This is a genomic window from Cohnella zeiphila (genome assembly GCF_014212055.1).
Classification (GTDB): Bacteria; Bacillota; Bacilli; order Paenibacillales; family Paenibacillaceae; genus Cohnella; species Cohnella zeiphila.
On sequence record NZ_JACJVO010000007.1, the window covers coordinates 170981 to 284732 of the forward strand.

Annotated in this window: 116 protein-coding genes (2 of these 116 cut by a window edge); 19 read left to right on the forward strand and 97 right to left on the reverse strand. The window is 60.0% G+C overall.

Translation table 11 applies throughout. From position 1 onward, the window contains the following. The 16 genes from H7C18_RS05900 to H7C18_RS05975 all read right to left on the reverse strand — a co-directional run. On the reverse strand, positions 1 to 1161 hold the 5' portion of the coding sequence (locus tag H7C18_RS05900) for a glycoside hydrolase family 3 protein (RefSeq protein WP_202886944.1). 489 nt of this gene lie to the left of the window's left edge; the window shows 1161 of its 1650 coding nt (coding positions 1–1161); the start codon lies at positions 1159 to 1161; its stop codon lies beyond the left edge, outside the window. Between the two features lie 28 nt (positions 1162 to 1189). Further along, a complete protein-coding gene (locus tag H7C18_RS05905) occupies positions 1190 to 2329 on the reverse strand; it encodes an exo-beta-N-acetylmuramidase NamZ family protein (protein WP_185128098.1) in 1140 nt (379 codons plus the stop codon). Between the two features lie 12 nt (positions 2330 to 2341). After that, the gene (locus tag H7C18_RS05910) at positions 2342 to 3046 is read right to left on the reverse strand and encodes a PIG-L deacetylase family protein (RefSeq protein WP_185128099.1); all 705 of its coding nucleotides are present in this window, start codon (positions 3044 to 3046) and stop codon (positions 2342 to 2344) included. A 1-nt stretch (position 3047) separates the two neighbouring features. Then, on the reverse strand, positions 3048 to 4019 hold the full coding sequence (locus H7C18_RS05915; RefSeq protein ID WP_185128100.1) for a GNAT family N-acetyltransferase: 972 nt from the start codon (positions 4017 to 4019) through the stop codon (positions 3048 to 3050). 26 nt (positions 4020 to 4045) lie between these two features. Then, on the reverse strand, positions 4046 to 5269 hold the full coding sequence (locus H7C18_RS05920) for an anhydro-N-acetylmuramic acid kinase (protein WP_185128101.1): 1224 nt from the start codon (positions 5267 to 5269) through the stop codon (positions 4046 to 4048). A gap of 444 nt (positions 5270 to 5713) precedes the next feature. Continuing rightward, positions 5714 to 6574: a carbohydrate ABC transporter permease gene (locus H7C18_RS05925; RefSeq protein ID WP_185128102.1), complete on the reverse strand. Its 861-nt coding sequence runs from the start codon at positions 6572 to 6574 to the stop codon at positions 5714 to 5716. A gap of 16 nt (positions 6575 to 6590) precedes the next feature. After that, positions 6591 to 7496 (reverse strand): carbohydrate ABC transporter permease, encoded by a 906-nt coding sequence (locus H7C18_RS05930; RefSeq protein WP_185128103.1) that lies wholly within the window; start codon positions 7494 to 7496, stop codon positions 6591 to 6593. A 77-nt stretch (positions 7497 to 7573) separates the two neighbouring features. Continuing rightward, a complete protein-coding gene (locus H7C18_RS05935) occupies positions 7574 to 9037 on the reverse strand; it encodes an ABC transporter substrate-binding protein (protein WP_185128104.1) in 1464 nt (487 codons plus the stop codon). Between the two features lie 56 nt (positions 9038 to 9093). After that, the gene (murQ, locus tag H7C18_RS05940) at positions 9094 to 10008 is read right to left on the reverse strand and encodes an N-acetylmuramic acid 6-phosphate etherase (protein ID WP_185128105.1); all 915 of its coding nucleotides are present in this window, start codon (positions 10006 to 10008) and stop codon (positions 9094 to 9096) included. A 186-nt stretch (positions 10009 to 10194) separates the two neighbouring features. Continuing rightward, positions 10195 to 11058 carry a MurR/RpiR family transcriptional regulator gene (locus tag H7C18_RS05945; RefSeq protein ID WP_185128106.1) on the reverse strand — a complete coding sequence of 288 codons (864 nt, stop codon included), beginning with the start codon at positions 11056 to 11058 and terminating at the stop codon, positions 10195 to 10197. A gap of 598 nt (positions 11059 to 11656) precedes the next feature. Then, positions 11657 to 12859: an efflux RND transporter periplasmic adaptor subunit gene (locus tag H7C18_RS05950; RefSeq protein ID WP_185128107.1), complete on the reverse strand. Its 1203-nt coding sequence runs from the start codon at positions 12857 to 12859 to the stop codon at positions 11657 to 11659. Between the two features lie 18 nt (positions 12860 to 12877). Further along, entirely contained in the window at positions 12878 to 13759 is an 882-nt protein-coding gene (locus H7C18_RS05955; RefSeq protein ID WP_420481839.1) for a carbohydrate ABC transporter permease, read from the reverse strand. Between the two features lie 14 nt (positions 13760 to 13773). Next, positions 13774 to 14646, reverse strand: a complete 873-nt coding sequence (locus tag H7C18_RS05960) for a carbohydrate ABC transporter permease (protein WP_185128108.1) — start codon at positions 14644 to 14646, stop codon at positions 13774 to 13776. Continuing rightward, positions 14639 to 16051: an ABC transporter substrate-binding protein gene (locus H7C18_RS05965; protein WP_185128109.1), complete on the reverse strand. Its 1413-nt coding sequence runs from the start codon at positions 16049 to 16051 to the stop codon at positions 14639 to 14641. The genes H7C18_RS05960 and H7C18_RS05965 overlap by 8 nt, the downstream gene beginning before the upstream one ends. A 138-nt stretch (positions 16052 to 16189) precedes the next feature. After that, the gene (locus tag H7C18_RS05970) at positions 16190 to 18022 is read right to left on the reverse strand and encodes a sensor histidine kinase (RefSeq protein WP_185128110.1); all 1833 of its coding nucleotides are present in this window, start codon (positions 18020 to 18022) and stop codon (positions 16190 to 16192) included. Beyond that, positions 18019 to 18708 (reverse strand): response regulator transcription factor, encoded by a 690-nt coding sequence (locus tag H7C18_RS05975; RefSeq protein WP_185128111.1) that lies wholly within the window; start codon positions 18706 to 18708, stop codon positions 18019 to 18021. Before H7C18_RS05975 ends, H7C18_RS05970 begins: the two co-directional genes overlap by 4 nt. A 194-nt stretch (positions 18709 to 18902) precedes the next feature. On the opposite strand from H7C18_RS05975, the gene H7C18_RS05980 reads away from it, so the two are divergent. Beyond that, positions 18903 to 19343 (forward strand): hypothetical protein, encoded by a 441-nt coding sequence (locus H7C18_RS05980; protein ID WP_185128112.1) that lies wholly within the window; start codon positions 18903 to 18905, stop codon positions 19341 to 19343. 63 nt (positions 19344 to 19406) lie between these two features. Here the strand turns inward: H7C18_RS05980 and H7C18_RS05985 are convergent, their stop codons facing one another. Then, the gene (locus H7C18_RS05985) at positions 19407 to 19940 is read right to left on the reverse strand and encodes a DUF1697 domain-containing protein (protein WP_185128113.1); all 534 of its coding nucleotides are present in this window, start codon (positions 19938 to 19940) and stop codon (positions 19407 to 19409) included. A 429-nt stretch (positions 19941 to 20369) separates the two neighbouring features. On the opposite strand from H7C18_RS05985, the gene H7C18_RS05990 reads away from it, so the two are divergent. Then, on the forward strand, positions 20370 to 21128 hold the full coding sequence (locus H7C18_RS05990) for an MBL fold metallo-hydrolase (RefSeq protein WP_238357491.1): 759 nt from the start codon (positions 20370 to 20372) through the stop codon (positions 21126 to 21128). A 92-nt stretch (positions 21129 to 21220) separates the two neighbouring features. On the opposite strand, the gene H7C18_RS05995 is transcribed toward H7C18_RS05990, so the two are convergent. The 10 genes from H7C18_RS05995 to H7C18_RS06040 all read right to left on the reverse strand — a co-directional run bounded on the left by H7C18_RS05995 (position 21221) and on the right by H7C18_RS06040 (position 29689). Further along, a complete protein-coding gene (locus tag H7C18_RS05995; RefSeq protein ID WP_185128114.1) occupies positions 21221 to 21598 on the reverse strand; it encodes a hypothetical protein in 378 nt (125 codons plus the stop codon). 182 nt (positions 21599 to 21780) lie between these two features. After that, positions 21781 to 22209 carry a peptidylprolyl isomerase gene (locus H7C18_RS06000; RefSeq protein ID WP_185128115.1) on the reverse strand — a complete coding sequence of 143 codons (429 nt, stop codon included), beginning with the start codon at positions 22207 to 22209 and terminating at the stop codon, positions 21781 to 21783. 79 nt (positions 22210 to 22288) lie between these two features. Beyond that, positions 22289 to 23620, reverse strand: a complete 1332-nt coding sequence (gene lysA, locus H7C18_RS06005) for a diaminopimelate decarboxylase (protein ID WP_185128116.1) — start codon at positions 23618 to 23620, stop codon at positions 22289 to 22291. Positions 23621 to 23754: 134 nt separating this feature from the next. After that, the gene (locus H7C18_RS06010) at positions 23755 to 25461 is read right to left on the reverse strand and encodes a spore germination protein (protein ID WP_185128117.1); all 1707 of its coding nucleotides are present in this window, start codon (positions 25459 to 25461) and stop codon (positions 23755 to 23757) included. Positions 25462 to 25483: 22 nt separating this feature from the next. Next, on the reverse strand, positions 25484 to 25912 hold the full coding sequence (locus H7C18_RS06015) for a stage V sporulation protein AB (RefSeq protein ID WP_185128118.1): 429 nt from the start codon (positions 25910 to 25912) through the stop codon (positions 25484 to 25486). After that, entirely contained in the window at positions 25909 to 26538 is a 630-nt protein-coding gene (locus H7C18_RS06020) for a stage V sporulation protein AA (protein ID WP_185128119.1), read from the reverse strand. The genes H7C18_RS06015 and H7C18_RS06020 overlap by 4 nt, the downstream gene beginning before the upstream one ends. A gap of 162 nt (positions 26539 to 26700) precedes the next feature. Beyond that, positions 26701 to 27462, reverse strand: a complete 762-nt coding sequence (gene sigF, locus H7C18_RS06025) for an RNA polymerase sporulation sigma factor SigF (protein ID WP_185128120.1) — start codon at positions 27460 to 27462, stop codon at positions 26701 to 26703. A 24-nt stretch (positions 27463 to 27486) separates the two neighbouring features. After that, positions 27487 to 27933, reverse strand: a complete 447-nt coding sequence (gene spoIIAB, locus H7C18_RS06030) for an anti-sigma F factor (protein WP_185128121.1) — start codon at positions 27931 to 27933, stop codon at positions 27487 to 27489. Further along, positions 27930 to 28283, reverse strand: coding sequence for an anti-sigma F factor antagonist (gene spoIIAA, locus H7C18_RS06035; protein ID WP_185128122.1), 354 nt, complete (start codon positions 28281 to 28283; stop codon positions 27930 to 27932). The genes spoIIAB and spoIIAA overlap by 4 nt, the downstream gene beginning before the upstream one ends. A 188-nt stretch (positions 28284 to 28471) precedes the next feature. Next, complete coding sequence (locus tag H7C18_RS06040) at positions 28472 to 29689, reverse strand: D-alanyl-D-alanine carboxypeptidase family protein (RefSeq protein ID WP_185128220.1); 1218 nt, start codon at positions 29687 to 29689, stop codon at positions 28472 to 28474. A 253-nt stretch (positions 29690 to 29942) separates the two neighbouring features. Between H7C18_RS06040 and H7C18_RS06045 the strand changes: the two genes are divergently transcribed. After that, positions 29943 to 30188 carry a KEOPS complex subunit Pcc1 gene (locus H7C18_RS06045; protein ID WP_185128123.1) on the forward strand — a complete coding sequence of 82 codons (246 nt, stop codon included), beginning with the start codon at positions 29943 to 29945 and terminating at the stop codon, positions 30186 to 30188. Positions 30189 to 30897: 709 nt separating this feature from the next. Here the strand turns inward: H7C18_RS06045 and H7C18_RS06050 are convergent. The 6 genes from H7C18_RS06050 to H7C18_RS06075 form a co-directional block, all read right to left on the reverse strand. Next, a complete protein-coding gene (locus tag H7C18_RS06050) occupies positions 30898 to 32223 on the reverse strand; it encodes a pyrimidine-nucleoside phosphorylase (RefSeq protein ID WP_185128124.1) in 1326 nt (441 codons plus the stop codon). A 44-nt stretch (positions 32224 to 32267) separates the two neighbouring features. Continuing rightward, a complete protein-coding gene (locus H7C18_RS06055) occupies positions 32268 to 33092 on the reverse strand; it encodes a purine-nucleoside phosphorylase (RefSeq protein ID WP_185128125.1) in 825 nt (274 codons plus the stop codon). A gap of 24 nt (positions 33093 to 33116) precedes the next feature. After that, the gene (locus H7C18_RS06060; RefSeq protein WP_185128126.1) at positions 33117 to 34292 is read right to left on the reverse strand and encodes a phosphopentomutase; all 1176 of its coding nucleotides are present in this window, start codon (positions 34290 to 34292) and stop codon (positions 33117 to 33119) included. A gap of 16 nt (positions 34293 to 34308) precedes the next feature. Further along, positions 34309 to 35211 carry a tyrosine recombinase gene (locus H7C18_RS06065; RefSeq protein ID WP_185128127.1) on the reverse strand — a complete coding sequence of 301 codons (903 nt, stop codon included), beginning with the start codon at positions 35209 to 35211 and terminating at the stop codon, positions 34309 to 34311. Between the two features lie 82 nt (positions 35212 to 35293). Further along, positions 35294 to 35530: a DUF4227 family protein gene (locus tag H7C18_RS06070; protein ID WP_185128128.1), complete on the reverse strand. Its 237-nt coding sequence runs from the start codon at positions 35528 to 35530 to the stop codon at positions 35294 to 35296. Between the two features lie 111 nt (positions 35531 to 35641). Continuing rightward, entirely contained in the window at positions 35642 to 36088 is a 447-nt protein-coding gene (locus H7C18_RS06075) for a MarR family winged helix-turn-helix transcriptional regulator (protein ID WP_185128129.1), read from the reverse strand. A gap of 76 nt (positions 36089 to 36164) precedes the next feature. Here H7C18_RS06075 and H7C18_RS06080 point away from each other — a divergent pair, with 76 nt between their 5' ends. Beyond that, positions 36165 to 36641 carry a redoxin domain-containing protein gene (locus tag H7C18_RS06080; protein ID WP_185128130.1) on the forward strand — a complete coding sequence of 159 codons (477 nt, stop codon included), beginning with the start codon at positions 36165 to 36167 and terminating at the stop codon, positions 36639 to 36641. A gap of 104 nt (positions 36642 to 36745) precedes the next feature. Here the strand turns inward: H7C18_RS06080 and fur are convergent, their stop codons facing one another. From fur to H7C18_RS06100, 4 genes are all read right to left on the reverse strand, one after another. Continuing rightward, positions 36746 to 37225 carry a ferric iron uptake transcriptional regulator gene (fur, locus tag H7C18_RS06085; protein ID WP_185128131.1) on the reverse strand — a complete coding sequence of 160 codons (480 nt, stop codon included), beginning with the start codon at positions 37223 to 37225 and terminating at the stop codon, positions 36746 to 36748. A 122-nt stretch (positions 37226 to 37347) separates the two neighbouring features. Continuing rightward, a complete protein-coding gene (spoIIM, locus tag H7C18_RS06090) occupies positions 37348 to 37974 on the reverse strand; it encodes a stage II sporulation protein M (protein ID WP_185128132.1) in 627 nt (208 codons plus the stop codon). 59 nt (positions 37975 to 38033) lie between these two features. Then, a complete protein-coding gene (locus H7C18_RS06095; protein WP_185128133.1) occupies positions 38034 to 39233 on the reverse strand; it encodes an endonuclease Q family protein in 1200 nt (399 codons plus the stop codon). Then, the gene (locus H7C18_RS06100; protein ID WP_185128134.1) at positions 39230 to 39802 is read right to left on the reverse strand and encodes an NUDIX domain-containing protein; all 573 of its coding nucleotides are present in this window, start codon (positions 39800 to 39802) and stop codon (positions 39230 to 39232) included. The genes H7C18_RS06095 and H7C18_RS06100 overlap by 4 nt, the downstream gene beginning before the upstream one ends. A 110-nt stretch (positions 39803 to 39912) precedes the next feature. On the opposite strand from H7C18_RS06100, the gene mciZ reads away from it, so the two are divergent. Further along, a complete protein-coding gene (mciZ, locus tag H7C18_RS06105; protein ID WP_185128135.1) occupies positions 39913 to 40071 on the forward strand; it encodes a Z-ring formation inhibitor MciZ in 159 nt (52 codons plus the stop codon). 18 nt (positions 40072 to 40089) lie between these two features. Here the strand turns inward: mciZ and H7C18_RS06110 are convergent, their stop codons facing one another. Together H7C18_RS06110 and H7C18_RS06115 are read right to left on the reverse strand one after the other, a co-directional pair. Then, positions 40090 to 40989: an anti-sigma factor gene (locus H7C18_RS06110; RefSeq protein ID WP_185128136.1), complete on the reverse strand. Its 900-nt coding sequence runs from the start codon at positions 40987 to 40989 to the stop codon at positions 40090 to 40092. Beyond that, on the reverse strand, positions 40979 to 41587 hold the full coding sequence (locus H7C18_RS06115; protein ID WP_185128137.1) for an RNA polymerase sigma factor: 609 nt from the start codon (positions 41585 to 41587) through the stop codon (positions 40979 to 40981). The genes H7C18_RS06110 and H7C18_RS06115 overlap by 11 nt, the downstream gene beginning before the upstream one ends. A gap of 207 nt (positions 41588 to 41794) precedes the next feature. Between H7C18_RS06115 and H7C18_RS06120 the strand changes: the two genes are divergently transcribed. The 4 genes from H7C18_RS06120 to H7C18_RS06135 all read left to right on the forward strand — a co-directional run bounded on the left by H7C18_RS06120 (position 41795) and on the right by H7C18_RS06135 (position 46200). Further along, a complete protein-coding gene (locus H7C18_RS06120) occupies positions 41795 to 42952 on the forward strand; it encodes a COG1470 family protein (RefSeq protein WP_185128138.1) in 1158 nt (385 codons plus the stop codon). A 3-nt stretch (positions 42953 to 42955) separates the two neighbouring features. After that, positions 42956 to 43954: an ABC transporter ATP-binding protein gene (locus H7C18_RS06125; protein ID WP_185128139.1), complete on the forward strand. Its 999-nt coding sequence runs from the start codon at positions 42956 to 42958 to the stop codon at positions 43952 to 43954. Continuing rightward, positions 43938 to 44960, forward strand: a complete 1023-nt coding sequence (locus H7C18_RS06130) for an ABC transporter permease (RefSeq protein ID WP_337912992.1) — start codon at positions 43938 to 43940, stop codon at positions 44958 to 44960. The genes H7C18_RS06125 and H7C18_RS06130 overlap by 17 nt, the downstream gene beginning before the upstream one ends. A gap of 319 nt (positions 44961 to 45279) precedes the next feature. Beyond that, entirely contained in the window at positions 45280 to 46200 is a 921-nt protein-coding gene (locus tag H7C18_RS06135; protein ID WP_238357513.1) for a transposase, read from the forward strand. Between the two features lie 426 nt (positions 46201 to 46626). On the opposite strand, the gene H7C18_RS06140 is transcribed toward H7C18_RS06135, so the two are convergent. The 5 genes from H7C18_RS06140 to H7C18_RS06160 all read right to left on the reverse strand — a co-directional run bounded on the left by H7C18_RS06140 (position 46627) and on the right by H7C18_RS06160 (position 52611). Further along, positions 46627 to 48303 (reverse strand): glycoside hydrolase family 13 protein, encoded by a 1677-nt coding sequence (locus H7C18_RS06140; protein ID WP_185128141.1) that lies wholly within the window; start codon positions 48301 to 48303, stop codon positions 46627 to 46629. Between the two features lie 52 nt (positions 48304 to 48355). Beyond that, complete coding sequence (locus H7C18_RS06145; RefSeq protein ID WP_185128142.1) at positions 48356 to 49192, reverse strand: carbohydrate ABC transporter permease; 837 nt, start codon at positions 49190 to 49192, stop codon at positions 48356 to 48358. Beyond that, entirely contained in the window at positions 49192 to 50073 is an 882-nt protein-coding gene (locus H7C18_RS06150) for a carbohydrate ABC transporter permease (RefSeq protein ID WP_185128143.1), read from the reverse strand. The genes H7C18_RS06145 and H7C18_RS06150 overlap by 1 nt, the downstream gene beginning before the upstream one ends. Positions 50074 to 50162: 89 nt before the next feature. After that, positions 50163 to 51485, reverse strand: coding sequence for a sugar ABC transporter substrate-binding protein (locus H7C18_RS06155; RefSeq protein WP_185128144.1), 1323 nt, complete (start codon positions 51483 to 51485; stop codon positions 50163 to 50165). Positions 51486 to 51642: 157 nt separating this feature from the next. After that, entirely contained in the window at positions 51643 to 52611 is a 969-nt protein-coding gene (locus H7C18_RS06160) for a LacI family DNA-binding transcriptional regulator (RefSeq protein ID WP_185128145.1), read from the reverse strand. A gap of 214 nt (positions 52612 to 52825) precedes the next feature. Here H7C18_RS06160 and H7C18_RS06165 point away from each other — a divergent pair, with 214 nt between their 5' ends. From H7C18_RS06165 to H7C18_RS06175, 3 genes are all read left to right on the forward strand, one after another. Next, a complete protein-coding gene (locus H7C18_RS06165; protein WP_185128146.1) occupies positions 52826 to 53350 on the forward strand; it encodes a helix-turn-helix transcriptional regulator in 525 nt (174 codons plus the stop codon). Between the two features lies 1 nt (position 53351). After that, the gene (locus tag H7C18_RS06170; RefSeq protein WP_185128147.1) at positions 53352 to 54890 is read left to right on the forward strand and encodes an MDR family MFS transporter; all 1539 of its coding nucleotides are present in this window, start codon (positions 53352 to 53354) and stop codon (positions 54888 to 54890) included. Positions 54891 to 55111: 221 nt separating this feature from the next. Then, positions 55112 to 55831, forward strand: a complete 720-nt coding sequence (locus tag H7C18_RS06175) for a DUF899 domain-containing protein (RefSeq protein WP_238357492.1) — start codon at positions 55112 to 55114, stop codon at positions 55829 to 55831. A 103-nt stretch (positions 55832 to 55934) separates the two neighbouring features. On the opposite strand, the gene H7C18_RS06180 is transcribed toward H7C18_RS06175, so the two are convergent. Then, positions 55935 to 57068 carry a M20/M25/M40 family metallo-hydrolase gene (locus H7C18_RS06180; RefSeq protein WP_185128149.1) on the reverse strand — a complete coding sequence of 378 codons (1134 nt, stop codon included), beginning with the start codon at positions 57066 to 57068 and terminating at the stop codon, positions 55935 to 55937. A 67-nt stretch (positions 57069 to 57135) separates the two neighbouring features. Between H7C18_RS06180 and prli42 the strand changes: the two genes are divergently transcribed. Continuing rightward, a complete protein-coding gene (gene prli42 / locus H7C18_RS35695) occupies positions 57136 to 57240 on the forward strand; it encodes a stressosome-associated protein Prli42 (RefSeq protein ID WP_202886945.1) in 105 nt (34 codons plus the stop codon). Here prli42 and lipB read toward each other — a convergent pair. The 5 genes from lipB to lpdA form a co-directional block, all read right to left on the reverse strand. After that, on the reverse strand, positions 57203 to 57874 hold the full coding sequence (gene lipB, locus H7C18_RS06190; RefSeq protein ID WP_185128222.1) for a lipoyl(octanoyl) transferase LipB: 672 nt from the start codon (positions 57872 to 57874) through the stop codon (positions 57203 to 57205). The genes prli42 and lipB overlap by 38 nt on opposite strands. Before the next feature lie 197 nt (positions 57875 to 58071). After that, positions 58072 to 59448: a dihydrolipoamide acetyltransferase family protein gene (locus tag H7C18_RS06195; protein WP_185128151.1), complete on the reverse strand. Its 1377-nt coding sequence runs from the start codon at positions 59446 to 59448 to the stop codon at positions 58072 to 58074. Between the two features lie 19 nt (positions 59449 to 59467). After that, a complete protein-coding gene (locus tag H7C18_RS06200) occupies positions 59468 to 60454 on the reverse strand; it encodes an alpha-ketoacid dehydrogenase subunit beta (protein ID WP_185128152.1) in 987 nt (328 codons plus the stop codon). A 1-nt stretch (position 60455) separates the two neighbouring features. Then, positions 60456 to 61487: a thiamine pyrophosphate-dependent dehydrogenase E1 component subunit alpha gene (locus H7C18_RS06205; RefSeq protein ID WP_273385897.1), complete on the reverse strand. Its 1032-nt coding sequence runs from the start codon at positions 61485 to 61487 to the stop codon at positions 60456 to 60458. 230 nt (positions 61488 to 61717) lie between these two features. Next, positions 61718 to 63157 carry a dihydrolipoyl dehydrogenase gene (lpdA, locus tag H7C18_RS06210; protein ID WP_185128153.1) on the reverse strand — a complete coding sequence of 480 codons (1440 nt, stop codon included), beginning with the start codon at positions 63155 to 63157 and terminating at the stop codon, positions 61718 to 61720. 191 nt (positions 63158 to 63348) lie between these two features. Between lpdA and H7C18_RS06215 the strand changes: the two genes are divergently transcribed. Beyond that, entirely contained in the window at positions 63349 to 63657 is a 309-nt protein-coding gene (locus tag H7C18_RS06215) for a DUF2627 family protein (protein ID WP_185128154.1), read from the forward strand. Positions 63658 to 63739: 82 nt separating this feature from the next. Here the strand turns inward: H7C18_RS06215 and H7C18_RS06220 are convergent, their stop codons facing one another. Next, positions 63740 to 64633 carry an AraC family transcriptional regulator gene (locus H7C18_RS06220; protein ID WP_185128155.1) on the reverse strand — a complete coding sequence of 298 codons (894 nt, stop codon included), beginning with the start codon at positions 64631 to 64633 and terminating at the stop codon, positions 63740 to 63742. Positions 64634 to 64763: 130 nt separating this feature from the next. On the opposite strand from H7C18_RS06220, the gene yicI reads away from it, so the two are divergent. Then, on the forward strand, positions 64764 to 67094 hold the full coding sequence (gene yicI / locus H7C18_RS06225; protein WP_185128156.1) for an alpha-xylosidase: 2331 nt from the start codon (positions 64764 to 64766) through the stop codon (positions 67092 to 67094). Between the two features lie 56 nt (positions 67095 to 67150). On the opposite strand, the gene H7C18_RS06230 is transcribed toward yicI, so the two are convergent. The 3 genes from H7C18_RS06230 to H7C18_RS06240 all read right to left on the reverse strand — a co-directional run bounded on the left by H7C18_RS06230 (position 67151) and on the right by H7C18_RS06240 (position 70119). Further along, a complete protein-coding gene (locus H7C18_RS06230) occupies positions 67151 to 68179 on the reverse strand; it encodes a D-alanyl-D-alanine carboxypeptidase family protein (RefSeq protein WP_238357493.1) in 1029 nt (342 codons plus the stop codon). 142 nt (positions 68180 to 68321) lie between these two features. Beyond that, positions 68322 to 69434 (reverse strand): sensor histidine kinase, encoded by a 1113-nt coding sequence (locus H7C18_RS06235; protein WP_238357494.1) that lies wholly within the window; start codon positions 69432 to 69434, stop codon positions 68322 to 68324. Beyond that, positions 69424 to 70119 (reverse strand): response regulator transcription factor, encoded by a 696-nt coding sequence (locus tag H7C18_RS06240; RefSeq protein WP_185128157.1) that lies wholly within the window; start codon positions 70117 to 70119, stop codon positions 69424 to 69426. Before H7C18_RS06240 ends, H7C18_RS06235 begins: the two co-directional genes overlap by 11 nt. A 157-nt stretch (positions 70120 to 70276) precedes the next feature. Between H7C18_RS06240 and H7C18_RS06245 the strand changes: the two genes are divergently transcribed. Then, positions 70277 to 71008 (forward strand): class I SAM-dependent methyltransferase, encoded by a 732-nt coding sequence (locus H7C18_RS06245; RefSeq protein WP_185128158.1) that lies wholly within the window; start codon positions 70277 to 70279, stop codon positions 71006 to 71008. Between the two features lie 8 nt (positions 71009 to 71016). Here H7C18_RS06245 and H7C18_RS06250 read toward each other — a convergent pair whose 3' ends face one another. The 36 genes from H7C18_RS06250 to H7C18_RS06425 form a co-directional block, all read right to left on the reverse strand. Next, positions 71017 to 72057, reverse strand: coding sequence for a FecCD family ABC transporter permease (locus tag H7C18_RS06250; protein WP_185128159.1), 1041 nt, complete (start codon positions 72055 to 72057; stop codon positions 71017 to 71019). A gap of 2 nt (positions 72058 to 72059) precedes the next feature. Next, positions 72060 to 73103, reverse strand: a complete 1044-nt coding sequence (locus H7C18_RS06255; RefSeq protein ID WP_185128160.1) for a FecCD family ABC transporter permease — start codon at positions 73101 to 73103, stop codon at positions 72060 to 72062. Between the two features lie 104 nt (positions 73104 to 73207). Beyond that, the gene (locus H7C18_RS06260; protein WP_185128161.1) at positions 73208 to 74926 is read right to left on the reverse strand and encodes an ABC transporter ATP-binding protein; all 1719 of its coding nucleotides are present in this window, start codon (positions 74924 to 74926) and stop codon (positions 73208 to 73210) included. Positions 74927 to 75070: 144 nt separating this feature from the next. After that, on the reverse strand, positions 75071 to 76315 hold the full coding sequence (locus H7C18_RS06265) for a peptidylprolyl isomerase (RefSeq protein ID WP_185128162.1): 1245 nt from the start codon (positions 76313 to 76315) through the stop codon (positions 75071 to 75073). Positions 76316 to 76532: 217 nt separating this feature from the next. Continuing rightward, entirely contained in the window at positions 76533 to 77795 is a 1263-nt protein-coding gene (locus H7C18_RS06270) for a Gfo/Idh/MocA family oxidoreductase (protein WP_185128163.1), read from the reverse strand. A gap of 27 nt (positions 77796 to 77822) precedes the next feature. Then, positions 77823 to 78644: a sugar phosphate isomerase/epimerase family protein gene (locus tag H7C18_RS06275; RefSeq protein WP_185128164.1), complete on the reverse strand. Its 822-nt coding sequence runs from the start codon at positions 78642 to 78644 to the stop codon at positions 77823 to 77825. A 13-nt stretch (positions 78645 to 78657) separates the two neighbouring features. Continuing rightward, a complete protein-coding gene (locus H7C18_RS06280; RefSeq protein ID WP_185128165.1) occupies positions 78658 to 79827 on the reverse strand; it encodes a dihydrodipicolinate synthase family protein in 1170 nt (389 codons plus the stop codon). Between the two features lie 15 nt (positions 79828 to 79842). Continuing rightward, on the reverse strand, positions 79843 to 80994 hold the full coding sequence (locus H7C18_RS06285; protein WP_185128166.1) for a Gfo/Idh/MocA family protein: 1152 nt from the start codon (positions 80992 to 80994) through the stop codon (positions 79843 to 79845). Between the two features lie 82 nt (positions 80995 to 81076). Further along, entirely contained in the window at positions 81077 to 81874 is a 798-nt protein-coding gene (locus H7C18_RS06290; protein WP_185128167.1) for an AraC family transcriptional regulator, read from the reverse strand. Positions 81875 to 82053: 179 nt separating this feature from the next. Beyond that, positions 82054 to 82872, reverse strand: coding sequence for a sporulation transcription factor Spo0A (gene spo0A, locus H7C18_RS06295; protein ID WP_185128168.1), 819 nt, complete (start codon positions 82870 to 82872; stop codon positions 82054 to 82056). A 282-nt stretch (positions 82873 to 83154) separates the two neighbouring features. Then, positions 83155 to 84483, reverse strand: coding sequence for a SpoIVB peptidase (spoIVB, locus tag H7C18_RS06300; protein WP_185128169.1), 1329 nt, complete (start codon positions 84481 to 84483; stop codon positions 83155 to 83157). Positions 84484 to 84608: 125 nt separating this feature from the next. Then, positions 84609 to 86294, reverse strand: a complete 1686-nt coding sequence (recN, locus tag H7C18_RS06305) for a DNA repair protein RecN (RefSeq protein ID WP_185128170.1) — start codon at positions 86292 to 86294, stop codon at positions 84609 to 84611. 41 nt (positions 86295 to 86335) lie between these two features. After that, positions 86336 to 86785, reverse strand: coding sequence for a transcriptional regulator AhrC/ArgR (gene ahrC, locus H7C18_RS06310; RefSeq protein WP_185128171.1), 450 nt, complete (start codon positions 86783 to 86785; stop codon positions 86336 to 86338). Beyond that, positions 86782 to 87249, reverse strand: a complete 468-nt coding sequence (locus tag H7C18_RS06315; protein ID WP_337913002.1) for a hypothetical protein — start codon at positions 87247 to 87249, stop codon at positions 86782 to 86784. Before H7C18_RS06315 ends, ahrC begins: the two co-directional genes overlap by 4 nt. Positions 87250 to 87487: 238 nt before the next feature. Continuing rightward, on the reverse strand, positions 87488 to 88339 hold the full coding sequence (locus H7C18_RS06320) for a TlyA family RNA methyltransferase (RefSeq protein WP_185128172.1): 852 nt from the start codon (positions 88337 to 88339) through the stop codon (positions 87488 to 87490). Between the two features lie 7 nt (positions 88340 to 88346). Beyond that, the gene (gene dxs, locus H7C18_RS06325; protein ID WP_185128173.1) at positions 88347 to 90236 is read right to left on the reverse strand and encodes a 1-deoxy-D-xylulose-5-phosphate synthase; all 1890 of its coding nucleotides are present in this window, start codon (positions 90234 to 90236) and stop codon (positions 88347 to 88349) included. Between the two features lie 247 nt (positions 90237 to 90483). Continuing rightward, on the reverse strand, positions 90484 to 91398 hold the full coding sequence (cyoE, locus tag H7C18_RS06330) for a heme o synthase (protein ID WP_185128227.1): 915 nt from the start codon (positions 91396 to 91398) through the stop codon (positions 90484 to 90486). 254 nt (positions 91399 to 91652) lie between these two features. Further along, complete coding sequence (locus tag H7C18_RS06335) at positions 91653 to 92564, reverse strand: polyprenyl synthetase family protein (RefSeq protein ID WP_420481840.1); 912 nt, start codon at positions 92562 to 92564, stop codon at positions 91653 to 91655. 7 nt (positions 92565 to 92571) lie between these two features. Continuing rightward, positions 92572 to 92865, reverse strand: a complete 294-nt coding sequence (xseB, locus tag H7C18_RS06340; protein WP_185128174.1) for an exodeoxyribonuclease VII small subunit — start codon at positions 92863 to 92865, stop codon at positions 92572 to 92574. Further along, entirely contained in the window at positions 92828 to 94219 is a 1392-nt protein-coding gene (gene xseA, locus H7C18_RS06345; protein WP_185128175.1) for an exodeoxyribonuclease VII large subunit, read from the reverse strand. The genes xseB and xseA overlap by 38 nt, the downstream gene beginning before the upstream one ends. A gap of 68 nt (positions 94220 to 94287) precedes the next feature. Beyond that, on the reverse strand, positions 94288 to 95148 hold the full coding sequence (folD, locus tag H7C18_RS06350; RefSeq protein WP_185128176.1) for a bifunctional methylenetetrahydrofolate dehydrogenase/methenyltetrahydrofolate cyclohydrolase FolD: 861 nt from the start codon (positions 95146 to 95148) through the stop codon (positions 94288 to 94290). Next, on the reverse strand, positions 95145 to 95639 hold the full coding sequence (nusB, locus tag H7C18_RS06355) for a transcription antitermination factor NusB (protein WP_185128177.1): 495 nt from the start codon (positions 95637 to 95639) through the stop codon (positions 95145 to 95147). The genes folD and nusB overlap by 4 nt, the downstream gene beginning before the upstream one ends. 105 nt (positions 95640 to 95744) lie before the next feature. Next, entirely contained in the window at positions 95745 to 95975 is a 231-nt protein-coding gene (locus H7C18_RS06360; protein WP_185128178.1) for a DUF2273 domain-containing protein, read from the reverse strand. Between the two features lie 11 nt (positions 95976 to 95986). Next, complete coding sequence (amaP, locus tag H7C18_RS06365) at positions 95987 to 96550, reverse strand: alkaline shock response membrane anchor protein AmaP (RefSeq protein WP_185128179.1); 564 nt, start codon at positions 96548 to 96550, stop codon at positions 95987 to 95989. Positions 96551 to 96701: 151 nt separating this feature from the next. After that, on the reverse strand, positions 96702 to 97109 hold the full coding sequence (locus H7C18_RS06370; RefSeq protein WP_185128180.1) for an Asp23/Gls24 family envelope stress response protein: 408 nt from the start codon (positions 97107 to 97109) through the stop codon (positions 96702 to 96704). Between the two features lie 154 nt (positions 97110 to 97263). Continuing rightward, positions 97264 to 98622 carry an acetyl-CoA carboxylase biotin carboxylase subunit gene (gene accC / locus H7C18_RS06375; RefSeq protein ID WP_185128181.1) on the reverse strand — a complete coding sequence of 453 codons (1359 nt, stop codon included), beginning with the start codon at positions 98620 to 98622 and terminating at the stop codon, positions 97264 to 97266. Positions 98623 to 98686: 64 nt separating this feature from the next. Beyond that, positions 98687 to 99166, reverse strand: a complete 480-nt coding sequence (accB, locus tag H7C18_RS06380) for an acetyl-CoA carboxylase biotin carboxyl carrier protein (protein WP_185128182.1) — start codon at positions 99164 to 99166, stop codon at positions 98687 to 98689. A 146-nt stretch (positions 99167 to 99312) separates the two neighbouring features. After that, on the reverse strand, positions 99313 to 100149 hold the full coding sequence (locus H7C18_RS06385; protein ID WP_185128183.1) for a SpoIIIAH-like family protein: 837 nt from the start codon (positions 100147 to 100149) through the stop codon (positions 99313 to 99315). Positions 100150 to 100198: 49 nt separating this feature from the next. Continuing rightward, positions 100199 to 100864, reverse strand: a complete 666-nt coding sequence (spoIIIAG, locus tag H7C18_RS06390; protein WP_185128184.1) for a stage III sporulation protein AG — start codon at positions 100862 to 100864, stop codon at positions 100199 to 100201. Positions 100865 to 100924: 60 nt separating this feature from the next. Further along, a complete protein-coding gene (locus tag H7C18_RS06395) occupies positions 100925 to 101653 on the reverse strand; it encodes a stage III sporulation protein AF (RefSeq protein ID WP_185128185.1) in 729 nt (242 codons plus the stop codon). Between the two features lie 22 nt (positions 101654 to 101675). Then, complete coding sequence (spoIIIAE, locus tag H7C18_RS06400) at positions 101676 to 102962, reverse strand: stage III sporulation protein AE (RefSeq protein ID WP_185128186.1); 1287 nt, start codon at positions 102960 to 102962, stop codon at positions 101676 to 101678. A gap of 40 nt (positions 102963 to 103002) precedes the next feature. Then, positions 103003 to 103392 carry a stage III sporulation protein AD gene (spoIIIAD, locus tag H7C18_RS06405; protein ID WP_185128187.1) on the reverse strand — a complete coding sequence of 130 codons (390 nt, stop codon included), beginning with the start codon at positions 103390 to 103392 and terminating at the stop codon, positions 103003 to 103005. Positions 103393 to 103416: 24 nt separating this feature from the next. Next, the gene (gene spoIIIAC, locus H7C18_RS06410) at positions 103417 to 103620 is read right to left on the reverse strand and encodes a stage III sporulation protein AC (RefSeq protein WP_019007235.1); all 204 of its coding nucleotides are present in this window, start codon (positions 103618 to 103620) and stop codon (positions 103417 to 103419) included. A 15-nt stretch (positions 103621 to 103635) separates the two neighbouring features. Then, a complete protein-coding gene (gene spoIIIAB, locus H7C18_RS06415; protein WP_185128188.1) occupies positions 103636 to 104154 on the reverse strand; it encodes a stage III sporulation protein SpoIIIAB in 519 nt (172 codons plus the stop codon). Further along, positions 104147 to 105268 (reverse strand): stage III sporulation protein AA, encoded by a 1122-nt coding sequence (gene spoIIIAA, locus H7C18_RS06420; RefSeq protein WP_185128189.1) that lies wholly within the window; start codon positions 105266 to 105268, stop codon positions 104147 to 104149. Before spoIIIAA ends, spoIIIAB begins: the two co-directional genes overlap by 8 nt. A 101-nt stretch (positions 105269 to 105369) precedes the next feature. Continuing rightward, positions 105370 to 105633, reverse strand: a complete 264-nt coding sequence (locus H7C18_RS06425; protein ID WP_420481841.1) for a YqhV family protein — start codon at positions 105631 to 105633, stop codon at positions 105370 to 105372. Positions 105634 to 105881: 248 nt separating this feature from the next. Here H7C18_RS06425 and comA point away from each other — a divergent pair, with 248 nt between their 5' ends. After that, positions 105882 to 106703, forward strand: coding sequence for a phosphosulfolactate synthase (gene comA / locus H7C18_RS06430; protein ID WP_185128190.1), 822 nt, complete (start codon positions 105882 to 105884; stop codon positions 106701 to 106703). Between the two features lie 128 nt (positions 106704 to 106831). After that, entirely contained in the window at positions 106832 to 107290 is a 459-nt protein-coding gene (locus H7C18_RS06435; protein ID WP_185128191.1) for a DUF441 domain-containing protein, read from the forward strand. A 52-nt stretch (positions 107291 to 107342) separates the two neighbouring features. On the opposite strand, the gene H7C18_RS06440 is transcribed toward H7C18_RS06435, so the two are convergent. From H7C18_RS06440 to H7C18_RS06470, 7 genes are all read right to left on the reverse strand, one after another. Continuing rightward, entirely contained in the window at positions 107343 to 107642 is a 300-nt protein-coding gene (locus H7C18_RS06440; protein WP_185128192.1) for a hypothetical protein, read from the reverse strand. A 121-nt stretch (positions 107643 to 107763) separates the two neighbouring features. Further along, on the reverse strand, positions 107764 to 108102 hold the full coding sequence (locus H7C18_RS06445; protein WP_185128193.1) for an RCC1 domain-containing protein: 339 nt from the start codon (positions 108100 to 108102) through the stop codon (positions 107764 to 107766). Between the two features lie 237 nt (positions 108103 to 108339). Next, positions 108340 to 109593, reverse strand: coding sequence for an aspartate kinase (locus tag H7C18_RS06450; protein WP_185128230.1), 1254 nt, complete (start codon positions 109591 to 109593; stop codon positions 108340 to 108342). 669 nt (positions 109594 to 110262) lie between these two features. Further along, on the reverse strand, positions 110263 to 110820 hold the full coding sequence (gene efp, locus H7C18_RS06455) for an elongation factor P (RefSeq protein WP_185128194.1): 558 nt from the start codon (positions 110818 to 110820) through the stop codon (positions 110263 to 110265). Between the two features lie 33 nt (positions 110821 to 110853). Then, a complete protein-coding gene (locus H7C18_RS06460) occupies positions 110854 to 111927 on the reverse strand; it encodes a M24 family metallopeptidase (RefSeq protein WP_185128195.1) in 1074 nt (357 codons plus the stop codon). Between the two features lie 16 nt (positions 111928 to 111943). Beyond that, positions 111944 to 112393, reverse strand: a complete 450-nt coding sequence (aroQ, locus tag H7C18_RS06465) for a type II 3-dehydroquinate dehydratase (RefSeq protein WP_185128196.1) — start codon at positions 112391 to 112393, stop codon at positions 111944 to 111946. A 109-nt stretch (positions 112394 to 112502) separates the two neighbouring features. Continuing rightward, complete coding sequence (locus H7C18_RS06470) at positions 112503 to 113303, reverse strand: YqhR family membrane protein (RefSeq protein WP_185128197.1); 801 nt, start codon at positions 113301 to 113303, stop codon at positions 112503 to 112505. 180 nt (positions 113304 to 113483) lie between these two features. Here H7C18_RS06470 and H7C18_RS06475 point away from each other — a divergent pair, with 180 nt between their 5' ends. Then, positions 113484 to 113752, forward strand: the beginning of a protein-coding gene (locus H7C18_RS06475; RefSeq protein WP_238357495.1) for a DUF1385 domain-containing protein. 682 nt of this gene lie beyond the right edge of the window; only the first 269 of its 951 coding nucleotides appear in the window; the start codon lies at positions 113484 to 113486; the stop codon falls past the right edge of the window.

Sequence of the window (113752 nt, forward strand, 5' to 3'; positions counted from 1 at the left end):
CTCCGGCACGATCCGGGGAAGCTCGCCGCGCACCAGACAGACGCTCTCCAGGCTGATCGCCTGGGCGGCCCGCCGATGGACCGCGCCGCCGACCGCCTCAAGCGCGTCTTCGCTGCCTTTCGCCGGGCCGGTTCCATGCTCCTCGTTCTCGCCGCCGTATTTCCTTTTATAATACAGCACTTTCTCGACCGCTTCATCGATAACCGGCATCGGAAGTTCGCCGTCCCGCACCGCCTTTTCGATCCGTTCCGACGTCTCGGCCACAAGCGCGGGCGTATGGCTGACGAACAGCAGATGAATCCCGGCCTTCAGCGCGCCGAGCGCGCCTTCCGCCGTGCCGTAAAACCGGCGAATCGCATCCATCTCCAGACAGTCGGAAATGACGAGGCCGTTATATTCAAGCTTGCGCTTCAGCAGATCCGTCACGATCGCCCGCGACATCGTGGCCGGCACCTTCTCCGGCTCGAGCGCCGGAAACAGAATGTGAGCGATCGTCACGCACTCCGCCCCTTGGCGGAACGCTTGAACGAACGGCCTCAGTTCCAGCTCCGACAGCTCTTCAAGCGATTTGTGTATCGCCGGCAGACCCAAATGGGAATCGACCGCGGTGTCTCCGTGCCCCGGAAAATGCTTGACGGAAGCGAGCACGCCTCCGTCCATGAGCCCCTGCAGCATCGGCAGGCCGTATTGCTCCACGGTCTCCGCCGTCTCTCCGTAGGATCGGACGTTGATGACCGGGTTGCGCGGATTGTTGTTGATGTCGAGCACCGGAGCCAGGTTGAAGCGGATGCCCAGCGCCCGCAGCTCCCGCGCCGTGATGCGGCCTGCCGCGTAGGCGTTCTCGGGACGGCCCGTGGACGCGATCGCCATCGCTCCGGGAACGTTCGCGGCATCGGCAGGCAGGCGCGTCACCCGGCCGCCCTCCTGGTCGATGGAGATCAGCGCGGGAATGCCGGTCTGCTCCCGGACGAAACGGTGCAGCTCGGCGCATAAGGAGCCAAGCTGCTTTTTATTTTCCACGTTATGGCTGAACAAAATGAGGTTGCCGATCTTGTAGTCGGAGATCAGCCGCCGTAAATCGCCGGTCATGTTCGGCTCCGCAAAGCCGGTCACGATCAGCTGGCCGATCTTCTCCCGGAGCGACAGCTTGCGGATGTCCATCTCTCTTCGTCTCCCATCCCATATTGCCTCAATATAGATGATACGGCCGCTTCGCCTCCGCGAACGCCGCGCTTTCCTCGCGGAACCGTTCCAGCAGCGTCTCGGCCGTCGCGTCGGGATCCCGGTACATCCGGTCGCCGCCCAGCAGGTCGATGAACGGCCGGCCGTTCTCCCGGACCGGCGGCAGGAACGCAAACTCCTCGTAGCGGTCCCTAATCTCGAATAGCAGCGTCACGCCGACGTCCAGCGGGCGCAGCGCCCGGTCGTCCGTCACATGAAGCTGAACGCCGCCGCAATGCTCGCCCCGGAACTTCGAAGTCGTCGGCTGAAAATGCACGGGCCGGAAAACGACGCCGTCCAGCCCTTTGCGGTTCATATCCGCCGCCAGCTCCTCCGCCCGGATAAAAGGCGCGCCGATGACCTCGAACGGGAACGAAGTGCCCCGTCCTTCCGACAGATTCGTCCCTTCGAACAGGCAGGTGCCGACATAGAGCAAAGCCGTCTCGTAGCGCGGTACCCCGAGCGACGGCGGAATCCAGAGCCGTCCCGTCTCCGGGTAGCGCATGCTCCGCTCCCAGCCTTCGCAGCGCACGACGTGCAGCTCGGCGTTCCAGCCCATCCGGTCGTTCGCCATCGCCGCCACTTCCCCGGCCGTCAAGCCGTAGCGCACGCAGAGCGGGTAGTTGCCGACGAACGAGCGATAGTCGTCCTTCAGCACGTTCCCTTCGACGGTGACGCCATCCAGCGGATCGACCCGGTCGAGCACGACGAACGGCTTGCCGGCGCGCGCGCAATCTTCCAGGGCATAAAGCATCGTATAAATAAACGTATAATACCGAACGCCGACATCCTGGATGTCGTAAACGACGATATCGACCTCGTCCAGCATCTCCGGCGTCAGCCGCTTGGAATCCTTGCGATACAAGCTGTGAACCGGAACTCCGGTGATCGGATCCAGATATCGATCGACGTACGCGCCCGCGGCCTGATCTCCCCGCACCCCATGCTCCGGCGAGAACAGCGCGGCCAGATGGAACCGGTCGTTCAAAATCTCGATCGTCGGCGTAAGATCGGAAGCGAGGCCGGTCGGCGACGTAATGAGTCCCAGCCGCTTGCCCTGGAACAGCCCGGCATACCGGTCGATGTTGTCGATGCCGTTCAGAACCATCGGAATCGCCCCCTACAGCTCGGAGCGGAGCACGCGTTTATTCTCTTCGGGGATCATGAACGTCTCGGCGTACGTTTTGCGCGCTTCGATACCGCGCACCCGTGCCAGATGCTTGTAATATTCCAGGTAGGGGAACGACTTGCTGCCCGTCACGAACCAATGCTTGGACACCGCCTCGACCCACAGGTCATACGCTTCCTGCGAGAAATCGACGTACACGTAAGGCCGGTAATCGACCGCATCCTCCCAGTTCTCGGCGTAATAGAGTCGAGAGGCGAAATGGGCCGGCAGGTCGCGTTCGAAGGAAGCCAGTCCCGCATAGAATCGGGCGTCGTTGACGATCCGGTGCGTCGTCATGTGGTCTTTGTGCATGCTGTTTTTGAAATGGGTAATGACGATGTCCGGCTTGACTTCGCGGATGACGTCGCAAACCCGGTAGCGCATCTCCGTGTTGTCCTCCAGCTCCCCGTCCGGAATGTCGAACACGATCGAACGGCCTCCGAGCAGCTCCGCGAACGCCGCCGCTTCCCTGACTTTCTGCTCGCGGTACTCCGCCATGTCCTGCCCGGCGGGAACGCCGCGTTCGCCCGCGGTCAGCGCCAGCGTCACGATCTTGTCGCCCTTCAGGGAGTGATCCGCCAGCACGCCCCCCGCCGTCAGCTCCATATCGCCTACGTGGCCTCCGATGCCCAGAATCGTCAATTGTTTTTCGCTCATGTTACGCCAGCTCCCTTCTCATGATCGCAAATTGCTTAACGGTCCGAAAACCCGCCTTCTCGTAAATCCGCAGCGCCGGATTCTCGCTTCCGGTGTACAGCGACATATAGTCGGCGCCGATGTCCCGGAACGCCTCGCACAGCTTGTAGAACAGCAAGCTGCCAAGCCCGTGCCCCTCGTGCTCCGGGCGAACCCCGAGGCCGGCGAAATAGCCGCGCCCGTTCGGCGAGCGAACGACCGGCCCGGCGAAGCCGACCGGCTCCGCTCCGTGCGCCGCGACGACGACCGGGACCCCGGCGGCGACGCTCTCCGCGATCTCCTTCTTCCACAGCGGATTGCCGAGCGCGTCGAGCATCCCTTCCACGCCGCCATGCTTGAAGGGCTCGAACATTTCGACCCGGTATCCCGCTTCGGCCACTTTCGTTTCCTTGGCCGCCGTTTCCGCCGGCAGCTCGAAGCCGGCCAGGCTCAAATACATGGCGCACTCGATCGCCCGCTGCGCATATCCCCGCGACAGCAGGAATGCGTACAGCGCGCTGCCGACGGGAACGCCCGGCGCGTTGTTGTGCTCGTGTCCGGGCGTATTCGGGATGTACCACGGAAGCATCATCGGGTTGAAAAAAAGAAAATCGGCCTGCCGTTTGCCCAGCTGCCGAAACCTTTCTTCCACCGCGTCCATCAGCATCCCGTAATGTTCGTCGGAACGGCAGGCTTCGTCCAGGACGACGCACGTGACATAGCCCGCAACGTCGCCGAGCGGCAGATCGTCGCCGGCGCAGCCGATCGCAAAGCCGCGAAGGACATTCCCGTCCCTCAGCACGAACGCGTTCGACGGATCGAAATAGCGATTCGACGCGATCAGCTCGCCAAAGCTCTCAGCCGTCCATTCCTTATAGCCGTCCCGAACCGCTTCCCGGTTCCACAAGGCGATGGCCTCATCCGTATCAGACGGGTCCCATGTCCCCAACTTCATGCTGCAAACACCTCCGTCGCCTTCCGTCAGAATGAAATTTTGCCGAGCACGACCGGCCTCTTGGCCCCCGTCGCCGAGGGCAGGTTGTTCGGCCGCCGGGCCATCGTATAATCGGCGAGCAGCGCGAATGCAACGGCTTCCTTGGCGTCGCTGCTGAAGCCGATCTCCTCCTGCGTCCGTACCGTCACGCCAAGCGGCTCCATCTCCCGCTTCAGGAAGCGGAGCAGCGTCTCATTGTAGCTCCCGCCTCCTCCGACAAGCAGTTCCTCCGCCGGATGCCGGTCCCGGATGTACCGGCGATACGCTTCGCCGATCGACCATGCCGTCAGCAGAGTGACCGTCGCGACGGCATCCTCCGGCGCCAGCCCGCGACGGGACGCTTCCTGCACGATGCCCTCCACGTAGGCGGCATCGAACTTCTCGCGTCCCGTCGATTTCGGCGGCGGCTTCCGGTAATAGTCATCCCGCTGAAGCCGCTCCAGCAGCGAGGCATCCACGCTTCCGCTTCCGGCGATCGCTCCGCCCGCGTCCATGCGCAGGCCGGGGTACAGCCTCGCTACCGTGCCGTCGATCAGAACGTTGCCCGGACCGGTGTCGAAGGCGTAAACGTCCTCGGGCGCGCATCCGGCCGGAAGCACCGTCACATTGCCGATGCCGCCGATGTTCTGAAGCAGCCGAGTCCGTTCCTTCTCCCGGTAGAGCAAATATTCCGTGAACGGAACGAGCGGCGCCCCCTGCCCGCCGACGGCCATGTCGGCCGGGCGGAAGTCGGAGACGCACGGGATGCCCGTGCGGGCCGCGATTACCGCGCCTTCGCCGATTTGGACCGTATATCGGAGATCGTACCCATCGATCGGATTCGTCTGAGGCGAGTGATAGATCGTCTGGCCGTGCGAACCGATCGCGGAGATTTGCGAAGCTTCAAGTCCCGCCGCCGCAATCGCGTCCAGCGCCGCCTGCGCATACAGTTCGCCGAGCCAGACGTTCAGCCGCCCGACCCGGTCCACCGTCGCTTGCGAAGGCTCGAACATCGCGAAAATCTCTTCGCGCACGCGCGGCGGAAACGGCGTATTGGCAAAAGCAAGCAGCCGCGCCCGCGGCGTCCCGCCGGCCGGTTCGCCGGCCAACTCGACCACGGCCGCGTCGATCCCGTCGACGGACGTGCCGGACATAAGCCCGACCGCGTAGCGAACTTGCTCCGTCCCCTTTGCAAGACCAACCTTCTCTGTCGCACCGTTCCCCTCTGTCATCCTGCAACAACCATTCCTTTCCGCCCGCTTGCTTCGCTCAACTCGCGTCGGCGACCCGAAGTTAGTCTGATTTCAAAATAATTCCCTCTCCATTCGCATCCTCGACCCGAAATTAATCTGGTATCAAACCAACTCCTTCGCTACTGACGTCGACAACCCGAAGTTAGTCTGATTTCAAACCAATTCCCTCTCCACTCGCGCCGACGACCCGAAGTTAGTCTGATTTCAAACCAATTTCCCTGCCACTTGCGTCAACGAACCGAATTTAGTCGGATATCAGACCAATTCCCTCTCCACTCGCATCCGCGACCCGAAGTTAGTCTGATATCAAACCAATTCCCTACAACTGCCGTCGACAACCCCACCACTCGCGTCAGTGCCCAGTGACAAGCCGCAGTGAATTCGCACCTTACCGGACCAGTCTCAAGCCGCCCCAATCTTCGATCAACCCTTCACCGCGCCGACCGTGACGCCTTCGAGGAAATATTTTTGCAGGCTGAAAAACAGGATGAACATCGGCAGCGCCGACACGGTCGCTCCCGCCATCATCGGCGCGAAGTAGGTCGTGTTGGCGAACCGGAAGTTCTTCAGCCCGACCTGGATCGTCTGCATATCCATCGTGTTCGTCACGAGCAGCGGCCAGAAGAACGTGTTCCAGCTCTCCATGAACGTCAGAATCGCCATGACGGCCATGACCGTCTTCGAGAGCGGCATGACGATCCGGATGAAGATCTGCAGCTGGTTGCAGCCCTCGACCTTGGCGCATTCGAGAATTTCCTTCGGAATGCTCGACATGAACTGCTTGGCGAGGAAGATGTTGTACACCGTCACGAGCGTCGGCATGATGAGCGCCCCGTACGTATTTTGAATATGGAAAATGTTCACGACCAGAATGTAGAGCGGCACTTGCGTGACTTGGTAAGGAATCATCATGGCGCTGAGCAGCAGCGCGAACAGTGCGCCCCGGCCTCTGAACCGGATTCTGGAGAACGCATAGCCCGCCAGGCTGGCGAAAACGACGTTCGACACCATGACGCAGGCGGAGACGATCAGCGAATTCAGCAGCCAGCGGTACGAATACTCGCTGTAATGGAAGAAGAAGCTGTAAGAGGCGAAGGTGAACTTCTGCGGCCAAAGAGAATAGTTGGCCGCTCCCGCTTCGACCGGATCGCCGAACGACGACATGATCATGAAGTAGATCGGGAACAACGTCGCGAGCGCAAACGCGAGGAGGACGGCGACGATGGCCGTGTTGCGAACGTAACGGATCGGCTTGGCGCCGGAATGTTGTTTGTACAAGCCCATGGCCCGAACCTCCTTTTTAATATTCCACGTCTTTGCCCGCGAATTTGAATTGAACGAACGAGACGATGGCGATGATCAGCGCGAGAATGAGCGACTGCGCCGCCGCCTTGCCGAATTCGAAATACTTGAAGGCATTGTTGAAAATCAACAGACCGACCATGGTGGTCGCGTTGTCCGGTCCGCCGCCCGTCATCAGGTAAGCGTTCTGGAATACCTGGAACGAGCCGATGATGCCGGTGACGAACAAGAACAGCGTCGTCGGCTTCAGAAACGGAATGACGATGTATCTCAGCTTCTGAAAGAATGAAGCGCCGTCGAGATCCGCCGCCTCGTAGTAACTGTTATCGATGCCGAGCAGAGCGGCCAAGTAGATGATAATGCTCGTTCCGTGGCTGGACAGCCACGCCATCAGCACGAGCGAGAACATCGACGTCGCGCTCGTTCCGAGCCAGTTGCGGTTATCCATGCCGAACCAGCCGATGAACTGGTTCAGAATGCCGGAGGGCAGCGGATCGAAGATCCACAGCCATACGACGGACATGGCGACCCCGGAGGCGACGACCGGCAAATAATAAACGGCTTTGAACGTCGTTTGCAGCCACTTCTTGAGCGGCAAAATCAGAATCGACACGGCAAAGGACAGGATCAGCGCGACCGGAACCGTCAGGACGGTATAAACGACCGTATTGCGGACCGACTTCCAGAAGAGCGAATCGCCGAACGTATCCTTATAGTTATCGAGACCGATGAAGGTCGAGCCGAGAGGCTTGTAGTCTTGAAAGCTGATAATAAAAGCGCTGACAACCGGGTAAGCGGTAAACATCGCGTACACGACGAGAGCTACCGCAATGAACGCATAGGCCCAAGCTCCGTCCCCCTTGATCTTGCGCTTCCTGGTTGTTATCCTTGGCGGCTGAGCCATCTGGCCAACTCCTTTCTCCGCTGTCCAAGGGAAAGCGGGCAGCCGCCGCACGCGGCTAAGGCTGCCCGCCCATCGCATCAGTCTTGGACGACGCCGTCCGCGCCGTACGTGTCGATCGCGGCCTTCTTCACCGCATCGTACATGTCTTGCGGCGAGATCTCGCCCGCGAGCAGCGCCTGGAACTTCGGTACGATCACTTCGTCTTCAAGCTTGATTTCCTTCGCGCCGAGATCCGTCGGGATATCGGGGCGGGCGGGAGCCGCTTTGGACTCCAGCAGCGTCTCGGCCGCCAGATTGTCCGGATCGCGGTCGGTCGTCATGCTGGCTGCCGCGTCGCGAGCGCTCTTCGTGATTTGGCCGAGGAACAGCTCGTTGTTCGTTTGCGCCATGTTCTTGCCGCTGTCCAGGAAGTACGCGGCTTTGACGACGTTGGCCTTATGCTCTTCCGTCGGCTCCTTCTTGCCGCGGAAGGTGACGTAGCCGTCAACCGCCGCCTGCGAAACGGCCGGCTGGCCTGCGAACGTAGGCACCGGCAGGACGACGTAATCGACCGGAATGCTGCCGGCAACGGCGCTGCCGTCGTTCGCTTTCAGCTTCGCGTTGTTCTGCTTGGCGGAATTCTCGAACGTGGCGAGTCCTTTGCCCGTAATCATCGTCTGCCCCGTCAGGAACATGTTCCAGCGCTTGCCGGCGTCGATCGAGCTGATCTCTTTCGGCATCGAGCCGTCGTCGATCATCTGGCGGATATCCTTCAATACTTCCAAGAAGTTTTTGCTCGTATACGCGAATTTGTGATCGGTCGTGAACGCGTTCGGCATGCCGGCGTTCTTCACGAGAATGTTCAGGTAGTCCTTGCTCGTGACGCCGGAGGTGGCGAACACGAAGCCGTAACGCGTCGATCCGTCGCCGTTCTTGACCGTGCCCTTCTGGATCGCTTGGCGGAACTCGTCGTACGTCCAGCCGTTCTTCTGCACGCTTTTCCAATCGACGCCCGCATCTTCAAGCATCTTCTTGTTGCCGCCGATGGACTGGACGGATACGTATGCCGGGAAGCCGTACAAACCGTCGCCGTTCTTCATATAGCCGAGCGGGGCCGGATCGTAGTCGGCGATCATATCGGGCGTCGCGGCGCTGCTGATGTCCATCAGCATGCCCTGCTGCACGTACTTCGAGATGCCGTCCGAGCCGATGAACGCGATGTCGGGCGGGCTGCCGGCATTGACCTGCGTGTCGAGCTTCTGCGTCATGTCCTCCCAGCTGGCCGGCTCGATCTTGAGCGTCAGGTTCGGGTACATCGCGTTAAAATCTTTCTCCATCTGCTCGAAGTTGTTCTGGAAGTTGGCCGAGACCGGAGGCAGCAGCGCCGTGATCGTATCCTTGGCTCCCGTACTCGCGCTCGCCGAACCGGAGGAACCCGCGGAGCCGGACGGGCTGGCGCTGCCCGAGTTGCCGTTGTCGTTGTTCGAGGAGCAGGCCGCGAGCGCGGTCATGGATACGGATAATGCCAAGATCGATGCCAGCACGTGCGCTTTTTTCTTCATTCGATAAATCCTCCCTGACCCTTATATATTTGTTGGAGTTTCGAAACCTATGCCCGTCAAACGACCCGGCTGCCGGCGCGGATGGCCGCTTTGAGATTGCCTTCGCAGCGTTCGAGCGTCGCCGCCGCTTCCGTCGCGCCAAGGCCGGTCTTGATCATCATGATCGCCAGCTTGCAGCTCATGGACGCGCTCTTCAAATAGCGGCCGGCCGTCTCGGCGTCCACGCCGGTGGCCGCGCGGACGATGCGCACCGAGCGGTCGTTCAGCTTGTTGTTGCTCGCCTTCAGGTCGACCATTAGGTTGTTGTAGGTCTTGCCGAGCTTCACCATCGTGCAGGTGGTCAGCATGTTGAGCACCAGCTTCTGGGCCGATCCCGCCTTCATCCGGGTGGAGCCCATGATCACCTCCGGGCCGACAACGGGCGCGATGCAGATGTCGCATACGGCTTCCAGCTTGGAATGTTTGTTGTTCACCACCCCGATCGTGGCGGCCCCTTTCTCCGCGGCTCTCTTCAAGCCGGCGATCACGAAGGCCGCGCTGCCGCTGGCGGATATGCCGACGACCGCGTCTTTATCCGTGACGCCGCACCGCTCGATTAATGCGATCCCCTCCTCCTCGCTGTCCTCGAATCCTTCCACTGCCGTTCGAAGCGCCGAATCGCCACCCGCAATGTAGCCTTGCACGAGCTCCGGATCCGTGCCGAAGGTCGGAGGACATTCGGAAGCGTCGAGCACGCCGATTCTTCCGGACGACCCTGCCCCGATATAGAACATCCTGCCGCCGTTCTTCAGCGTCCGGTGCAGGACGTCCACCGCCTTCGAGATTTGCGGGATTTCCAGGGCGACCGCTGCCGGCACCTTGGCGTCTTCCTGATTAAGGAGGCGCAGCATTTGTTCCGTCGTGCACTCGTCGATCATCTGCGTGTCCGGATTGATCTCCTCCGTCGTCAGTCCCGCAAGGTATTCATTCATAGCCATTCTCCTACCCTGTGTTTTGTAAACTCGCTAGCTTACGTCCATCTTAAGCTTGGGAAAGCGCTTTAGTCAATACATTTTGAAATTTTATTTCATACTAAAATTTATTACTGATATTTATTTTCTTTTCACAAAAAAGCAAAGCACCGGCGTCAAATGCGCCGATGCTGGGCGGTTTTCCGATTATTTGCGGTGCTTGCCGGAGAGAATGTTGTGGGTTTTGGTCAAGTACTTTTTCACTTTCTGGTACTCCGCGCTCGCCACGCCGGCGAACAGCGTGTCGATGACCGTCAGCATGGCGATCCTGGACCCCATCGCCCCGCTGCGGAACGTCACCTCCGGGGTGGAAATGCTGAGCACGATGTCGGACTGCTGCGCAAGCGGACTTCGATTGTACTTGGACAGCGCGATCGTGCGGGCGCCGTTCTTCTTCGCGATGTCGAGCGCATCGAGAATTTCCGCCGTGTCGCCGGAATTCGAGACGAAGAACGCCACGTCCCCCTTGCTCAGAAGCGTCGCGGCCGTGAGTTGGCTGTGTCCGTCCGTATAAGCGTGGCACATCTTGTTGATTCGAGAGAACTTCTGCTCCGCATCCATGCAGACGAGCCCGGAAGCCCCGATTCCGAAAAAAGCGATGCGATCGCTCCCGCGGATCGCCTTCACGGCACGTTCGACCTCCTTGCGGTCGATAACGCTGAGCGTATCTTCGATCGACTTGACGTTATTGCGGGAGATATTGGAGATAATGACGGACAGATCGTCTCCCGGCTGGATGTCCGTATACTGGTCCTTCTGCTCGTCGTCCATCGAACCGAGCGAGGCGGAGATGCTGACGATGAAGCTGCGGTAGCCGCTGTAGCCCATCGTCTTGCAGAAGCGCAGCACGGAGGCGTCGCTCGTCTTGCTGAGTTGGGCCAGGCTCTTGATCGAAAGATGGGGAATCTCTTCCAGGTTGTTCAGGATATACTCCGCCACCAGCTTCTCGACCGGCGTCAGACTGTCCTTCATCTCCCGGATCTTGATGAGGATGTTATCATGAATAGCCATTCGCGTTCCCTACTCGCTTGGGTTAGATTCGAACGGAGCGTAAGATCCGTCGGGACCGTAAAATTCAACTTTATAGTAAGCCTATTCAAGCGAAAAGACAAGACGGCGCGTGGGGCGAAACATTGGCGAAACTCGCTAAATCCGCGCCGGACAAGGAAATAATATTTCGAAATTTTATTATCATAATGAAATTTTATTCCCGAGATGTGCATGTGGGAACGAAGAGAATTTAACGGATGCCGCTCGCTTCAAACGCCGGATTTTTCCAGCCTCGAAGCGCGTTAACGAAACCAGGCGATGCTATGGACCGTTTTTGAACCTCATATTGGTTCTAACGAATCCAAGGAGCGTTATTCGCCCCATTCTTCATCAAGAAGGCCGATGAGGCTCAAATAAGGCGCGTACGTTTCGTTGGAATGTCCAACGCCGCTCCCGGCGCGAAATAGCGTCGCCTCGTTTCGTTACCGCGTGAAGTCCCGGTTGGGCAGGCCGAAACAAACGGGTGGTAGCGGCCGCGCCGTCGCGTGCGCGGCTCGGCTCGTGCATCCACGGCAAAGGCAGAAGGACTGCCGGCTCGTCGCCTGACAGTCCTTTTCGCTTACAATCGAACCCGGACGCCGTCCTGAAGCGGCTCGCTGCTGTCCAGAACGACCTGGTCGTAATCGTACAGGTCGCCGCCGACCGCCGCAACGCCGCCGTTCTCGTCGATGACCGTCACGTCCCTTCTCGCGGCGTAGTACGCGTTGCCGAGCGGACTCTGACGCTTCTCGATCGCATAGACGTAAACGCCGCTCCGATCCTGATGGATCGCCTGCGCAGACACGAGAAGCGCATCCTTGCTCTCTTGCCGCGACAGCTCCACCTCCACCCGCTCGCCGCCCCGGAGCGACGGATCCTTTATCGTCACGGTCACCGGCAGCGAGCCGGTCTCTGAGGACGAGCCTGAATTCGCCGCCCCGCTTCCGCTCTCGCTTGAAGCCATATCTCCCGCGCCGTCGTCCGCGGAACGGGACGGCGCCGTTGCGTCCGCGGCGTCCCCGTCTTCGATTTTCGCCACGGTCCCTTTCAGCGACCGGCTGTCATCTTCGGTCAAGCGGACGTCCATCGCATCGCCGGGCTTCAGCGTATCCGCAATCGCCGCAGGGATCTGCAGCCGGAACTGAAAGCCGCTTGCAGCGTCGGCCAGCCTCACATCCGGGCCGCCGGTTGCCGCCGATAAGCCCGCCACGGCATGGACTTCCGTCACGATACCGTCGAACGGGGCGACGAGCTGCCGGTCCGCCGACGCGTCATGCCGCAATCGCTCGATCCGGTTCTGCTGCGCTCGAATGCTCGCATCCGCGCTCTCCAGAGCGGTACGGGCGTCCAAGATCGCCTCCTCGTCCCCGCTCTGCACCGCATCGACATAGCGATGCTGCAGTTGCGGCTTCGGGAGCTCCAGCTGTTCCAGAGCCGCCGTCTCGTCCTCGATTTGCCGCTGCGCCTCGGTATCGTCGTAAGAGACAAGCTGCTGACCGCGATGCACGGCATCGCCCGGCTTGACCAGCACTTGAGCCACTTTCCAGCCCGCCGGATTCGTCAAATCCGCCGTTTCCGCGGGAGACAGCACGGCGCTTCCATGGAACGAGCGGGAGAGCCGTCCCTGGCTCGGCTTCTCCGCCGACACTTTCGGCAGCGTGAGCGCCTGCAGCGAGTTGCCGATCAGCGTAAAAACGATCAGCATCGCGACAAACAGGCCCGCGGCGATCCGAATCGTTCGTTGACGGGCCGCCAGCCGCCGTCCGGTCGTCTCCGCTTCCACTTAGATCCCTCCCCTAAGCTATCCTTTGATCCCCGATTGCTCGATCCCTTGCACCAAATAAGCTTCCGCATACAGAAACAGCAGCGCCATCGGGATCATGTACAACACCGATGCGGCGAACCCGACGCCGCGGGCTTGCTCGTTAATTCGCGACAGCTCCACCGACAGCGGCTGCTTGAACGCATCCTCCAGAAAAATAAGCGGCTGCTCGACCATGTTCCATTGATCGGCGAACAGCAGCACGATCAGCGCAGCCAGACCGGGCTTCGCGAGCGGCAGCACGATGCGGCGGAAGATGACGCCGTGACCCGCTCCGTCCATCCGCGCCGCTTCCGCGTAGGCCGCCGGAATATGCGCCATGAACTGCCGCAGCATGAACACGCCGAATGCGCCGAATATTCCCGGTCCGATAATGGCCGCCCAGGAATTAAGAAGACCGAGCTTCCCCGCGATCAGATAGTTCGGAACGAGCGTCACCTGGAACGGCATCAGCATCGCCATCAGGTAGACGAGAAACAGCTTGTCTCGTCCTTTGAACTTTAGCTTGGCGAACGCATATGCCGCCAGCGCCGCGACCGCCGTCTGTCCAGCGACGATCGGCGCCGAAAGTCCGACCGAATTCCAGAACTGATGCAGATAAACCGGCGCGCGAAGGAGCAGCTGCGCATATTGGCCGAAGCTCAGCCAATCGGGAAGAAGCTTCAGGTTGACGAACGCGTCCTGCTGCCCTTTCGCGACATCCCCCATTTTGCCGAGCCAGTCGTAATTGGAGCCGATCTCCCGCTCCGTCATCAGCGAATTCGTCAGCGTCAGCACGATCGGCAGCGCCAACGCCGCCGCCGGCAGGACGGCCAGCAGCGTATAGATCAGCTTGGTCAGCGGCTCTCTCGCTCGCTTCACTTCCGTCCCTCCATTCACTCCAGATTGTCCCGGAACTTGCGCTCCGCGCGAAGCAGGAAGGACGCCAGCAGAACGATGCTGCCGACCATCAGCACCGCGGCGGCCGACAGCTTCTGCACGTCGAGCGACAGAAACAAGTTGTTCATGTAATGCTGAAGCATGTAGATTCGTCCGTAAGGATAGTCGCCTTCAAGCAGGTAAGCTTCCCGGAATACCTTGAACGAATTGACGACGGAGATCAGGACGACGAACACCATCGCCGGCGTCACGTACACCAGCGTAACGTGCAGAAGCTGACGCACCTTGCCCGCGCCTTCGATGCGCGCCGTCTCGTAATAGGAGGCCGGAATGGCCTGAAGCGCCGCCAGGAACAGAATGACGTCGTAGCCGATGTTTTTCCACAGATACATCAGCAGAAGCACCCAGAGCGAGCCGTCCGATTGGAGCCAATCGATGCGTCCCAGATGCAGGGCGTGACGCCAAGCGTTCAACGTGCCGTTCCAGTCGAAAAAGATTTGCCAGACGAGCGCGACGGAAGCGACGGGTACGACGAGCGGAAGCGCATAAACCGTTCGCAGCGTCTGACGCAAATAAAGGCTGCGGTTCAGCAGCAGGGCGAGGAGCAAAGACAACGCGATGAGCAGCGGCACGCCGATTCCGGTGAACAGAAGCGAGTTCGCCGCCGCCTGGCGGAAAGAGGCGCTCGCCAGCACCTCCCTGTAATTTTCGAGGCCGGCGAACGAGCCGCTGCCCGTCCGGTCCGTAAATGAGTACCAGACGCCCATTCCGAACGGGACAAGATAGAACAGCCCAAAGCCGAGCGCGCTGGGCGCAAGGAACAGCAGCGCCGCCCGCCCGTCCCGCAGGAGCGCCCCCCGCCTATTCATTGAGATACGTCGTCGCTTTGTTCTGGATCAGCTTGGCCACCGTCTCCGCCGTTTTCTGCCCGCTGAAGAAAGCCGGGGTCTCTTCGAAAAGAGCTTGCTCGATCGTCCCGGGAAGAGAGTCCAGCGGATGCGCGGCTCCGGACAGCATATCGTCGAGAGGCTGCAGATCGGCTTTGGTCACCGGGAACGTTCCGCCCCGTCCCGAACCGTCTTCTTCGACCGTGTACTGGCCGGCTTCGAGCAGCTGATCGACCTGTTTTTCATAGACCGTCCGATTGATCGGAAGGCCGAAAACCGGAGTTAGCGCCGGGTCGGACATCAAATATTTGAGGAAATCCCACGCCTCCGCCTGCACCTTGGAATGCGCGTTGATCGCCAGTTTGTCGTACGTCGTGAAGTACCCGCCGGGATCCTGACCGTCCGCTTTCGGAGCGTAATAAAGTTTCTTTTTCGGATACTGGATGTCTCTCATCCGGGTCAAATAGCCCTCGGGAGAATCGATGGTGAGGTCCTGGAAAAAGACGTCGCCGTCTCTCAATTTGCTTATATCAAAAGTGACGACTTTGTCTTCCTCCATTTTGCGGATCCCGTTTAGCATGCCGATAAAGAGATCCGAATCGAAGTGGGCTTCCTTGCGCTCCGCATCGACCAATGCGGGCAGGTTGGCTTGGACCATCTGATAGAGCAGATTGATCGGGGACTTGAACACATAAGCGTCCTCATGACCTCCTTTGGCTACCAGTTGTCTGCCCGCTTCCGCGAATTCATCCCAATTCCAGCTCTTGTCGTCAAAGGAGACTCCCGACTTCTCGATCGCTTCCTGATCTCCGACCAGCGTCTGCATGAAAAAGGACATCGGAATCGAGGTAATCTCCCCCTCCGATCCGACCGGCTCGATAATGTTGTCGAAGTAATCTTCCTTGTGAAACGACGGGTCGCTCGCCATTGCCGCCCCCAAATCCGTCAATATGTTTTTGCCCGCATACCGGTCGGTCGGCAGCCAATCAACATCGATCAAATCGGGACCCTGGCCGGCCAAAAGCTGCGTGCTCGTCGTCTGCCGGAACTTTTCCAGTCCCAGTCCGTTCAGGTCTTCTTCACCTTTGGCGAGCGAATTCAGCTTGATGGTAATATTCGGATGAAGCGCTTCGTAGTTTTTGATGGCGGCGGCGAATTCTTCGTTGTACTGATAGGTTTGAAACACGATCGTTTTCGACTCTCCGTCGCTTGCGGGACTGGCGATGGCCGGCTCCGTAACGGCAGACGAGGAAGATGGCGAAGGGGCCGAGCCCTTTGTCGCCGGCGCGCTTGAGGCAGGCGTCTGACCTCCATCCCCTCCGCCGCTGCATGCGGCAAGCGAAATCGTTAACAGGCTGCCGGCAAGCAGCACCTGCGTCTTTCTCATGCAAGATCATCCTTTCGGTCCGTGGTTCGTCAACAGGGCCAGTATAACGGGGCCGAGTCAAGATCGAATGGAGCCGATGTCAAGATGGGATAAAGAAAAGCCGCCTGCCCTATGGCAAGCGGCTGCTTGAAAATGGTCTCAAGACGACGGAACCCGGCGCAGATCGAAGTGGAAAATAACCCCGTCCTTCGTGTTCGCCGCGCCGTAGGACGAACCGTGAAGCTCCAGAATGTTGCGGGCGATCGCCAGCCCCAGCCCTGTCCCTCCCTGGTCGCGGCGGCGGGAGGCTTCGCCCCGGTAAAACCGGTCCCACACCTTGTCCAGTTGATCGGGAGGGATCGGATCTCCTTTATTTTTCACGCAGACGAGCACCCTGTCCTCCTGCTCCTCGGCCATGACCGCGATCGTTCCTCCTTCGGGCGAATGCCGGATCGCGTTCGTCAGGAAATTCGCCAGCACCTGCTCGATCCGGTGGGGATTGCCTTCGGCGGTTACCGGCGCTAGCCGGGTCAGCAATTGAAGCTGCTTTTGCTTGAGCGGCAGCGCCAAAGAGTCGCACACCGCCATGACCAGCCGGTCTACTCGGAACGTCTCTTTTTTCAACGCGTACGTTCCGGATTCCAGCTTGGCCAGATCGAGCATGTCGACGACCAGAAGGTCCATCCTCTCCACTTCTTGATCCATCGCCTGGAAATAGTGATCCCGCTTATGGCTTGCGACGCCGTCCCGCAGAATCGAGATACAGCTCTTGAGCACGCTAAGCGGCGTCTTGAGCTCATGGGAAACCCCGGCGATGAATTCCTTCCGGGTGTTCTCCAACCGCTTCTCCATTTCGATGTCTTGCTCCAACTGCCGGATATGTCTCTGCAGCGAACCCGAGAGCGAGTTGATGTTGCGGGACAGCTCGCCGATCTCGTCCGCCGAGGAGGCCGGCAGCTCCGCCGTAAAATCGAGGGAAGCGAGCCGCTTGGTCGTCTGGTTGATCCGCAGCAGCGGTCTGGCGATCGTCCGGGCATAGTACGACGAAGCCAGAAGGACGAGCAGAACGGCGAATCCGATCACGTAACCGTAATAATCGCGGAGCATCCGGGCCGCTTCATCCACCGGCTGCAGCGACGACATCGCGAACAGATAGGCGGCGTGGCCGGAAGAGTCCGTCATCGGCAGAACGAAGAGCTTGTAGCGGATACCGCTCTGTTCAAGATCCGTCGTCTGCAGTCCTTGGGCCGGCGTTTCTCCTTCGCCCAACAGCAGGTTCGCCTGAAATTCATTGATTCGGGAAAGAAACAGCTCGTTCGCGTAAAGCAGTTGATCCGGCCCGGTTGAAGAAGGCAGATGTACGACGGTGACGACGGCTTTGAAGGTGACGTAGGGCGGATCGGTTTGCACGTTTACCGCGCCCGACTCCGCTTGCTGCGAATCCTCGTCCCGCTTTCGCTTGAGGTCTGCATCGTTCGCCCTGCCGCTTAAAACGTCGTTGGTCCAGGTTTGACCGCCTGCGCCGTTGATCATCTGAAGCTGAATCGGAATCAGTACGTCATCGCGCCGGAAGCCTTCGATAAGCAGCGAAGAACCCGCTTGAAGCGCAAAATCGGACGATGCCGCTTCCTCCGGAGCAACGAGATTCGTCAAAGGAACCCATAGGTTGCTCGTTTCCCCATCGTTCGTGTACGCCTTGACATAAATCCCGAAGCGATCCGCCGCAGCGATGCTGCCGTTGGCGTCCAGAACGGTTGCCCAAGCGTTGTGCCTGGTATAGAGCTCCTGCTCCAGCTGCCCGATCGTCTCGCTTCCGTCTCCCGATGCATAGTCCGACGCGTAAGCGCCAAGCGCCTGCTTGAGGTCGTTTACTTTTCGGCTGATGTAGAAGTCTTTGAAAAATAAAGTCTGCAGCGCATAAACCGCCGCCAAGATGATGGTGCACAGCGCCGCGGTCAGCAGAAACAGCTTCAGAACGAGCCGGCTTCTCATCGGCCGTCCCCGAATTTGTAGCCGATCCGGACGACCGTCGAGATAAGTCCGGCCTTATCGCCCAGCTTCGTTCGCAGGTTGCGGATATGCGTATTCAGCGTTCGGTCGTCCCCGTCGTATTCGTAGCCCCAGATGCGGGTGATGAACTGCTCGCGCGCGATCGCGATTCCGGGGTTTTGCATCAACAGGCCGAGAATTTCGAATTCGGTATGCGTCAGATCGACGGCCGTTCCGTCGACGGTTACCGTGCGGGACGGAAAATGAAGATGAATGCCGTGCGCCAGCAGCTCGTCTCCCGACCGCGGGGCGGACGAGGCTCGAGAGCGGCTCTCGAGCAGCCGCTTCGCCCGGGCGAGCAGAATCGGCGGGCTGTACGGCTTGACGACGTAATCGTCGGCTCCGAGCTCGAACCCGAGCAGCGTGTCGTCTTCGTCCGCGCGAGCCGTCAGCATCAGGATCGGAATATCCGAGTTTTTGCGAATGCGCCGGCAGACCGACCAGCCGTCCAGCCCCGGCAGCATGATGTCCAGTACGAGCAGATCGACGGTCTGCTCCTGGAACAGCGACAACGCAAGATGGCCGTCCCCGGCTTCCAGCACCCGGCAGCCTTCGTTCAGGAAATAGTCTTTGAGAATCTCCCGAAGAATCGGCTCGTCCTCCACGACCAATATCGTTGTTCCGCGCATGGCTCTCTCCCGTTCCGAATTTACCCCTATGATACGGCGTTCCGGGGTCTTTGGCAAACCGGACTCCGGGCGAGCAGTCGCGCTTTTATGAAGAATATGTCCAATTTTACCGTCTCGACGCCAAACGGTAGAGCGCAGCCGAGGTTCGATGTATGATTTCGGTAGATTTTACTAAAATTTGAGGAGCGATTAAAATGAAGAAAGGTTGGAGCAAAGCGGCTGCGGCGAGCTTGGCCGCGGCGGCCATCGTCATCGGGGCGTCCTCCGCGTTCGCCAATCCGGTCATGAACGAGAATCCGAAAGGAACGGGCGGCTACAGCATCACCCAGACCTACCTCAACTTCGACAATTACGGTTATATGGAGGGCGGCACTCCGATGGACAGCTGGAGGTTCTCGAATGACGGCGCCTCTTCCCATACGCTCGCCTTCAGCGTGGATACGGCGGGAGCGTCCGGCGGCTTTGTCCTTTACGACACGACCGTCAGCGGAACGAGCAGCTACGTCTTCGGCGCAAGCGGCATCTCTGCGGGCAGCCATACGTATTCTTTGACGCTGAGCCCTTACCACAGCTACACGCTCTACGTCCAGCCCACCGGTCCGAGCGCCTATTCGTACCACTTTACGCTGAGCTGAGGCGGCGCCCCCGCGGGCGACTCCGGCGGCGCCGGTCTCCCCGCGGGGCTTCCTGACCGATGCTTACTTCGGAGCGGCCATCTCCATCAGCTTGACGACCGTTTTCCAATTGCGGTCCGTTCCGCCCTTGAGCTTCCCAAGCTTCTGAGGCAGCTTGGAGTCGGTCATGCTGCGTCGGTACAGCTGATAAATCTCCCGCCCGTCGACGAAAAATTCATCCGAACCGATATCCAGATCGGGCAGCGCTTCGATCTGCTCCGGCGCGACCGCATTCGGGTAGAACAGGACGTGGATGCTCCACCCTTCCTCCAGCTCATCCGGAGAATACGGATTGACGCGGGCGATGGCGTCAAGTTCTTCTGCAGTGCGCAGAACGACCGGAACCGGGAAACCGAACTTTCCTTCGATCGCGCTCTCCATCGCCGTCCGCAGCGCCTCTTCGCGCTCGTCCGATTCGAACGCGAGATTGCCGCTCTGGATGTACGTCTGCACCCGGCGAAGGCCCATCTCTTCCAGCAGCTTCTTGAGCTCCGCCATCTTGATCTTGTGGTTGCCCCCGACGTTAATGCCCCTCAGCAGTCCGATGTATAGGGTCATAGACTCTTCTCCCTTGAATGGTTTGGGCCTATTATAGCAGACAAACATGCGAGGCCGCACTTGCCCGACCGGTCGTCCGTTGCCCCCCGCAACTTCGCCGAAGAAGGTCATCTGGCGACCTTCTTTCGCTTAATGCCGCGAAATTCTGCCTATGTAGGTCATTGGGTGACCTTCTTTCTCTCTTTGTCACGGAAGTCGGGTATGAAGCCGCCGCCTCAAGCTCCGGACTTCGGGGAGAAATCCCGCCTTCGTTCCTCTCCAATCGATCCGCTCCGATTGAACAACATTCTATTGACAAATAATTATTTTTGTGTTATAATAAAATATTTTGATATTTACATAGAACAATTCATTCTGCTATCCTATCCATGCGCGCAAATCGACTGCCGGCAGTCAACTAGCGGACAATCCGCAGCGAGGAGGATCAGGATGGCCGAAAACATCGCTCCGGGCATCGCCATGCTGGAAGTCGCAACCGTCATACTAGGACAGAAACAGGTTGTCCATCCCGTTCTGATCTGGGACAAGCAGGACGCCGTGCTGATCGACACCGGATTCCCCGGGCAGCGGCAAACGCTCGACGAGCAAATCTCCGGCGCAGTCGGACCGGAAGGGCCGGCGTTGACGCGAATTTTGATCTCCCATCAGGATATCGATCATATCGGTTCCTTGCCGGAGCTTATCTCAAGCCGGGCGGATCGACCGATCGAAGTATTCGCCTCGGAATTGGAGAAGCCGTATGTGGAAGGAGAGCGCAGGCTGCTCCGCCTGACCGCCGAAGCGATCGACCAAGCGATTCGCTCGCTTCCGGACAGCTTGCCGGAGGAGGCCAGGCTGAGGTTCCGCTACGCGCTGGAACACCCGCCTGCCGCTCCTGTCGATTCTCTGCTCGTCCCGGGAAGCGCGCTCCCATTCGGCGGCGGCATCGACGTGATCGCGACGCCGGGCCATACGCCCGGGCATATCAGCTTCTACCATCGCCCGAGCCAAACGCTTGTCGCAGGCGACGAGCTGACCGTCGCCAACGGACAATTGCAGGGGCCGGAGCATCTCCCCGCTCTCGACACGGAGACGGCCAAGCGATCGCTCGCGGCCTTGGCCGAATACGAGATCGCCGCCGTCGTCTGCTACCACGGCGGCTTGTACCGCGGCGACGCGAACCGCCGCATCGCCGAGCTGTTTCGCTGACAGTGAAGCTTGCACATAATGAAAGCGCCGGATGCCGCTGCCACATGCGGCTCCGGCGCTTTTCGCTCCGCTCGTCAGCGACCTGCCGCCCTTTAGCTCCCTTTCGTCGCCTTCCAAAACGCATAGACCAGAAAAACAACGATAGCCAAGTCCACCGCGACATATAAGCCGTTCAATACGAGAGCCGCCATCCACCCTTTTCTCTGCGCGGATCGCCCGGCCTCTTCGGTTCCCTCCGCCTGAAGCGGCCGTCGATACCCGCCCCAACTGCTCGCGAAGCTGCGCCAAGCGATAAAGCCCCACACGAGGCAGACGATGACGAAGAGGCTGTACATATCCACCAGATCGTAGAGCCGCGGCGTCTTCGTCGTCTTGAGCAGGCCGGCCAGCACCGCGAACCATGCCGCGCCTGCCGCATAAAGCGCCATGCCGATCCAACCGACGGTCAGATGCAGTTTATGCCGTTCCATCTCGTTCCCCTTTCCGGAGGGCAAGAATGTTTGTCCGAACTCCACGCAAGAATCTGTTTTTTATCAGTGTACCATCGGCCCAACGTCAGGTGAAGAACATTCCCCCCGGAAAAACAAAATCCGCCCCAAGATCGGAATCCCGATCCGGAGCGGATGGCGCCGGCGTTACGGCCGGCTTGCCGTTATTCCTGCCAAACTTTAACCTCGGACATCTTGCTGCCGTTGCGGAGCTCGTCCACATGCTCCATTCCCGAGGCGATTTTGCCGAATACCGTGTGCACGCCGTCCAAGTGCGGCTGCGGCTCGTACGTGATGTAGAACTGGCTCCCGCCCGTGTTCTTGCCGCGGTGCGCCATGGCGAGAACGCCGCGCTCATGCTTGTTCGGGTTGATCTCGCAGTCGATCTCGTAGCCGGGACCGCCGGTGCCGTTCCCGTTCGGGCAGCCGCCTTGGGCGACGAAGCCCGGAATGACGCGGTGAAAAGTGAGGCCGTTATAGAAGCCCGAGTTCGCCAGCTTCTCGAAGTTGGCGACCGTGTTCGGCGCATCCTGATCGAAAAATTCGATTTCGATGACGTTGCCGTTTTCCAGCGTGATCGTACCTTTTTTCATCTTGTTCCACCTCATCTGTTAGGTTCGGAAAGCGGACGTCTCCGGCTCGCGGCCAGGAAAAACCGCTTTGCGAAGCCGTTTACTTGGCCACCGCCGGCTTGCGCAGACGTTCCGGAATCAGGTCGTTGCCGACGATATTCTCGTAGGATTCGCGGGCGACGACCAGGTCGGCCTGTCCGTCTCTCGCGAACACGACCGCCGGACGGCGGATGCGATTGTAATTGCTGGCCATGGCATAATTGTACGCTCCCGTGCAGAAGACCGCAAGCAAGTCGCCGGATTCCACCGGAGGCAGCTTCAGGTCCCAGATCAGCATGTCGCCGCTCTCGCAGCATTTGCCGGCAACGGACACCAGCTCGGAAAGCGATTCGTTCGCGCGGTTCGCCAGCACCGCCTCGTACTTGGAGCCGTACAGCGCCGGGCGCGGGTTGTCGGTCATGCCGCCGTCCACCGCCACATATTTGCGCACGCCGGGAATGTCCTTGCTCGTGCCGACGGTGTAAAGCGTCGTGCCGGCGTCGCCGACGATGCTGCGTCCCGGCTCGACCCAAATTTCCGGCAGCGGGTAATCGGCAGCGGTGAACTGCGTAATGATCGCGTCGGTGATCGCTTTAACGTAAGTGGAGACCGGCAGCGGAGCGTCTCCTTCGACGTAGCGGATGCCGAAGCCGCCGCCCAGGTTGATGACCGGGAACGTGGCGCCGAGCTTCTCGCGCACTTCGATCGAGAAAGCCGCGACCTTCTCCACGGCCATGCGGAACCCTTCCACTTCGAAAATTTGCGAGCCGATGTGGGAGTGAACGCCCAGCAGCTTCAGCTGAGGCTGCGCCAGCGCCTGCTCGACCGCCTTGTAGGCGGTGCCGTTGCCGATGTCGAAGCCGAACTTGGAGTCCTGCTGGCCGGTCGAGATATAGTCATGCGTATGCGCCTCGACGCCGGGCGTGACCCGCAGCAGGACGTTGACTTTCTTGCCGTGCTCGGCGGCGATGGCGTTCAGCAGCGCCAGCTCCGTGAAGTTGTCCACGACGAAGCAGCCGATGCCGGCCGCAAGCGCCATTTCGATCTCTTCCGGCGTCTTGTTGTTGCCGTGGAAGTGAATGCGCTCCGCTGGGAAACCGGCCTGCAGCGCCGTGTACAGCTCGCCGTCGGAGACGACGTCCAGGCTCATGCCCTCTTCTTCGGCCACGCGGCACATTGCCATGACGCAGAAGGCCTTCGAAGCGTAAGCAACCTGGAAGCGCAGCCCCGTCTCGCGGAACGCCTGAACGTATTCCCGCGCGCGGCGGCGGACAAGCTCTTCGTCTACGATATAAAGCGGCGTGCCGAACTCCTTCGCCAGATCGACGACGTCGCAGCCTCCGATCTCCAGATGACCCTTGTCGTTAATTCGACTGGTTCCGTGTAGATACATCCCATCATTTCCCCTTTAATTAGCACGATTGATCCCAGTATATCCGAAACCGCCCGCAGGGGAAATGGAGAATTTACCGGAACATTTGCATTCGCCCGAGAGGCCGTCCCGAATCGCAAGCCGCTTTCCTTCGTTCAGGAAGGCTGTTTTTTGTTTTCCCTGGAGCGGTAAATGGACGGCCGGATTTTGCTGTTGGGCAGCGGTTGCCGCAGCAGAACGCTCAAGAGCGCCTTGCCGTTGAACGGAATGAACGGCCACATGTAAGGCGCGTTGAACGAACGGATCATGACCAGGCTGATCAGCGCGATCGTCGAGCAGACGACGAGCCCCGGCACGCCGAGCGCGAAGGCGGACAGCAGCAGGGCGAGCCGCACGATCCGGTTGGCCAGCCCCAGCTCGTAGCTCGGCGTCGCGAAAGTGCCGATGGCCGCCACGGCCATGTACAGGATGACCTCGTTGATGAACAAACCCGTCTTGACGGCAATGTCGCCGACCAGTATTGCGGACACGAGCGACATCGCCGTTACGAGCGGCGTCGGCGTATGGACGGCCGCCAGCCTCATCAGATCGACCCCGACCTCCACGAGCAGGAACTGGACGACCAGCGGCAAGTCTCCCGTGTCGTTCGCGCCCAGAAACCATAACCAATTCGGGCGAAGTCCCGTATTCTGGGCGAACAGATACCACATCGGCAGCAGGAACACGGACGTCAAGATGCCGAAAAAACGAACCCAGCGCAGATAAGTGCCGATGAGCGGATTTTGACGCTTCTCCTCCGCATGCTGGACCAGATCGAAGTACGTCGTCGGCAGCAGCATTACGCTCGGGGACGTGTCCACCATCAGCGTCACGCTTCCGTTAAGCAGGTGGGCGGAGACGACGTCCGGGCGCTCCGAATAGCGGACGAGCGGGAACGGGTTCCAGTTCGTCTTGACGGTCATCTCCTCGAGCTGTTTGTCGGCGAGCGGTATGCCGTCGATGTTGACCGCCTGCACCTTATCGCGCACGGACTCGATCAGTTCCGGATTGGCGATATCTTCGATATAGCCGAGCGCGATATCGGTTTGGGTGCGGGTGCCGACTCTCAAAATTTCGAAGCGAACGCGCTTGTCGCGCAGCCGCCGGCGCACCAGCGCGACGTTGAAAAGCAGCGTCTCCGTAAAGCCGTCCCGGCTGCCCCGGACGACCTTCTCCAGCTCCGGCTCCTCGGGCGAACGGGTCGGGAATTGCTTCATGTCGAGCAGAAGCACTTCCGTCTCCCCGTCCACGTAAAGGGCGGAGTTGCCCATCAAAACATTCTCGAGCATATTCTCGAAAGACGAGGTGCGGGTCACTTGAGCGATGGGCAGATCGTAAGCGAGAAAAGCGTTCAATGCGTATTCGTCATGGCGGACGGCCTCCGAATCGGCGTACGACAGCCGCTTGAGAAGCTCCGTCACTTCGACGCTCTGGATGAGCGTGCTCAGGAACAGCAGCCCGGCTTTGCGGCCGCCGAACGTCATTTGCCGCACTTGAACGTCGAAGCTTTCTTCATACCCGGCTTTCTTCCGAAGCTGTTCGATCCACTCCTCGATCCGCGGCGCGATCCGGTCGTTCGGATCTTCGGGCGGCTCCTCGCGGGCCGGCTGCACGTCGATCCGCTCGCGCTTCTCATCCCGTTTCGGCTCCAGCCGCTTTTTGCCGTCTTCTCTCATCTCGCTCCGAAGGAGCTCCTCGATCGGCTTCGGCCGGATCATGCCGGGAGCCGGATGCGCCTCCCGGCCGGGACCGTCGTCCCGGCTCCGGACGGATGCTTCTCCTTCCCGGTTCGTTTCCATACTGCCGTGATCGTTCCGTTCCATCCGTGATCCAACTCCTCTTCGTTCATTTCGCTTGGAGAACCAGCCAATCGACGAGCGAGCCCGCCACTTTGCCGAGCGCCATGGCGAGCAGCAGCGCGAATAAGTACGGTTTGAGTTTGAGACGCTTCGTCAGAATCGGAATGACGTTCAGCACTTCGGTCAGGGCGGCGGCCAGCATTCCGATGAATACCCCTGTGAAAATGGCGGGAGCGAGCAGTACGATCTTGGGGAGCGAAAGCCTCCAATCGAAAAAATCCGCGCAGTTGAAATAAATCGCGCCGCTCAGAAGCGCCGATTCGAACGCCCATGAGCGGCGATGGGCGCGGGTGAACTGCACGAGCCGGGGCACGATGTCCAGCACGATGAGCAGGGCGACGAACGCGCTGCCGACCGCAAAGCCCCCGGCCAGTCCCGCCACGAACACCATCAAGCCTCGCGCCGCTTCCGTCATCGCTTCCGCCTCCCGCTCGGCTCATGCTTTTTCCGGTATTCCTCGGTAATGACGTAATGGTTCACGTTCTCCTGGTACATGAACATCTCCACTTCGAGCGGATTCGGCTCGTCGTTCCATCTGCGGCCCAGCATCCGGTTGAAAAAAAGCAGCATCCCGAAGCCGATGCCGAGCGAATACGGAACCTGGAACAGCCATGGGTGCCAGTCCGGATTACCTGTCAGCAGACGGACGATCCGGCGCTGCACGTCGGGCATGTTCACGTCGGCGTGAAAATTGATGATCGCCATCCCCGAGCCGAAAAACAGCAGGACCCAGGCGAGTATGAAAAGCAGTCGGCGAGGTTTCACGAGCCCGCCTTCCGCCACTTCCACCAGAACGTGCGGCTCGCCGTACGTCTCGATCGCCACGTCCGGCGACACTTCCCGAATGATTCGGACAATGTGCAGCATATCGATGACGAGGAGATGCCCGTCCTCGGGACGGACCCGAAGCACCGGCAGCGGCAGCAGCCGCTGCTCCCATTCCGCGTCGGCGACGATTCGCGCCACGTCGGACATCCGAATCAGCGCATCGGGCGCAACGACGATTCTTCGGCGAAGCCGAATATAGACGGTCGCATCCATGACGAATCCCCCCTTTGCCGGCAGCCGGGATGCGCCAACGTTTCCTTTAGTATGAAGCAAAGCGCCGGAAAGATATCCCCAAACGCGACGTATTCCCCAAAAAAGCAAAAACCGCCCTGACGCGGAGGCTGTATCTCCTCCGGACGGCGGTCTTGCTTCGTGCTATTGCGCGATCTGCTCTTTGATGTTCTGCAATATCTTCTTTTCCAGCCGGCTGACCTGAACCTGCGAGATTCCTAGCCGGCTCGCTACCTCCGATTGCGTCTGGTCGCGGAAGTAGCGCAAATAGACGATCAATCTTTCACGCTCGCTTAAGCCCTGGATGGCCTGGGTCAGCGCCATCTTGTCGAACCATTTCTCCTGCGAATCGTCCGCAATCTGATCCATCAGCGTAATCGGATCGCCGTCGTTCTCGAACACCGTCTCGTGAATCGACGTCGGAGGCTTGTTCGCTTCCTGCGCGAACACGATTTCCTCGGGCGTGACGCCGAGCTGCTCGGCCACTTCCGAGATCGTCGGCTGACGTCCGAGCGTCTTGGACAGCTCGTCCTTCGCCTTCCGCACCCGGTTCGCCATCTCCTTCAGGGAGCGGCTTACCTTCAGCGTTCCGTCGTCCCTCAGGAACCGCTGAATCTCTCCTATAATCATCGGGACGGCGTAAGTCGAGAACTTGACGTCGTAACTTAGATCGAATTTGTCCACCGACTTCAGCAGACCGATACAGCCGATCTGGAACAAATCTTCGGCGTCGTAGCCCCTGCCGGAGAAACGCTGCACGACGGACCAGACCAGACGGATATTGCTTTGAACCAGCGTATCGCGCGCCGTGCTGTCACCGGATTGACTGAGCGCGATCAGGCGCTTCACTTCCGCGTCATCCAGGTATCCGGGCGGCGACGACGAGCGTTTCCATTCGATATCCATGCCTCCAACCCCTGCCGCGCGGTTTTAGTTGAACAGCGCCTTCTTGGACTCGATGCGCTTCTTCATCCGAAGCCTCGTCCCTCGGCTCGGTTCGCTCGTCACTTCAAGCTCGTCCATGAAGTTCTCGATAATCGTAAAGCCCATCCCGGAACGTTCCAATTCCGGACGGGAGGTGAACAGCGGCTGGCGGGCGAGGTCAATGTCCTCGATGCCCCGGCCTTCGTCGCTGACCATGATCGATACCGTATCTCCTACGATCTCTGCTTCCAGGGCCACGATCCCTTCCGGCGAATTCTCATAGCCGTGAATGATCGCGTTCGTGACCGCTTCGGACACAACCGTCTTGATGTCGTTAAGCTGCTCCAGCGTCGGGTCCAACTGCGAGACGAACGCCGCCACCGTCACCCGGGCGAAAGATTCGTTCTCCGAGCGGCTGGCAAACGACAGCTTCATGAAATTGCGTTCGCTCATGATACAACCTCCAGACTGGCCAACGCCGATCGTTCCGTCTCATAGAGAGACAGAATCTTGAACAACCCCGACAATTCGAACAGTCTCTTCACGCCGGTCTGCACGTCGCTGACGACCATTTTCCCGCCGCGGCTCTTGATCAGCTTGTAACGGCCGAGAATGACGCCGAGACCCGAGCTGTCCATGAATTGCAAATCTTTCAGACTCAGCACCACATGATCGCAGCGCCCCCGCAATATCGCGTCTTCCATCTTGAACCGAACGACATCCGCGGTATGATGATCCAATTCCCCTCTCAAGCGGACGACCAGCACGTTCCGATGCTGCTCCAGCTCCACCTGCAAACTCATGCGGATTCTCCTCCCATCGAGATCGGCCTATCCTCGCAGCCTCTTACCCTCACTCCTTTCTACGAATCCGGCACTCATTCCTGCCCTCCGACAAAAGTAGAAGCTACCCGCCTTCACGCGACAAAAAGCGCAAAGAGGCGGAAGACGCGCAGCGTCCAGCCCCCTTGCCCTTCTCATCCCGTTCTCGCCTATCCGTGCATGAACAGCTTGCCCGCCGAACGCTTCATCAGCGTCCACCAGCCCGCGCGTCCCACCGATGCCGGCGCTTCGATCGGAAATTCCGTCATGACCTCGTTGCCCCGGTAGACGATCAGCTTGCCGACCTGCTGGCCGGCCTTGACCGGCGCGGTCACCTTGTTATCGAGCAGAAGCTCGTGACGGATGTTGCCTTTGCCGTCGCCTTTGCGCACCAGCACGCTGTACGGATGCTTGGCGACGATCGGCAGCTTGGCCTGGCTGCCCTTCTCGATCGCGAGCGAACCGATGGCGTCGCCGGTCTTGTAGATCGGCACGTTCGTGAATTGGGCGAACGCGTAATCGAACAGCTTCGACACTTCCGCATTGCGCGTCTTCGTGTTCGGCTCGCCCATGACGACCGCGATCAGCCGGAGGTTGTCGCGCTTCGCCGTCGCCGACAAGCAGAACTTCGCCTCGCCGGTAAAACCGGTCTTCAGTCCGTCCGCCCCGTGATAGAACCGGACCATCTTGTTCGTGTTCACGAGCCAGAACGGCTTGGGCGAATCCTTGCGCAAATAGTCCTGGTATTTGCCGGTATACTGCGTGATCCTCTCGTGCTTGAGCAGTTCCCTCGACATGACGGCAATATCGTGCGCGGACGATACGTGCTCCGCCGCCGGAAGACCGTTGCAGTTGATGAACTTGGTGTTCTTCATGCCCAGCTGCTGCGCTTTGGCGTTCATCATCTTGACGAACTCATCTTCGCTGCCCGCCAGCTTCTCCGCGAGCGCGACCGAAGCGTCGTTGCCGGAAGCGAGCGCCACGCCTTTGAGCATGTCGTCCACCGTCATCTCTTCTCCGGGCTCGAGAAAAATTTGCGAACCGCCCATCGAAGCCGCGTATTCGCTCGTCTGCACTTTATCGGTGAGCTTCAGGCGTCCGTCATCAAGCGCCTCCATCACGAGCAGCATCGTCATGATCTTCGTAATGCTGGCCGGCGGAAGGGAAGCGTGGCTGTTCTTCTCGTAGATGACCGTCCCGCTGTCGGCGTCGATCAGAATGGCGGATCGGGCGTTCGCGGCCAGATCGGTCTGCGGCGCCGGCGCCTTGCCGGACGGAGCCGCCGGTTCCTTGGCCCACGCGGCGGAGGCCGATGCGGCCGTCAGCGCAGCGGTCAGCGTCCAAATCGCCAACGGACGAACCCATCTCCGAATGGTTGCATTGTGCATGATTGGCTGGTACCCCTTCCAGATGCCGGATTTGGCGTTGGTCTGTTCTTCCATCCAGTGTGCCCTTGCGCCGGATAAAATATTCGGACGTCCCCTCCCCGACTCTGCGTATCCTCCTTGCGATATTTTTTCGAAAATTTAGACTATTTTGCGATTTATTTAACACGAAACTTACACAGGATCTTCCTTTCATTAACATTTTCATGATAGGATTAATGAAAATAAATCATGAGAACCGGAGAGGAGCCTGCTTGTGAGAGAACCGAACGAACGTCTCGCGAATGTTGCCGCCGCTTATCTGCATAACGACGCGGAACGGGAACGCCTAGCCGGCGCGATCGCCGCGGGCGAACTAAAGGAAGCCGAGCATTCGCTGGTGGAGACGGCATGTGCGGAACAGCTTCGCGAACTGCGCCTCGAGATGGACTCCCTGTTGGATGAGCTTCGCCGGTTCCTCCGCTCCAAATCCTCACGGACCGGCGAACAGTTCGCCGCCTGATCTTGCTCGGAAATTTTTATGTGATAAAGACCACCAGGGCTCGCTAGCCTGGCGGTCTTGTCGTATTCTCGGTCGTGTTTACGTCGATATCCCGTTCCCTCAGGCTCCTGCTTCTTCGTTCTTTTTCCCGCTTTTCAACGAAATCCCTTTTGCTCAGGATGCTTATCCGTGCGTCAATTCTCCCCTTAACGCCGATATCCCGCTCGTTCAGGACTCCTGTCCGCACTTCTTATTCTCTTTACGACGAAATCCCGTTCGTTCAGGACTCCTGTCCGCACTTCTTATTCTCTTTACGACAAAATCCCGTTCGTTCAGGACTCCTGTCCGCACTTCTTATTCTCTTTACGACGAAATCCCGCTCGTTCAGGACGCTTGGACGCCCTTCTCGTTCTTTTTACGACGAAATCCCGTTCGCTCAGAATGCTTCTTCTGCGAAAATAGCCTTGCCAAATGAAAAGTTGAGCTGGTCGCAGCCTATTCTGCCGATTACACGGGTGATCATCAGAAAAGAGCAGGCCACGATACATTCCTGAGGGACGGGGATTTCGATAAAAAGAGAGAAAAGAGGTCGGAACGAGGGCGAATCCTGAGCGAAGGGAATTTCGAAGGAAAGGGATTTTACTCCGGAAAAAAGCAAGGAAGGCTGGAGGAGAGAACCGTTCTCTCCTCCAGCCAGCCAGCCAGCCGTCTGCGTTAAGCACTAATTGCGTCAGTAGCGAACTCCGTATTGGGTAACGACAGCATACAGAAGCGGAAGCGAGGCGGGCGGTTCGGCGGCGAGCCTGTACGTCGCGAGCAACCGGGACCTCGCCTCACCTGCCGAGGCGTCATCCGCGCGGGCGTGCAAATAGGCGAGCGTGCCGCCCCGCTGCACGAAATCCCCGCGCTTTGCCGCCAGCTCGATGCCGACCGCGTGATCGATCGCGTCGTCCTTGGCCGCGCGGCCGGCGCCGAGCCGCATGGCGGCGACGCCGACCGCTTCGGCGTCGATGCCGTGCACGTACCCGTCCGTCTCGGAGAGGACGGGAATCCGATTGGGCGCCGCCGGCAGCAGCTCGGGGCGCTCCGTGACGGCGGGATCGCCGCCCTGGGCCGCGATCATCGCCCCAAGCTTGCGCAGCGCGGCGCCCGACGCGAGCGCTTCAGCCAGCCGCGCGCGGGCGGACTCCGGGTCGGCCGCCCGGCGGCCGAGCACGAGCATGTGCGCGCCAAGCGCCAGGCACAGCTCGCGAAGGTCGTCCGGCCCTTCGCCGCGCAGCACCTCGATCGCTTCGAGGACTTCAAGCGCGTTGCCGACGAATCGGCCGAGAGGCTGGTCCATGTCGCTGATCGCCGCAACCGTCTCGCGCCCGACCTGCGTACCGATCGCGACCATCGCCTGGGCGAGCCGGATGGCATCTTCGGCCGTTTTCATGAACGCGCCGCTTCCATACTTGACGTCCAGCAGAATCGCATCCGCTCCCGCGGCGATCTTCTTGCTCATGACGGAGCTGGCGATCAGCGGAATCGAATCGACGGTGCCGGTGACGTCTCGCAGCGCGTACAGCTTCTTGTCCGCCGGAGCGATATTGCCGCTTTGTCCGATAACGGCGGCTCCGATCTCATTGACCTGAGCGAAGAAAGCTTCCCGGCTCAGCTCCGTCCGGAAGCCCGCGATCGACTCCAGCTTGTCGATCGTTCCGCCGGTATGTCCGAGTCCCCTCCCGCTCATCTTGGCGACCCGCACGCCGCAGGCGGCCACCAGCGGCGCCAGAATGAGCGTCGTCTTGTCGCCGACGCCGCCCGTGCTGTGCTTGTCCACTTTGACTCCGCGAATGGCGGAAAGGTCGACGACGTCTCCCGAATGAGCCATCGCCATCGTGAGCGCAGCCGTCTCCTCGTCGGACATTCCGGTGAAACAGACGGCCATCGCCCACGCGGCGGTCTGGTAATCGGGAATTTCTCCGGATACGATGCCGCTGATGATGGATCGGATTTCCGCCTCGGACAGTTCGCCGCCGGTTCTTTTTTTTCGTATCAAGTCAACCATTCGCATCCCGAGTTCCCTCCCCGTAACGGTTGCGTCTCGCCGCCGGCAGTCTAAAGCTTCGGAAGCAGCGCCAGCACGAGCGAGACGAACTGCGATTTGACCCGTTCCGTCGTCTCCATCACTTCCTCGTGCGAGAGCGGCTGGTCGAGAATACCTGACGCCATATTCGTAATGCAGGAGATTCCGACGACTTCCATTCCGCTGTGGCGGGCCACGATCACTTCCGGCACGGTGGACATGCCGACCGCGTCGGCGCCGAGCGCGCGCAGCATGCGAATCTCCGCCGGCGTCTCGTAGCTGGGCCCGAGCAGGCCGACGTAGACGCCTTCCTGCAGGGGCACGCCCAGCTCGGCAGCCGTCTCCTTGGCGACCTGGCGCAGGCGGCGGGAATAGGCTTCGGACATATCCGGGAACCGGACGCCGAGCGCATTGTCGTTAGGACCGACGAGCGGATTGCGGCCCGTCAGGTTGATATGATCGGAAATGAGCATCAGGTTGCCGGAGGCGAAGTCAAGATTGATGCCGCCCGCGGCGTTCGTCACGAGCAGCGCCTTCGCGCCCAGCTGCTTCATGACGCGTACCGGCAAAGCGGTCCGCTCCGGCTCATAGCCTTCGTACATGTGGAATCGTCCGCGCATCAGCGCAACGACCCGGCCCTGAAGGCGGCCGACGACGAGTTCGCCGGCATGCCCTTCCACCGTCGACACCGGAAAATGAGGGATGTCCGCATACGGAATCGTCACCGCCTCTTCCATCTCGTCCCCGATCACGCCCAAGCCGGAGCCGAGAATAAGCCCCAGCTCCGGCTGCAGCGGCGTAAGCGACGCGATATAGGCCGCCGCCTCTTCGATAATTTGCTTGCTAGCGTGTGCCAAGTCCGATCTCTCCCCATTCATGTTCTATTGAATCAAGCTTAGAAAGCTCGTGCCGTTCCCCGTTCCCTTCACCCCGAAGTTGTCGGCGATCGTCGCCGCCAAATCGGCGAACGTCGGGCGCACGCCGATCGAAGCCCCGCCGGCCATCGCCGGGCTGTAAGCGAGCAAGGGCACGTACTCCCGCGTATGGTCGGTTCCGGAATGCGTCGGATCGTTGCCGTGGTCGGCGGTTACGATGAGCAGATCGTCCGGGCCGAGACGTTCCGCCAGGCGAGGCAGCGCCTGATCGAACGCCTCAAGAGCGGCGGCATAGCCCGCCGGATCCCGCCGGTGCCCGTACAGCGAGTCGAAGTCGACCAGGTTGGTGAACAGCAGACCCTCGAACGGACGGCCCAGCTGCTCCAGCGTCACCTCGACGCCGTGGTCGTTGCTCTTCGTCGGAATGGCTCGCGTAATGCCTTCCCCGCTGAAAATGTCGTTGATCTTGCCGACCGCGACGACCTCGCGCCCGCTCTGCTTGAGCGCGGTAAGCACCGTCGGCTGCGGCGGCTTCAACGCGTAGTCGTGTCGATTCGGCGTGCGGACGAACGCGCCCGGCTTGCCGATGTAAGGACGGGCAATGACTCGTCCCACCGAGAACTCGTCCTTAAGCGTGAGACGCCGAGCCACCCGGCAGGCGTCGTAAAGCTCCTCGAGCGGAATGACCTCTTCGTGTGCCGCGATCTGAAACACGCTGTCGGCGGACGTATAGACGATCCAGGAACCGCTTCTCATCTGTTCTTCGCCGAGCTCGTCCAAAATCGCCGTACCCGAAGCCGGCTTGTTGCCGATGGAGCTCCGTCCGGTCTCCGTCTCGAACGCCTTCAGCAGTTCGTCGGGAAAACCGTTCGGGAACGTCCGGAACGGAGTCGTTAGCTTCAGTCCCATCAGTTCCCAATGGCCGGTCATCGTGTCTTTGCCTGCCGACACCTCGGCCATCTTGCCGTAGCGGGCAAGCGGGACCGGCTCTTCCTTCCAGTCGCCGAGCGGCGCGATGTTGCCGAGTCCCCACTGCCGCAAATTCGGCAGTGACAGACCCGGCACGCTCGACAGAATGTGTCCGAGCGTGTGCGAGCCCGCGTCTCCATAACGCGCGGCGTCGGGCAACTCCCCGATGCCGACGCTGTCCAGAACGATGACGGCGATGCGACGATAAGCCATGTTGGTCTCCAGCCCCCTATTCCTTCTCGCGCGCTCGCGGATGCGCCCGATCGTAGACTTCCTTCAGCCGACGCTTTTCCGTCGGCTGATAGGCCTGCGTGCTGGCGGCCGCCGCATGGCCGAGCATCTCCTGGACGGAGCGGAGATCCGCTCCGCCCGACAGCAGATGCGCGGCGAACGACCGGCGCAGCGTATGCGGCGTCATCGTCTCGTCCACTCCGGCTTCCCGCGCGAGTTCCTTGATTTTTTTCCAACAGCCTTGCCTTGTCATTCTTGTGCCCAGATGGCCGAGGAACAGCGCCGGATCGGGCTTGTCCTCCCGGGTTAGGCAGGGTCTCGCTTCCTGTATGTATTTTATCACCCATTCGACGCAGAAGGAACCGATCGGCACCATCCGCTCCTTGCCGCCCGGACCGACGCAGACAATGAGACCAAGCTCTGTCCGGACATGCTCCAGATCGAGCGCCAGCAGCTCGGATACCCGGAGTCCCGAAGCATACAGCACCTCCAGCATCGTCCGGTCTCGAACGCCCGATGGCGTATCGGTATTCGGCGATTCCAGCAGTTTGCGGATATCGTCCTCGGACATTGCCCGCTGAGGCTTGCGTTCAGGCTTGGGCGCCTCCAACCGGCTCGACGGGTCGTGCAGAATCAACCGGTCGTCCTGCAAATAGCGGAAAAATGCGCGGATCGAAGCCCGGCGGCGCAGCACGGTGGCGTTCGAGCGCGATTGGCTGCGGATTTTCCGCAAATAGGCGGTCAAGTGCTGCGGCTGCACCCGCTGCGGGTCCGTGATTCCGAGCCGCTCCAGTTCCGCGAGAACGTCTTCCAAGTCCCGGCGATAACCGTCCAGCGAATTCGCGGCAAGCCCCCGGTCGTCGCGCAAATGCCGCATAAAATCCGGCAACAACTCTTTCATGGCGGCTCTCCCATCTCTACGTTCGTTGCGTTGGAACGGTTCGTCTATAAGGTTCCACGCGTTCGCCGCCGAATCCTTTATTTTATTCGCCCAGCCACCAGAACAGCTTCAGCCGATCGCCAATCTCGGACGGAGGAAGCCGTTCCCCTTCTCCCGCCTGAAATACCTTGGCGGCGTTGCCTTCCGGAATTTTGTACGGATCGAGCGGCGAGAGCAAGCCGGCCATCCACCCGAACACGTGATGAACGCCGACAGTCAGCCCGAGGAACAGAAGCGTGAACTGCAGCCTTTCCCACCATTTTCCTTTTCCGTCTCCCATGGCGATCCCCCCGTCCGCATAACGCCGATACCCCACCTTATGCGGACAAGGAGTCGTTCATGCAGGCCGCGAAACGCATCCGGTTCGCCCTATAGCTAATTTGTTGTATCGTTAAGCTTCATCCTGGCGATGAATTCGGCGCAGCAGCTCCATCATCTGTCCGTGAACGTTCGCGGCTTCTTCAGCCGTGACGCCGGCTTGGACGAACAGCTTCTCCGGAATCGCGCAAGCCTGCCGCTTGAGCGATCTGCCCTGAGGAGTCAGCTCGATCCGCACGTTCCGCTCATCCTCGGGATCTCGGGTTCTTGTCAGGTAACCGGAGGTTTCCAGTTTTTTGAGCAGCGGGGTCAGCGTTCCCGAATCCAAATACAGACGGCGGCCGAGCTCTTTCACCGTAACGCCGTCCTTCTCCCATAGCGCCAGCAGCGCAATATATTGCGTATACGTCAGGCCGAGAGGCTGAAGCAGCGGATGGTAAAGCTTCGTAATCTCCCGGGCGCAGGCGTACACGGCAAAACAGATTTGATTGTCCAGCTTCAGCAAATCTTCGTCGTCCATGAGGTCCTCCTCTTGACAACCAAATTAAATTTTATACAATTTAATTGTATCATATGAGAAACGGGAGGGAAATATCGTGAGCCTATACGACATCGAAGTAAGCGACATTCGCGGTCAGAAGCAGTCGATGGCGGACTATCGCGGCCGCGTTCTCCTTATCGTCAACACGGCCACCCAATGCGGCTTCGCTCCCCAGTTCAAAGGGCTGCAGAAGCTGCACGAACAGTATGCGGACCAAGGACTGTCCGTACTCGGCTTTCCCAGCAACCAGTTCGCTCGCCAAGAGCCCGGCAACAACGACGAGATCCTGGCGGCATGCGAGCTGAATCATGGCGTCTCCTTTCCGCTCTTCGCCAAGATCGACGTCAAGGGACCCGGCGCCCACCCGCTGTACCGGCATTTGACGAATGTCAAACGCGGCTTTCTCGGATCGAAAACGATCAAGTGGAACTTCACCAAATTTCTCGTCGACCGCGATGGCCGCGTCGTCAAGCGTTTCCCGCCGACCGCCACTCCCGAGCGGATCGAAAGCTCGATCCGTACGCTGCTTTAAACGTTCGGCGCACGGATCCATCGCTTTTGCCGGCCGCAGACCAAGAAAGGGATGCCTTGAGCTCGAACGCGCGAGCTTTCAGGCATCCCTTTTCATTAATAATCTCAGGCGTTCCCGTTCCGGTCCTCGCCGCCGGCTTCCGCCGCTTTGGCATTGCATTTGGCGCAGATGCCCTGGAAGTCCAACCTGTGGTCGAGAACGGTAAAGCCGTATTCCCGCTCCAGCTTCTCCTCCAGCGGAATCAGCCAATCTTCCATGATCTCGGACACCTGACCGCATTGGACGCAGATCAGATGGTGGTGATGATGCTTGTTGCTCTCCGTCCGAAGGTCGTACCGCGCCACGCCGTCGCCGAAATTCAGCTTCTCGACGACATGCATCTCGCTGAGAAGCTCCAACGTCCGGTACACGGTAGCGAGTCCGATCTCCGGCGCGATGTCCTTCACCAGCATGAAGACGTCTTCCGCGCTTAAGTGATCCTCTTCGTTCTCCAGCAGCACCCGGAGAGTCGCCTCCCGCTGCGGGGTCAGCTTGTAGCCCTGGGATTGAAGCTGCTGCTTGATTTTCTCGATTCGGGCTTCCATCGTTCTCCCCCTCCGGCCGCACGGCGCACTTGGTTCCATTATAGGGGGAGGCCGTTTGGGAAGTCAAACGGGAAAACGCGAAGATCCGGGCGGATTCGACTCTAGAAGCGCCGGTCCGAGGCTTATGCGACTCCAGGGGCAACCCGCTGCAGCAGAAAAGGAGTGATGTAAGCTTCGAACATCGCCGCCGCGCCCAGCATCAGCAGCATGACGACGGCGACGGTCGTATGGGCGAGGAAAGGCGGAAGCAGCTTGCCTTTGCGCAGGTACAACCGTTCGCGGAATACGTAGTGGGCGAAGCGAGCTGCCGATACGCTGGCGATCGACAGTGCCGGCACGATGAGCACGTTCTGGGGAACGAGGGCGACGATCGACACGGCCACTCCCTTCCACGCCAGCTCGCGGACGATCAGGCCGATCGCGAAGCCGAGCAGTACGCCTTTAAGAAAATCGAGGGCAAGCACGAACGGCAGCCCGACGACCGTTAAGCCAAGCAGCCAGATCAGGCCTAGCCACTTCGCATACAGCCAAAAGCGTTCCTTGAACGCTTCCCCGGCGTCCAGCTGGGCCGGATGCCCGAAGGTCGTCCAATAGCCTTTGAGCTCGTCCGCCAAATTTTGCTGCTGGTCGAGCGTCAGGGCGTTGACGAGCAGCGCGCCGAACACCGCGCCGGAGAACAGCAGCACGCCGATGAACAAATAGAGGTTGAAATGGTTGCGGGCCGACAGATTCCAGGGGCGTACGTTCACGGCGGGTGCCTCCTTGTCCGTTACCGAATCAAGGTATGTGTATGTCGGACAAGGCCCGATTATGCCCGACGCCCGCCAGCCGAAACCGCGATCGCCCCGTATTTCCCGCCGCTTCCCGGCTCGAACGAGAGCGTTCCCTCGCGCGCTGCCATGATCAGCTCCGCGAGCCTTGTTCCCGCCGCTCGCTCCAGTTCGCCGGGCGACGCCCGGTGGAGCACGTTCATCTCCGTTCCGAGCTCGGCGAGCAGCTTCTCCCGCATTTTCGGACCGACGCCGGGGAAGAACGACAGCGGCACCTGCCCGCGGTACGGAGGCCGGCCGGCGACGGCCGCTTCCGGATCGTTGCGATCGGTCAGCTCTCCGACGCGGCCGGAGACGCCGCGTACGATCCGGGCGCTGCCGCAATGAGGGCAGACGTCGGCCGTCTCGCTGCCGACCGGCGTCTTGCAAGCGGCGCAATAAGTGGTATGGTATTTGCCCAGCTGAGGATGAAGTCCAATGTTGGCCGCGATGCCTCTGCCGCCTTCGCCTCTCAGCGCCCGCACCCACTCTTCGAACGTCGGTTCGGCCAACCGCAGCTCGTTGCATTCTCTGCCGATCATACCGGTCGAATGGGCGTCCGAATTGGTCAAGAACGGGAAGCTGTCGAGCTGGCTCAGACCCGACGCCATCTCGGTGTCGGCGCTCAAGCCAAGTTCCACCGCCGCGACGCCGGCCGGGTCCAGCCGATCCGCGACTCGATCGGCGGAACAGCCTAGCAGCCCCCGATGCGGGGTGAAAATATGCGCGGGGACGAGAACGCCCCCGCGCGCCAGCAGCTCCCGCTGCACTTCACCGGCCGTCGCGCGGATCCGCTGGGAGCTGAGCCGAACGTTCTTCATGCGCGGCATCATCCATGCCGTCCAGCCCCGCATCGCATCGATTGTCGGCAAGTAGGCGAGCAGATGGAACGGCCCGCCGCCCGGTTCCATCACCTCCAGCTCGCACCCGAGCAGAATGACGGTGTTGCGGTAGCGAATTCCGCCTCCTGCCGCCTCTTCCATCTCGCCCGACTCAAGGCAGGCCGCGATGTCTTCCTGAACGGCGGGCGAGTGGCAGTCGATAACTCCGACCAGCTCGACGCCCTTGCGTTCCGACGCTTCGCGGGCGATCGAGCGGAACGTCAAGTTCCGGCTGGCGCTGATCTTTACCGCTTCTCCCCGATCGCTGCTGCCGATATGCACATGCAGATCGGCAAAAACGGTCCGCAGGCTCGTCATGCCCGCCACTGTCCCGTCAGTGTTCGATTCCGCCATAAGCTGACGGCCAGCACCGTCTTGGCGTCGAAGATTTTGCCCGAAGCCAGATAATCGTCGGCCTGCTCCGCCGTGATCGCCTCGCACGTCAGAAACTCTTCGTCGTCCAGACGGACTTCCCCGCGCTCCAAATCCTCGGCCAGATACAGATGGATTACCTCGTCGGCAAATCCGGGCGAAGTCGAGAACGAGCGAAGATGCCGGATCGTGCGCGCTCGGTATCCCGTCTCCTCCTCCAGTTCCCGTCCGGCCGCTTCCATCGGGTCCTCGCCCGGTTCCAGCTTGCCGGCCGGAATCTCCACTTGCGCGCGTTCGAGCGCCTTGCGGAACTGCTCGACGACGAGCATGCGGTCCTCCAGCATGGCGATGACGGCGACCGCTCCCGGATGCTTGACGATCTCGCGCGTGGCCGTCTCCCCGTCGGGCAGCTTGACCGTATCGACCTGCAGCGAGATGATGCGGCCGCCATATATGGGCTGCGAAGACACCGTCTCTTCATAGAACGGATGCTTCGTCGCGTCGGATTCACTCATTTTTCCAATCCCTCCTGTCATGAAAAAGCCGTTCGGCTCATAGGTAAACGATATAGGCTTGTCCGGAGGAAAGCAAGCGATACGGGCGGCGGAAAGAGGAGGAAAAACGGATGCTCAAGCGGTACGTCGCGGAAAATCGGCTTCAGTGGGTAGGAAAAGCGTGGGAAATTCGGTACGCGCTCAGGCAGGAGCAAAAACAAAGAGGCGGGGAAGCGCGTCTCAAAGACTTGCTCCCCGCCGGACAGATTGTCTCCAAGCGTCGGTCCTGAACGAATGGCAACGGACGGCTAATCGGCCAAATCTTGCGGATTCAACCGGATCGAAGCGGTCTGCGGCGTCGTCGGCAGCCGGCTTCCGCCCTTCGGCTCAATTGTGAGCAAGAGCGCCTTCCACAGCTCCGGCCGAACGTTGCGCGAGTAAAGATGGGCTTGATTCTGATGAAATTGAAGCAGTCCCAGGTTCGCATTGCCCCCGTCGGATTGCGCCCATGCCTGGACGTCCAGCGAATCGGAAGGAAGCATGCCTTCGAGCAGCAGGAACATCTCGTGCGTCCGCACGTTGATCCATACCGTCTCCTTTGTATCCGCCGACGTGCCCGGGGAGCCGCGGTCCAGCTTGTAGACGACCGTATCGGGCCGGCTCATGACGGCCGCGCCGTTCGGCTCGTGCAGTTCGGCGTAGCGCTCCGGGCTGACCGTCCCCGACTCTCCCCCGCTCCGGTTGACAAGCAGTAGCCCGGCAAACAAGACGAGGGCGACGCCGGTCCCGGCTAGGGTAAGCCAGGCTGGTCGCTGAGCGGCCGCGCGCCATCTCGCCGACCATTTGCGGCCGATGCCGTACCAGACGACCGCGGTGCGCAGACGGCGCTTCAGGCGGCTTGTTGCAGACGGGGGCGGATATGCCTTTTCCGTTGTCCGCATATCCGTTAGTTCAGAGCGCGGCGTGGAATGGAGCCGCAAATGCGTCCAACCGTTGTCTCCTTCCGTTTCCCCGTATATCCCGGTCGTTCGATTATCTCCGCTAACGGGCCCGCCGCCCAGCAACATCTCCCATTGCCGAGAACATGCCTCGCATGCGGAACACGTGTCCCGGTGGCGGCGAAGCAGCGCCATTTCTTCGGGATCCAGCTTTCCCGCGTGCCAATCGATCCATTTCTCTTCGGCTACGCCGCAGGGCTCATTCCGCATGTCCGCCATCTCCTTCCGGCTCGCCCCAACCCAACTGGGCCATGGCTCTCCTCAGATGATGAAGGCCGTAGCGCACCCGCGACTTGACCGTGCCGAGCGGAACCTGCCAGTCTTCCGCGAGCTCGCGCTGGGTCCGCGAAGAGAAGTAGGCGGCGGCCAGCGTCTCCCGCTGCGGATTGGAGAGGGTCTGCATCGCGCCGCGGAGCGCCTCCCTCTCCATCCGAGCGACAACCGTCTCTTCCGGCAGCGGCAGGCCTCGGCGGCCGGCTTCGCGCTCCGGCTCGGCGTCCTCGCGAAGCACGATCTTGCTCCGTTTGCGCAGCCGGTCCAGACAGCGGCTCTTCAATTGAATCGCGAGCCAAGCTTCGACCGAACCGCGAACGGCATCGTAACGTTCCGGATGACGGATCACCGCCAGCAGCACGTCGTGGCAGGCGTCTTCCGCCTCCATCCGGTCCTCCAGCATTCGGCAGGCGAGCGGCATCAGCCAGGCGACCGCCCGTTCATAGAAGCGGTCGAACGCTTCCGTCGAGCCTTCGCCGATCTCCTGGAGCCACTTCGCCATGTCTTCGTTATGGTTTCGGGCCATCGCATGCATGAAGTTCCCCCGCTTTGAGCTTTTGTACCCTATACATAACAGAAAATTTCGCTCGCGAACACACCTCCGATCGGTTTTTTAAGTTCCTTTAAGGTTGCTTTAAGCTAACTTTTATCTGAAATTTCGACTCTGCGACAAATCCGCCTTCCATCCCGGCGCGTAGTCCGGATGAAACCTAATTACTCGCCTCGGGAGGGGTCCTCAGTCATGTTGAAGATCTGGAAAAGTAGTTTGGCATCCATTGCCGCATTGATGCTGACCGTGAGTTTTATCGCCTTCTCGGCGCCCGCATCCGCCGCAGGCGGCGTCGAGCTGTACACGCCGTATACGAACCTGTCGGCGGCGCCGGGCGAATCGCTTTCCTACGATGTCGATCTGATCAACAACAGCAGCTCGATCCAGACCGTCGACTTAAGCTACAGCGGGCTGAGCTCGGATTGGAAAACGGATCTGACGGCCGGAGGCCATCCGATCCACGAGATTTCGATCAAGCCGAACGATACGCAGACGGTCAACGTCAGCGTACAAGTGCCGTTCGAGGTTAGCAAAGGCAATTACAAGCTCGTTTTGAACGCCGGCTCGTTCGGAGCGCTCGGGCTGAAGATCAACATCTCCGAGCAAGGCACCTACAAGACCGAGCTGACGGCGGAACAGCCGAATATGCAGGGCCACAGCGACTCCACGTTCACGTATAACCTGACGCTTGCCAACCGGACGGCGAGCAAGCAGCAGTATGCGCTGGCCGCCGAAGCGCCGGCTGGTTGGGACGCCAAGTTCTCGGCGAACGGCAACGACGTCACCGCCGTCGACATCGATCCGAACGCGACGCAGGCGATTACGCTGACGCTGACGCCCGCCGACAAAGCTGCCGCTCAAACGTATCAAATCCCTGTACACGCTTCCAACAGCAACACTTCCGCCGACGCTACGATGGAAGCCGTTATCACCGGAACGTACGGCATTAACCTGACGACGAGCGACCAAGTGCTCAGCGCCAACGTTACCGCCGGAGGAACGCGCACCGTCGAGATGGTCGTGCAAAACACGGGCACGGCGGACCTGACCAATGTCAGCCTGACGTCCACCGCGCCGACCGATTGGGAAGTAACGTTCGAGCCGAAGACGATTACCTCGATCAAGCCCGGAGAGTCGAAGCCGGTAACGGCCACGATCAAGTCGTCCAGCAAGGCTCTGTCCGGCGACTATGTCGTCGGCGTGACCGCCCAAGCGGCGGAGAAGTCGGCCGACGCGGCGCTGCGCGTGACGGTCAAGACGTCGGTATTCTGGGGCTGGATCGGCGTGCTGATCATCGCGGCCGTGCTCGCCGGCATCTACTTCCTCTTCCGCAAATACGGGAGGCGTTAAGCCATGGAACAAGCGGTTATCGAATTAAACGGTCTGACCAAGCGGTACGGGGAGTTCACGGCGGTCTCGGGTTTGAACCTGTCGATTCGAGCCGGCGAAATCTTCGGCCTGCTGGGTCCGAACGGAGCGGGCAAGACAACCACGATCCTGATGATGCTCGGCCTGACGGAACCGTCGGCCGGCACGGCGACCGTCTGCGGCATCGACGCGACGCGCAACCCGATGCAGGTCAAACGCCGGGTCGGGTACATGCCGGACGACGTCGGTTTTTACGAGGACCGCACGGGGCTCGACAACCTCGTGTATACTGCCCGCCTCAACCGCATTCCCGCGAAGGAAGCGCGAGTGCGGGCGGAGCAGATGCTGGAAAAAGTCGGGCTGTCGGAGGCTGCACATAAAAAAACCGGCGCCTATTCGCGCGGGATGCGGCAGCGCCTCGGCCTCGCCGACGTGCTGATCAAGCAGCCGGAAGTGATCATCCTCGACGAACCGACGCTCGGCATCGACCCGGAAGGCGTGCGCGAGCTACTGACGCTCATCCGGGACCTTAGCCGCAACGAAGGGCTCACCGTTCTGCTGTCCTCGCACCATCTGCACCAGGTGCAGCAAATTTGCGATCGCGTCGGCCTGTTCGTCGGCGGCAAGCTGATCGCCTCCGGCGACCTGGACGCGCTGTCCCGCGAGCTCGACGGCGGCCCGACCCGCCTGGTCGAAGCCGACATCCGCGGCTGGACCCCGGAGCTGACGGACGCGATTGCCGCCATCGAGCACGTGTCCGGCGTCACTTCCGGAGACGCCGACGCTCTAGACAACGCGGCTGCCGGCGACGCGGGCAGCGTCACGGTCCGCGTCGCCGGAACCGCGGACTTCACGCCGCAGCTCGCATCCGTCATCGTCGGCAGCGGCGCGGAGCTGCTGGGTCTAAGACCGATGCGTTACGGTCTGGACGAAATTTATCATCGCTACTTCGAAGGAGGGGACAGCCGTGACCGCGTTCATTGAAAAACTGCGCCGCCCGGCACGCGAAACGTCGGCCTCCGGCGTCGAAAGAACGCCCTCTCCGTTCTGGGTCATGGTCCAGAAGGAATTCGGAGATCACATTCGCAGCTGGCGGTTCGTCATTCTGCTGGCGATCGTAACGCTCGCTTGCGCAGGTTCCATCTATGCCTCCATCACGGCGCTTAAGAACGGGCAGTCGACGGAAGGCGGCACCGATACCTCGTTCCTTTTCCTGAAAATGTTCACCGAATCGGACGGTTCGCTGCCCAACTTCCTGACGTTCCTGTCGTTCCTCGCGCCGCTGATCGGCATTGCGATCGGCTTCGACTCGGTCAATTCCGAACGCAACAAAGGCACGCTCAGCCGCATCATGTCGCAGCCGGTCTACCGCGACGACTTCCTGAACGCCAAATTCGTCGCCGGGCTGCTGCTGATCGCCGTCGTGGTGTTCGCTCTCGGCTTCCTGGTCATGGGAATGGGGCTGTTCACGATCGGCTACCCGCCGACGCCGGAAGAGTTCTGGCGCGTATTCGTCACGCTGATCATTACGACCATCTACGTCGGCCTCTGGCTCAATCTGGCGCTGCTGTTCTCCGTTCGCTTCCGCCAATCGGCAACGTCGGCGCTCAGCGGCATCGCGGTCTGGATCTTTTTCCTCGTGTTCTACGGCATGATCGTCAACCTGATCGGCAACGTCACCGCACCCAGCGATCCGTCGAACGCCGCCGCGGTGATCAACCAGCAGGACTGGCTCATGCTGCTGAACCGGATCTCCCCCGCCTATCTGTTCCAGGAAGCCGCCTCGACGCTCCTGCTTCCGGATACGCGGACACTCAATCCGTTCATCACGCAGGACCAGGCTTACCTCGCGATCAATGCGCCGCTGTCGTTCGGACAGAGCCTGCTGCTCGTCTGGCCGCAAGTCGTCGCGATCATCGCCGAGACGGCGCTTTCGTTCGCCGCATCCTACGTCGCGTTCATGCGGCAGGAGATCCGCTCTCGCTCCTGATTTCCTTGAACGTCCTTCCCCGCCCGGCTGCAAATGGCCGGGCTTTTTCTATTCATGCGGGCGTTTGTTCTTTTTCTTCTTTTCATCCATATCCCGTTCGCTCAGGGCTGGGCCTCCTCCCCTCTTATTCCGCCTTTCAATCGATATCCCTCTCGCTCAGGCGAAGTGCTATTTGCCTCTTTTCGTCCAAATCCCGTTCACTCAGGAGCCCTACAATCCTTACATTTTTCATTAACTAAATGGAAATTTTTATTGATATAAGAACGTATGTTTGGTAAAATGAGAACAAGAACAAATATTCGCATTCGAGGTGGATGGAATGTTCGTTGGATCTATCGATAACGACCGGCTGCGCAGTCTCCTCGATAGTGAAGAAGCCTGCGTCCAAGCTTTGTACGACGCCAAATGGCCGGACGGCTACCGCTGCCCGCGCTGCGAACATCCTCACGCCTATGTAATCTCCACCAGAAGATTCCCCCTTTTTGAATGCCGCAATTGCAAAAAACAAACTTCGCTTATCGTCGATACTGTTTTTCAGGGGACGCGGACGCCTTTGCATTTATGGTTTCAAGCCATTTACCTTCACAGCCGCCCCGAAGGAATTAACGCGCTTCGACTTGCCGAGACGATCGGCGTTACTTATAAAACAAGCTGGTTGATCTGCCATAAACTGCGTACGGCGATGAGCCATGCTGAAGCCAGCCGGTTGCTGGAAGGCCTCGTTCGCGTGACCGACACGACGATTTATTATCGGCTCGCGGGGATTTCGAACTGGCAGCCTCAGGAACAATCGGTGCTGATCGCCGCTTCTGCCGGAGAGATCGGTTATTTGGAACGAATTAAGATCGAGAGACAGGACAAAAACTTGTTGAAAAACCGTTTAACCTCGCCTTCTGCCGCTTCTTTTGTGCTTCGGCACGTAGCGCCGGAAGCGTGGAACGACTTGACGATCACCCGCCGGCGTAAAGAACACGACCGCGCGTTATTGTCCGTCGGCGAAGCGTTGGACAATTGGCTGGCTTGGTTGTTTCGCGGCGTCGGACCTAAGCATTTGCAGGCGTATATCACCCATTTTTGCTATTGGTGGAACGAGAGAAACCGATCGATGTTCGAAGATTTGTTGAAATGGTGCGCAGCGACCCCGCGGACAACGTATCGGGAATTGACAGGCCGCGCAGCTGGTCGATCGAGCCGACCTGTCCGGTCCGCGAATCCGGCATCGAGAGTAGTTGCCGGGTAATTTGGGGCACGAAGCGCAAACTTATGCTGCGCGCAGCAGGACTACACGCAATATAGCAGTAGATCACACCTTAGAGCTTGTGCCTGTCCGAGCGCTCCTGAGCGAACGGGATTTCCAAGTAAAGATCCGAGAGGGTTCGATGGTGCAAGCTTTCTGAGCGAGCGGGATATCGGTAAAAAGAGGATTTGGGAACAGGTTCGAGGCAGGGATGCCGGATTGAAGTACAGAGCTAAAAAGCAAAGCTGAAAAAGCGGAGTTGAGAAGCAGAGGCCCTTCCTGAGCGATAGGGATATCGGCAAAAAGAGAGGGTATGAATGAGCTTACAGGGCACGGCAAATGGGATTACCCAAACTCGAAAGAAACCTCGGTCCTCGGGCATGAAAGCCGAGGTCCGAGGGCGCTTTTCGCTTAGCGACGGCCCGTGAATTAAGAAATGAGGGAGGCGCCATTTGAGGACAGCTCGTAAATCCGAGCTTCGTGAGGGCGAAGGTCCGCGGGAAGTGGTTCTTCGCCGCGGTTGGACGTATAGTTGCTCAGCAGCAGGCGGGCCTTGGCGCCGAGCAGCCGCGCCGGCCATTCGAGCGCTGACGGATCGTCCGAGTGATTCAGCATGACAAGCCAGACGACATCGCCAAGCGTGCGGGTGTAGACGTACAGATACTCATCGCCCTTCCATTCCGGCAGTTCAGCGAAGTCTCCGTATACCATGACCGGGTTATTTTTGCGAAGACGGATCAGTTCTTGGTAGTAACGGTATACGGAATCCGAGGCCGCGCGGTCTTTCGCCGCGTTGATCTCAATGTAGTTGGGGTTAACGCGAATCCAAGGCCGGCCGGACGTGAAGCCCGCGTTCGGAGAGTCGTCCCACTGCATCGGCGTTCGGGAGTTGTCGCGGCTGAGCGGCTGCAGCCGGGTCAGTGTCCGAACCGGATCGCACCCGCGGGCAACGGCTTCGGCGTAGCGGTTCTTCATTGCGATATCGTCATAGTCATCGATGGAATCGAAGCGCACGCCGGTCATGCCGATCTCTTCGCCTTGGTAAATATAAGGAATGCCCGGCAGCGTGTGCAGCATTGTCGCCAGCAGCTTGGCCGATGCGATCCGATAGGCGCCGTCGTTGCCGTAGCGGCTTACTTGCCGCGTATGGTCGTGATTGTTCAGAAACTGGGAGTTGGAGCCTCGGCCCCATAGCCCCTCATACCAGCGCCGTTGAATGTCCTTGAAGCGCAGCATGTCCCAGGACGGCATTTCGTCGCAAATCTCGAAATGGAACAGCATGTTCATCTCGCCCCGGTCTTCCCCGACGTACAGCAGCCCCTCCTCCGGCGACACGAACGCCGCTTCGCCAACCGTGACGACGTCGTACCGCGCGAACGTCTCCGCATTCATCTCCCGCAAATATTCGTGCAAGCCCGGATGGTTCGTCAAATACCGAATGTCTTCCGGACGGTCCGCATCCAAGAAGACTTCCGGCTTGGCCAGGAGCGCGATCGCGTCCATCCGAAAGCCGTCGATTCCTTTATCCAGCCAATAACGCATCATCCGGTAAATCTCCTGCCTGACTTCGGGATTGCGCCAATTCAGGTCCGGCTGCGCAGACGCGAAGGAATGGAAATAGTACTGCCCCGTCTCCGCGTCCCATTCCCAAGCCGACGGCGAGAAATAGGACCGCCAATTGTTCGGCGGACTTCCGTCCTCCTTCGCCTCGCGCCAAATATACCAATCCCGCTTCGGGCTTCCCCTTGACGACCGCGCTTCCTTGAACCAGGGGTGGCGGTCGGACGTATGGTTGACGACCAGATCCATCATCAGCTTCATGCCGCGGCGGTGGACCTCGGAGAGCAGCCGCTCCCATATCTCCATCGTGCCTGCCTTCGCCATGACGGCCTCGTAGTCGGAAATATCGTAGCCATTATCCAGATCGGGCGATTCGTAAACCGGGTTGAGCCAGATGATGTCGACGCCTAGCTCCTGAATATGATCGAGCTTGCGGATGACGCCTTCCAGGTCGCCGATCCCGTCCCCGTCCGAATCGAAGAAGCTCCTCCAATATACTTGATAAACGACGGACTCCTTCCACCATCGTTGCCGTACAGCCGTCAATGGCCTCTACCTCCGTTACTCCGTCCCGGCACAAGCTTGCTGCCGATTGATGTTATTTCACCGCCCCTGCGGCGATGCCTTTGATGATGTACTTCTGCGCGAACAGGTAGAAGACGACAACCGGTATGATCGTCAGCACGAGCCCGGCCATCGCCAGGTTCCACTGAATGGTGAATTCTCCGAAAAAATAAAACGTGGATAACGGTATCGTCCGCAGCGCTTTGTCCGACAACGTGAGCGAGGGCAGAAGGTAATCGTTCCACATGGCGATGACATCAAGGATCGCGACGGTGACCGTAATCGTCTTCAGCAACGGGAAAACGATCCGCCAGAACAATCCGAATTTGCTGCAGCCATCTAACGTGGCTGCCTCCTCCAGCGCGACCGGCACCGACTTGATGAAGCCATGGAACAGAAAGACCGCCATGCTGGCGTGAAACCCGACGTTCATGTAAATAAGGCCGCCGCGCGTATTCAGCATCGGAATGTGAAGGTTCGTGCGGATCCAATCCATGACCTGCATGAGCGGCATCATGAGCGTCTGAAACGGGATCAGCATCGTGGAGACGAGCAGCAGGAACAGGAACCGGCTCAATCGGTCGTCCGTGCGGACGAACATCCACGCCGTCATCGAAGCCAGCACGACGACGATCAGGACGGAAATCACCGTGATGAACAAGGAATTGCCGAAAGCCGTCATAAAGTTCATCTTCTCCGCAGCCTTGCCGTAATACTGAAAGCTGAAGGAAGACGGCAGCGCCAGGGCGTTGCGGTACAGCTCGGCCCGGTCCTTGAACGAGTTGACGAGCATCAAGTAGATCGGCGACAGGAAGGCCAGCGACAGCAGAACGAGCAGCACGCTGCCGACGGATCGGCTCGTTGTCTTCATCAGTACTGGACCTCCCTCTTCTTAGTCAGAATAACTTGCGTCAACGTTACGATCGCCACGAGCAGGAAGAAGACGATCGCCTTCGCCTGGCCGAGGCCGTAATGGCCGTAGCCGAATATTTCATTATAGATGTTCATCGCGAACAGCTCGGTCGCATTGTTCGGTCCGCCCTTCGTCAGCGACAGGTTGACGTCGAAAATTTTGAAGGCGCCGGACAGGGTCAGGAACAGGCAGATCGTGAACGACGGCATGAGCAGCGGGAACACGATCCGGGTCAGCCGATGCCACCGGCCGGCCCCGTCCACTTTCGCGGCCTCGATCAGTTCGTCCGGAATTCCTTGCAAGCCCGCAACGTAAATAATCATCGTGTAGCCCGCCATCTGCCATGCGAAAACGATAACGGTTGCGAACAACGCGGTTTGCGGATGAATGAGCCAGTTGTAAAAGATCGAATCCATGCCCGTATGCTCGCCGATCGATTTGAACGCGTCGGTGAACACGAACTGCCAGATATATCCAAGAATCAGTCCGCCAATCAAATTCGGCATGAAAAACAACGTCCGCGCGACGTTGCTGACCCGGAGCTTTTGCGTGACCAGCAGCGAGAACGCCAGCCCGAGCACGTTGACGAGAACGAGCGCGAGCACCGTGAACTCGATCGTATGCCAAGCCGAGGTCAGGAAGCGATGATCCTTCAGCAGCGCGGTATAATTGTCCAAGCCGACGAACACTTTGGGGTTGGCGGGAATGCCGTCCCAACTGATAAACGAGTATCCGATCCCGATCAAGAACGGGATGATGACCACTGTCGCGAAAACGATCATGAGCGGCGCCGTAAACAGCGCATACCAGGCCTTCTCCTTGCGGTAACGCGTCGACATTCGGGGCTTCCCCCTTTCCGGTTGATAAAACGAAAACCTAACGCCGGAAGATGGGTTAGGCTTTCGTTAAAGAACGGGATACGGTGCGGTTATTTCGCTCCCTTGGCCCAAGCGGCATCGAGATTCTGCAGGAATTGCTCGCCGGTCATGTTCTTGTTCATGAAAAACTCCTGCGCGGCGGGCGCCAGATCGTTAACAATGATGCCTTGCGGGAAGTAGTTCATCGCCCACGGAATCGTATTGCCGCTCTTGGTCGCTTCATAGACGATTTGGGACAGCGGATCGAGATTGCTCGCTTCGATGTTCGTCATCGCCGGGATGAACTTGAACTCGTTCACGATGGCGTTCTTGCCGGAGTCGCTGGTGAACAGCCAATTCAGGAACGCGTTCGCCGCCTTGATCTCGTCCGGGTCGGCCTTGGCGTTGACGACCCAGTTGCTGGCGACGCCGACCGCGATCTTGTCGTTGCCGGCGAGCGGCAGCGGCATCATGCCGACATCGAAGCCGAGGTCTCCGTAATCGGCCAGCATGCTGTAGCTCCAGTTGCCCTGATGGACCATCGCCGTCTTGCCGGTCGCGAAATCGCCCATCTGCGAGTCATACTTGACTTCCATCGGATTCGGCGTATCGGCGCGAATCGCTTCCATGAATTTGGCGAATTCCTGAAATTCCTTCGTATCCGCCATCTTCACTTCGCCTTTGTTCAGCTTGTCGATGAACCCTTGCGGATCGGACTGAAGCGCGAACGGCGTATTGATGATATGGCCGATCAGGAAGTACGCTTCCTGAGAAAGGCTGAGGCCGGCCTTGCCGTCAGCCTTCAACTTCTCCAGCGTCTTGGTAAAAGAATCGAGGTCGGTTACGTCCTTCGGATCGACCAGACTTTTGTTGTACACGAGGCCGAAGCCTTCCACCCCGTACGGAACGCCGACCACTTTGTCGCCGTCCTTCAGCGCCATGTCGGGAGCGATATCCTTCACATACGGCTCGTTGCTGAGATCGGCGTAATACGATTTGAACTTATCCGCTTCTTCGCCGGTCGCGACGCTGAAGATCGTCGGCCCTTCGCCCGCGGCAAGCTTGGCCTGCAATTGGGTGGCGTAGGCGTCACCGGCGGAGCCCCACACTTCCACTTCGTTGCCGGTTTCCTTCTGATACGTCTTTGCCAGCGCTTCCAAAGGCTCCGCGATTTCGACTTTCGATTGGAACAGCGAGATCTTCTTCATCTTCTCCGGCGCAGCGGACGACGCTCCGGAAGCGGACGGAGATGCGTTGGAAGCGGAAGGCGCCGCTCCGGAAGCGGAAGACGAAACGTTATTCCCGTTATCGCCGGAGTTGCTGCCGCACGCCCCCAATACTCCGGCCATCGCCGTCGCCGTTAGTAAAACAGATAATGTTTTTACTTTTTTCAAGTTGTCTCCCCCTCGATTATAAATATTAAGTAAATTAAACATATCTTCGTTTACAATTTTCATCTTAGGCAATTTATAAAGCGCTGTCAATAATGTTTTACCCAAATTATCAGTAAAATAACAGTAAAACAAGAGTAAATTTCTTGAGAATCGTTTATTATCGCGTCGTCCTGCGCCACTTTATGCTTGCGCCGATTTTGAACGGCTCTTTACTCTCCGTCCCTTGGATCATCTCGAGCAGCTTTTTCGCCGCCAAGTATCCCGTCTCGTAACGCGGAATCGAGATGGTCGTCAGTCCTGCCACCGCAGCCGTGTCCGAATCGTCGAACCCGGCGATGGCGATGTCGTCGGGCACCCGGATCCGCTGCTCCTCGAATGCTCGAATGGCGCCGATAGCCATGTTGTCGCTCGCGCAGACGAGCACCTCGGGAAGGTCGTTGCTGAGGAGCATGAGCTTGGCCGCCTGATAGCCGCTTTTTTCGCGATAGTTGCCATGATAGTAATACTTTTGGTCGAACGCGATGCCGTTGCGGGCAAGCGTATCGGTGAAGCCCGCGAACCGCTCCTTATTGTCCAGCGTAAAGCTAAGCCCGCCGATAAAGCCGAATTTCCGATAGCCTTTGTCGACGAGCGCCTGCACCATATCGCTCATCACCGGGTAGTTGTCGACGACGACGCTCTTGGCGTTCACCCGTTCGTCCGCGAGAATCCGGTCCATCATGACAACGGGCAGGTCCGGTGTCGCGGCGGCGGCAATCTGCTCGTCCGTCATGCTTCCGTCCAGCACGATCGCGCCGCTGGCGAAGCTTTCGCGCAAAAAATTGGCGCTCGATTTATTGGTGCAGACGATGAAGTCGTATCCGTTCTCCGTCAAGCAGTCGCTCATGCCATGAATGATTTTCAAATAAAAATCCCGGTCGAAGTCGCTGAATACGAACACGATGGTCCGGTTCGCTTCCGGCTTCGCCTTTTTCGCGGCCGTCTGGGGATAATAGCCGTGCTCCGAGCAGATTTGCAATATTTTCTCCCGCGTCTCAGGACCTACGTTCTTGCGTCCGTTCAATACATTGGAGACGGTCGAGATCGACACTCCGGCAAGTTTGGCGATTTCCTTCAATCCGATCATTTCGTGTGGCCTCCGTAAAACGTATTTATATTTTTACTATATCATGAAATTATGTTTTGTAAATTTTACTTTAGTAAAAAGCGGTGGGATTTTATCAAATTCTCGACAATCGTTCGACAATAATTTTTATATTGACTCGATATATATTGGATGGATATAATGACGATGCAAGCAAAGACGAAGCCAACCAAAATGAAAAGAAGGAGAATTCGTCGTGAACAGTCAGGATGTCATTCTCGGCCTGCTCCACCGGCGCCCGATGTCGGGGTACGAGATCAAAGGAATGTTCGAAATGCCGCTGGGTTTTTTCTATGAAACGAGCTTCGGCACGATTTACCCGACGCTTGCCAAGCTGGAGAGCCAGGGTTTTATCGCCGGGGAAAGCGTTGTCCAGAGCGGCAAGCCGAACAAGAACGTCTATACGATAACAGCCGCCGGGAAGGCGCGTTTTCTGGAATATATGGAATCGCCGCTGGAGAAGAACGTGTTCCGCTCGGACTTGATGATGCGCTTGTTCTTCGCGGAGTTCGTCGGCGCAGGCAAGCTGATCGAATGGCTGCGGCAGGAGATTGAGGACTCGGAAAGGGAATACGGGTCGATGCTCGACCGGAAACAGCAATGGGAAGAACGAGCGTCGGGTCCCACTATCTGCTTGAACATCGGCCTTCGGTTGACGGAGGGTAAAATCAAAGCTTTGAAGGAAGAGCTGGCCAAGCTGCAGGGAGAGGATGAAGGTTAACATGTCAAACGGATCGCAAAAAACGGGGCTGATCGTGCTCGCGATGGCTCTCGGACTGCTGATGACGTCGTTGGATAATACGATCGTGTCGGCCTGCATCAACAAAGTGATCGCCGATATCGGCGGATTCGAGCAAATCACCTGGGTGTTTACCGCCTACATGCTCGCCTCGACCAGCACGATGCTCATTTTCGGCAAGCTGTCCGACTTGTTCGGCAGAAAATTGTTCTATTTGATCGGCATCGGTTTATTCCTGGCGGGGTCGGCACTGTGCGGGACGGCGGGCAATATCGATCAACTCATCTTGTTCCGCGCGATTCAGGGGATCGGCGCGGGCTCGGTGTTCCCGATCTCGTTCTCGATCATTTTCACGCTGTTCGGAGATCCGAAGCAAGCGGCGAAGCTGTCCGGGGTCATGGGCGCGGTGTTCGGCCTGTCTTCCGTCGCCGGGCCGCAATTGGGCACGCTGATCTCCGATCACTGGAGCTGGCGCTGGTGCTTCTACGTGAACTTGCCGATCGGGATCGCCTCGATGCTCGTCTTGCTGTTCGCGCTGCGGGAATCCCGCTCCGACCGCAAGCCGAAGATCGACTTCGCCGGAGCCGCGCTGCTGGTCGTCTCGACCGTATCGCTGATGCTCGCCTTGGAGCTCGGAGGCAAAAATTATGCCTGGGACTCCTGGCAAATCATCGGCTTGTTCGCTCTGGCCGCAGCCGGAACCTCCTCCTTTCTGCTCGTCGAGACCCGTGCAGCCGAGCCGATGCTTCCCCTGCCGATTTTCCGCAACCGGCTGGTGCTGGGAACTTGCATCCTCTGCTTCTGCCAAGGAGTCATCATGTTCTCGGCGATCACTTATTTGCCGATCTACGCGGTAGCGGTGCTGGGCCGCGCCAACTCGAACGGCCTGCTGACTCCGATGATGGCTTCTCTCATCTGCGGCGCCATCCTGTCCGGCTTCGTCGCCTCCCGCTTCCGGTTCCGAACCGTCTTGTTCGGCAACATGGCGCTAGGCGTCATCGCCTCCCTGCTGCTCATGTCGCTCTCGCCTGACGCGCCCTACTGGCAAGTCGTCGGCATCATGATCCTGCTCGGCCTCGGCGTCGTCGGCCCGCTCATGAGCCTGGCCCAAAGCGCGGTCGCGATGAGCGTCGATGCCAAATACATCGGCGTCTCCTCGTCGGTCGTCGGCTTCTGGCGCAACATCGGCGGCATTATGGGCGCCTCGATCATGGCCGTGATCGTCAACAGCCGGCTGCACGACTCGGCCAGCCAGGCGGGCCGTCAATTCGGCATCCCGCAGGACCAGCTCTCCACTTTGACCAACCCGGAGAACGTCATCCGCGCCGCCGACAAGCTGTCTCCCGACCTGCTCGCCTTTCTGAAAAACGCTATCGGCTCCGCCATTAATCACGGCTTCGTCTTGGCCCTGTGCGTGACCGCGTTCGGCGCTGCCGTCGCGCTGACGGTCGGACGCGCCAGGCTGGCACCGAAACCGACAGACGCACAGGCCGAATCTCCTTCGGCCAGCCATATCGCATAACGCGCCTATGCTCACAAGATAACCCCACAAAGCGGGGCTTGGCTTAGAAGCTTACTCAGGTACTTTGCGGGGACCCCGGGGACTTATACATTCTTATATTGCGAAAAGCCCCGTTCGCCCTTGCCGGCGACCGGGGCTTGCCGCATATTGAGCAATTCGGAAGAAACGCGCAGCGGGCAGACATGATATTCTGGAAAAAAAACGATGGGAGGACAATGAAATTGACGAATAGCCAAGCCTCGCTTCCGAGAGTCGTATCCCGGGAAGAATGGTTCGCCGCCCGCCAGGATCTGCTCGTCAAAGAAAAGGAAGCGACCCGTGCGCTGGACGCGCTCGCCGCGGAGCGCCGCAAGCTCCCGATGGTCCGAGTCGACAAAGACTATGTTTTCGAAGGAAAAGGGGGGAAGGTGAGCTTGCTCGATCTGTTCGACGGCCGGCGGCAGCTGATCGTCTACCACTTCATGTTCGCCCCGGAATGGGAAGAGGGCTGTGTCGGCTGCTCGATGCTCGTCGACGGGATGGGCCATCTCTCGCACCTTCACGCCCGAGACACTTCGCTGGTCCTTATCTCGCGGGCCCCGCTGGACAAGATCGAACCGTTCCGGAAACGAATGGGCTGGACCGTCCCGTGGTACTCCTCGTATGAGAGCGAATTTAACTACGATTTTGGGGCCACGAACGACAAAGGAGAAATTTCTTGTCTGAGCGTCTTCCTCCGGGACGGAGACGACGTCTTCCAAACGTATTTCACCTCGGCGCGCGGGACCGACCGGCTGAACTTTCATTTCAATTACCTTGAAATGACGCCGTTCGGCCGGCAAGAAACCTGGGAGGACTCCCCCGAGGGGTGGCCGCAAACCCAGCCGTACGTATGGTGGCGTCACCACGACAAGTACGTTCCGGCAAAAGCCGCCCCCCATTCATGCTGCGACCCGGAATAAGAAGTTCGGACCTAACGGAAGGTTCGTTCCATGCGAATCCATAGGAAAAAGCAGGGCTGCGCGCCCTGCTTTTTCCCTTTTCGACCGTGGAGCACGCTTGAAATTACGCCCGATGGGCCGCCTCCCGGATGAGCGCGACGACGAGGTCGGCGACGCGGACGAGATCGTCCGCCTTGATCCGTTCCTTGGTCGTATGGATATCCTTGTAGCCGACCGCCAAATTGACGGTGGCCACCCCCTTGCCGTTGAACACGTTGGCGTCGCTGCCGCCGCCGGAGACGAACGTGCGCGGCGTCGCGCCGATGCTCGTCAAAGCCTTTTTGGCGAGCTGCACGACTTCGGCGTCGTCGGCGAAGCTGAACGACGGGTACACGATCTCGCTCGCGAACTCCGACGTTCCTCCATATTCGCCGGCTGCCGATTCGAGCGCTTCCTTCATCGCCTCGAGCTGGCGGTCCAGCTTTTCCTGCACGATGCTGCGTGCTTCCGCGTCCAGCTTGACATAGTCGCAGACGATGTTGGTCGGTCCGCCGCCTTCGAATTTGCCGATATTGGCGGTCGTCTCGCGATCGATCCGGCCGAGCGGCATGCGCGAGACCGCCTTGGACGCGACCTGGATGGCACTGATGCCGTCCTCCGGATTGACGCCCGCATGCGCCGATCTGCCGCGAATGACCATCTTGACTTTGGCCTGCGTCGGCGCAGCCACCGCGATGTCGCCGATCTCGCCGTTCGAATCGAGAGCGAAGCCGATGTTGGCGCGGAGCCGGTCCGCATCCATCGCTCTCGACCCGACCAGGCCGGATTCCTCGCCGATGGTGATGACGAACTGAACCGGACCATGCGGCACGTTCTGTTCCGACAGCATCTCAAGTGCTTCCAGCATAGCCGCGATCCCCGCTTTGTCGTCGCTGCCGAGAATCGTCGTGCCGTCGCTCCGGATGTAGCCGTCGTCGTCCAAGCGCGGCTTGATTCCTTTGCCGGGCGTCACCGTATCCATATGCGAGGTCAGCAGCAGGGCCGGAACGCTCTCATGCCCCGCGGTAGCGGGCAGCCAGGCGAACAGGTTGCCGGCGCCGTGTCCCGTCCGCTCCGCGGCGTCGTCCTCGGTCACTTCCAAGCCGAACTGCGAGAAGCTCCGCTTCAATGCGTCGCTGATCCGGGCTTCGTTCCCGGTCTCGCTGTCGATTCGGACCAGCTCCATAAATCGTTCCAAAATCCGCTCGCGGTTCGCCATCCCTGTTTTCCTCCCCGTGCCGAATGAGGTACAATAAGAGCGAGTCGTCCCATTCTCGGTCAAAGGAATGATCCTCTTGAATAAGCGAGCGCTCAAAATTGTCGTTTATATTATGCTGATCGCCATGCTGGCAACTACCGTGCTAGCGTCTCTCGGTTCTCTTCTGAGTTGACAACCGAATCGTAACCGAATACCCGTGCGAAATGGGGCACGATCCGCTCTCCGATCTCTTCGATGCCGAAGTTCGAGCCGGTCAGCGATTCGAGCGAGGTGACCCCGTATTCGGCAATTCCGCACGGGATAATGCCCTGGAAGCCTTCGGCTTCCACTCCGCGCTTCACGTTCAGCGCGAAGCCATGGCTCGTCACGAAGCCTCTCCGCGTTCTCGCCCGATTGAACTTGACGCCGATGGCGGCGATCTTCTCGTCGCCCACCCAGACGCCCGTATATTCGGGCTTCCGGCCCCCTTCAATGCCGAACTCCGCGAGAAGTCCGATGATCCCTTCTTCCAGCGTGCGCAAATAAGCGTGCAGGTCGAGGCCGGCCGCGTCCAAATAAAGCAGCGGGTAGCCGACCAATTGGCCGGGCCCGTGATACGTAATATCTCCCCCGCGGTCGATCTGAAACACTTGAATGCCCCTTCTGGCCAACTCGTCGGGTCCGTAGAGCAGATGCTCCGGATGCCGGTCCGTCCCGATCGTATAGGTCGGCGGATGCTCGACCAGCAGCAGCGAGTCCCCCCGCTCTTGCCGATCGATCTCTCCGACGAGCCGCTTCTGCAAGTCCCACGCTTCCCCGTACGCCATCTGCGACAATCTTGCCACTTCCAGCTGCCGTTCCACTCGATCGTCTCCTTTGCTTGTTGGCAGGCAGCATCGATCCCATCCCGATGCCTGTATCGGGTTTATTTTAGCGCATTCGCGCCGCCGGCCGCAAACTTCTTCACAACGCCGCAAAGGCCGCCTCGGCCGCTTATGCGCGCCGGGCGGCCTCGGAACGGGCCTTAGTACAATTTGGTGTCGAGATTGAAGCTTTCGAGATTTTCTTTGACTCGCTGCAAGAAGCGCCCGGAGATGACCCCGTCCAAAATCCGGTGGTCGAGCGAGAGACAGATGTTTACCATCGAACGGACGCCGATCATGTCGTTGATGACGACCGGCTTCTTGACGATCGATTCGAACGTCATGATCGCCGCTTGCGGGTAATTGATGATCGGCTGCGACAGAATCGAGCCGAACGCTCCGGTGTTGTTGACCGTGAACGTGCCGCCCTGCAAGTCGGCCAGCTTGATCTGCCCTTCGCGCGTACGCTGGGCCAGATCGTGAATCTCGTGCGCGAGTCCCGCGATATTTTTCTGGTCGGCGTTGCGGATGACCGGCGTAATGACGGAATCTTCCGTGCCGACCGCGAGCGACAGGTTGATGTCGCGCTTGACGATGATTTTGTCGGTCGCCCATACCGAGTTCATGATCGGATAATCTTTAATGGCATTAACCGTCGCTTTGCAGAGGAACGGCATGTACGTCAGGTTGATTCCTTCGCGACGGCTGAACTCTTCCTTCAGCTTGTTGCGCAGCAGGACGAGGTTGGTCACGTCGACCTCGATCATCATCCAGCCGTGCGGAATCTCCGTCACGCTCTGGCGCATCTTGAGCGCGATCGAGTTCCGCACCGGCGTCACGTCGATAAAATATTCGCCGCGGCCCGGCAGCTCATGCCCGGCCAGCTCGACCGCCGGCGTGCGCGGCGTCTCCGACAAGTGCAGCCCCGTCGTGCGCACCGGCACCTTCGGATCCATCGGAGCCTTGGGCGCTTCCTTGGCCGGATCGGGCGATGGAGTGGGCGCGGCGGCTACGGCGAAGCCGGCCGTTCCGTTCTCCGCCGCCTCCAGCACGTCCTTGCGCGTAATGCGCCCGCCCATACCGGTGCCGCGCACGCGGCTCAGGTCGATGCTATGCTCGGCGGCCAGCTTTTGCACGGCCGGCGAGAAGCGGTGGCGCATCGGCGCGTCCGGATCGAACGCCGCGGGAAGCAGCGGAGCGGCTCCGCCCGAAGCCGCGCCGGGTACGGCGGCGGACGTCTCCGCCGTCTCGGGACGAGGCTCGGCAGCCGTCTTCTCCGACGCTCCGCTCGCCTCCGTCTCGATGATGCACACCGGCGTGCCGACATCGACCGTCTCTCCGGCACCGACCAATATTTTCACAAGCGTTCCCTTTACTGTCGACGGCAGCTCCGCGCTCACTTTATCCGTAATGAGTTCGCACAGAGGCTCATACAGATCGACTTCCTGACCCGGCTCCTTCAGCCAACGGTCGATCGTGGCCGACACGAGCGATTCCGCAAGCTGCGGCAGGATAATTTCCACCGGTTGTTTCGGCATCGAATGGCGCCTCCGTTCTCTAGAATCGGGCCAGATCCAGCATCGCGGCCTTCAATTTGTCCTTGTTCAGCAAGTAGTGCTTCTCGCCCGGCGGATTGATCGGCATCGCCGGAACGTCCGGCGCGCACAGCCGGCGGATCGGCGCATCAAGGTCGTACAGCAGCTCTTCGGAGATGATCGCCGCCACTTCCGCGCCTACGCCGCCCGTCTTGTTGTCTTCGTGCACGATCAGCACTTTGCCCGTCCGGGCCGCCGCCTCCAGCACGCCTTCCCGGTCCAGCGGCTGAATCGTCCGCAGGTCGAGAATATGCGCCTCGACTCCTTCGTCGCGGCTCAGTTCTTCGGCCGCCTGCATCGCGAAGTGAAGCGGCATGCTGTAGCCGATCACGGTGATGTCGTCGCCTTCGCGCATGACCTTCGATTTGCCGATCGGTACCGTATATTCGCCTTCCGGCACTTCGTCGCTGACGAGCCGGTAGCATTTTTTATTTTCGAAAAAGAGGACGGGATCCGGATCGCGAATCGCCGACAACAGCAGCCCCTTCGCGTCGTACGCGGTAGCCGGCGCCACGATCTTGAGGCCCGGCGTTCCGAAGAATACGGATTCCGGGCATTGCGAGTGATACAGTCCGCCGAACACGCCGCCGCCGATCGGGGCCCGCACGACGAGCGGGCAGCTCCAGTCGTTGTTCGAGCGGTAGCGGATCTTGGCCGCCTCGCTGATGATCTGGTTCGTCGCCGGGAACATGAAGTCCGAATACTGCATCTCGGCGATCGGCCGCATGCCGGCCATCGCCGCCCCGATCGCGACGCCTGCGATCGCGGACTCCGCAAGCGGCGTGTCAAGCGAACGCAGCTCGCCGAACTGCTGCTGCAGCCCCTTCGTCGTGCCGAAAACGCCGCCCTTCAGCCCGACGTCCTCGCCCAGCACGAACACGCGCTCGTCCCGCTCCATCTCTTCCTTCATCGCCGTCCGAATCGCTTCGATATACTCGATCACCGGCATGTCAGATCGCCTCCCCGTTCGCCGTCTCCGCGTACACGTGGCGGAAAGCGTCCTCGACTGCCTGGAACGGCGCCCGTTCCCCGTATTCCGTCGCTTCGTCGATCTCCTCGCGGATGCGGGCCTGAAGCTCCTGCTCTTGTTCTTCCGACCACAGTCCCGCTTCCGTCAAGTAACGACGGTACGCCGGGATGCCGTCTTTGGCTTTGTGGATCTCGACTTCTTCCTTCGTGCGGTAAACCAGATCGTTGTCGGAGGTCGAGTGCGGCGTCACCCGGTACGTCACGATCTCGACAAGCGTCGGTCCTTCGCCCGCGAGCGCCCGGTCGTGCGCTTCCTTGAACACGCGGTACGTCTCCAGAACGTCGTTGCCGTCCACTTGCACGCCGGGGAATCCGTACCCGAGCGCCCGGTCGCTGATGCGGCCGGCCGTTTGCTTGGACAACGGAACCGAGATGGCGTAGCCGTTGTTCTGGCAGACGAAAATGACCGGCAGCTTCATGACCCCGGCGAAATTGCACCCTTCGTGAAAATCGCCCTGGTTGCTCGATCCTTCGCCGAAGGAGACGAGCGAGACGGATCGCTCGCCGCGCATCTTCGCCGCCAGCGCGAAGCCGGCCGCATGCGGCACCTGCGTCGTGACCGGGCTTGAGCCCGTGACGATCCGCAGCCGCTTGGCCCCGAAGTGGCCCGGCATCTGACGGCCGGCGCTGTTCGGGTCTTCGCCTTTGGCGAACAGGGAGAGCATCAATTCTTTAACGGTCATTCCGAGGGACAAGACGAATGCATAATCGCGGTAATAAGGAAGAAACCAATCGTTCTTCAGATCCATGGCGAACGCCATCGCGACTTGCGACGGTTCCTGGTTGATGCCGGAGATGTGAAAATTGACTTTGCCGGCGCGCTGGAGAAGCTGTCCCCGTTCGTCGAACTTGCGGGCTAATATCATCTTCTCGTACATGGCTACGGCTTGTTCGTCCGTCAGTCCAAGCGCGGCGTGACGGGGGGCGCTCTTCACGGAATGTGTGTGGGTCAAGGCACGTCCCTCCTGGCTTTTGTTGGGTTGGCGCCAAGGGCGCCTTTTTTATCACCTGGTCTTAATACTTGAATCTAGAACCCATTATAACGTGCCCGCGGCAAAAAAGAAACGTCCATCCGTCGGAGATTGTTCCCGGCTTGCGGATGGACGTCCGTCTTAGGCCCCAGTCCATGTGCGTATGGACCGAAGCCCAGGTAAGAGATTCGCTCGAAGCGAGGCGGCCTCGTTCAGCCGTGAGAGGCGCCGCCGTCCAGCGCCGCCATCACTTCCTGCAGCGCTTCCGACATCGTCGGGTGCGGATGAATGGCGCGGCCGATCTCCCACGGGACCGCGTCCAGCAGCCGAGCCAGCGAAGCCTCCGCGATCAGGTCGGTGGCGCGGGAGCCGACGAGGTGCACGCCAAGCAGGTCTCCCGTCTCGCGGTCGGCCACCACCTTGGCGAATCCTTCCGCGTCGCCGTAGGCGAGCGCCTTGCCGAAAATCCGCATCGGCAGCCGAGCCGTCTTGACTTCCCGTCCTTGCGCTCTCGCTTCGGCTTCGCTCCAGCCGATCGACGCCGCCTCAGGCCTCGTATAGACGCAGCGCGGAATGTCGCGGTCCGCCGTTCTCGTTGTCCCGTTCGTCCGGCCGAGCAGATGGTCGACCGCAACGGCCGCTTCATGCATCGCCGCATGCGCCAGCTGCACGCCCCCGATGCAATCGCCGATCGCGTAAATATGGCGTTCCCCGGTCTGCAGCGTGACCGGATCGACGGCCACGAAACCGTTCGACGTCCGAATATCCGTGTTTTCAAATCCTTGCCCTTCCACGTTGCCCTGCCGTCCGACCGATACGAGCATCTTCTCGGCCGCTAACGTCGTCTTGCCGGCTGCCGTCTCGATCTCGACGGTTGCGCCCGTCTCCCCGATCCGGCACGATTCGACGAGCAGCCGGGCGCCGGCGTGGATCGCGACGCCGCGGGCGGCGAGCAGCTTCGCCATTTCTGCGGAGACGTCTTTATCCTCGCCCGGCAGGATCCGATCCGCCGCCTCGACGAGCGTCACCTTCGTCCCGAAATCGCCGAGCATCGACGCCCATTCCGCGCCGATAACGCCGCCTCCGACGATTATGGCGGAAGCCGGGAGCGTCTCCCACTCCAGCGCCTCGTCGCTGGTCGCGATCGTCGCCCCGTCGTAAGGCAATCCGGCCAAGCGGCGCGGACGAGACCCCGTCGCGACGATCAAGTTGCGAGGCACGACCGTCTCGGCATCTCCGTCCGCCAGCTCCACCGCGATCGCTCCGCTGCGCGGCGAGAAGATCGACGGCCCGATGATGCGGCCGCCGCCCAGGATCACTTGAATCCGGTGCTGCTTCATCAACGCCTGCAATCCGCGGTGCAGCTGCTCCACGATGCCGTTCTTGCGCGCCAGCACTTCGTTCCAGGCAACCGATACGTTCCCGTTCGCGGGCAGCTCGATTCCATAGGCGCCGGCATTGCGAACGGTTGCATATACTTCCGCGCTGCGCAGCAGCGATTTGGACGGAATGCAGCCCCTGTGCAAGCAAGTTCCGCCCAGCTTGTCCTTCTCGATAAGCGCCACGCTCTTGCCGGCTTGCGCCGCGCGAACGGCCGCCGTATATCCGCCAGGGCCGCCTCCGAGCACGGCCACGTCCACTTCGATTGGCATTCTGTAAGCTCCTCCGTTTCCCATCCGACCGTATCCGCACTCGATACGCTATCGATCTATTCTACCTTTTTTTGACCCCCCGGACAAAGGCATCCTCCCTTATTACGCGCGGAAAGCGATATCGTTTCCTCATATGGACAGAATCCCCCAGAATCGGTATGATGAAAGGGACGGAAGGAGGGCCGTTTTGCGTGAAGATCGTCATCTCCCGGCTGATTGCCGTTCTGCTGCTCGTCATTCCGGGCATCGCGGCGGCATATGGATTTTTACTCATGAAAGATGCTGTGTTCGATTATTTCGCGCAGCTCGGCAATGTCGAGCTGAACGATCCGCACTTCGCCTGGCTGCGGTTCGCGATCGGATTCGTCGTGTTTCTCTGCGGCGTCGCCTTCATCGGCGGATGGATTTTTTTCCGCGATCGCAAGCATAACTACCTGTCTTCCCGCTTTCGGCCGAAGCGGCCCCGTCCTCCCAAAGCAAACGGCGGCAGCCAATCCTAACCCTTACGGCCCATAGCTTGTTCGAAACTCCTCGCGCAACGGACGCGACGGAGTTTTTTTGGTTGTTTAGGACATGATGCGATTAAATTTCTTCCTGCCGAAACGAAGCCCGCTTCCGGTAATCCGACGGACTGCATCCGAATAAAGCGCGGAACGTCTTGCTAAAATAGCTGAAGTTGTCGAAGCCCGAAGCGCTCGCCGCCTCCCCGACCGTCAGGCCGGAACCTTCAAGCAGCCGGGCCGCGCGGCGCAGGCGATATTGGTTCACGTATTCGACCGGCGTCTTGCGCATAAACGTCTTGAACGTGCGGCTGAAATGGCCTTCGCTCATGCCGGCGGCTTCCGCCAGCTCCCGCACGGTCAGCTTGCGCGCGAAGTGAGTCTCGATATAGAGCAGCGCTCCCTTCAGCCGTTCCAGGGCCATCGCCTCTCCCGGAGGCGCGCTTTGGCGCTCCGTCCATTGGCCCGCCGTCCAATAATCCGCGAGCAGAAGGAGCAGCTCGCCTTTTACGCGCATTTCCTTGGCCGGGTCGTCCGATTCGTACAGGGACGCCAGCTTTTTCAAGCGTAGGACGACGTTTGCTCCCCACTCCGTGCCGCCGCTTGCGACGGGGCTCAAGCCGATCTTCCGGCGGCCGAGCGGCTGAAGGAACCGGGAGGAGAAGCTGTCTCCGGCATCGGCCAGCCATTCCAGGTCGAACACGACGGCCGCGTACGAGCACGAGGAGTCGTGGATTCCGTCGGCCCCGTGCAGCTCGCCTCCGGGAACGAACACCGCTTCCCCTGCGCCGAGCTCGATCTCGGCAAGGCCGACCCGAACCCGCGCTTGCCCGGCGAGAAGCAGCAGAAATTCCGCTTCTTCGTGCCAATGGCTCTCCAGCAGCGGCTGGCCGGTCTGATTCTCCATGATATAGGCCCCGACCGGAAAACCGGGCGATCCGTGCCGCCGATTCTCGCGCAGCTGCCCCGCATCCATAAATGTCATCTCCAATATCAGAATATTGTTATTTGAAAGCGGAATATTGCAAGAAATCGAGCGAATGGATCAGTATAATGACAGTGTATAAGGATGAGCCACGAAAAATCAAGAAGGGATGATTCCGTCCATGAAATTCAGCGATGGCTACTGGATGACCAAAGAAGGCTACGAAGTTTTGAGCCCGTACGAAATTCACGACGTCCATGTCGGGACGAACGCCATTACCGTGTTCGCTACCCACCGGCACCTCGAGACCCGCGGCAATACGCTGAACGAACCGCTGATGACGATGGAATTCTCTTCGCCGACGGCGGACGTCATTCGCGCGAAATTTTACCATCACAAAGGGCGCAAACGCCAAAGCCCGTCCTCCTTCCCTCTGCTGACGGAAGGCGATGCATCGGTATCGATCGAGAACAACGCCGAGTACGTTCGTCTGACGAGCGGGGATACGGCGGTCACGATCACGAAGATCCATCCCGTGAAGATCGCCTACACTTACAAAGGACGCCCGCTGACCGGCAGCGGCACCCGCCAGACCGCATACGTCAAAGCTGCCGACGGCAACCATCATTTCCGCGAGCAGCTCAATCTGGGCGTCGGGGAGACTGTATACGGACTTGGAGAGCGCTTCTCCGCTTTCGTCAAGAACGGCCAGGTCGTCGACATCTGGAATCAGGACGGCGGCACCGCATCCGAGCAGGCGTACAAGAACATTCCTTTTTATATCACGAACCGCGGCTACGGCGTGTTCGTCAATCATCCGGAGCTCGTGTCGTTCGAAGTCGCGTCGGAGAAAGTATCCAAGACGCAATTCAGCGTCGCGGGCGAAATGCTCGAATATTTCCTGATCGGCGGCGGCTCGATGAAGAACGTGCTGGCGAATTACACGTCGCTGACCGGCAAGCCGGCCCTTCCTCCCGCCTGGTCGTTCGGCCTGTGGCTGACCACCTCGTTCACGACCAACTACGACGAGGCGACCGTGAACAGCTTCATCGACGGTATGGCGCAGCGCGACATCCCGCTGGCGGTGTTCCACTTCGACTGCTTCTGGATGAAGGAGTACCAATGGTGCGACTTTGAATGGGATGAGCGCGTATTCCCGGATCCGAAGGGCATGCTGGCCCGGCTTAAGGAGAAGGGGCTGCATATTTGCGTCTGGATCAACCCGTACATCGCGCAGCGCTCCCCTCTGTTCGACGAAGGCATGGAGGGCGGCTACCTGCTGAAGCGTCCGGACGGCAGCGTCTGGCAGTGGGACTTGTGGCAGTACGGCATGGGCCTCGTCGACTTCACGAACCCGGACGCGTGCAAGTGGTACGGCGACAAGCTGCGCGCGCTCGTGGACATGGGGGTCGATTCGTTCAAGACCGACTTCGGCGAGCGCATTCCGACCGACGTCGCTTATTTCGACGGCTCCGATCCGATGCAGATGCACAACTACTACACGCAGCTGTATAACAAGGTCGTGTTCGAAGTGCTCGAGGAAAAGCGCGGCAAAGGCGAAGCCGCGCTGTTCGCCCGCTCCGCGACCGCCGGCGGCCAGCAGTTCCCGGTCCACTGGGGCGGCGACTGCGAAGCGACGTACGAATCGATGGCCGAGAGCTTGCGCGGCGGCCTGTCGCTCGGCTTGTCGGGCTTCGGGTTCTGGAGCCACGACATCGGCGGCTTCGAGCAGAGCGCGACGCCGGACCTGTACAAGCGCTGGGTGGCGTTCGGCCTGCTGTCGTCCCACAGCCGCCTGCACGGAAGCACGTCGTACCGCGTGCCGTGGCTGTTCGACGAAGAAGCCGTCGACGTCCTTCGCTTCTTTACCAAGCTGAAGCTCGGCCTGATGCCGTACCTGTTCTCTCAAGCGGTGCAGTCCGCCAAGCTCGGCTTGCCGATGATGCGGGCGATGGTGCTGGAATACGGAGAAGACCCGACCGCCGATTACCTGGACCGCCAGTACATGCTCGGCGACTCGCTGCTGGTCGCGCCGATCTTCAACCCGGACGGCGCCTCCTCTTACTACCTGCCGAAGGGGAATTGGACGCATTTCCTGACCGGGGAAAAAGTGTCCGGCGGTTCCTGGCGCAACGAAACGCACGATTACCTGAGCCTGCCGCTGTACGCGCGCGAAAATTCGTTGATCGCGGTCGGCTCTGTCGATAACCGTCCTGATTATGAATATGCGGATGGCGCGACGTTCCATCTGTTCGAGCTGCAGGACGGCGCCTCCGCCCGGGCGGACGTCTACGACCCGCAAGGCAAGCTGAAGCTGACCGTAACGGCTTCGCGCACCGGCGGCGCGATCGAGGTCGCCGCCGAAGGCGAAGGCGCATCGTCCGGTTGGCGGTTGCTGCTTCGCGGTATCGGCGAAGTCGCATCCGTCGACGGCGGCTCGTCTGCGGCTGACGCCCAGGGAACGGTTGTCGTTCCCGCCTCGGGCGCGACCCGCCTGACGATTCGGCTGTAAAAGCAAAGCAGCCCCGAGCGCTTCTATCGCGAAGCGTTCGGGGCTTTTCCCTTATGTTACGCAATCCGACCTACTTCCAGCAGCTTCGAGGTCATCTCGAAGCGGGCTTCCGGCGTTGTCGCGCCCATAATCACCGAAATGTAACGATGTCCGCCAATGAGGAACGAGCCGGTAAAACAGTAACCGGCGGCTGAAGTATAGCCGGTCTTGAGACCGTCGTTGCCCTTCATGCCGAACTGCTGGCCCGGCAGCATCTCGTTGGACGTCGCCAGCATCGTCTTGCCGTCGGCGGCCGGCGTCTCCGACTTCTTCGTGAATTTAAGCAGCTCCGGAAAGCCGCCGACCAGCCTGGAAGCCAGCAGCGCCGCATCCTTGGCGGTCATCTTCGTATCCGTCGCGGAATCGGCCGTGGAGAACGCGGTCAAATCCTCTTTCGACAATCCGGTCGCATTCGCGAACCGGGTGCGGTCCGACAGGCCGATCGCTTTCGCCTCGTCGTTCATGAGCTTCACGAACGCCGTTTCGCTTCCGGCTACTTTCTCGGCCAGCGCCACCGCAGCGTCGTTCGCCGAATGGATGGCCATCGCGGCGAACAGCTCCCGGACCGAGACGCTCTGCCCGGACCGAAGCCCCATCGCCGATCCCACGACGTTCGCCGCGTACCGGCTCGCGACCGCTTCGTCGTCCCAGTTCAGTTTTCCGGAACGGATCTGCTCCAGTACGACGAGCTCCGTCATCATCTTCGACATGCTGGCCGGCGCCAAGGCCTCGTCCGCATTTTGCAGATAAAGCCATTTCCCTGACTTCGCGTCGAGCAGGGCCGCCGACTTGGCTTCGATCGCCGTGCCTTCGATCGCCGGATCTTCGGTCTTCGAGTCATCGGTCGTGTTTTCGGTCGCCGGGGCAGTGATCGCTTTGTCTTCGGTCCCCGGAGCTGCGATCACGGGTTCTGCAGTCGCCGGGGCTGCGATCGCTGCGTCTTCCATCACTGCGTCTTCCGTCACGGGCCGAAGCGTCTTCTCCTTCGCAACCCATCCGAGCCCGGCCGCCACGACGACGGCAAGCGCCAAGTGCTTCCATTTCATAGTTCCACCCGTTTCTCTTAAGCTTTGATCTCCTCCTATTGTAGGAAGTATTTTTTAAGCAATCCGAAGCGAAACCTGTCTTTTTTCTTAAACTGTGCTAAGCATTCTCCGAATGCCTAGCCCGTGTATAGGTCCGATGCGTTTATTTGGCCTCCTTCAACACCGGGAGCCGCACCTGGAACACCGTACGCTCGGCGTCGCTGAACGCTTCGATACGGCCCTTGTGCTGCTCCACCAGCCCTTTGACGATCGCGAGCCCGAGGCCGGAGCCGCCGGCATGCTCGGTCCGCGACTTGTCGACCCGATAAAACCGGTCGAAAATGTACGGAAGATCGGTCGTCGGAATCGGTTCCCCGTAATTGACGACTTCGACGACCGCTTCGCCGTCTTCGCGGTATGCCGCGAAATCGACTCTCTTCCCCTCGCGGCCGTATTGGACCGCGTTCGCCAGCAAGTTCTCGAACACTCTCGCCAGCTTGATCGGATCCCCGGACACGGGCAGCTCGGGCTCGGGAGCGCGCAGATCCCCCTTCATTCCCGCATCGGCCAGCGTCAGCCGGTGATGCACGAGCAGTTGGCCGAGCAGTTCGACCAGGTTGAGCCGGGTCATCTTGAGCGCAGCCGCCCCGCTGCGCGTACGGGTCAGCTCGAACAAGTCGCTCGTCAGCAGATGAAGCCTCTGAGCTTTCTCGTAAGCGATCGCGACGTAATGGCGCAGCTCGACTTCGTCGCGGTAGCGGTCCTGATCGATCAAGCCGAGATAGCCGAGGATGGACGTCAGCGGCGTACGCAGATCGTGCGAGACGTTCGTGATCAGCTCGTTCTTCGTCTGCTCCATCCGCCTCTCCTCGTCCAGCGACAGCTTCAGCTTTTCAACCAGCCGATTCGTCTGCTCCGCCAGCTCGCTCAGCTCGCTCTGTCCGCGGACAGGAAGCGTCTCGTCGAAGTTCCCTTCGGCAATGCGGCCCAGATCGGCGCGGAGCCGCCCCAAATAAATCATCTGCCGCAGCTGGAACAAAACCATGAAGGCCATAAACAATAAAAAGCCGAAAATAATCGGCAGCGCGCTTGCGCCGAACATGGCTTCCGCTGCGTTATAGCCGATCCGGATCCATCGGGTATTCGGATAAAACCGCCAGGACAAGTCGCGCAAGGCGGCCAGCAGAACGTACCCCAGGACAGCGCTGAGCACCAGGCTAGCCAGCATCTGCCAGATCAAGCGCCAGATCATGCGGCCGGTTCCGTTAGAGGTCAATTTTGTAGCCGACCCCCCATACGGTGGCGATCAGTTTGTCGCCCGACTCCTGCTCCAGCTTGTCCCGCAGCTTGCTGATATGGACCATGACCGTGTTGTTGGATTCGAAATATTTTTCTTTCCACACCTGCTGGAAAATCTCCTCCGCGCTGAACACGCGTCCGGGATTGGCGGCGAGCAAGCTGAGAATGCCGAACTCGGTCGAGGTCAAGCGGATCGGGCGGCCGTCCGCTTCCACGGAATGGGACTGCTTGTCGATGCGCAGCGGCCCGGCGGCGATGACGTTCTCGTCCGTTTCGGCGCCGGCCGTCTTCCCGTATTGATAGGAACGGCGCAGCAGCGATTTGACGCGCGCGACCAGCTCGAGCGGGTTGAACGGCTTGATCATGTAATCGTCCGCTCCGGTCATCAGGCCGAGAATTTTGTCCATATCCTCCGCCTTGGCGCTGACCATCAGAATCGGGATCTCCCGTTCCGCCCGGATGCGCCGGCAAGCTTCCATCCCGTCCATCCCGGGCATCATGACGTCCAGGACGACCAGATCGAACTCCTCTCGGGCCAGCTTGTCCAACGCCTCCGCGCCGTCGTGCGCCTTATCCGTCAAATACCCTTCGTTGCGCAAATAAATTTCGATCAGACCGGCGATCTCCCGGTCGTCGTCCACGATTAACAAACGTCGCTGCATCGCTGTGACCTACGCTCCTCGTCTATGTCTTACCTATACTATAGTCCAGTATCTCCCGCCTTGTCTCGGATGCTAAACTGATCTTCAGATATGTTTAAGATTTGGTTAAGGTTCTTTTGCGATGCGGCGTCTTCTATTTTTCGGGAGGGATACTGGCATGGCGGGGAAAAAGGAGCGAGGGAACTACGGGATCGACGCGCCGAACGTCGTGCGCAGCCTCTGTGCGATCGGGGCGATTCTCATCGCGGCTGCCGCGGCGGCGCTCGATCTTCTGAACGGCGTATGGCTCAAGGCGTTGTCGGTCTGGGGAGGCGCGATCGGCGTCCTGTGTTGGGCGGAAGCGGCATGGATGCTCTGGAGCAGCAAGCGGGGCAAGCGTAAGGTCGTACGGAAGCTGATCGAGGCGCTGCGACTGAGTCCGGACGATTCCGTTCTGGACGTCGGGTGCGGTCGCGGAATGGTGTTAACCGGCGTCGCCAAGCGGTTGATCGGGGGAAAAGCGGTCGGCATCGATATCTGGAACGCGAACGATCAGTCCGGGAACAGCCCGGGCGCGACGATGCGGAACGCCGCGGCCGAGGGCGTCTCGGACCGGATACAGGTCGTGAACGCGGACGCGCGCCGCCTCCCGTTCGAAGACGGCGCTTTCGACGCGGTGGCGTCCAGCCTTGCCATTCATAACATCTCCGAACGCAGGGAACGGCGGAAGGCGATCAAGGAGATCGTCCGCGTCACCGGCCCGAACGGCAGAATCGCGCTTCTCGACTTTCGGAATGTCCGGGAATACGCCGAGGCGATGAGCGAAGCCGGTCTTGCGGAAGTCCGCGTGTCCGGCCTGCACTTCTCGATGTTCCCTCCGGTTCGCATCGTGACCGGCACGAAATCTTGAGCGGCTTTTTACGCTTTCGACTTCGTTCTGGCCAGCAGGTAAAGGAAATAGGGCGCGCCGATCACGGTGACGACGATGCCTGTCGGCACGCCCGACGGCTGCAGGATCGAGCGGCTGACCGTGTCGGCGGCGATGACGAGCAGGCTGCCGGTCAGCGCCGCGGCGGGAATGAGCACCTGGTGCCGCGAGCCGACGAGCTGACGGGCCAGATGCGGCGCGATCAGGCCGACGAAGCTGATCCCTCCGCCGACGGCGACGCACGCGCCGGCCAAGGCGACCGATGCGGCCAGCAGGCCGAGCCGCTCGCGCTCCGTTCTGGCGCCCAAGCCGGTAGCTAAGGCATCGCCCAGGCTCAGCACGTTCAGCGCCTTGGCTTTCAGCAGAACGTACGGAATAAGGACGGCCAGCCATGGCAGCAGCGCCAGCACAAATTTCCAATTCGTTCCATAGATACTGCCGGCAAGCCATGTCTGCACGAACTGGTACTGATCCGGACTGAGCCGGATCGTCAGCACGATCATCGCGGCGGAGATGCCGGAAGCGAGCGCGATCCCGACGAGCACCATCCGCGTCGGCGAGAGCCCTTCTCCCCGTTTCCGGGCGAGCGCATAGATGAGCGCTGCGGTCGCCAGCGCGCCCACGAGGGCGAGACACGGCAGCAGGAAGACCGAACCGAGCTTCGTCACCGGATAGAAGGCGACGTACAGCACGACCATCAGCCCGGCGCCGGAATTGATGCCGAGGATGCCCGGATCCGCTAGCGCGTTGCGGGTGATTCCTTGCAGGATGCAGCCCGACAGCGCGAGTCCCGCTCCCAGAAGCACCGTGATGACGATGCGGGGCAGCCGGAATTGGAACAAAATCAAGTTCTGATTCGCGTTACCGCCGCCGAACAGCGTCCGGAATACTTCCCCCGGCGACAGCCGGGTGTAGCCCGAGTTCATGCTGACGATAAAGACCGCGATGACCAGCAAGGCGAGGACGCCGATCCATGTCCATGCCCTGGCCGCGCGACGGCGGCTCGATTGCCGAAGCAAGTTCCGCTCCATGATCACATCTCCCTCCTGACGCGCCGCACAAGGTACAGGAAGAAGGGAACGCCTATCAAGGCAATCAAGGCGCCTACCGGAGTCTCCGAGGGCGGGTTGATCATGCGTGCGGCGATGTCGGCCAGCACGATGAGCAAGCTGCCGAGAACCGCCGAGCAAGGGATAATCCATTTGTAGTTAACGCCCACCAGGAAGCGGGAGATATGGGGAATGACCAGGCCGACGAAGCCGATCGAGCCGACCGCGGCGACCGAAGAGCCGGCCAGCACGAGCACGACGACGACCGCCAGCAGCTTGACCAGGCCGGTGCGCACGCCGAGCCCCGCCGCGGTCTCCTCCCCTAGGCTAAGAAGCGTAATGGAACGCGACAGCGCGATCGCTCCGAACAGCCCGACGACGATCCACGGCGCCATGTACGCCAGCTGCGACCACTTGATGCCGGCCATGCCGCCCGCGTACCAGAACGCAAGCTGCTGCCCGATTCGGAAATGGATGGAGATCGCTTCGCTGAGCGAGTTCAAGAGCGCCATGACGGTCGCACCGGCCAGTGCCAGCTTTGCAGGCGTCAATCCGCCGCGGGACGCGGAGCCGATGCCGAAAACCAATGCCGCCCCGAGAGCGGCGCCGATGAACGAGAATCCGATCAATCCGTTGAACGAAAGCGAAGGATAGAAGGCGAAGCACAGCGCCAGCGCCAGGCCGGCGCCCGCATTGATGCCGAGCAGGCCCGGATCGGCGAGCGGATTGCGCGTCATGCCTTGCATGATCGCCCCTGCCGTCGCGAATGCGGCTCCGACCAGCGCGCCGGCCAGTGCCCTCGGAAGACGCAGCTCCCGGATAATCTGATGGCTGGTCAAATCGCCGTTGAAGCGGAATACCGCCTCCCATACGGTCGTCAGCTTGATGGACGCCGCCCCGACCGAGACGGACAAGCCCAAGCATAGAACCAAGGCGGCCAAACCTAAGACGATAATGAGCGTGGCGGCAAGCGGCCGCGAACGCAGCGGCGGAAGCCGGTTTTCCGCCGATTGAGCTGGATGTTCCATGAGTCCGATACCTTTCCCGTCTGCGACACCTTAGTGAGAATGATTATCATTCGTACGACACAAGTAGAATACCTTATTCGGCTTCCATCTGTCAAACCTCTATTTTACATTTGACTGAACTGGGCGCGATGCAGACGGGAATAATGGCCTTGGCTTTGAATCAATTCATCGTGGCGTCCTTGCTCGGCAATGCCGTCCTCGGTCACGACCACGATCCGGTCCGCGTTCTTGATCGTTGCCAGACGGTGCGCGATGACCAGCGTCGTCCTCCCTTGGGACAGCTCGGCCAGCGATTGCTGGATCGCGGCTTCCGTCTCGGTATCCAGCGCCGACGTCGCTTCGTCGAGAATGAGGATCGGCGGATTTTTGAGGAACATCCGCGCGATCGCAAGCCGCTGCTTCTGGCCCCCCGACAGCTTGACGCCCCGCTCTCCGATGACTGTCCCCATTCCGTCCGGCTGCGACCGAATGAACGTATCCAACCGCGCCCGCCGGGCCGCTTCCCAGATCTGCTCTTCGGTCGCGCCCAGCTTGCCGTATTCGATATTCTCGCGAATCGTGCCGGCGAACAGGAAGACGTCCTGCTGCACGATGCCGATCTGCCGCCGAAGCGACTCCAACGTGAGGCCGCGAATGTCCATGCCGTCGATCGTAATCGCCCCCCCATCGACTTCGTAGAACCGGGGAAGCAGGCTGCACAGCGTCGTCTTGCCGGCGCCGGACGGCCCGACGAACGCGACCGTCTCGCCCGCGCGGATCGTCAGGTTGATGCCTTTCAGCGCCATCGCGTTCGCATCATAGCCGAAAGAGACGTCCTGGTAGCGAATATGGCCCTGCAGGTGCGGAACGTCGATCGCACCGGGCCTGTCGGCCACGTCCGGCTCGGTCTCCAGCAGCTCGACGTAGCGCTTGAAGCCGGCGATCCCTTTCGGATAGCTCTCGACGATCGCGTTGATTTTCTCGATCGGCCGAAAAAGGACGTTGACGAGCAGCAGGAACGCGATAAAATCCCCGTATTTCATGTTGTCGTGGTAGACGAACCAAGCGCCGCTGATCATGACGAGCAGCGACACCAGCCGCATGAGCATGTAGCTGAGCGACGTGTTTTTGCCCATAATCTTGTATGCGATCAGCTTGGCGGTCCGATAACGCTCGTTGTTGACCGCGAACAGCTTCTTCTCGTGCTCCTCGTTGGAGAACGCCTGAACGACGCGAATGCCGCCGACATTGTCCTCCACGCGCGCGTTGAAGTCCGCCATGTCCGTAAACATGCGGTGGAACGCCTTGGTCATTTTGCCGTTGAAATAAACCGCCAGCACGATCATGACCGGCACGGTCGCGAACGTGATCAGCGCCAGCTTCAGGTGGATCGACGCCATCAGGATGAACGCGCCCACGAGCGTCATCAGCGCGATGAACATGTCTTCCGGGCCGTGATGGGCGACTTCTCCGATCTCCATCAAGTCGTTGGTCATCCTTGAGATCAAATGGCCGGTCTTGTTATTGTCGAAAAAGCGGAAGCTCAGCTTCTGAATATGATTGAACAGCTTCCGCCTCATATCCGTCTCGATATTGATGCCCAGCATATGCCCCCAGTAGCCGACGACGAATTGCATGAAAGAGTTGATCAAATAGACCGACAGCAAGCCGACGCACGCCCAGACGATCAAATTCCAGTCTTTGCCGGGAAGCAGATCGTCCACCACCTTGTCCACGGCAAGCGGAAAGCCGAGCTCCAGCAAGGCGACGAAGACGGCACAGCCGAAATCGAGAACGAACAGTCCTTTGTAAGGACGGTAGTAAGAGAAAAAACGGCGTAACAACGGCGCACCTCCGCAAGAAAGATAGATAAGCCCATCTTCATCTTAACCCGAGCGCTCCGGTCTGCAAATGGACAATCGTGCGAAGCTGCGGCGCCAAAAAGAAAAACCGTCCGCGCAAGGCGGACGGTCCGGCGAAGCGAAAAATCATTGCGATGCGGAAGCCGAAGGCGATGCCGACGGCGACGAAGATGCCGAAGGAGAAGCGGAGGCCGAAGAATCGCTCGAAGCCGATCCGGACGGCGCGGCCGATTCCGACGGAACCGAGTCGGCGGGCGGCGTTTCGGTAGCGGTGGTGGCGTCTTCCTGCGTGAGGAAGTTTTTGTAGCCTTCCGTTTTCTTGGCTTCGGTGAACCAATCGGAGAAGCCTTCGTTGATCTTCTCGTCGAGGTAATCGTTCTTCACTTGATCCTTGACATCGTCATAGTTGGCGGCTACCGCTTCTTTCCGGTCGGTAAGCTTGATGATATGATAGCCGTTCGGAGATTGGACGACGTCGCTCATTTCGCCTGTCTTGAGAGCGAACGCCGCGGTCTCGAACTGCTCGTTCATGACGCCTTTGCCGAAGAAGCCCAGATCGCCGCCGTTATCCTTGGAGCCGGTGTCGATCGACTTCTCCTTGGCCAGCGTAGCGAAGTCGGCGCCCTGCTTCAATTGCTTCAGGACCGCTTCGGCTTCTTCCTTCGTTTGAAGCAGGATATGCGAAGCCCGTACTTGCTCGGGCGTTCCGTAGTTGTCCTTATTTTTGTCGAAGTAAGCTTTGAGATCGTCTTCCGACGGGTTCAGCTTCTTAGCGAAGATGAGGCGCAATTCCAGCTGCGGACGGGTTTGCTCCTTGAACTGATCAAGCGTCATGCCGCTGGATGCGAGCGCCTGGCTGAACTGATCGTCCGTCGTGAAATTGTTCTTCTTTTTGATGTCGGCGATGTACGCGTCGACGTCGGCGTCGGTCACTTGTCCGCCGGTTTTGCCGGCTTCGTTGGAGATCACCTTGAACATCATGATCTGATCGAGCTGTTGACCCATCTGGGCCTCGCCCGTGGTCTTGACCATCTCGTTGTACAGATCGGCCTGGGTGATCGACTTGCCGTCCAGCTCGCCGACCGCCTTGTTCATCGAGTTGCCGCCCGAATCGCGGACAAGCACGAAAATAAGAGCGGCGATCGCGATGACCGCGATCGCGATCCAAGGCCAGCTCTTGTTGCCGCCTCCGGATGCCGCAGGCTTCGCAGGCGCCGGACGAACGGCTGCCGGTGCCGGCTTCGCCTTGGGCGCTTCTTCTACGGGAGCGGAACGCTCCTCTTCGATCTCTACATTCTCTTCCGGCTTGTCCGATTCCGGACGCTCGTCGGAAGGAACGGCTTGCAATGGATCTTTGTTTTCTTCGCTCATTCTCTCATGATCCTCCTCTTGTTTGTAAAGCTCATTGTTCCACTATATCAAATTTTCCGCAGATTACCTTAATATAAACTTAAAAAACGCAAAAAACCCGGCTCGAAGCCCGGTTTTCTGTCGCATTTCCTCGATTTCTCTAATATGCCCGGCTTCAGGCGCGATTGCCTGAGAAAAGGCCAAACCTCCAAAACCGGACCGGTCTTGGAGGTTTCTGTCAGGCCTGATTCGGCACTCCGGAAGGCGGCGTCCTCCCTTCCGTCGCATAGCCGGGCGGCAATTCGAAATGGCGGTAAGCGTCCATGCGCGCGGGCTCGGTCGGCTTGGCCCATGGAAACGGAACCTCGGAATAAAGCAGCCCTTGCGAAGCCGCCTCCCGGATCCCTTCCGACAGAGCCGGAAGCAGGCGAATGATCGAATCTCCCGCTTCCTGCTCGGTAACGAAAGAACCCGAAATGGTCCGAACGGCCTGCGAGGATTCGTAGGCTCCATTGGAGACGAGGACGAAGCCGCGGGACGCTTCGATTGGCGCGAAGAGAGGCACGTCCGGATTCGCGATCGCCTGCATCAGGTTGTCGTACATATTCCTCATAAGATTCTCTTCGCCGAACGAGCGGACTTCTTCCTCTCCGCCGATGCGCTGAACGATCCGGTTGTCGTAATGCCAGACGATCTCTCCGAGCGTTCCCTCGACGGCGATAAACGGCGTCTCGTTCGCCGGATGGCACAGCATCGCGTAGAAAAGGACTTCGACGCCATCATGCGTAACGGCGCGAATGCACGAGACGTCGTCGCCTTCGATGTCGTTCACGCGGTACAATTCCGCTTGCACCGTCTGCGGAAGCATGCGCGAAGGATCGGCGTCACCGGCGGCAAGCAAGCAATTGTTGAGCAGATGCGCAAACGGGTTGTTGAACGTTCCGTCGAGGACGTACTTTCCGCCGTTCGTCAGCTTGCCCGCCCACGGCGTCCGGGCGTAATACGCCTTCGATCGCGACCAAATGCCGACGCCGGTCACCCGCTTGACTTCCCCGATCGCTCCGGCATGGAGCCGGTCAAGCAGCTCGCGGAAAGCCCGGCCCGACGTGTTCTGGAAGTCGACCTGGCATAGCTTTCCGCTCGCCTTCCGTGCGGCGATAATCTCATCCAGATCCTGAATCGTTACCGCCGGAGGCTTCTCCACCAACACGTGGAAGCCCATCTCCAGCACGCGGACGCACATCGGCTTATGGGCGGCGATCGGAGTCGCGATCGCCACGAAATCGATCTCGGGATGATCGGCAAGCATCTGTTCATAATCCGTATAGTGCGCCGCTCCGAGCGCGGTTAACCGTTCGAACTGTTCCGGGAAGCGATCCGGCTGCAGCTCCGCGAAAGCGGGAATTTCGATGCGCCCTTCTTGGGCCAGCTCCGACATCGCGCGGACGTGCGAGGAACCGAATCCTCCGATCCCCACCAGCGCGGCTTTGAATGTCCTCACGGAGGTCCCCTCCTTTACTCCGTTGTTTTACACGTGGTCCAGGTACCGTTCTTTGATCAGAGACAACGCCTCGTCGCCCGGCATGTCCCACACCTCGCGATTGAAAATCTCCACTTCGATCGGCCCGTCGTACCCGGCCGCTTCGACCGCCGTGCGCATCCGCCGCAGCTCGATGACGCCGTCGCCCATCATGCCTCTGCCCATGAGTATATCCGGCATCGGGACGAGCCAGTCCGAGACGTGGAAGCCGAGAATGCGCCCTTCGGCACGCTTGATTTGCGCGTATAACTCCGGGTCCCACCAGACATGAAACGCATCGACGACGACGCCGACGTCGCGGGCGTCGAACTTCTCCGCCAGGGCGTTCGCCTGCCCTAAGGTATTGATGACCGACCGCTCGGCGGCATACATCGGATGGAGCGGTTCAATGCCGAGCTTGACGCCGTGGGATCGGGCGAGCGGCGCCAGCTCCCCGATCGCCTCTTCGACCGTCCGGCGGGCGGCATCGATGTCGCGCCCTTCCGCCGGGCCGCATACGAGCACGAGCGTATCCGTGCCCAGCTCGGCCGCTTCTTCGATCGCCCGCCGGTTGTCGTCGATCCTCTCCCGGCGCGCTTCCGGCGTCGCCGCATGGAAGAAGCCGCCGCGGCAAAGGCTGGAGATGCGAAGGCCGGCATCCCGGATGAGCCGCTTGCTCTCCGCCAGCCCCGCGTCCGCCACTTTATGGCGCCATAAGGCGATCCAGGGCACGCCGGCGCGTACGCAGACGTCCGCCGCTTCCCGCATGGACAGACGGTCGGTCGTAATTTGGTTCAAGCTCAGTCGCTCAATGGAACGAAGCGGCTCCATTCGGATTCCCTCCTTAATCTTCAAGGCCGGCCAGAGCCAGCGTTTTCTTCATGCGCGCGACCGCCAGTTCCCGGTCGCGGAGCAAGCCCGCGCGATCGGCCAGAACGAACAGGTCGGACAGATGAACGATGGAGCGGCTTCCTTCTGCTCCCCCGAGCATCCGGAAGTGGGACTGATGCCCGTTCAAGTAAGCCATGAAGACGATTCCCGTCTTATAGGCGTACGTAGGTTTCTTGAAGATATGGCGCGACAGCGCCACGGTCGGTTCCATGATCGCTTCGTATCGGCTCGCATCCCCGGCGTCCAGCGCATGAAGCGCGGCGGCGGCGACGGGCGCGATCGCGTCGAAGATGCCGAGCAGCGCATGACTGTAGCCTTGCCCGTCGCCCCGGATCAGTTCCGGATAGTTGAAGTCGTCGCCCGTGTACATGCGCACGCCTTCCGGCAGCATCCGGCGCATGCGGATTTCCTTCTCGGCGTCCAGTAGGGAAATCTTGATGCCGTCGACCTTGTCCGCATGATCGCGGATGACGCCGAGGCAAACTTCCATCGCCGCGTCCAGGTCGTTCTTATGCCCCCAGTATCCGGCGAGCGCAGGATCGAACATGTCTCCCAGCCAATGCAGGATGACCGGCTGCTTCACCTGTCGCAGGATGTTCCCGTACACCCGCCGGTAATCTTCCGGCCCTTTGGCGCATGCGGCCAACGCACGGCTCGCCATCAGGATAACCTGCCCGCCTTCCCCTTCGACAAAACCGACTTGCTCCTCATAGGCGGCTTCCACCTGCTCCAGCGTCACCGAAGGACTCGGCGCGAGATGATCGGTCCCGGCGCCGCTGGCAATCTTCCCGCCGACGGAGCGCGCTTCCGCGACGGAACGGCGGATGAGCTCCTTCGAGCGGGTCCAATCGAGTCCCATTCCCCGCTGCGCGGTATCCATCGCTTCCGCGACCGCCAGGCCGTGCTTCCACAGGTGGTGTCGGTACGCGAGCGTGGCGTTCCAATCGATTCGGGAATCGTGAAGCGGATCGGTGTCCGCGAACGGATCGCTGACGACATGAGCCGCGGAGTATGCGATCCGGCTCCGGAACGGCTGCTCCGGCACCGCAAGCTGCGCTTGCTCCTTCAATTCGTATTCGTACAGTTCGCCGCCCGCGCGGGGCAGCCGTACGGTGATCGCCATCGGTATCCCTCCCGTTTACAAGCTGAGCGTCGGCACGTCGATCCAGCGGCGTTCCTGCCACGACTGAAGCGCCAGGTCGGCGAGCTGCGTTCCTTTGGCGCCCTCCAGCAGGTCCCACGAGAACGGCGCGTCTGCGGCCACGTGCCGCAGGAACATCTCCCATTGCACCTTGAACGCGTTGTCGAACGTCTGGTTATCGGGTACCGTTTCCCACATCTCCCGGAAGGAGAACGGATTCGGAATGTCCGGGTTCCATACCGGCTTCGGCGTATTGACGCGATGCTGCGTCTTGCACTCCCGCAAGCCGGCTACCGCGCTGCCTTCGGTGCCGTCCACCGTTACCGTCAGCAGATCGTCGCGATCCACCCGTACCGTCCAGGACGAATTCGCCTGAACGATGATGCCGCCTTCCAGTTCGAATGTCGCATACGCCGAATCGTCCGCCGTGCACTCGTAGGGCTCGCCCTTCTCGTCCCAGCGGCGCGGGATATGGGTTGCGGCCAGGCAGGATACCGACTTGACTTCGCCGAACAGGTGACCGAGCACGTAGCGCCAATGCGCGAACATATCGACGATGATGCCGCCGCCGTCTTCCTTGCGATAGTTCCAGGAAGGCCGCTGCCCGGCCTGCCAATCGCCTTCGTATACCCAATAGCCGAACTCCATGCGAACCGACAGGATATGGCCGAAAAAGCCCGAATCGACCAGCCGCTTCAGCTTGAGCAGACCCGGAAGGAACAACTTGTCCTGCACGACGCCGTTTTTGACGCCGGCCTGCCGGGCCAGGCGGGCGAGTTCTAGCGAGCCGGCCAGATCCGAAGCGGTCGGCTTCTCGCAATAAATGTGCTTGCCGGCGGCAATTGCGCGCTTGATGGCGTCGGCGCGGTGCGCCGTCGTCTGGCTGTCGAAGTAAATCTCATTGTAAGGATCGGCGAGACAGGCATCCAGATCCGTGCTCCAGCGAGTAAGCCCGTGCTTTTCCGCAAGCGCTTGCATCTTGGAGGCTTGGCGTCCGACCAGAATCGGGTCCGGCATGACGACGTCTCCGTCGGGAAGCGTGACGCCGCCTTGCTGGCGAATGGCAAGAATCGAGCGAATCAGGTGTTGGTTCGTTCCCATCCGGCCGGAAACGCCGTTCATAATGATTCCGATATTGCGAACAGTCATGTGATGGAGGCTCCCTTCAAGGTTATAGCCTCATTCTAGAGCGCGGGAGACCGAATTTCTTGCGAGATCGGGAACGAAATTCTCAATTTCGGAACTGATTTTCGCGGAACGACTTCGGGGACATCTTGACGAGCGCTTTGAACGAACGGTAAAACGTGGACACGGAATCGTATCCGACCTCGAAGCAGATCGAGATAATGTCCTTGCTCGTCTCGGCAAGCAGCTTCTGCGCCACGCGAATGCGCACTTCGGCCAAGTATTGCATCGGGGTCAGATCGTACCGCTCTTTGAAAATGTTGTTGACGTGACGGGTGCTCATCCCCAGCTTGGAGGCGATGTCGCCGGCCGTCAGCTGTTCGTAGTAATGGGTGTCGATGTATCCCTGGATTTTCTCCGCGCGCAGCCGGTTCGAACCGCTTCCCGTCGAAGGGACGGCCTGAGAGCGGGCAAGGATGAGCAGAAGCTGCGCCAGTTGAATCTGCAAAGCCAACCGCCCCAGCGGCGACGGCTCGGCCGACTGTTCGAAAAGCATTTTGCGGAGCAGCTGGCGAAGCTCGCTTCCGGCGAATCCGCTCGGCTTGACCAATGCGGACGCGCGAAAATAATCTTTGATCAGCCGGTCCGTCAAGTTGTCTTCCAGCGCCTTCTCGTCGAACACAAGCACAAGCAGCGTCAGCTTGGAGGAGGACAGAACGGAATGGACGGACAACGGAACGATGAGCGCCGCATCGTTCGGCTCCAGCCGCCAAACTTCTCCGCCCAGGCGGATCTCCCCTTTCCCTTCCAGCACGAACAGCAGCTGATGGTACGGATGATGATGCTCGGACACCCGATGCCCGCCGATATGTTTATGCTCGTAGAGGAAAATCGGACGATCCATAAGCGCACCCCTCCTTGATCACGTTCAACTTCTCTTTCTCTATTTGTTCTGCAAATTCCGACAGAAATCCTGCCGGATTTTCACGCGGAAAGTCATGAAAAAACGCCGCTCCTCTCTCGGCCCGGTTGCAAGCCATGAGAGAAGCGACGCTTTTATGGAAATCCGTAACGCGTAGCCTCCTAACTCACCTTATGCTCGATACGCAGCTTGTCGGCTACCATCGCGATGAATTCGGAATTGGTCGGCTTTGATTTGGCGATGTTGATCGTATAGCCGAACAGATGGCTGATGCTGTCGATGTTGCCGCGAGTCCAAGCAACCTCGATCGCATGGCGGATCGCCCGCTCGACGCGGGACGGCGTCGTTTTGAATTTCTCGGCGATCGCGGGATAGAGCGTTTTCGTAATGGCGCCGAGAATCTCGATGTTGTTGTAAACCATCGTGATCGCTTCGCGCAAATACTGATATCCTTTAATATGAGCCGGCACGCCGATCTCGTGAATGATGCTCGTGATGTTGGCGTCCAGATTTTTCGGTTTGCCGATCGGAACGATATTCGACCGGGGAGCGGCGCTCATTGAAGCGATCGAAACGGAGGAGGTCGTCGCCGACGTCGAGGAACCGGCTAATTGCCGGATCCGGTTGGCCAGCACGTCCATGTCAAACGGCTTCAGTATGTAGTAGGAAGCGCCGAGCTGCACCGCGCGCTGCGTAATGTTCTCTTGACCGAACGCTGTCAGCATGATGATCTTCGGCATAGGCGACAAATTCATGTCGCGAAGTTTTTCCAGAACCCCAAGGCCGTCCAGGTGCGGCATGATGATATCGACGATCATGACGTCCGGAACGATCCGATTTTCTTCCAGTTGGCGGATGACTTCTTCACCATTGTAAGCGACTCCGATGACCGTCATGTCATCCTGTTCTTCAATGTACTCAGACAACAGGTTCGTGAATTCTCGGTTGTCATCAGCCAGAAATACTTCGATCCGCTGCAAGGTCTGGTCCTCCTTCTACACGTTTGAGTTTCTGACAACCGATACGCGACAATTGCCGCTAAGTAACGGTTGCAGCTTGGTCAAAAAGAACTTTCGTTCCCTCCTCGTTACCGATTCGACATGGCCCATTCAATTCCTTCTAATCCGGAAATTATTTCTTTATTTTTTTGACGATATCGAATATAATTAATAATTTATGTCAATTGCCGTGTTTTTTCGCAGCTTTTCGACAAATGTTCGGATTTTAGCCGGTTTTCGAAAAAAAACGAAACATCTAAGGCGTCAAACCGCCTTAGATGCCGCCTGTTCCGGTTGAAGCACGATGCCCGCGTCCTGCAGCATCCACTCGATAAAGCAGCCATAACCGGAAGTCGGGTCGTTTACGAATACATGAGTGACTGCGCCGACAAGCTTGCCGTTCTGAAGAATCGGACTGCCGCTCATTCCTTGTACGATGCCGCCCGTCTTATCCAGCAGCTTCGGATCGGTAATCCGAATCACCAGCCCTTTGGTCGCCGGCACCTGCTGCTTCGAGACGTGAACGATTTGGATATCGAACTTCTCGACCTTCTGTCCGTTGACGACCGTCAAAATTTCCGCCGGTCCTTCTTTTACCTCTTCGGCGAACGCGACCGGCACCGGATCTTGATGGAAGGAATGATCGGGAAGCTTATCCATTTTTCCGAAAATGCCGAACGCCGTGTTTTTCTCTACGCTGCCGAGCGTCTTGCCTTCCTTGATGAACATCGCCCGTTTCTCGCCGGGTTCGCCGCTTTGGCTCTTGGAAATCGACAGCACGTTGGACTGCAGGATCTGTCCGCTGCCGACCGAGATCGGCGTCTGCGTGTCCATATCCGTAATGACGTGGCCAAGCGCCCCGTACATGCCCTGGTCCGGCGCATAGAACGTCAGAGTGCCGACGCCTGCCGCGGAATCGCGAATATACAGCCCCAGCCGCCAAGCCTGGTCTTCCCGGTCAAACGCGGGCGTCAGCGAGGTGCGGAAAGTCGATTTGCCCCGTTTCACTTCGAGCTGAAGCGGTTGGCCGCTCTTGCCCGCTTGTTCCGCCAATCCCGCCACTTTCGTGATGTCGTTCAGCTTTGTTCCATTAATGGATACGATCAAGTCGCCGAGCTTCAGCTTGGCTTCTTCTCCTGGCGATTTCTTCGTTCCGTTGCCGGTCTGAATTATATGGTGGCCGACGACCATGATGCCTGCCGCCTTCACCTTGACCCCGATCGTTTGGCCTCCGGGCACGACCCGAAGATCCGGTACGACTTGCAGTTTGACCGTCTTGAACGGAATTTTGCCGAACAGCTTCAGCTTGAGCTCCGTCACTCCGCTGTTCCGAGGCTGGATGGACAAGGGCTGATGAAGATCGACCGGTACGATCGAACGGGATGAGCCGTTGATTCGCGCCACTTCGGGATTCAGTGTGCCCTGTGCATGAACCGGCATGGCATAATGCAGATGCTTGGATTGACCCGAGAAAAGCCTTAACTCGTGGGGAAACTCCGCGTAATGGCGTATGGGAGCGGTAGTCGCGGCCAAACACAGAGATAGGACGAGAAGGAGGCCGATGGTACGTCGAATGGAGGGCTTACGGTTCAAAGGTCTCACGCTCCCTTACAGTCTTTCCGGCATCCGATCTTGCCGGCAACGTACCTATAAGGTAACCGCGCCCCCCCGCTTTTATGTTCCCGAAAAGCTTCCTTGAATCCGATTTTTTCGCGTCCTTACGCGTTTTTTTGGCGGTGTGCCAACAGCAGCATTTCCTGAGCGTGATGACGGGTTTTTTCCGTTACTTCCACCCCGCCGAGCATGCGCGCCAGCTCTTCGACCCGCTGGGAATCCTTCAATTCCGCTACGGAAGTCGACGTTCTGCCGTCTTCGTTAATTCGCTTCGATATTTCGTACTGATGATCGGCCATGCATGCCACTTGCGGCAGATGGGTGATGGCGAATACTTGAACCGAAGCGGCCAGCCGCGACAGCTTGTCGGCGACGGCTTGCGCGGCGCGGCCGCTTACCCCGGTATCGACTTCGTCGAAGACGAGTACGGGAATACGGTCGATTCGGGAGAAAATCGCTTTGAGCGCAAGCATGACGCGGGACATCTCGCCGCCCGACGCGATCTTGGAGAGCGGCTTCGGCGGCTCGCCGGGATTCGTGGACAGCAGAAACTCCGCGGTATCGGAACCGACGGACGTGAGCGCACCGGAATCGAGCCGCACCTCGAACACCGCTCGTTCCATCTGCAAGTCGCGCAGCTCCTGTACGATCGCCTGGGCCAGCTTCTTGGCCGCATCCCGGCGTATGCCGGAGAGAAGCTCGGCCTGCTGCGTCAGTTCGTCGTTCAATAAACGCTCGCGATCGGTCAGCTCGCGAAGCCGCTCTTCGCGGTTGTCGAGCTTCTCCGTCTCCGCTTGAATTTGTTCCCGATAGGACATAATATCGGCGATGGTCTCGCCGTACTTCCGCTTCAAGCCGTGCAGCAGGTCGAGGCGTTCTTCGATCAGCGCCAGACGATCGGGGTTGAACTCGATGTCTTCGCGATAATCGCGCAGCTGAAAGCTGACGTCTTCCGCATTGTAATACGCGGATTGAAGCTGTTCGAGCATCGGCGACAGCTTGCCCGGATCGACTTTGACGATCTCCTCGAGCTTGGCGAGCGCTTTGGAGAACGCCGCCAGACCTTTGGCCCCGCTCAGCCATTCGTAAGCCTCCGCCGAAGCTTCATACAGCTTCTCCGAGTGAGTCAGCTTCTTGCGTTCTTCCTGAAGCTGTTCATCCTCATCCGGCTTCAGCTTGGCCGCCGCGATCTCTTCAAGCTGATATCGATACAAGTCGAGCATCTGCATCTGTTGGCGGGACGTATCTTCGAGTTCTTTTCGCTCGCGTACCGTTTGTTGATATTCCCGGAAGCGCTCCGCATACGCGTCTTTCAAGGGGAGGATAACGTCTCCGGCATACTGGTCCAGCCATTCGAGATGCCGTTCGGTCCGAAGAAGCGACTGGTGCTCGTGCTGACCGTGAATGTTGACCAGGTGCTCGCCGATTTCCCGCAGCATCGATAACGTTGCGCTTTGGCCGTTGATTCGCGCCGAGGATTTGCCATGGGCGTGAAGCTCGCGGCGGATGAGCAGCGTCTCCTCTTCGCTCGCCTGAATGCCCAGCCGTCTCAGAGCGTCCCATACCGGATGCCCTTCCGGCAGATCGAACAGCGCCTCGATGTCCGCGCGATCCTGCCCGTGGCGTATCATCTCGGCGGAACCGCGTCCGCCTGCGATAAGCGTAAGCGCATCGATAATCATCGACTTGCCGGCCCCGGTCTCTCCCGTCAGCACATGAAACCCTTCATGGAATCGAACCCTAACCGACTCGATTACCGCGAGATGGCGAATGGCTAGCTCTTTTAGCATTCCCTCTTCCTCCTTGAAAAGAAAACCCACAGAGTGGAGCTTTAACGAATCATATCGTGAAGGCGCTCGACCAACGCCGCGCCCTGCTCCTTCGATCTGCAGATCAGCAGCGTCGTGTCGTCGCCGCTGATCGAGCCCATGATCTCCGGCCAATCCATGCCGTCGATCAGGGCGGCGATCGTATTCGCCGTTCCGGGCAAGCACTTGACGACGACGAGATTGTCTGCCGCCTCCGCCTGCACGAAATGATCGACAAGCGCCCGCTTCAGCTTGAGGGCAGGGTTATATCGCTGATCCTGCGGCATCGAATATTTGTAGCGGCCGTCTTCCAGCGGTACTTTGATCAGCTGCATCTCCTTAATGTCGCGCGAGACGGTCGCTTGGGTTACGTTAACCCCTTCGCTTCGCAAAGCTTCGACCAGATCCTCCTGGGTTTCGATCTCCCCCGAGCCGATCAGCTCGCGTATTTTGCGCTGTCGTTGTCCTTTCATCCGTTCTCATCCTCCACCTTGAACCGTACCGTTCGGACCCAGCGCTGTGCCGGGTCGGCCACGACGATTCCTTCGCAATCGGGGAACAGCAGCGAATAGATCATCAGTCGGTCCCGCAGACCGCTGGCCGTCCACTCGATCGGCATTCGCGCTTTTTCCAATTTGACCAAGTAATACAGATCTTCCTTAACCGCCAAATAATCGAAGTAAAGCCGCGTCGGCTGCAGCGGGCCTTCGTCGACCTTTACGCCGAGCGGAATGCGGTGCTTCCCCGACAGCACCTCGTAACCGTGGCTCTCGAGGAATTCGACCGCCTCGTCCCTCAGCACTTCGCCCGAATCGGCCAGCTTGCGGATGCGGTGGCCCGGCGGCTCGTGAAGCCACTTGTAGAACCGCCTAAAAAACCACCAAAGCAGAAGTCCGATCGCTACGAGAAAAATCAGCCAATCGCCCAGCTTCGCCACGAGCCGCAACTCCCTCATTGCCGGCTGGCCGGAAGCGATTCGTTTTGAACGAGCCACGGCCGCCCTTACTTATTCGAGCCGGCCGAGGCCATTTCCTTTTTGGGCGATAAACGCTTTGCAATAAAAAGGAGCTGCCGGGCAGAACGAGGCTGTCCATCAGACGCCGTTCTTCGGCAGCTCCGGGCGTTGCGACGTATGGCGTCAGCCTGGATTAATGCAAATCATGATTCCATCACCGTTATGAATCGCCTCTGCGAAAAGCGGTTCGGGCGTCGGCGGCCGCCTGGCGCGCCCACTCGGCGAATTTCTCCGCCTTTCCGGCTTCCGCTTCGGCTGAAGCGTTCTCGGCTCTCCGTTTCCAATAACCGAGAAATTCGATATTGCCTTCTCCCCCGGTGATCGGAGAGTACGTTAAGCCCTGAAGCTCAAAACCGCATGCGTCGGCAAAACCGAGCACTTCCCTTACCACCGCTTCATGAACGGCGGAATCGCGAACGACGCCCGACTTGCCGACTTGTTCCCGGCCGGCTTCGAATTGCGGCTTGATCAGCGCCACCGTTCCTCCTCCCGCCGGGAGAAGCGGCGCCAGCGCCGGGAAGATATGCTTCAGCGAAATAAACGAGACGTCGATCGTCGCGAAGTCCGGAGGCGGTCCATCCAACTGACCGGGCTCCACGTGCCGAAAGTTGGTCCGCTCCATAACCCGGACTCTTTCGTCCTGACGCAGGGACCAGTCCAACTGGTTGTAGCCGACGTCCAGCGCATAAACGAATGCGGCCCCGTGCTGCAGCGCGCAATCCGTAAACCCTCCGGTCGAGGCGCCGATGTCCAACATGACCGCGCCGGACAAAACCAGGCCGAAATGGCGAATCGCCTTCTCCAGCTTCTGTCCGCCGCGGCTGACGTAAGGGTGCGGAGCTCCTTTGACGACGATCTCCGCATCCCGCGGCACCTTCGTTCCGGCCTTGTCCACCTTCTCCGAGCCGACGAGCACCAGCCCCGCCATGATCGCGGCCTTGGCCTTCTCCCGGCTTTCAAAAAAACCTTGCTCCAACAACAATACGTCCAATCGTTCCTTCATGGTCGTCATCTCGCGGTCAGGTTGCCTTTTGGCGGACGCGCACCGCCTTGGCGCGCAGCTCTTGCGCGACATGTTCGGCGGTCAAACCGGTCTCCGCACGCTGCTCCTTAATGCTGGCATGCTCGACGAAACGGTCGGGAACGCCCATCAAGCTGATCGATAAGTGATGTATCTGGCGCTGCGCGTAAAATTCCAGAATCGCGCTGCCGAGGCCGCCGGCTATCGCCGTTTCCTCCAGAACGAGCATCGGCTGATTCATCTGCGCCATGGAGAGCAGCATCTCCTCATCCAGCGGCTTGATGAACCGCGCGTTGACGACGCGGACGCCGATTCCTTCGCGTTTCAGCAATTCGGCGGCTTCCTCCGCCACCTGCACCATCGGTCCTACCGCTAGGACTGTGGCGTAATCGCCTTCCCGCACCGTCTCCCACTTGCCGATCGGAATCGGCTGCGGGTGTTCGTCCATCGGCACGCCGAGCCCGTTAATGCGGGCGTAACGAACGGCAATCGGGCCGTCGTTATAGTCGACGGCGGTCTTCATCATGCGCCGCAGCTCGTTCTCGTCCTTGGGCATCATGAGCACCAGGTTCGGAACGTGCCGAAGAAATGCAATGTCGTAAACGCCCTGGTGCGTCTCGCCGTCAGGGCCGACAAGGCCGGCTCGGTCGATGGCGAAGATGACGTTGGCGTTGTGACGGCAAATGTCGTGAACGACCTGGTCATAGGCGCGCTGCAGGAACGTCGAATAAACCGCGAATACCGGCTTTAGCCCTTCCAGCGCCAGCGCGGCCGACATCGTCGCCGCATGCTGCTCCGCGATCCCGACGTCGAACATCCGGTCCGGGAACCGCTTGGCGAACGGAATAAGTCCCGAACCTGCCGGCATGGCGGGCGTAATGGCGACGATCCGTTCGTCCCGCTCGGCCAGTTCGATCAGCGAGTTGCCGAACACTTCCGTATACATCGGAGGACCGACCGGCTTGACGACTTGGCCGGATTCGATCTTGTACGGCGTGATGCCGTGCCATTTCAGCGAATCGGCTTCCGCCGGCGAGTAACCTTTTCCCTTGACGGTTAGCACGTGAATCAGTACCGGACCGTCCACCTTGTCGGCTTGGCGGAACGTATCGAGCAGCTTCTCGATATCGTGGCCGTCGACAGGGCCGAAATATTTCAGTCCGAATTCCTCGAACAGCATGCCCGGCACGACCAGATATTTGAAGCCGTCCTTCACCCGTTCCGCGGTCTTCGCCAGCTTGCCGCCTACGGCCGGAATTTTGCGCAGCAGCCATTCGAGTTCCTCTTTGGCTTTGCGGTACGTCTTGTCGGAACGGACTTTCCCGAGGTAATTATGCAAAGCCCCGACGTTCGGCGCGATCGACATTTCGTTGTCGTTCAGTACGACCGTCAACTTGCGTTTCTCGTGGCCGATATGGTTGAGCGCCTCAAGCGCCATCCCGCCGGTCAGCGCCCCGTCGCCGATAACGGCAAGAACTTTATTGGTTTCGCCTTTGAGATCGCGGGCGAGCGCCATGCCGATCGCTGCGGAGAGCGACGTGCTGCTGTGGCCGGCTTCCCAGACGTCATGCTCGCTTTCCGTGCGCTTGACGAAGCCGCACAGGCCGTCCTTCTGGCGCAGCGTATGGAACCGGTCCATGCGTCCCGTCAGCATCTTGTGAACGTAAGCCTGGTGACCGACATCGAAGATGAACTTGTCGCTCGGGCTGTTATATAAATAGTGCATCGCCAACGTAAGCTCCACGACGCCGAGATTCGGCGCCAGATGGCCGCCCGTCGAGGACAATTGTTCAATCAGGAATTGACGAATTTCCTGAGCAAGCTGCGGCAGTTCGCCAACGCTCAGCTTTTTAAGGTCCGACGGACTGTCGATTCGATCGAGCAGCAAGTAGGTTCCCCACTTTCTCCGGATTTGACGGTGCGCTCCGCAGGCGCGAAAGCGAATAGAGCCGTCTCCTTAAACATGGATATTGCACCTATTATAGCATACACGGAATTCAAAGCCCAAAACACGAATTTTCCTCATTCGCCCCGATTCGACGAGCTGCTGGCCGAATTTCTTCGATTTTCGCAGGTTCGGCACCGATCGAACGCTTCCCACAAAAGCAAAATCCCCCGAACGGGGGATCGCAATTTTAGAACAAAGGAGCGATGAACGAGTAGCCGATAATAAGGAGCATCAGCACCGTCATATGGTTCAACGAGAAAATGAACATCGTTCGGGCCCATCCGCTCTCTTCCATTCGGCGGTAGCCGACAACGCTCAGAATGAGCCAGCCGAGGCTGATCAGCGCATTCGTCACGGCAATGTAGGGGTTCCAAAGCCAGAACAGGATGCTGGACAGGAACAGAGCCGCCAAATAAACGTTCATTTGCACGTACGTCCTTCTCATGCCCTTGACGACCGGCAGCATCGGAATCCCGGCCGCCCGGTACTCTTCCATCCGGCGAATCGCGATCGCGTAGAAGTGCGGCATTTGCCAGATCAGCATCAGAACGAACAGCGCAATGATGCCGGGGTGAAGCATGTCCGAAGAGATAGCCGCCCAGCCGATGAGGGGAGGCATGGCTCCCGACAAGCTGCCGACTTCCGTATTATAAACGGTTCTGCGCTTCGTCCACATCGTATAAGGCACGACGTAGATGAACAAGCCCAGAAAGCCGAAAACCGCGGCGAGCGGCGAAGCCAAATACAGCGCGATCAAACCGACGATCGCGATCCAGAAGCCGACGATCAATCCGCTCGTCAAGCCGACGATGCCGGACACGGTCGGCCGTTTTTTGGTCCGTTCCATGATTCCGTCGATATCCCGGTCATATAAATTGTTAAAGACGCCTGCCGCTCCGATCACGAGCGACGATCCGATCAGCGCGAGTACGATGTTGCCGATTTTCTCGAAAAAAGGAATATGGTGAACGTACAGCGCCATGCTCAAGCCGGCGAACATCGCGATGAGGTTGGACTTGATGATGCCGATCTTGATCGTATCGAAGACCACTTTCGTAAAAGAAGTCGAAGTTTCCCCGATTCCAATCGTGTTGCTCTGCATCCGCACGACAGTAACACTCCCTCCTGCATTCTCACTTTTCTAATCTACCATAAAAAAGGGGTTTCGTGCCGGTTAAGCGCAAGCCATCATCATTTTGTCAAAAGTGTGTGTCGCTTTCGTGAAATGCCGATTATGCCCGATTACAAGAAGTATGGCCTTCCGAATGCCTTCCCATCGCCATTGATCCCAAAAAAACCGCCAGTTTTCTGGCGGTTCGGCCGAGAAGGAGACACGGGTGCGCGAAAGTCCGTTTCTCAATGGTCGCGGCTCATCATGACGTTCGCGATCCGAATGAGCGGCTGCGCGTCGGCCAATCCCGCGGATCCTACGGCGGCGATCGCTTCATCGGTGAGGCGCGCGACCCGGCGGCGGCTCTCGTCGAGCCCGATCAGATACGGATAGGTTACTTTCCCTTGCCGCTCATCACTTTTCAGCGGCTTGCCCAGCTTCTTCTCGTCGCCTGTCAGATCCAGAATATCGTCCAGAATCTGAAATGCCAGACCGACATTGCGGCCGAACAGCCCCAGCGCTTCCAGCTGGCGTTCATTCGCCTCCGAGGCATGTCCGCCCGCGCGCAGCGAGAAAACGATCAAATCGCTCGTCTTGTGAAGATGGATGTTCTCCAAATCCTCGAGCGAAGTGATCCCCTGTTCCCCCATCATGTCGTCGGCCTGGCCGCCGACCATGCCCGGGAGTCCCGCATAGCGGGCCAGCTCGGCGACGACCGCCACGGTCCGTTCCGCGGGAACCCCGCGGCCGACCGCTTGAGCCGCCACATAGAACGCATGGGTAAGCAGCCCGTCCCCGGCCAAAATCGCCATCGCTTCGCCGAATACCTTATGGTTGGTCGGCCGTCCGCGGCGAAAATCGTCGTTGTCCATCGCCGGCAGATCGTCGTGGATGAGCGAATACGTGTGAACCATCTCGACGGCAGCCGCGAACGGCAGCGCCTTCTCTCGAGCGCTTGCGCAGCCGGCGACGCTTTCCGCCGACGCAAGCGTCAGAATCGGGCGCAGCCGCTTGCCGCCGGCGTCGAGCGAATAGCGCACCGCTTCGCTCAGCCGGGACGGGACGCGCCATCCGGAGGGCAGCATCTCCTGCAGCGCCTTCTCCGTCTGAACCCGCAATTGTTCCATGTACGTTCCAATGTCTTCGGTGTGGGTCACCAGCCGGTTACTCTCCTTTATCTCCATTGAGCTCTCCGCTCGAAGGGGCGAACGGCTTGCGCTGCATGCCGCCTTCTTCCTCCACAAGCATCTCGATCCTGCGTTCCACCTGCTCGAGCTTGCGGCCGCACAGCTTGGACAGCGTCATTCCCTCCTGGTACAGCTCGATCGCCGTTTCCAGCGGAACATCCGAGCTTTCCAGCTTGGACACGATTGCCTCCAGCCGCTCCATCGCTTCTTCGAACGTCAGCTCTCCGAGCGCTTCATTCTCGTTCCCGTTCGATTCCGACAACGTCCCCATGTTCCGTCTCCTCCCCATGCAGTCCCCAAACTTGACAGTCCAGCTTCCCGTCCGCCAGGCGAACCTTGATCAGGTCGCCAGGCTGCACCTCGCGAATGCTGCGGATCAGCGAACGCTCCTGCTCGTCGTAGGCCAGGCTGTAGCCTCTCGCCATAATCTTGAGCGGACTGAGCGCGTCCAGCTGACGCACCAGCCCGCCGAACGCCTTCTGCCGCTCGCGCAGCACGCCTCGCATCGCCAGGGCCAGCCCGCGCGCGGCCGCATCGGCCCGCTTGCGCGCATAGGCCGCTTGCTCCGCCGGCCGAACGGCGCGCAGGCGGCCATCCAGCCGCGCGAGCCGCTCCCGCGCCCGCGCGCGATGCTCGTCCGCGCGATGCCTCAGCCGGTCTCGCAGCCGGTCGAGCTGTTCGGCCCTCGCCAGCAGCGCCCGCCTCGGCTGCGTGAAGAACGGCGATCGCGCCGAATGGGCAAGCCGCGCCCGCGCCCGTTCAAGCTGCAGCCGAAGCGTCTTGGCCATTCGCAGCTCCAGCGATTGCAGCGACTGCCTAAGCTCGGCCATGTGCGGCACGGCCAGCTCGGCCGCGGCCGTCGGCGTCGCGGCGCGCAGGTCCGCCGCGAAATCGGCGATCGTAAAATCCGTCTCGTGGCCGACCGCCGAGATGACCGGAATCGCGGACGCCCGGATAGCCCGCGCCACCGTCTCTTCGTTGAACGCCCACAGCTCCTCCAAGGAGCCGCCTCCCCGCCCGACGATGAGCACATCGACCTCCGCGAGACGGTTCATCGCGGCGATCGCCTTCACGATGGAAGGGGCCGCCGCTTTCCCCTGAACGTTCGCGGGATACAGCAGAATCGGCACGGACGGGTGGCGGCGCTGCAGCGTGATGATCACGTCCCGCACGGCCGCGCCGGTCGGCGACGTAATGACGCCGACGGCCCGGGGATAGCGCGGGATCGGCCGCTTGCCGGCCTCCGCGAACAGACCTTCCGCCTCCAGCTTGCGCTTGAGCTGCTCGAACGCAAGATACAGGCTGCCGATGCCGTCCGGCTGCATCGCCGTCACGTAAAATTGATAGGCTCCGTCCCGTTCATAGACCGAGACGCCTCCCCGGGCGAGCACCTTCATGCCGTCCTTGGGCGCGAACGGCAGGCGTTGGTTATGGGAGGCGAACATGATGCTCTTCAGCCGGCCGCTCTCGTCCTTCAGCGTAAAATACATATGACCGCTGGAATGGCGGGTAAAGTTCGAGATCTCCCCGCGCAGCCACACGTCCTGCAGCCGCAAATCGCCTTCCAGCTTCATCTTGATGTATCGGTTTATTTCGCGGATGCTCAGCACGCGCGCCGGTTCCATCTTATGCGCCTCCGCTCCGTCCGGATTTTGGGAAGTCCGGCGAACAAGCGCCTTCATTCGCCGGGATATTAACGGTCGATGCCGTTCGCCCGCTTGGCCGCTTTGAGCGTGTTGGACATCAGCATCGTGATCGTCATCGGCCCGACGCCGCCCGGTACCGGCGTAATCCAACCCGCCGCCTCCGCCGCGTCGCCGAAATCGACGTCCCCGCACAGCTTGCCGTCCGGCAGCCGGTTCATGCCGACGTCGATGACGACCGCCCCCGGCTTCACCCAATCCCGCTTCACGAGCTTGGCTACGCCGACGGCGACGACAAGGATGTCCGCCTGGCGGGCAACCTTAGGCAGATCGGGCGTACGGGAGTGCGTCATTGTCACGGTCGCGTTCTCCCGCAGCAGCAGCATCGATACCGGCTTGCCGACGATGTTGCTTCTGCCGATCACGACCGCATGCTTGCCCGAGGGAGACTGGCCGGTCCGCTTCAACAGCTCGATAACGCCCGCCGGCGTGCATGGCAGCAGCGAGTCGTCGCCGATCATCAGGTTGCCGACGCTGACCGGATGGAAGCCGTCCACGTCCTTCTCGACCGAAATGGCATCGATGACGGCCTTTTCTTCGATATGCTTCGGCAAAGGCAGCTGCACCAGTATGCCGTTGATATTGCCTTGGCGGTTCAAGCGGTCGATCATCCCGAGCAGCTCCGACTGCGAGGTCTCGGCGGGAAGCCGGTGAACTTCCGAATAAAAGCCGAGATCCTCGCATGCCTTCGCCTTATTCCGAACGTACACTTGCGACGCCGGATCTTCGCCGACCAGCACGACGGCGAGTCCCGGCTGAACGCCGCGTTCCTTTAAAGCGGCCGTCTCTCTTCTGATTTCTTCGCGGATCTCATCCGATATCTTCTTGCCGTCGATGATTTGCGCGCTCATGGCGTAGGTCCCTCCGAATTCGTGGTCGTCTCGTCCGGCTTGTCCGACGGTTCCGTCCGAACGCCGCCTTCCCGGATCATCCGGCCGAGCACGCCGTTGACGAACTTGCCGGACTCTTCCGTGCCGAAATGCTTCGCCAATTCGATCGCTTCGTTGACGACGACCTTGGGCGGCGCCTCCTTGCCGTACTGCAGCTCGAAAGCGGCAAGACGGAGGATCTGCAAGTCGACCCGGGACAGTCGGTCGACCTGCCATCCGGTCAAGTACGTCTCCAGCATTCGATCGATCTCCGACAGCCGGCTCTCGACGCCGTTCACCAGCTCGCGCGTGAACGACTCCGCCGCGTCGAGTTCGCGAACGTCGGCCTCGATCTCGTTCTCGTGGCGAGCTTCTTCCATGACGGTATCTACCGCCGTTCTGCCGTCGACCGCGTTCATTTCCATTTGGTACAAGCTTTGTACCGCGATTTCCCTAGCCAATCTCCGTCTCATGAATCCTCCGATCATAACTCCCGCGTAATCATGTCCATACCGTCATGCTTGCCCGCGAAGCGGAAAAGGCGGCCGATAAGCCGCCAGGACGGACGATCCGCGATTTTACCGCGGCCAGTGCCAGCGGTCCGTCAGCCAGGTCAACAGGCGGTCCCACGGCACCAGCGGTCCGCGCTTGTCGTCCCTGCGCTTGCCGAGACCGTAGCCGATGCCGGCCAGCAGCGCACAGAACAGCATATCCCAAAATCCGACGAACACATAAATAAAAAAGAGAAAGAGTCCCGCGGCCACGCCGGCCGCACGTCCCCCGTACGTCTCCCACCAGCTTTTCCACATGGGCGACACCCCTATTCCACGCGGCTCTTATAGGTAGTGGGGGACTGCGTCACGTTGGCGATATAGACGGACACTTCGGCCACCGGAATGCCCGTCGTCTCCTCGATCTGTTCGGATACCGTCTTTTGCATTTCCTCGGAAAGCGCGGGAATCGACGTCTCCCCGTCGACGAAAGCGCGGATCGAGATGCGCAGGCCGGCATCGCCCGCCATCACCCGCGCCCGCAAATCTTTGACGCCTCGCGTGCGGGAAGCAGCCTTGAGCGCGATATTCTCCATCGTCTCCACGGAGATGCGAATATCGCCGTGATCCGTCTTCTGGTTGATGGAAGGAGCCGAGGAGCCGTTTCGCTTCACCGAGACGATAAAAAACCGCAAGCTGACGAGCAGCAGCAAGGCGGCGACGACGATGACGGTCGTCTGAACGATCTGGTTGCGCCCCGACAGATCCGCCGTAAAATCGTCAATCGCCTTCGCGTCGAACCCGCCGCAGGCGGCCACCAGGACGACGATCGACGCGGCTCCGATCGCCACGCTGTATAGAAACATCAGCAGCCTGTCCAATACTTTGATCAATGTGCGTCTCCTCCAGTCGTGACAAACAAATGACCCCCGACCTGCGAAAAAGCGCCAGGCAACCGTTCCCTAGCCGAGAACGGTCGTCCAGGCGCCGGCATCCGCTGGCCGGAGGCGTTGCGCCGACATCGGAATGTTCCCTTATGCGGCGTTATCGGACACGCGTATGCGATTCGTCTTCTTCTGTTTTGTCAGCCTGCTTGAACTGCACATCGTGAATATGTACATTCACTTCGACGACGTTCAGACCCGTCATCATCTCGATAGAGCGCTTGACGTTGACTTGAATCTCCGCCGCGATCTCCGGAATCTTCCGTCCGTATTCGACGACGATATTGACGTCGACGGCCGCCTCGCGTTGGCCGACTTCGACTTTGACGCCCTTGGACAAGTTCTTGCGTCCGAGCAGCTCGGCGATCCCGGTGGAGATTCCTCCGCTCATGCCCGCGACGCCGTCCACTTCGATCGTGGCGAGTCCGGCAATGACTTCAATGACTTCCGGAGCGATTTGAATGGTCCCCATTTCGGTCCGCTCGTAATCAGGTACCAATGTCTCCATCTTTCAAATCCACCTCCTTGTTCGCAGAACGCCGTCCCGCGAAGCCCGAATACGTTCTTCCGGCCCGGGTCCGCAGAAGCGGCGTTCCTGTCATTATTCATACTATAGCATTGAAGGAGATTTATGACAAACTTGTACGATCGGCCGTTTAAGCCTATTCGAAAGTCTGGTTGACGTCATGTTCTTCCAGAAACTTGATATCGAACGTTCCCTTGTTGAAAATCGGATGCTCGAGCAGCTTCAAATGGAACGGAATCGTCGTTTTTACGCCCTCTACCATAAACTCGGCGAGCGCTCTGCGGCCCCGCGCGATCGCTTCCGCCCGGGTCGGCGCCCAGACGATCAGCTTCGCGATCATCGAGTCGTAGTGCGGAGAGATCAAATATTGCGGATAGGCGCCGCTGTCGACCCGCACGCCAGGTCCTCCCGGCGGCAAATAGAAGCCGATGCGTCCCGGAGACGGCATGAAATTGCGGTCCGGGTCTTCGGCGTTGATGCGGAATTCGAAAGCCCAGCCGTCGAAGGTCACCTGCTCTTGCGTGAACGAGAGCGGATTGCCCTCGGCGACCGAGATCATCTCCTTGATCAGGTCGATCCCGGTGATCATCTCCGTGACGGGATGCTCGACCTGGATGCGCGTGTTCATCTCCATGAAATAAAACTGGCCGTCAGGCCCCAGGAGAAACTCGATCGTTCCGGCGCCCGAGTAATTGACCGCCTTCGCCGCCCGAACGGCCGCCTGCCCCATCCGCTCGCGCAGCGCCGGCGTCATGACCGGGCAGGGCGCTTCCTCGACGAGCTTCTGGCGGCGGCGCTGCACCGAGCAGTCCCGTTCGCCCAGATGGCATACGTTGCCGTGCTTGTCGGCGATGATTTGAATCTCGACATGCTTCATGCCGGTCAAATATTTCTCCAGATAGACGCCGGAGTTCCCGAACGCCTTCTGCGCTTCTTGCTGCGCCGTCGTAATCTCGCGGACGAGCATCTCTTCGTCGTCCGCAAGCCGGATGCCGCGGCCGCCGCCGCCGGCCGTCGCCTTGATGATGACCGGATAGCCGATCCCGCGCGCGACGCGAACGGCTTCTTCGATATCTTCCACGAGGCCGTCGGAGCCCGGGATGACCGGAACGTCCGCTTGCTTCATCGTCTGCTTCGCGACCGACTTGTCCCCCATCCGGCTGATCGCGTCCGCCGACGGGCCGATGAACGTAATGTTGCACGTCTCGCAAATCTCCGCGAAATCGGCGTTCTCGGACAGGAAGCCGTAGCCCGGATGAACGGCGTCGCAATCGGTCAGCGTCGCGACGCTCATCATATTCGTCAAGTTCAGATAGCTGTCCTTGGAGGCGGTCGGCCCGATGCAGTAAGCTTCATCGGCCAGCCGCACGTGCAGCGATTCCCGGTCCGCCTCGGAATAGACGGCTACCGTGGAGATGCCGAGCTCCCGGCAGGCGCGGATGATGCGGACGGCGATCTCGCCGCGGTTCGCCACCAAGATCTTATGAATGTTCAAGGCAAGAAATCCCCCTTTGATGTTACCGGCGCTCCTGTCGGTCTCACGCTCGGGAAAAGGATCGTTATTCCGGTTTGACGAGGAACAGCGGCTGGCCGAATTCGACCAATTGGCCGTTCTCGACCAGAATCTCGACGATTTCGCCCTTCACTTCCGCTTCCAGCGGATTCATCAGCTTCATTGCTTCGAGGATGCAGACGACGGTCTTCTCCGTCACCCGGTCGCCCGTGTTCACGAACGACGGCGCGTCCGGAGAAGGGGCGCGGTAGAACGTGCCGACCATCGGGGAGACGATCGAATGCAGGCCTGCCGCGCGGGCGGACGGTGCGGGCGCTGCCTCCGCTTCCGAAGGAGCCGTAACGGCCGCGGCGGAAGGAACGGGCACATAGGATGGCGCGACCGGAGCCGTCTGAACGTTGACGACTTCCGTCCGGCCGGGCTTGCGAATGGCCAGCCGGGCGCCTTCGCTTTCGATCTCCAGTTCCTGAACGGACGTCTGGTCCACTAATTTGATCAGTTCTTTGATTTCGCTTAATTTGAACATGTTTTCGTCGGACACTCCTTGGCTTGGGGATTCCCCTCGTCGGTTATCCATAGGGTTCTTGCAGGTACGTATAACAGAGTTATTATATCATACTCGATTAAAATGGAAAGAGCCCGGCCGAGGCCGGGCTTCGCCGCGAAACCGGATTACGGATTCGCAATGTATTCGACGGTTACCCGGTCCGGCGTGACTTGCAGCTCTTTCATCGCCGTCTCTACGATGCCGACCGCCTGGCTCTTGTCGAGCTTGTCGGCCTGAACGACGACTTTGAAGTTGCCGCTGTCGTTGTCCTGCTCGACGACGGCGTTGTCGTAGCTCGTCAGCAGCTTCTCTTCGAGGCTGGAGATTCTCTCTTCCGTCGCGTCGAGCCGGTGCAGCTCTTCGATCGCGGAAGCCGTGTCGCTCTGCGAATTGTTCGTGTTGTCGGCGATAATCTTGTTCAGCTTCTCTTCTTGTTCGGAGACAGAAGTCCGGCGCTGCAGCTCGATGTTGTCGAAGTAGGCGCGGCCCGTCTGGTTGTTCATGTTCGAGATGACCGCTTCGTCCGACGCGCCGGACTGAGAGTCGCCGGACGCTTGCTGCTGATCCTTGCCGTCCGTCGCCTGCGCCGAAGCGTCGGGAGACGCCGCCGCGTCCTCATGGTCTTGCCCGTCTCCCGCCGCATCCGTCTGGCTGCCCGTCGTATCCTTCGCCGTCCCATCCGGAGGAAGAGCGGATGCGTCCGCGCCTTCGCTCTCCGTTTGGCCGTCCGTCGCCGTTCCGGAGCCGTCTGTACCGTCGGTGCCATCGGTGCCGTCGGTGCCGTCCACTTGCGTGATTTGCACGCTTCCGTCGGTCGGGCCGGCGTCCTGCGTATACCCGCTTGCCTGATCGGCCGTCTGTCCGACCGGAGAAGCGTCCTCCGTGAACAGGTAGTAAGCGGAGAGAATGACCATGAGGCTGAGCATCGATACCAGCCAAATCGTTTGCCTTCTGTTGTTCATAAACGCATAACCTCCCGAATCGAGTTGGTGTTCTTCCTTTTCAGAAACGCTATTGCTTGCGGGGAACGACGGAGATCCGGTGAATCGGAACGTCGAGTCCTTTGGAGATCGCATCGGCGATGAGCAGGTGCACCGTCGCGTTCTCCGCTCCCTTCGCGACGACGAGCACGCCGCGGACTTGCGGTTTCAGCTTTTTGACGACGATCGGCGATTGCCCCCCGTTGACTTCGTATAATGCAACCTGGCCGTTCTTGTCGACGCTTGTGATATGCCGCTTGGCCCCGTTTTTGTCCGTCTCGTCCGTCAGTTGTTGCGTCTGCTGCTGATTCAGCTGCACGACGGTCTCCTCGGTCGAATCGACCGTCACCATCACGTCCACCGTGCCGACGCCGACGATGTTCTCCAGCATCTGCTTCAACCGGTCGTCGAGCTCGTTCTCGATGTCGGAGAACGGATCTTTATCCGCGTCGTCGCTGCCGTTCAAGAATGCCGCCTGCTGTTGCTGCTGCTGACGGGGAGCGTCCGAGTCGCCCGGAGGAGACAGCCCGGGATCTTGCGAAGGATCGACCGGCTTGAAATGAAGAAAGGAAGCGATAAGCAGCAGGGCCGCTCCGATCAAACCGATCAGCACCAGCCAGCGGAACGCCTTGACGCGCCTCGGTCCGCCCGGCCCTCCCCCGATGAACGATTCCAACTGTTCCAGCCATTTGGCCATGCTTCTCCTCCTCCTTCAAGTCGGACGCCTCGCCTTCCCCGCTCCGATCCCGGATAACGGTCAATACTTGCCTGCTTCGGCCCCGTCCGCCTCCCGGACGACCCGGACGCGGTCCGCCGCGACGCCGAATTGGGACGATACAAGCGTTGCCACCCGGGAACTGACGGTCTCATCCGCCGGCGCCGCGCCCGCCGGAACGGCTTCGGATTCGCCCGCCGCGCCTTCTCCGGGAGCGGCGGACGGGGCATCCGTCTCGCCGTCGATGTCGATCTCGACGGGGGCGACCGGTTCGATCTCGTCCGAGACGTCCGTGCGGCCGGCGGATTGATCCGGCACGCGGCCGCTATCGGCGAGCCACACCGTCACGGCCGTTACTTCCCGGCCGCCTCCCGGCTCGTCGTCCGTCTGCACGTCCACCTTGCGGACTTCGCCGACGCCGGATCGGTCCACGGCGGTTTCGATCTGCGCGGCCAATTCGCTCGAGGCGAGCTGCGCCGCTTGCCGGTCGCGGGACGCGCTCAGCTTGGACGCATCGTCGCGGATCTTCCCGAGCTCGGCCGGATCCGTCGTCGGGCTCAGCCGAATCGAACCGAGCTCCCTCGACAGCTCGCTGCCGAAATCCTGCTTGAACCAGTGCAGCAGCGGCGTCGATACCGTCATCAGCACGAGCAGGCCGGCGACGAGCCGCACATACCGCTGCATCGTGCGGTTGGGCAGCAGCAGATCGACGAGCGAGGCTAGAAGCACGACGGCAACGATCTGCTGCAGCCAACCCGACAGTGACGCCATGCCTCTTGCCTCCTTCCGGCCGTCACCGCATCATCACCGATGCGTTGCCGGCGGTCAGAATGATCGTTACGGCCAGGAAAAACATCAGGCCGACCGACGCCAGCGCCGCGAAAACGTAGATCATCGTCTTTCCGATCGTCTGCAGGCACTGCACGATCGGCGTATCTCCGAGCGGCTGCAGCACCGCGGCCGACAGGTTGTAGATGAGCGCCAGCGTCAGAATTTTCACGGCGGGAAAGGCGCATAGGAACAGCAGAATGACGACCCCGGCCAGTCCGACCGCGTTTTTGACGAGCAAGCTTGCCGACAGGACGGTATCCGCCGCGTCCGAGAACATGCGGCCGACGACCGGAACGAAGTTGCCGGTGACGAACTTGGCCGTCTTGAGCGCGATTCCGTCCGACACCGCGCTCGTGGCGCCTTGGATCGACAGCACCCCGAGGAAGATCGTCAGCAAGACTCCGAGCAGTCCGACGCCGATGCTTCGCAGGAGATTGGCCAGCTGGGTGACCTTGTAGCGGTCCGAAATGCTGCTGACCAGATGAAGCACCGCCGAGAAGAACAGCATCGGGAACACGAACAGGTGAATGAGCGTGCCGACCGTGTGAATCATGAACACGATGAGCGGATGCAGCACCGCAACCGTCGTCACGCCGCCCGTGCTGGCCAGCAGGGTCAGCAGCAGGGGCACCATCGCGAGCATGAACTGCACCATGTTGCCGATGGCGTCTCCCGCGTACTGGGTGGCGGACCGGAAGCTGTTGACGGCGATGATCAGCAGCACCATGTAGGCGATCGCGTAGGCGACCTTGCTGACCGCGTTGCGCTCGAAAGCGTTCTGCATCGTTTCCAGGATCATCGTAAAAATCGCCAGAAGCACGATCGTGATGATCAATTTGCCGCTGTACAGCACTTCGTGGAGAAAGAATCGCGCCAGTCCGACGACCGCCTGTCCCGCATCCCAAGGCTGCCCGCTCGGGAACATGAGCTGTTTCAGGGACGGTGCCTTGCCTTCGGGAAAGTAGCCGCCGTATTCCCCTCGAAGCTGATCCCAGAACTTCTCGATCGGACCGAGGTCCACTTCGCTCGCCTGCTGGCGGGCGAGATCGCCGGCGACGGATTCTCCGTCCGTTCCGGAGGACGCCGGCGCCGCCGATTGGACCTGCGCCGCCGCCGTTCCTTCCGTGCCTGACGAATCCGCGCCGGAGGCCCACGCCGACAGCGGCAGCAGCGACAGCAGCCAGGCGGAGAACAGCAGCACGAGCGGAAGCAGCCCGGGTTTGCGTTTAAGCGGTAGCAGGGGGCTCATGCCTAGCGTTCCTCCTCCCGTTGCGGCGAAGCTGCGGCTGTCAGGACGGCAGCAGGCCCAGCACCGTCTCGATCATGACGCTGATGATCGGAACCGACATGACGAGAATGAGCATTTTGCCCGCAAACTCGATTTTGGAAGCGACGCTCTCCATCCCCGAATCCCGCACGATCTGGGCGCCGAACTCGGCGATGTAGGCGATGCCGATGATCTTGAGCATGGTCTTCAGGTACACTGAAGGGATGCCCGAGCGGTCGGCCAAATCTTCCAGAACCGAGACGACGCTGTCGATCTTGCCGATCATCGCCAGGAAGATGGCGATGCCGACGAACGCGGAGATCAGAAACGCGAAGATCGGCTTCTGCTCCCGCACGACGAGGATGAGCACGGTTGCGAGCAGCCCGATGCCGACGATCTGCAAGATTTCCACCGCTCTCACCTGCCGTCCGATACGTTACTGGAACAAGAAGATCGTTTTGATCTCCTGAAACAGGTCGTTCAGCAGCCTGACGACCATAAACAGCACGACGACGAATCCGATGACGGTAACCCAATGCGCCATATCCTCTTTGCCCATCTGCTTCAGAACCGTATGGATCATGGCGACGATAATGCCGATGCCGGCGATCTGGAAAATCGTGCTGACGTCGATATTCATCGATTCGGCCCCCTACTACAACATCAGGATGACGACCAGGGCCGCCCCCAGCACCCCCAGGCTCCGGCTTAACTTCTCATACCTTTGCTGCTCCTCTCGGGCGGCGGATTCTTCGTCCTGCAGCTGGAGCATGGCCAGGCGCACGTGCTTGAGCTGGTCCTCCTTGCCGCTGCCGCCGAGGGAAGCGCCGAGCCGCAGCATCGCTTCCTTCTCCCCGGCCCGCATGGACGTCGAGCTCCAATTGTCCGAGAGAACCCGCTCCCAGCTTTCGCTTACCGTGCCTCCCCGCTCCGACCGGAGCTCGCCCGCGATATCCGCGAACATGCCGGACAGCGGCGGGGGCAGGACGAGCGCCATCCGCCGGAGAGCGTCGGGCAGAGGCGTCTGGCCGTAGCCGATCTCCGTCTCGAGGCGCTGGAGCGCATGCAGCAGGTGCCGGATTTGGCGGGGCCGTTCGGCGAATCTCGCCGCTTGCACGAACCCGATCATCGTGCCGGCGAACAGCACGAGCGCGGCTCCGATCAGCTTAAGCATCATGAGAGCCTCCGCCATCGCCGGTACGATCCGGCGAGCGGATCGGCGGAAGCGGTCTCTGCAGCAGGGCCGGCTCCCGGCCGGCATCCGGCGGCCGCGCCGGCGCCGGGGCATCCCGCGGCGCCGCCCATGATCGGCGCGCGCCTCGTCCCGCTTCCTGCTCCGCCTCGTCCGGCGCATAGACCCGGTGGACGACTCGTCCTCCGCTTCGGGAAAGCACGGCGTAAGCGCCGAACATTCCTTCCCGGGCGAGCGAAGCAAGCACCGGCCTTCTGAAGACGTCGGACAAGTCGGCCGCATGGGCGGTCGCCAGCACGCGCACCCCGGCGTGCAGCGCTTCCCGCAGCGCCTCCGCGTCCTCCGTCCGGCCGATCTCGTCGACTACGAGAACTTCCGGCGACATCGAGCGGATGAGCATCATCATTCCCTCCGCCTTCGGGCAGGCGTCCAACACGTCGCTGCGCGGGCCGAGGTCAAATGAAGGAACCCCGCGCTCGCAGGCGGCGATCTCCGACCTCTCGTCGACGATGCCGACTTTGCGGCCGCTCCAGTTCCGCGCCGCCGGATGGTTCCATTCCCCGGCGCTGACCGCCCGGGCCAAGTCGCGCAGCATCGTCGTCTTACCTTGTTGCGGCGCGGAGACGAGCAGCGTGTGGCGAACCGTCCGTGAGGTCAAGTCCAACAGTTCCGGCAGAAGTCTGGCGGCGCATCCCGCCCTGGCGCGGGCGATCCGCACGTTAAAGCCGGCGATGTCGCGCAGATGCCGGACGGAACCGCCCTCGAGGACGGTCCGGCCGGCCAGTCCGATCCGATGACCCCCGGCAACGGTGACGAAACCGCGCCTGAGCTCCTCTTCCACCGCGTACAGAGAATAGTCCGTTAATTTCTCAAGCAGCGCCCTGCAATCGTCCCGGCTCGGCCGATATCCCGGGTGGTGATCGGCCGAGAGCGTTCCGTCCGGTCCGACGAACGCGAACCGGCTGCCGTACCCGACTTCCAGCGGACGATTCTCGCGAATGCGAATCTCTTCCAGCTCGTCCAGGACGGCGGGCGGAAGCTTGGCCAGAATGAGCCTTATAGAATGCGGCAGCCAATCGAACTGAAGCGGCGGCATCGGGATTCCCCCTTTCCCGAGTCGTATGTCCATTACTGATTCATATGTATGCTTGGACGACCCGTTTATGACTGCTTGGCTTACACTGCAGGCGAGCGACTCTATTTCTTCAGGATTCCGATCAGCAGGCACGATACGCCCACGGTCACCAGTATCAGGCGCATGGGAGACAGCTTGTCCGACAAGCCGACCAGGCCGATCGCCGTTGTCGTGAGCAATACGATCGGCCCGACAAGCGCCAGCATGGAATTGACCGCGAGCGCCTTTTGCACCTCGTTCAGCTTCAGCATGACGAGCGCGGCCGTCAGTTCGAGGCTTCCGGAGACGATCCTCAGCAGCGCCATGCTGAATACGTGTTTATCCACCCTGCCTTCCCCTTTCAATCAAAGTTTGTCCGTGTTTCTACTCTATGCCGGCCGGAACGCCAACTTGCCTTTTTCCATGCGGATCTTCCTTGTCGCGCCGAAAAAGTAGATTCGTATAGAAGAAAGGGCGCCCGAAATATTGCCCGCCGTTCTCGGGCACCGGCCTAAGCCTGGAAGCATATATTGCTTTTGCAAACCTTACCGGCGCCTGCGGCGGTAAATTCAACCTTACGCAAGGAGAGTTGAGCATGGATACGAAAATCGGGGAGTCGACCTGGCCCGCGGTGCTGACGGATCCGAGCGAACGCCGGTCGGCCAAACCTCGAACGACCGGCCTGACCATGGTCATCGACAAAGGAATGGGACCGGCCGCTTTCGCCGATCTGCTCACCCTGGCCGGCGATTACATCGATCTGGTCAAATTCGGTTTCGGCACCGCGCCCCTTCATCCGCTTCCCCTGCTCCGGGAGAAGATCGCCGCCGCCCGCCGATACGGCATCGCCACTTTTCCCGGGGGCACGTTGCTGGAAGCGGCGATTCGGCATCGGGCGGAGAAAGGGTTTTTCGACATGGCGCAGGAAATCGGCTTCGACGCCGTGGAAGTGTCGGACGGAACGATCGATCTGGATCGCGGGACCAGAGATCGTTTGATTCGCCAAGCGGGGCGGCTCGGCCTTCGGGTGTTCACGGAGTACGGGAAAAAGACGCCCGGATCGCGCATCGACGCGGACGATCTATGCCGGACGGTCGAGGAAGATTGCGGCTGCGGCGCGGAAATGGTGACGGTCGAGGCGCGCGAATCGGGGGTCGGGGTCGGCCTGTACGACGAGAACGGGAATTGTCGCGAAGAAGAACTGGATGAACTGCTTCGCCTGCTGCCCGATCCGAGCCGGGTCTTGTGGGAAGCGCCGCACAAAAACCAGCAGGTCGCCTTGCTCATGCGCGCCGGGGCCGACGTGAACCTGGGCAACGTTCCGCCATCGGAAGCGATGGCGCTGGAGACGATGCGCAGAGGCCTTCGGTCGGACACGTTCGCGCTTCACCGGTGCGTCATCGATTACGAGATCTGACCGGCGCCGTACGAAAACAAGCCCCCCGACGGTTCTAAGCGGGGGGCTTGTTCCATATGTTCTACATGAAGGCCTGTCTTCGACTTTTTGCCGGACGCGGCGCTAACGCTTGGAGGCGCAGACGATACATGAACGGAGAATTCGTGCTTGTCGCGTTGATCCTCATCGGCATGCTGGGACGCTCGCCGATCATCACGACCGCGGCCTGCGTGCTGCTCATCGTCAAACTGATCCACCTGGAGCGCTTCTTGCCTTCCATCGAGCGGAGAGGGCTGGAGATCGGACTGCTGTTCCTGACCTTGGCCGTGCTCGTGCCGTTCGCTTCGGGCAGAGTGCAGGTGAAAGACGTGATTAACGCGTTTACGAGCTGGACAGGCTGGGTCGCCCTGATGGGCGGCGCGGTCGCCACTTATATGAACGCGAAAGGACTGGAGATGCTGAAGTTCGATCCCCAGCTCATCGTCGGGCTCGTCATCGGCTCGATCATCGGCATCGTGACGCTGCGGGGCATTCCCGTCGGCCCGCTGATGGCGGCCGGAATTACCGCCTTGATCCTGAAGCTGGCGCAGATGTTGGCGGGAAAATAACGGCGGCTCCTCAGGACATCGCGATGAGGATCCGGAAGCGGCCGCTCGACCGTTACCGTCTTGTTCGCTTCGTCCCAAGCGATGCTCGCTCCCAGCTTCCGAAGATGGAGCGAAGCGGAAGAAATGCCTGACCGGAACGGGCGATGACGCCGTTGTTCAGCGGCATCGATTCTCCGTTCAGAACGACTTCGATCGGCGCTTGCACCGGAACGGGCGTTACATGGTCGAAGTCGTAGTCCCCGCTGCCCAGCTCCGCGTTTTTTGTTGACGCCCCAGCCGAGCAAAGTTCCGTCCTTCTTATGCATAATGACGTGGCGGACATCCGGCCGAAGCTCGTCGACATCGGTCGCAAGCAGCTTCTTCCCGGCATTGGATGGCATCGATGCCCGCTCGACCGATATTTCGTACACATTGCCTTCCATCGTGAGCGCAATGACGGACCTCTCGACGGTATACGCCTCTTTCACGTTCCGCTATCCGGCGAGCAGGACGGGCGCCGGCTGTTCGTGTGTCTCGGTCCTATCGGAATACCCCGTGACCGTCGAGCCCCAGAACCAGAGACGGGACTCGCCGTCGATCGCCAGATTCCTCGTGTCGTTGGCCGAAACGGCGCGAATGTTCGATAGGCCCTGCACCCGCTTGGCCAAAGCTGCGTCCCACGGCGAGGCCTGTCCCGTGTAATCATTCGTGCCATCCGATTTGATAAGCGTTTGCTCCGCGAACAAAGAGATGCCGCCGGCAGTCCCGGCAGCGGCGGCGGCCGGCAGCAGCAGAAACGGCGCTGCCGTCACGCAAGCGAGCGGAGGAATCAAGACGAATCTCTTTTTTTCATAAAATCCTCCTTCTATTAACCGGCCTCACAGGTTCCGCATGATGAACGGCTGCGACTGGGAAAAGTCGCTAGAGAGCAGCCGCTTTAGCGAATCTTAAGGCATCCTCCGTTCCCGCGGCCGATCAAACGCAAAAAGAGAGCTGCCTTCGGTCCGGAAGATCCGAGGCAGCTCTCTTGCGGTTTTGAGCAATCGATGAGGTGCGGACGGCGGAATCGGTCAGCGCCGCTCCTGCGGTCCGCCGACGAAGGCCGATTCGGCCGTGTCGAGTCCATAGGCCGTATGAAGGGCGCGGACGACTTCCTGAAGCGGTTCGGACGCGATGACGCACGAGCATTTGATCTCCGACGTGCTGACCATCTTGATGCTGACGCCGGCTTTCGACATGACGTCGAACATCTTGGCGGCGACGCCCGGATTGGACACCATGCCGGCGCCAACGATCGACACCTTCACAAGTCCTTCCTCGTAAGTCGATTCGCGGTAAGGCACCGCTTCGCGGACGTTCGCGATGACCGCGAGCGCGCGCTCGCGGTCCGCCGACGAGACGGTAAACGAGAAGTCGGCTTTCCCGTTCTGAACGCCGCTCTGAACGATGATATCCACGTCGATGCCGGCATCGGCCAAAGCGCCGAACACGTTCGCCAGCACGCCCGGCACGTCCTCCACTCCGAGAATGCTGATTCTGGCCACGTTCTTATCGAATGCGATGCCGCTGACGACGACGCCTTGTTCCATTGCCGGTTCCTCCCTCACGAGCGTTCCTTCGTTCTGCGTAAAGCTTGAGCGCACCACCAGCCGTACCCGGTGATGCTTCGCGTACTCGACCGCACGCGGATGGAGCACGGCCGCTCCGAGATGGGCGAGCTCCAGCATCTCGTCATAGGAGATGACGTCCAGCTTGCGCGCGCACTTGACGACGCGCGGGTCGGTCGAATAGACTCCGTCCACGTCCGTATAAATCTCGCAGGCGTCGGCTTGAACCGCCGCAGCCAGAGCGACCGCGGTCGTGTCCGAACCGCCCCGGCCGAGCGTAGTGATCTCGCCGTCCTCCGTCATCCCCTGGAAGCCGGCGACGATGACGATCTCGCCGCGGCCCAGCGCGGAGAGCAGGCGCTTCGGCTCGATGTTCGTGATCCGCGCCTTGCCGTGGACGGCCTCCGTCTCGATGCCGGCCTGCCAGCCGGTAAACGACCGGGCCGCGTGCCCGAGCTTGTGAATGGCCATGGCCAGCAGCGCGGTCGAGATTTGCTCGCCTGTCGTGAGCAGCATATCCATCTCCCTTGCGGGAGGCTGGGCGTTCAATTCCGAAGACTTATCGATCAGATCGTCGGTGGTGTCCCCCATGGCGGATACGACGACGACGACCTGGTGTCCCTGCAGCTTCTTGTCGACGATCCGCTGCGCGACCCGTTGCATCCGTTCCGTCGTTCCGACGGAACTGCCGCCGAATTTCATGACGTATAAAGACAACTTCGCATTCACTCCCCGATGTTGCTTCTGCATACAGCACTATATTATAGCATAAGAGCTTGGGCCCCGGTACAATAAAAAAGCCGGCGAACGCGCTAGATAGCGGGGTTTATGTTCATCGGGTGAACTAAGCGCGATTCAGAGCGCCATTGGGCCGGCTGGATGTTCATGCGGTGAACTTAGCGCGACTCAAGGCGCCATATGGCTAGCTGGATGTTCACGCGATGAACTTAGCTCGGCGCAGGGCGCCATACGGCTAGCTGGATGTTCACGCGGTGAACTTAGCTCGGCGCAGGGCGCCATATGGCTAGCTGTATGTTCACGCGGTGAACTTAGCTCGGCGCAGGGCGCCATACGGCTAGCTGTATGTTCACGCGGTGAACTTAACGCGGCGCAGTTCGCCATGCGGCTAGCTGTATGTTCACGCGGTGAACTTTGCGCGATTCAGGGCGCCATTGGGCCAGCTGTATGTTCACGCGGTGAACTTAGCGCGGCGCAGGGCGCCATACGGCTAGCTGTATGTTCACGCGGTGAACTTAGCGAGGCGCATGGCGCCATACGGCTAGCTGTATGTTCACGCGGTGAACTTAGCGCGGCGCCGGACGCCAAAAAAAATCCTTGCCCGAGCCGGCTGGCGGCGTGGCGGGCAAGGATTTACGAAAGATCAGCTTATGCGCGCGAGACGTATTTGCCTTCGCGGGTATCGATCGTCAGCACGTCGCCTTCGTTGATGAAGAGCGGCACCTGGACGCTCAGGCCGGTCTCCAGCTTGGCGCTCTTGGTCGCGCCTGTCGCGGTGTTGCCCTTGATGCCCGGCTCGGTCTCGACTACCTTCAGGTCGACGCTGTTCGGCAGGTTGATGCCGATGATCTCGCCTTGGTAGCTGGCGATGTTGACCGTCATGTTCTCGGTCAGGAAGTTGATCTCCCATTCCAGCTGCTTCTTGTCCAGGTTGAACTGGTCGTACGTTTCGTTGTCCATGAACGTATACTCGGTACCGGAGTTATACAGGTATTGCACCGCGCGGTTCTCGACATGGGCGCGGACGACGTTCTCGCCGGCGCGGAACGTCTTCTCGACGACGTTGCCGTTGCGCAGGTTCTTCATCTTCGTGCGCACGAACGCGGCGCCTTTGCCCGGCTTGACGTGCTGGAAGTCGACGACGGAGCAAAGGTCTCCGTCCACTTCGATGGTAAGGCCTGTCTTCAGATCGTTAACGGAAATCACTGCAATATTCCCTCCTGTGGAAACGTGGCTCCCCTAATCCAGAACGATAAGTTCCTTCGGGGAATGAGTAAGTATTTTAATCCCGTCATCCGTCATCACGACGTCGTCTTCGATGCGAACGCCCCCGAAGCCGGGGAGATAAATACCGGGTTCGACCGTGACTGTCATGCCGGGGGTTAAAATCGTCTCTTCCATCCTGGACAAGCGAGGCGCCTCATGGATTTCCATCCCGAGGCCATGGCCGGTCCCGTGACCGAAACAATCACCATAACCATACCTTGTTATGATGTCTCTCGTCAAGGCGTCGCCTTCCCGTCCGGTCAGTCCGGGGCGTAGCTGCTCCAGCGCGTGAAGCTGCGCCTCCAGCACGATGCCGTAAATCTCGCGGTGTTTGTCGGACGGACGGCCGACGACGACGGTCCGGGTAATGTCCGAGCAGTAGCCTTTATAGTAGGCTCCGTAATCTAAAGTGACGAATTCGTCCCGGCCGACGACCCGATCCGAAGCGACGCCGTGAGGCAGCGACGAACGCTCGCCGGAAGCGACGATCGTATCGAAGGATGTGGAAGCCGCGCCGTTTTTCCGCATGAAAAATTCGAGCTCCAGCGCCACTTCCGCTTCGGTAACGCCGGGTTTGATAAAGCCGAGAATATGCGTAAACGCCCGATCGGCCACATCGGCCGCTTCCTGCATGATCGCCAGCTCCGACTCGTCTTTGATCATCCGGATTTTCTCGATCGCTCCTCCGGAGACAAGCAGCTCCGACGGAGCGAACTTTTCCTTCATGGCGGCGTAAGCGGCATAGCTGACGTCCTTCTCTTCGAACAGCAGCTTGGAGACGCCCCATTTCCGGAGCAGGCCCGCGACATCCGCATGGACGTCGGTCCCGTGTTCGACGACCGCGAAGCCGGCCGCCTGCCGGGGAGCTTGCTCGCGATAGCGGAAGTCGGTCAGAAGCACCGCTTCGTCCGACGAGATGAGCACGACGCCGGAAGTGCCGGTAAATCCGGTCAAATAGCGGCGATTCACCGCGTTCGTGACCAGGATCGCGTCTCCGCCCGCCGCTTGGATTGCAGCCCTCAGCTTCTCTACCCTTGCGTTCGGCATGTTCATCCTCCCCCGTTCAATTGGAATCCGGAACGCCAAGCAGCTTGCAAAGCGCCCGCAAGCCGAGCTCGTAGCCGTGCGGCCCGAAGCCTGCAATCTGACCGGCGCATACGGCGGCGGTCACCGAAGTGTGCCGGAACGCCTCGCGCTTGTGGATATTCGACAGATGCACTTCAACGGTCGGCAATCCGACCCCTGCGATCCCGTCCCGAAGCGCATAGCTCGTATGCGTCAAAGCGCCGGGATTGATCAGAATGCCGTCATCCCGCCCATAGGCGGCATGGATCTCGTCGAGCAGGGCGCCTTCATGATTCGATTGAAAAAAACGGAGGCTCACGCCAAGCCGTTCAGCCACCGACGCCAGCTGCGCCTCGATCTCCTTCAGCGTCATCGCTCCGTAAACGCCGGGCTCCCGAACGCCGAGCATGTTCAGATTCGGTCCGTTCAACACCAAGATGCTTGCCATCGCTTCCCGCTTCCCTTCGACTGCGACTCGCGCTCCCCGCCCGCGGCGCCGGAGCGTTGCTTCCCCGTCATTGTATCACAGGGGGAACGGCACCTGCCAGAAGAAGGAATCAGTGCGCCGGCTGAGGACCGCCGCGCTTTCCGCTCGATCCCTTCGGTTCCCTGGCGGACTCGTCGTGAAACTCGAAGGCGTAGCTGTACCCGATGAACAGCCCCCAGATCAGATAAAGGCACAGTTCGGTAAAGATGCTGTTCCAGCCGAGCGTACGAACCGGCTCCGTCGTGCCGGTCGGCGGCCCGACGACCAGAAAGAGCATCGCCCACCAAGCGGCGCCGAAAAAGAGGCCCGGCCAAGGACCGTGAAGCCTGCCGAGCAGCAGCCAGTAAAGCATGGCGGCGACGACGGACATGACGACAAAGAGCAGCAGGCCGATCCAATGCCAGCCGGCGCTGTGGAGCGTGCTGCGCTTCACCCAGGCGTCGACGAGAAACGCTTGGGGAACTTTCGTAAAGTTTAAAGAGACCGCGAACCAGCGAGCCAGCCCCCAAAAGATCCCGGCAAAAAAGCCGATACTCAACGAGAAAACGGCGGGATAGCTGTGCCCTCTCTCCCTGCGGCGGACTCGGTCCCGCCTCTCCTTCGAACCTTCGCCGGACTCATGCCCGCTCCTCTTTTCATCGTCCGTTTCGCGATTCGAGTCCCGTTTGCCGTCAGGTTCCCGATCTTTCGGCTCCCGCTCGCCGATGGATTCCCGGTCCGATTCGTCCCATGACCTGCGGCGGCTTCCCCGTCCTTCTTCGGCATCGGCCTGCGCCTCTCCGACGTTTCGCCGGGCCTCGTCCGCTCCGCCCGAAGAAGTCTCCGCGCCGTTCCGGCCCCGCTCCTCTTCGCGATTCATCCGGCGATCCACGCGCTCTCCTCCTCGTTTCAGAATCATTTGTCACGTTAGTATGAACTTCCCTCCGCCCGGCTAAACCGGCATTGGCTTCCCGAGCAGCCGTTTCCTATGGCATTGCGGGCGCGATTCCTGTAAAATGAGGGTAAACGGGGGTTCTCCCCCTCAGTTCATAAGTTGAAGAAGGTGATGGGCTTGGCACAGCAACCGAACGCCGCGTACGGCGGACAGGCCGTGATCGAAGGCGTCATGTTCGCGGGACGGCATGTCAACGTAACGGCTGTTCGCAGGAAGAACCAGGAGATCGCATTTTACGAAGTACCAAGAACATCAAGTTCGAATATTCTGAGAGCAATCAAGAAGATTCCGTTCGTGCGAGGCATCGTCGGCATCGTGGAATCCGCCGCCAAGGGCTCTCAGCATCTGAATTTCTCGGCGGAGGCTTATGCCGAGGACGAAACGTC

Bases quoted from the DNA above. Each gene is read 5' to 3' on its own strand.
- spoIIIAB (WP_185128188.1), bottom strand. From the start codon at position 104,154: ATGCTTAAGCTGATCGGAGCCGCGCTCGTGCTGTTCGCCGGCACGATG.
- spoIIIAA (WP_185128189.1), bottom strand. From the start codon at position 105,268: ATGCCGCCGCTTCAGTTCGATTGGCTGCCGCATTCTATAAGGCTCATT.
- H7C18_RS05985 (WP_185128113.1), bottom strand. From the start codon at position 19,940: ATGACCCTATACATCGGACTGCTGAGGGGCATTAACGTCGGGGGCAAC.
- H7C18_RS06435 (WP_185128191.1), top strand. From the start codon at position 106,832: ATGAACGGAGAATTCGTGCTTGTCGCGTTGATCCTCATCGGCATGCTG.
- H7C18_RS06120 (WP_185128138.1), top strand. From the start codon at position 41,795: ATGTTGAAGATCTGGAAAAGTAGTTTGGCATCCATTGCCGCATTGATG.
- H7C18_RS06070 (WP_185128128.1), bottom strand. From the start codon at position 35,530: ATGGGAGACGGAAAAGGAAAATGGTGGGAAAGGCTGCAGTTCACGCTT.
- H7C18_RS06065 (WP_185128127.1), bottom strand. From the start codon at position 35,211: ATGAAAGAGTTGTTGCCGGATTTTATGCGGCATTTGCGCGACGACCGG.
- H7C18_RS05905 (WP_185128098.1), bottom strand. From the start codon at position 2,329: ATGGTTCTGAACGGCATCGACAACATCGACCGGTATGCCGGGCTGTTC.
- xseB (WP_185128174.1), bottom strand. From the start codon at position 92,865: ATGGGGACGTTGTCGGAATCGAACGGGAACGAGAATGAAGCGCTCGGA.
- murQ (WP_185128105.1), bottom strand. From the start codon at position 10,008: ATGAATGAATACCTTGCGGGACTGACGACGGAGGAGATCAATCCGGAC.
- H7C18_RS06200 (WP_185128152.1), bottom strand. From the start codon at position 60,454: ATGCCGGTGATCGAGTATATCGAAGCGATTCGGACGGCGATGAAGGAA.
- lipB (WP_185128222.1), bottom strand. From the start codon at position 57,874: ATGGCGTACGGGGAAGCGTGGGACTTGCAGAAGCGGCTCGTCGGAGAG.
- H7C18_RS05920 (WP_185128101.1), bottom strand. From the start codon at position 5,269: ATGACAGAGGGGAACGGTGCGACAGAGAAGGTTGGTCTTGCAAAGGGG.
- H7C18_RS06230 (WP_238357493.1), bottom strand. From the start codon at position 68,179: ATGAAATGGAAGCACTTGGCGCTTGCCGTCGTCGTGGCGGCCGGGCTC.
- H7C18_RS06115 (WP_185128137.1), bottom strand. From the start codon at position 41,587: ATGCATGCGATGGCCCGAAACCATAACGAAGACATGGCGAAGTGGCTC.
- H7C18_RS06290 (WP_185128167.1), bottom strand. From the start codon at position 81,874: ATGGATCGTCCGATTTTCCTCTACGAGCATAAACATATCGGCGGGCAT.
- H7C18_RS06160 (WP_185128145.1), bottom strand. From the start codon at position 52,611: ATGATCGGATTGAAGGAAATCGCCAAACTTGCCGGAGTGTCGATCTCG.
- H7C18_RS06395 (WP_185128185.1), bottom strand. From the start codon at position 101,653: ATGGCGTCACTGTCGGGTTGGCTGCAGCAGATCGTTGCCGTCGTGCTT.
- H7C18_RS05965 (WP_185128109.1), bottom strand. From the start codon at position 16,051: ATGAGAAAGACGCAGGTGCTGCTTGCCGGCAGCCTGTTAACGATTTCG.
- H7C18_RS05960 (WP_185128108.1), bottom strand. From the start codon at position 14,646: ATGAATAGGCGGGGGGCGCTCCTGCGGGACGGGCGGGCGGCGCTGCTG.
- fur (WP_185128131.1), bottom strand. From the start codon at position 37,225: ATGGAAGCCCGAATCGAGAAAATCAAGCAGCAGCTTCAATCCCAGGGC.
- H7C18_RS06195 (WP_185128151.1), bottom strand. From the start codon at position 59,448: ATGCCGAAACAACCGGTGGAAATTATCCTGCCGCAGCTTGCGGAATCG.
- H7C18_RS06255 (WP_185128160.1), bottom strand. From the start codon at position 73,103: ATGGAACATCCAGCTCAATCGGCGGAAAACCGGCTTCCGCCGCTGCGT.
- H7C18_RS06360 (WP_185128178.1), bottom strand. From the start codon at position 95,975: ATGTGGAAAAGCTGGTGGGAGACGTACGGGGGACGTGCGGCCGGCGTG.
- H7C18_RS05935 (WP_185128104.1), bottom strand. From the start codon at position 9,037: ATGAAGAAAAAAGCGCACGTGCTGGCATCGATCTTGGCATTATCCGTA.
- H7C18_RS06250 (WP_185128159.1), bottom strand. From the start codon at position 72,057: ATGGAGCGGAACTTGCTTCGGCAATCGAGCCGCCGTCGCGCGGCCAGG.
- H7C18_RS06385 (WP_185128183.1), bottom strand. From the start codon at position 100,149: ATGAACAACAGAAGGCAAACGATTTGGCTGGTATCGATGCTCAGCCTC.
- H7C18_RS05925 (WP_185128102.1), bottom strand. From the start codon at position 6,574: ATGGGCTTGTACAAACAACATTCCGGCGCCAAGCCGATCCGTTACGTT.
- H7C18_RS06285 (WP_185128166.1), bottom strand. From the start codon at position 80,994: ATGACTGTTCGCAATATCGGAATCATTATGAACGGCGTTTCCGGCCGG.
- lysA (WP_185128116.1), bottom strand. From the start codon at position 23,620: ATGTATCTACACGGAACCAGTCGAATTAACGACAAGGGTCATCTGGAG.
- H7C18_RS06020 (WP_185128119.1), bottom strand. From the start codon at position 26,538: ATGGATGCGACCGTCTATATTCGGCTTCGCCGAAGAATCGTCGTTGCG.
- spoIIAA (WP_185128122.1), bottom strand. From the start codon at position 28,283: ATGAGTTTGCAGGTGGAGCTGGAGCAGCATCGGAACGTGCTGGTCGTC.
- prli42 (WP_202886945.1), top strand. From the start codon at position 57,136: ATGATCCTCTTGAATAAGCGAGCGCTCAAAATTGTCGTTTATATTATG.
- H7C18_RS06145 (WP_185128142.1), bottom strand. From the start codon at position 49,192: ATGAAGACAACGAGCCGATCCGTCGGCAGCGTGCTGCTCGTTCTGCTG.
- H7C18_RS06180 (WP_185128149.1), bottom strand. From the start codon at position 57,068: ATGGCGAACCGCGAGCGGATTTTGGAACGATTTATGGAGCTGGTCCGA.
- H7C18_RS05945 (WP_185128106.1), bottom strand. From the start codon at position 11,058: ATGGCTATTCATGATAACATCCTCATCAAGATCCGGGAGATGAAGGAC.
- H7C18_RS05970 (WP_185128110.1), bottom strand. From the start codon at position 18,022: ATGAGAAGCCGGCTCGTTCTGAAGCTGTTTCTGCTGACCGCGGCGCTG.
- H7C18_RS06075 (WP_185128129.1), bottom strand. From the start codon at position 36,088: ATGGACGACGAAGATTTGCTGAAGCTGGACAATCAAATCTGTTTTGCC.
- sigF (WP_185128120.1), bottom strand. From the start codon at position 27,462: ATGGATATCGAATGGAAACGCTCGTCGTCGCCGCCCGGATACCTGGAT.
- yicI (WP_185128156.1), top strand. From the start codon at position 64,764: ATGAAATTCAGCGATGGCTACTGGATGACCAAAGAAGGCTACGAAGTT.
- H7C18_RS06150 (WP_185128143.1), bottom strand. From the start codon at position 50,073: ATGTCGACGCGTTACCGCAAGGAGAAGGCCTGGTATGCGCTGTTTACG.
- H7C18_RS06320 (WP_185128172.1), bottom strand. From the start codon at position 88,339: ATGACGACCATGAAGGAACGATTGGACGTATTGTTGTTGGAGCAAGGT.
- H7C18_RS06100 (WP_185128134.1), bottom strand. From the start codon at position 39,802: ATGAGTGAATCCGACGCGACGAAGCATCCGTTCTATGAAGAGACGGTG.
- xseA (WP_185128175.1), bottom strand. From the start codon at position 94,219: ATGGAACCGGCGCGCGTGCTGAGCATCCGCGAAATAAACCGATACATC.
- H7C18_RS05915 (WP_185128100.1), bottom strand. From the start codon at position 4,019: ATGAAGTTGGGGACATGGGACCCGTCTGATACGGATGAGGCCATCGCC.
- spoIIIAE (WP_185128186.1), bottom strand. From the start codon at position 102,962: ATGAGCCCCCTGCTACCGCTTAAACGCAAACCCGGGCTGCTTCCGCTC.
- H7C18_RS06370 (WP_185128180.1), bottom strand. From the start codon at position 97,109: ATGGAGACATTGGTACCTGATTACGAGCGGACCGAAATGGGGACCATT.
- H7C18_RS05995 (WP_185128114.1), bottom strand. From the start codon at position 21,598: ATGGAACGGCATAAACTGCATCTGACCGTCGGTTGGATCGGCATGGCG.
- mciZ (WP_185128135.1), top strand. From the start codon at position 39,913: ATGCTCAAGCGGTACGTCGCGGAAAATCGGCTTCAGTGGGTAGGAAAA.
- accB (WP_185128182.1), bottom strand. From the start codon at position 99,166: ATGTTCAAATTAAGCGAAATCAAAGAACTGATCAAATTAGTGGACCAG.
- nusB (WP_185128177.1), bottom strand. From the start codon at position 95,639: ATGAGACGGAGATTGGCTAGGGAAATCGCGGTACAAAGCTTGTACCAA.
- recN (WP_185128170.1), bottom strand. From the start codon at position 86,294: ATGCTAAAAGAGCTAGCCATTCGCCATCTCGCGGTAATCGAGTCGGTT.
- spoIIIAG (WP_185128184.1), bottom strand. From the start codon at position 100,864: ATGGCCAAATGGCTGGAACAGTTGGAATCGTTCATCGGGGGAGGGCCG.
- H7C18_RS06135 (WP_238357513.1), top strand. From the start codon at position 45,280: ATGTTCGTTGGATCTATCGATAACGACCGGCTGCGCAGTCTCCTCGAT.
- H7C18_RS06265 (WP_185128162.1), bottom strand. From the start codon at position 76,315: ATGAGCGAAGAAAACAAAGATCCATTGCAAGCCGTTCCTTCCGACGAG.
- H7C18_RS06010 (WP_185128117.1), bottom strand. From the start codon at position 25,461: ATGGAACGGAACGATCACGGCAGTATGGAAACGAACCGGGAAGGAGAA.
- ahrC (WP_185128171.1), bottom strand. From the start codon at position 86,785: ATGAAAGGACAACGACAGCGCAAAATACGCGAGCTGATCGGCTCGGGG.
- cyoE (WP_185128227.1), bottom strand. From the start codon at position 91,398: ATGCAGAGCAACACGATTGGAATCGGGGAAACTTCGACTTCTTTTACG.
- H7C18_RS06015 (WP_185128118.1), bottom strand. From the start codon at position 25,912: ATGACGGAAGCGGCGCGAGGCTTGATGGTGTTCGTGGCGGGACTGGCC.
- lpdA (WP_185128153.1), bottom strand. From the start codon at position 63,157: ATGCCAATCGAAGTGGACGTGGCCGTGCTCGGAGGCGGCCCTGGCGGA.
- H7C18_RS06095 (WP_185128133.1), bottom strand. From the start codon at position 39,233: ATGACGAGCCTGCGGACCGTTTTTGCCGATCTGCATGTGCATATCGGC.
- H7C18_RS06040 (WP_185128220.1), bottom strand. From the start codon at position 29,689: ATGCACAATGCAACCATTCGGAGATGGGTTCGTCCGTTGGCGATTTGG.
- H7C18_RS05910 (WP_185128099.1), bottom strand. From the start codon at position 3,046: ATGAGCGAAAAACAATTGACGATTCTGGGCATCGGAGGCCACGTAGGC.
- H7C18_RS06170 (WP_185128147.1), top strand. From the start codon at position 53,352: ATGTCAAACGGATCGCAAAAAACGGGGCTGATCGTGCTCGCGATGGCT.
- spoIIIAC (WP_019007235.1), bottom strand. From the start codon at position 103,620: ATGAATATCGACGTCAGCACGATTTTCCAGATCGCCGGCATCGGCATT.
- H7C18_RS06275 (WP_185128164.1), bottom strand. From the start codon at position 78,644: ATGGAGCCGCTTCGTTCCATTGAGCGACTGAGCTTGAACCAAATTACG.
- H7C18_RS06125 (WP_185128139.1), top strand. From the start codon at position 42,956: ATGGAACAAGCGGTTATCGAATTAAACGGTCTGACCAAGCGGTACGGG.
- H7C18_RS06245 (WP_185128158.1), top strand. From the start codon at position 70,277: ATGGCGGGGAAAAAGGAGCGAGGGAACTACGGGATCGACGCGCCGAAC.
- H7C18_RS06110 (WP_185128136.1), bottom strand. From the start codon at position 40,989: ATGCGGAATGAGCCCTGCGGCGTAGCCGAAGAGAAATGGATCGATTGG.
- H7C18_RS05980 (WP_185128112.1), top strand. From the start codon at position 18,903: ATGAAGAAAGGTTGGAGCAAAGCGGCTGCGGCGAGCTTGGCCGCGGCG.
- folD (WP_185128176.1), bottom strand. From the start codon at position 95,148: ATGAGCGCGCAAATCATCGACGGCAAGAAGATATCGGATGAGATCCGC.
- H7C18_RS06280 (WP_185128165.1), bottom strand. From the start codon at position 79,827: ATGGCGATCACCGTACGGCTGCCCCGCGCGGGCGGCGAACTGTACGAA.
- H7C18_RS05975 (WP_185128111.1), bottom strand. From the start codon at position 18,708: ATGCGCGGAACAACGATATTGGTCGTGGAGGACGAGCCGATTCTTCGG.
- H7C18_RS05930 (WP_185128103.1), bottom strand. From the start codon at position 7,496: ATGGCTCAGCCGCCAAGGATAACAACCAGGAAGCGCAAGATCAAGGGG.
- H7C18_RS06050 (WP_185128124.1), bottom strand. From the start codon at position 32,223: ATGCGAATGGTTGACTTGATACGAAAAAAAAGAACCGGCGGCGAACTG.
- spoIIAB (WP_185128121.1), bottom strand. From the start codon at position 27,933: ATGAGCGAACGCAATTTCATGAAGCTGTCGTTTGCCAGCCGCTCGGAG.
- H7C18_RS06220 (WP_185128155.1), bottom strand. From the start codon at position 64,633: ATGGATGCGGGGCAGCTGCGCGAGAATCGGCGGCACGGATCGCCCGGT.
- H7C18_RS06060 (WP_185128126.1), bottom strand. From the start codon at position 34,292: ATGGCTTATCGTCGCATCGCCGTCATCGTTCTGGACAGCGTCGGCATC.
- H7C18_RS06460 (WP_185128195.1), bottom strand. From the start codon at position 111,927: ATGCCGAACGCAAGGGTAGAGAAGCTGAGGGCTGCAATCCAAGCGGCG.
- H7C18_RS05990 (WP_238357491.1), top strand. From the start codon at position 20,370: ATGGCCGAAAACATCGCTCCGGGCATCGCCATGCTGGAAGTCGCAACC.
- comA (WP_185128190.1), top strand. From the start codon at position 105,882: ATGGATACGAAAATCGGGGAGTCGACCTGGCCCGCGGTGCTGACGGAT.
- H7C18_RS06240 (WP_185128157.1), bottom strand. From the start codon at position 70,119: ATGCAGCGACGTTTGTTAATCGTGGACGACGACCGGGAGATCGCCGGT.
- aroQ (WP_185128196.1), bottom strand. From the start codon at position 112,393: ATGGCAAGCATCTTGGTGTTGAACGGACCGAATCTGAACATGCTCGGC.
- H7C18_RS06000 (WP_185128115.1), bottom strand. From the start codon at position 22,209: ATGAAAAAAGGTACGATCACGCTGGAAAACGGCAACGTCATCGAAATC.